The sequence below is a fragment of the Chryseobacterium sp. MIQD13 genome (assembly GCF_050496705.1).
GTDB lineage: Bacteria > Bacteroidota > Bacteroidia > Flavobacteriales > Weeksellaceae > Chryseobacterium.
In genome coordinates this window covers 1,095,046-1,210,388 of record NZ_JBNWAF010000001.1, presented here as the reverse complement: position 1 = coordinate 1,210,388, position 115,343 = coordinate 1,095,046, and the positions used below count along the sequence as shown (strand labels likewise).

Genomic DNA, 115,343 nt, shown 5'->3' with positions numbered 1-115,343 from the left:
CAGATAATCTGAAGGCTACTGAGAACGTTACAAAAATAATCAGCCATGCAAAAAGTCAAATGGGAGATAATCCACAGGTAAAAATGATGATTTCTCAAATGCTGAAAGACGGTTTAAGTAAAAAAATGGAGCTTTTGAGACAGAATCCTCAGAATGCAGCAAGTATCAATAAACAGATTGATGCCATAAATAAAACCATTGCAGATTTTAAATAAACATATTGTTAAAATTGTCAAAAACATAAAACCGCTGTACCCAACAGCGGTTTTTTTATGTTTTTTATATTGGGAAGGCAAATTATGCTTCAAAAAGAAGGGCTTATTCGAACATCATTTTATAAATTCGTATAAAAATTTAAAATAGAATGACTTTTGGAATTGAGGCTGCGGGCTATTATGTGCCGTCTTTGTATTTAGAGATCAAAGATTTGGCGGAGAAAAGAGGGATTGAACCCGCAAAACTGGAAAAAGGATTGGGACTGCTTAAAATGGGATTTCCTGATGTTCATGAAGATGCGGCTACATTTGCTGCAGAAGCTTTATTAAAACTGATCAAAGATCATAATCTTAACCCAAAAGATATAGCCAGGATTTATTTAGGAACAGAAAGTGCTCTGGATGCAGCAAAACCTACCGCTTCCTATGCAATGCAGATGGTAGAAACAGTATTGGAGGAACAGTTTGGCGCAAGATGCTTCAAAAACTGTGATGTGGTAGATATGACTTTCGCCTGCATCGGAGCAGTAGATGCCCTTCATAATTCTCTTGATTTTGTAAGAATAAATCCAGACAAAAAAGCCGTAATTATTGCCAGCGATTATGCCAAATATGAACTAGCTTCTTCCGGAGAATACACGCAGGGAGGAGGTGCGGTTGCTCTATTGGTTTCATCAAAACCAGATCTTCTGGAAATTGAAAATAGCTGGGGTATAGCTACTGAAAGCGTTTTCGACTTTTTTAAACCAAGAAGAAACTATAATAAGGAAGATTTAAATTCAGCACCGGAAACCTTCCCGGATAAAATTGAGATCTTTACGGATGAGCCGGTTTTTGACGGGCAGTATTCCAATCAGTGTTATCAGGACAGGATCAGGGAAGCTTACCAGCATTATAAAGAAATTACAGGAAAAAATAAGCCTTATGAGACCTGGAAGTATCTTATTTTCCATCTTCCGTATGCATTCCACGGTAAAAGAGTATTCACGGAGATCTACAGCCTTGAAAACGGACTCACTTACGGAACGCCGGATGAGCAGAAAGCTGTTGCAAAGTCTGATGATTATCTGAATTTTATCAGTGAAAAAATTGAAACATCACAAAGAGCTTCTTCAGAAATAGGAAATATGTATACGGCTTCTATTTTTATGGCATTTCTTTCTGCTTTACAGGTTGCTTTTAATGAAGGTAAAGAGCTGGCAGGAAGTGAAATAGGCTTTTTAGGATATGGAAGCGGATCCAAATCTAAAGTTTTTGCAGGTAAAGTATCAGTAAACTGGAAAACAGCAGTTTCAAAATGGAACTTATTTGAAAACTTAAAGAATCGAACAGCCATTGATTTTGAAACGTATGAAATGCTGCATAGAAAACAGCTTCAGGATTCTGTAAATACAAATTATAAAGGTTTTGGGCTTACCTCAGTAGAGTCTGAAAATCCTGTTTTGAAAGGAGCAAGATATTATCATTACAAGAATTGAAAATTTATCTTTATATGGTGATAACTATGCTGATATTCTGGGAAAAATAATTAAATTTGTTCGCTTTTATTGAGGTATTTTGGCTTTATAAAAATACTAAACAATTTTAAACACATATTTCATGAAAAAAACATTATCAGCTCTTGGTCTGACTATTTGTGGACTACTGTTCTCCCAAGATATCCCATTTAGTAAATTATATAGTTATGGAGATCCTGCAAATTTTTATTTAGGTAGTTATCCTGTGTTTGGCTCTGCTGGATTAGATATTAATTGGTATGGTGGGATAAGACTCCGTACTTCTACAGGAGTAGGTCTTCAATTATTAGAAAACGGGAACGTTGGAATTGGAACATCAACCCCTACAACTAAATTCGATGTGAATTTTGGAAACGAAGAAAAGGCAATTAGATTCTTTCAGCCGTCTACAACACTAAATCCTATTGATACATTGGTTTCTTCTCTTATGTTTACATGGTATAATAGCCATGCAGATATGGGTATCATTAGAGGGGGATCAGATAATATTATTGGGCTTGGATTCAGGTTTAATGGCAATGAAAAAGTGAGATTTACACCTAATGGGAATGTGGGAATTGGTACTGAGAATCCTCAATATAAATTGGATGTTGTCGGGAATGCTCAATTTCAGGATATTATAAGTGGTGGGGCAAATTCCTGGATTTTCCATACTCCTGATGATGGTAGGAAAACAATACATCTTTCCCCAAAAAATATAGCGAATAATGATTGGGACTGGGAGAAAGGACTTATTATAAATGGAGAAAATGGAAATGCTCTATTACATGGTAAATTAGAAGCAAAAGAAATAAAAGTAACCCAGACACCAACTGCAGACTTTGTATTTGAAAATGAATATAATCTGCCAAAATTGGAAAATGTTGAAAAGTTTATTAAAGAAAATAAACATTTGCCGGAAATTGCTTCTGCAAAAATGATGGACAGAGAAGGAGTGAATATTGGAGAATTTCAAATCAAACTTTTACAAAAAATCGAAGAACTTACCCTATATTCTATAGAGCAGAATAAGCAGATCAAAAACCTTCAGGAAGAAAATAAAACTCTGAAATCTCAATCCGAAAAAATTGATAATTTGGAAAAGAAGTTGCGACAGATTCTTTCAGAAAAGAAATAATTTTTTTAAAAAAATAGAAGAGCAGATTATTCTGCTCTTTTTTATTTATTCGAAAAATATTTTACCATTTTGATAACTTTTCGGTGTAACACCCACCAACTGTTTAAATACCCTCGTAAAATAATTGGTATCTGAGAATCCTGTCTGATAGGCTGTTTCCTTAATGCTGTTTTGCCCGGCAAGCAGTTCTTTTGCCCTGTTGATTCTTTCCTGAAGGATAAAATCATTAGGAGATGTCCCCAACTCATCCTTGAACATCTTAAAAAAATTGGACTTGCTCACATAAGCCAGTTTTGCAATGCTGTCGATAGAAAGCTTCTGATGAAGGTTTTTCTTAATATAATCCACTGCAAAACCTATTCTTGACTTATTTTTAGCAATATTTTTTTCAACCATGCTTCTGGCCTGGGTCTGCATAAGCCGGATCAGCAGTTCTTTCAGTGCAAAATCCGCCATGATATCCTTTTGGGAATTGTCGTCCATTGCAATCCTCATGATATTGTTGGTAGCAGATGTTAAAGACTTATTATTGAAAAGAAAAAACTCATCCAGCTGGATATTCCACTGTGAGGTTTCATCTACTTTGGGCAGGTTGTAATTTAAATAATTAAGCGAATCCTCTATAAACTCAGGATTCAGGCTTAAAGAAATGCATTGAGTAGGGGTTTGGTCTGCTTCAGGAAAATCAATGACCATAGTTTCACCCGGGGCAACCAGAACGCTTTCACCCGGAAAATAATCGAAATAGTTTGTTTTATTATCCAGCTTCATATGTTTTTTGCCTCTCAGCATAGCTGTAAAAGCAATATTTTCAAAATGAAGTTTAACCCCAAAAGCTGCTTTATGAGTTTCGTAAATACTAAATTCACAGTTGTTTAGATTGAATTTTGTCTGGTTTTCAACAAGGTTCAATAACTGGCTTTCCTTCTTTAATTCAGGTGTATTTAATAAAAATTTATTATTGTTATTCATTTCTAAACATTTTATAAAACCCAACCAATCAAATATATAAATTTTAGGCTCTCACTGTTGTTAATAAAATTATAAAATTAAATGTCTGCACTATTTTGAAGTTTTTTTATACGATTGTGCTATCCCATTTTCATCTGTAAATGTAATTTGGTATTACTAAAATAAACGATATTAATATGAGCACTATGACCGAACCGAAATCAGAGACTGCTTTCCAGTGGCCTGAATTCAAAAATAAATATGATAATTACATTGACGGTAAATTTACACCTCCGGTAAACGGACAGTATTTCAATGTAGTTTCCCCGGTGAACGGTAAAAATTTTACTCAGGTAGCCCATTCTTCCAAAGAAGATCTGGAGCTGGCTGTAAATGCGGCAGACAAGGCATTTCAAACCTGGAAAAATACTTCATCCACAGAGAGAAGTATCATACTAAACAAAATTGCAGACAGGATAGAGAAAAATCTTGAATACCTTGCTATTGTAGAAACTATTGATAATGGAAAGGCAGTAAGAGAAACACTGGCTGCGGATTTACCTCTTGCCATAGACCATTTCAGGTATTTTGCGTCTGTGGTACGTGCAGAAGAAGGCTCTCATAATGAGCTGGATAAAGACACCGTATCTTTGATCGTTCACGAGCCATTGGGAGTAATCGCCCAGATTATCCCCTGGAATTTTCCGATATTGATGGCTGTCTGGAAATTAGCTCCGGCTCTTGCGGCGGGAAACTGTGTGGTATTGAAACCAGCGGAAAGTACTCCGGTCTCCATCATGGTTTTAATGGAAATCATTGGTGATCTTTTACCAGCCGGTGTTATTAATATTGTGAATGGTTTCGGAGCGGAACTGGGAAGAGCTTTAGTAACCAATCCAAAAGTATCCAAAGCTGCCTTCACAGGTTCTACAGCTACAGGCCGTCTTGTGATGCAGTATGCGACAGAAAATATTATTCCTGTAACTCTTGAGCTTGGTGGAAAATCACCAAATGTTTTCTTCAGTTCTGTAATGGATGCAGACGATGAATTTTTGGATAAAGCAATTGAAGGAGCGGTCCTTTTTGCCCTCAACCAGGGTGAGATCTGTACATGTCCTTCAAGGCTTTTGGTACAGGAAAATATTGCAGATGCATTTATCGCCAAAGTGATTGAAAGGGTAAAGGCTATCAAAGTAGGAAACCCGCTTGACAAAACCGTAATGATGGGCGCTCAGGCTTCCCAGATCCAGAAAGATAAAATACTGTCTTATATTCAGTTAGGGAAAGAAGAAGGCGCTGAGGTTCTTGTGGGGGGAGATGTAAACAATGTGGGAGAAAATTTAGAAGAAGGATTCTATATTCAGCCAACTATTTTCAAAGGAAATAACAGAATGAGAATCTTCCAGGAAGAGATTTTCGGTCCGGTACTGGCTTTCACAACCTTCAAAGATGAAGAAGAGGCTGTAAAGATTGCCAACGATACTATTTATGGTCTTGGGGCAGGAGTATGGACGAGAGATGCTCATCAGCTGTATAATGTTCCACGCCAGATTCAGGCGGGAAGAGTTTGGGTGAATCAGTATCATTCCTATCCGGCAGGGGCTCCTTTCGGTGGATATAAACAGTCTGGAATCGGGAGGGAAAATCATAAAATGATGTTGGATCATTACCGTCAGACTAAAAATATGCTGATCTCCTATAATAAAAACAAATTAGGTTTCTTTTAATTTTTAAATATTAGGGCGTGCCCGTTTGCCCCGGCGAAGCCGGGGCAAATCGGTCGGGCTGTTTCACCTGTCAGGAATTTTCAGACGGGAGTCAATATTTAAAAGATTCAATGATTTGATAAAACAGAGAAAGGTTGAACGACTCAAATTAGATTATGATAGATTAATGAATGAGCCTGGCGGATTATTTGCCGGGCTTTTAATCTTAATAAAGCAAATTTGGTACTTCCAAACCTAACTAAACAAATAAAAAAATGGAAACAAAAATATCAAGATTATCTGCCACAGAAAAAGCACTTGAGGTTATTTTTGAACTTGAAGATAAGTATGGTGCCCTGATGTTTTACCAGGCAGGAGGATGCTGTGAAGGGACTCAGCCACAATGCTTTGAGAAAGGAGGGTTCTTTCCAAGAATGAATGACGCTATGATAGGAACCATAAATGGTCATGAGTTTTGGATAGACCGTGATCTTTTTGAATACTGGAAATATTCACATTTTACATTAGATGTTACAGATGGATTCGGGCCGGGAGGTTTTTCTCTGGAAACACCTTTGGGAAAAACGTTTAAAGTACATTATAAACTTTTTACCCCTGAAGAATATGAAAACCTGGAACCTGTAAAACGCAGCGAGTAAGAGAAATATAATCAGACCTTCACAAACCGGTTTACAAACATAGCCGCGACAATATCTCCCACAGCATTCAGAACAGTGGCCAAAGGATCTACCAGAGTTCCGATAATCATCACTGCCGGAATGGCTTCCTGAGGTAGTTTATACACTGAGATCATCAGCATTTCCCCGATATATCCGCCGTTTGGAATACCGCCGGCAACAATACTGACAAAAACTGTGATTCCTAGCGCTAGAAGCAAATTGGAAGGATCAAAAAAATCTCTTCCGATAATCAGGAAAGCAACATATATTTTAATGATTGAAGACATGGAAGAACCGTTTTTATGCAAAGTAGTTCCAATTGGGATAACAAGATTGGCTATTGAATTCGGAATACCGATCTTAGAGGCAGCCTGAAGGTTTGCCGGCATGGTGGCAAAGCTGCTGCAGGTACTTAAAGCCGTTAGAGTAGGATATACGGCATTGGTCCAGAAGCTTTTGATACCTTTTTGTCCGTTTGCCATAAATGCATAAAGGGAAAAGAATACAAAAAAGTAAATGATCCCTGCAATATAATAAAGTCCCAGAGGTTTCGCATAAAAGCCAAAAAGTTGAGGTCCCAAAGTAGCTACCTGGTAGGCAAAATAAGCCCCAAGACCTATAGGAGCGAGCTTCATAATCAATAAGAGCAGTTCTTTCATTACTTCATATCCCGAAGAAATAAAAACCCTGAACGGTAATCCTTTTTCCCCAGATTTTCGGGCTGCAAATCCGGTCATGAAAGCGAAAATAAGAAGAGCCAGCATATTTTGCCTTGAAAAAAGCTGAGTGAATTCTCCAACCGTAAAGAAGCTGACAATCCTGTTGCCCCAGTTGTCTTCGTTAGCTGCTTCAGAAACGATTTCCGAGCTGCCGGAAACTCCTGAAACCGGAAACAGATACACTGCACAGATCGTGAAAACAGCAGCTGTCAGAATAAAAAACAGAAAAGTAAAAGCCATTACCAGAATGATTCTGCCAAATTTAGACTGCTGTTCTAAAGAGGCAATAGAATTGGATACTGCAAAAAATACTAATGGAACCACACTCACAAAAAGAAGGTTAAGGAATATATCTCCCAGCGGTTTAATATATTCCACAATACCTGGAGCAGCAATACCGATGATGCTTCCTGCAACAATTCCTAAGAGTAAAAGTATAATTCCTGAGTAGTTTTTCAGTACCTCTTTCATTCAACGCTTTTTATCAAAGATAGGCTTATTTTTAACATTCTGTTATATAATTTTCAGGCTTAAATTTCATAAATTTGAGTAAATATCGTTTCTATGGCTTATATAGATTACTATAAAATTTTAGGCGTAGATAAAAGCGCAACACAGGATGACATCAAAAAAGCCTACCGTAAACTGGCGAGAAAGCTTCATCCTGATCTTAATCCCGACGACAAAGAAGCGGAACGAAAATTCAAAGAACTTAATGAGGCTAATGAAGTTCTCAGCAACCCTGAAAACCGTTCCAAATATGATAAGTATGGAGAGAACTGGAAACATGGTGAGGAATACGAAAAAGCGCAGCAACAGCAAAGACAGTATCAGCAACAGAATTATGACAGTGGCGGATTTTCCGGTGCTGATTTCGGCGAAGGGGAAGATTTTTCAGATTTTTTCCAGAGTATGTTCGGCGGTGCCGGTGGAGGCTTCGGGAAAAGTTCAAGGGGAAGTTCTTCAGGGAAATTCAAAGGACAGGATGTTCATGCTGAGTTGAATTTAAAGTTAAAAGATGCAGCACAGACTCATCCTCAGACTTTTGAGATCAATGGTAAAAAAGTAAGAATTACAATTCCGGCAGGTATATATGATGGCCAGCAGATCAAGCTGAAAGGTCATGGGAATCCTGGTTTTAATGGTGGTCCGAACGGGGATTTGTATATCACATTCACTATTCCTGTTGATCCTGATTTCGAAAGAATGGGGGATGATCTGAAAACTAAAGTTACAATAGATCTGTATACTGCTGTTTTGGGCGGAGATGTAAAAGTGAATACAATGGACGGAAGTGTTAACCTTAAAGTAAAACCGGAAACACAGAACGGCACAACGGTAAGGCTGAAAGGAAAAGGTTTCCCGGTGTACAAGAAAGAAGGACAATCCGGAGATCTTTTTGTGACCTATGAGGTAAAGCTACCCGTCAATCTAACGGATAAGCAGAAAGAACTTTTTGAACAACTTAAAAATTCCTAAGCTATGAGTGAGAGAATATCACGCGAAGAACTCGTAAAAATATACAATATAGAAATCACTTTTTTTGATGAACTGGTGGAAGTAGGGTTATTGAACGTAGAAACAGAAAATGAGATCAGGTATTTACTGTATGAAGATCTGCCTGTTTTTGAGAGATTTACCAACTGGCATTATGATCTGGAAATTAATCTTCCCGGTCTGGAGGTCATTGATGATATGCTTCGGAGAATAAAGGATTTAAAGAAAGAAAACCGGGATTTAATGAATAAACTTTCTGCAATAAATGATCAATATGAAGATATTTGATTTAGTTTTGTAATCTTAAAAAACGAATTAAATATTTTCTAAGAAATGAATGGAGAAAAAAACATCAGATTACATGTAAACAGAAAGGATTTCGAAGAAATTTATTTCAGCGGCAATCAGACAAGCTTATTCTTTTCACCTACTACCAAAGGGAAAACAGTTACTACAGCAGTTATAGGACTCATTTTATTGATTCTGTTTTGTTTTAAAGGCGATTTAAGCAAAGAAAAATTTGGAATCTTATATTTTGTTAGCTTTTTATTTCTATTGTGTACGGTTTATCTTTCGCTAAGTATCAACAAAGTTTCTAAATGGAAAAAAGAAGTTGAAAAGTATTTGAAATCACTTGAAAGCCGTAAATTATATCAGATCAATTTTAATAATGATTTTTTCAATGTGAATATAGATGAAGATGAAGAATCCAGCCATTGGGGAGAATTTAACAGTTTTGAAATCAATGATAAATTTATATCTCTGGAAGGTAAATTTAATTATATGTTCCCCAGTAAATCAATGAGCAAGGCAGATTATGATAGTCTTAAACAAGCCATAAAGAAAAATATCAAGGAATAAAAAAATCAGAGCAAGAGCTCTGATTTTTATTTATAAGAAAAGGTATTTACCTTCGTTTTTGATTAATCTAACCAGCCCATTTCCTTCATCCACTCGTCATTGTAGATCTTTCCTACATATCTTGAACCGTGGTCGTGAAGAAGAACAACAATTACATCATCTTTTGTAAACTGATCTTTCATCTGAATTAAAGAAGCAATAGCACTTCCGGCAGAATAACCACAGAAAATCCCTTCCTCTTTAGCCAGTTTTCTTGCATAAATTGCACCGTCTTTATCCGTTACTTTTTCAAAATGATCAATCACAGACATATCGTAATTTTCCGGTATAATATCTTCCCCGATTCCTTCTGTGATATAAGTATAGGCATGGTCATAATGAAGTTCTCCCGTCTCATGGAATTCTTTCAGAATAGAACCGTAAGTGTCAACACCGATTACTTTGATGTTTGGATTTTTTTCCTTGAAGAACGTTCCGCAACCAGTAATGGTACCTCCTGTTCCGGCACCTACTACAAAATGCGTAAGATTACCTTCCGTCTGTTCCCAGATCTCAGGAGCCGTAGATTCGTAATGAGCAGCCCTGTTGGATAAGTTGTCATATTGGTTTACATACCATCCGTTTTCTGTTTCCTTAGCCAGTCTTTTAGAAACTGAATAATAAGAACGTGGATCGGTCGGCTTCACATCAGTAGGGCAGACAATAACTTCTGCTCCCACAGCACGAAGAATATCACATTTTTCTTTTGACTGCTTGGAATTGGTTACAAAAATACATTTGTAGCCTTTGATGATCGCTGCAAGAGCCAGACCCATTCCTGTGTTTCCTGAAGTTCCTTCAATGATGGTCCCTCCGGGTTTTAATCTGCCGTCTTTTTCGGCGTCTTCTATCATTTTAAGAGCCATTCTGTCCTTTACGGAGTTTCCGGGATTGAATGTCTCCACTTTTGCTAAAACTAATGCTGGAAAATCTTCACCCAATACTTTGTTAAGTTTTACAAGAGGGGTATTTCCTATCGTTTCAAGAATATTTTTTGCGTATTTCATAAATGTTTTATAAGCGGTGCAAAGATAAGGCTTTAAAAATTAGCTGCGTAATTTAAAATTGATTTATAAAAATGAATCGAGAATGATAAACGGTGAATTTATTTTCTTCAAAAAAAAGATTATTTATAACCGACCATTGATCTTAATTATATTTAATAGCCTTCACCGGGGATATTTTACTGATCAGGTAACTTGGAATAATCAAAGCAAGTCCTGAAATGATCAGAATTCCCACTGAAATGGAAATAATGGCAACAGGATTAAGGTCTACCGGAACTGTACTTACATAATAATTCTCAGGATTTAGCTTAATAATACCAAAGAATTTTTGAATGAGGATCAAACCGAGCCCAATTGCATTTCCGTACAAAAGCCCCGGGATCATAATAATCAAAGTATAGTTGATGAAAGTAGCTCTTATCTGTGAATTGCTGGCTCCCAGTGTTTTTAAAAGTCCGATAGAATTGGTTCTTTCGATGATCAGAATTAAGAGAACCATAATGATATTAATGACAACTACAATCAGCATAATGATGATAATCAGGGCTATATTCGTGTCAAAAATACTGATCCAGTCATTGATCTGTGGGAATTTCTCTGTAGCTTTTTCCGCATAGTTTTTATATCCGATCAGTTTTTCAATTTCAGGAAAATCCTTATCAATATCATTTACATTTTTAAAGAATATATCAAGACCGCCGATTTCGTCAGGTTTCATTTCCAGAATTTTTCTTACATGATTGATTCCGCCGATTACGAATTGCTCATCAATCATTTTAATATCGGTTTTGTAAATTCCTATAATCCTGAATTTACGGTATATCGGTTTCTGGTCTGCCTTTGAAAATACAGTAACAATACTGTCATTAACTTTCAGGTGAAGATCATTTGCAACCTTCTGCGAAATAGTTACATCATTGTTAAAGCCATTTTCTGTCACTTTTGGAGTGGTACCGGCAACAAGGAATTTCTTAAACCTCAGACTGTCAAAATCTTTCCCGATTCCTTTAAATATAATGCCTGAAAAATTGTGTTCATTACGCATAATTCCTGTCACGGTTGCATATTTCTGAACACTTTCCACGTCCGGCAGCTTTTTAATCCTTTGGATATCCAGTCCCTGATTGTCAAGAACAGAGGTGTTGTAAGACGAATTGGATCTTGTAGACCGTACGGTAATATGTCCGCTGAAATCTGCCAGTCTCTCTTTAATGGCTTTCTTGGAACCGAAGCCTGTAGATACAGTAATCAAAGAAACAATGATCCCCAAAGCTACAGAAAGCCTGCCGATGAAGATGATAACTCTTGAAAGGTTATTTTTGTTATCTTTGGAAAACGCTATTTTTCTAGAGAAATATAAAGGAAATTTCAAGCTTATGAATTTAGATTTCAAAATTAAAAATTTACTTCTTATTTGCCTAATTTTTTTAGGAGTATTCAACCAATATTATTCTCAGGTTCAAGTTCAACCGGATTTCAAAACCGGGGCAGACCAGCCTGAACTTTATCTGCCTTTGCTGAAGAATAAAACGATAGGAATAGTAACCAATCAAACCGGTTTGATGAGTGATAAAAACTATGTGGTAGATTTTTTAGTGAAAAACAATATTAAGATCAAAACGATTTTTGCTCCTGAGCACGGTTTCAGAGGTGATGCAGATGCCGGCGAGAAAGTAAAAAACGGTGTCGATACCAAAACCGGGATTCCAATTATTTCTTTATACGGAAACAATAAGAAGCCAAAACCGGAACAATTGAAGGGACTTGATATTGTAATTTTTGATATTCAGGATGTTGGCGTAAGATTCTATACCTATATTTCAACTTTAGCCTATTTAATGGAAGCGGGAGCCGAAAATAATGTAGAAATAATGGTGCTTGATCGCCCAAATCCACATGATGGTTATACAGACGGACCTGTTTTAAAGAAAAAATGGTCAAGTTTTGTAGGAATGCATGAAGTTCCTGTCGTATACGGATTAACAATAGGAGAGTATGGTAAAATGGTGAATGGTGAAAAGTGGTTGAAAGAGGGAGTTCAGGCAAAGTATACCCTGATTCCTATGAAAAACTATCACAAAAAACAGCGTTACTCAATCTTAGATAAGCCTTCTCCGAATTTACCTAATGATAAATCTATAAACTTATATCCAAGTTTATGCTTTTTTGAAGGCACGCAGGTTTCGGTGGGAAGAGGTACCGATCTGCCGTTCCAAATCTATGGATCGCCTTGGACACCGGGATTTCCTTATCAGTTTACCCCAAAGCCTAATTTTGGAGCAAAAGATCCTTTCCTGAACGGAAAACTTTGCTACGGTGAAGATCTTTCCTCTTATTCGAAAGATCTTAGAGAGCTGAATCTTGATTGGTTGGTTAAATCTTATAAAAGCTATAAAAATCCAAAGCAGGGCTTCTTCCTTGAGAATTTGTTCTTTGATAAACTGGCCGGAACTGATGAATTAAGAAAACAGATCATAGCCGGAAAATCAGCCCAAGAAATTAAAGCTTCATGGAAAAGCGATCTTGAGAAATTTGAAAAGATCCGTACCAAATATGTCGTTTACAAAGATTGATTTGTTGGAGGCTGATGATTAATAATGAATTGGCTTTGCCAGTCAATTAATTGTACATTCCCGTAAATTAAAACTGACTGGCAAGACTGATTTCACTATTTAGTCAAAATTCTGCGGAGGTTTATTATCATTTTTACCCTTGTTAAGAATAAAAAGCCCAAGTGATAAGCCAATTACTCCGGCAAAAGCTGTCATTAAAGCTCTTTCCAGTTTGTCGGGTAGATCATTCCCTATATAATTCATTAGAAAAAGAATCACAAATGTGATTACTGAAATGATAATATGATTTTTTCCGAACAGTTTCATGCTGTTATTTTAATTTATAAGAAATCATTACACCTCCTCTGTAAGGAAGGATTTCTCCACTTTTATTATATTTTTGTGCTGACTCATATCGCTTGCCGGTAGTACGGTCATATCCTTTGTAGAAATCTGTAGATGATCCAACTGTTGCATATACATCAATATTCCATCGATCAGATACTTTAAATTGGTATCCACCGGTAATACCGACTAAGAATGAAAATCCTTTCTGATATAAATTAGATTTGACAAATACCTCATTTTGAGCATTTGTATAAGGAATACTCTTCCAATAATTCCATTTCTGCAGAACAAATGATGCTACACCTACATTAGCTCCTACATACCAATGACTGAATGCTTCATTAAAATAATATCTTCCTTCAACAGAAGCGGAGTAATACTGAAATTCGTGCCCTGCAAAAGATTTCCATGGAGATATAAGAACATCTCCCTGCATGGTAATCTTCTGATTAATCTGTTTTTCAAGACCAATATTGATGAGCCCGATCGGGGCCAGAAGCGCATTTCCTTTTATGTATAAACTTTTTTCCTGTTCTTGTTCCTGAGCTGTCAGCATTGCTGCAGATAGAAGAGCAATTGATGTGGTAAGTAATTTGTGTTTTAGCATTTATTTTATTTGTTTCAATAATTCTTCTGCGAGTTTGGAGTCTTTGTTGGCTTGAACGGCCATATTTTTTGACATCTCTGCATAATTTTTGGCCATTTCCTTATTCCCGGTCAGGAAGTAAAGTTTTGCAAGAATATAAGTGTTTTCCGGTGTTTCACTGCGCATTACAGATTTCTCGGCCCATTCTGAGGCTTTTTTTAATGACGCAGGGTTTTTGATATGATCACTGAATACCCATGCTGCTCTCAACAGTTCATTAGGTTCAAATGCATCTGAATTTTTATAATATTCCAGAGCTGCTTTTTCAAATTCAGGAAAATTAGCATTCTGCTCGTAATAACTTAGCTTTGTCTGATTCAGTTTGGATTGTGCAAGCTGTTTTCCTACCAGCGGTTCAGCCGTTTTCATGAAATATTCATCATTGATTCTTTTATTCTTATCATCAATAGATTGCTCTACGATTTTAGAAAGTTTCAGCTGGCTGTCAAACTCGTTATAAGTTTCTTCAGGCAGATATTTAATGATGTCAGCTTTTCTTGAAGTAAATGTATTGTAGTTTTTGTCTTCTGTTGACTTTACGAAAAATAAAAGAAGGCCTATGTCTTCTTTAGAAAGTTCTTCTGTTTTCTTTTTGTTTTCAAAATATCGTTCGGACGCTTTTTTGGCAAAATCGTAATCTGAAGAAGAATTCAGCTTCATTACATTGATAAGGAATCCCGGATCTTTTTCTCCATTGGCAAAACGCTCTTTTAAAGACCCTTTTTTATTGCCTGAGGAATTTACATCCTGAGCCATAGTTACGAACATGCTTTCCTCCATATAACCCGAATTCTGGGAAACAAGTTCACCCTCCCCATTCAGAAAAAGATAAGTAGGGTAGGAACGCACTCCATATCTGGCAGCAATTTCCCTTCCTTCTCCTTTCTCCATATCAAATCTGGCATTCACGAAATTAGTATTGAAATAATCTCCGACAGACTTTTGAGTAAATACGTTTTTCTCCATCATCTTACATGGTCCGCACCAGGAAGCATAGGCATCAATGAAAACAAGTTTTTTTTCTTTTTTTGCCTTTGCAATGATATCTTTAAAAGGTAGTTCCTGAAACTGCAGGGCCTCCTGAGCCAATATAATAACAGAGCAGAAAACAAATACTCCGGAGATGATCTTCTTCATTTTCAAATAAGATTTGTAGGCGAAGATAGGTATTTTCCAAAAAATAGACGATGAATTTGGGATTTGAAGCCTTATATTAACGAATTTTAAGACTACACATTTTTATTAAATAAAATAAACAGGCCGAAACCTGTTTACTATTTTTTATTACTTTTAAAACTTCTGATTTACTAAGAAACAGCTTCTACAGCTTCTTTGATCAGATCTGTGATTTCGCTTGGATGAGTAGCCAATGAGGCATGGCTTGCATCCAGATGGATAATCTTCCTCGGATTCATTCTTTCTGCCATTTCCTTTTCTGTTGCAGGAGGAATCATTCTGTCATTATCAGAAACCTGATACCAGCTTGGTTTTATTTTCCATGCAGGTTCTCCGGCTTCAGTGGCGAAAATACTTCCGTGAATCGGTTTTTGAGATAAAGACATTACTACTGAATCTTCAGGGTTCAGATCCTGTGCAAAACTTTCATGGAATTTATCATATTTTATCCATAAAAACCCTTTTGAATCCGGAACAATGTTAGCTCCACCTGCAGGCTGTTCTCTACGGCTAAAGATACTCCCTAAGCTTTCTCCCTTATCCGGTGCAAAAGCAGCAATATAAACCAATCCCACTACTTTATCATGGTTTCCGGCTCCGGAAATGACTGCGCCTCCATAAGAATGCCCTACCAACAGAACTTTTCCTTCCTGTAAGTCAATAAGATCTTTTGTTTTCTGTATATCATCATCCATTGAAGTCAAAGGATTCTGAACGCTTCGTACAGTATAGCCTTCACTGTGAAGGTTTTCAATAACGTGTCTCCAGTGAGATCCGTCTCCCCAGGCTCCGTGAACTAAGATAATTGTAACATTTTTGTTTTCCATATTCTTATTTTTACATTTTGTAATACAAATTTAAGATGATGTTTTCTGAAAAAAGTTCACTTTAGTTAACGTTTTAAAGTTCTGTTCCTGATTCTGCTTAATGATTGTGGTTTCACTCCCAGATAACTTGCAATATGTTTTTGGGCAACCAATTGAAAGATCCTGGGATTTTCTGTCAATAGATTGTTATACCGTCTTTCAGGAGAATAGTACAATAATTCTTCAATTCTCTTTTTTGCATTCAGATAAATAACTTCCGTCATTTTTCTTCCGAATTCCTGCCAATAGGCATCTTTTTTATAAAGTTTCTGAAGATCATCCTTATGAAGCAGCAGAACTTCTGAATCTTTAACTGCTTTAATATTCATTTTTGATCTGGTATGGCAGAGAATGCTTTCATAATCGGTAAAAAAATAATTATCGAAATGAAAATTGAAGTTGACATCCTCACCACCTTCATTAATATAGAATGTTCTCATGAACCCTGTTTTGAGAAAACCTAAGTACTGGCATTCTTCACCTTCTTTCAGGAAAAAATCTGATTTCTTATAAACTGTTTCGTGAAGGTGACTGCAAAACTCTTCATAGTGTTCTTCGTCTACCAGGAAAAGTGGCCCATATTTGGAATATTCATCACGGATGTTTTTCATAGTTGTAGATTATAATGATCTTAGAGGTATTCTTGAGTATTTCAAAAGAAGGATATCAAAGACTAAATTTATCAAAAACTGATGAAAATGAGAAAAAAATAAATGCAGAAAAGGAAAACAAAAAAATTAAGATTGGAATGAAAGTAATTATTTACTGAAAAATAAAAAACCGCCTTTAGTAAGGCGGTTTGTGGTTTCTCCAGGAATCGAACCAGGGACACATGGATTTTCAATCCATTGCTCTACCAACTGAGCTAAGAAACCAATTGTTTCGTTGTTTAACGTGGGTGCAAAAATAGATCTTTTTAGAATACTGTGCAAATTTTTTGTAATAAATATGAATGGTATTCTAAAAAGGCGTATTCATGGATTTCCAAATGAGAGTATATCTGTTTGAAAATCAATATTGTTTTGTTGATGGGTCATTTTTTAATTCTTTATGCTCTTTGCCCCATATTTCCAGTTCATCCAGAACCGGGATCAATTTTATACCTATTTCTGTTAATTCATATTCTGCCCTGAGGGGAACTTCTGCATACATTTTCTTTGAAATCAACTGCTCTTCTTCCATTTTTTTCAGCTGCATGGTGAGCATTCTTTCAGTGATATTGGGAATTCTGTTTTTCAGTTCGGAAAATCTCATTTTTCCTTGTTTCAGGCAATAGCAGATAGAAAGTATCCATCTGCCGCTGATAAGATTTACAGCATATATTTCTGAGCAGCTTTGTTCTAATTTCTTTTTATTCTCGTTATTCGTTGAGGTCTCTTTAATACTCATACTTACATTTTTGTTCGTTCCGCACAATTTATTGAGTGTTTGGAGGCACGATATTCATCATATAAATTTACAAAATAAAAAAGACTGTTGAGGGAGATGATGAAAAACTTATAGTCCGTCAATAAAAAATACACAAATACAATGGATTTTAACAGAATAGACAAAGACCTTAAAAAGAGTATAGATAATTTTCCATTTTCACTGGAAATCAATGAAGATGAATTTCTTAATAACCCCGGGATCATTCAGAAAGAAAAAGAAATGTTGGCAAAGGATAATCCTTTTAAAGGGCCGGATAACATTATGGTGAAAGATATTTTGATTAAAAGCTCTTCTGATGAACATCCGATAAGACTTCATATTTATCAGCCGAAAGAATTTGATAAAAACAGAACAATCATTTATTTTCATGGAGGAGGATATGTTTTTGGTCTTCCGGAGCAGGTAGATAAGCAGATGTTTGAAATAGCAGAAAATCTTAATGCAACAATAATTTCGGTTGATTACAGACTGTCTCCGCAGTATAAGTTTCCCATTCCCGTATTGGATGGATTTGATTCACTGCTGTGGACGATTGAACATGGGGCGGAACAGTTGGGAATTGATACGGATAGTGTTGCCGTGTTCGGAGCAAGCGCAGGCGGGCATTTAGCAGCAGCAGTTACCCAAATGGCGAATGATAAAGGAATCAGAAATATAAAACATCAGTTTTTATTATATCCTGTTATCCATAATAAGCTTGATACTCATTCCATGAATGAATTTACCGATGCTCCTTTATGGAATAAAAAATATGCAGAAATCGCCTGGTGTCATTTTTTGGGAAATGATAATAAGGATAAGAGTATAAAATATGCAGATCTTATTCATTACGATAATTTTTCCGATCTCCCGAGAACAACAATAATAGCTTGCGAGTTGGATCCTTTAAGAGATGAAAATATAGCATTTTCCCAGCTTTTGTATCAGGCAGGTGTCAAAACCGAGTTGTGGGTGATTCCGGGAGCGGTGCATGTATTTGATCTGTTTGATTCTCCTTTGAATGACAGATATAAGGAATTTCTTTACAGCCGTATGTTTTAATTGTATAAAAAATAGTTTAAGAAAATGAAATTAAGAGAGAAAAAACCAGCTTTACTTCTGGTGGATATCCAAAAAGGATTTTTAGATGAAAATTACTGGGGCGGAAACAGGAATAATAAAGACGCAGAAAAAATCAGCGGAACATTATTGAAAAAATGGCGGGAATTGGATCTTCCAGTTTTTCATATTCGACATAGCTCTACCAATCCGAAATCTAAGCTGCATGAATCTGACCCGGGTTTTCTTTTCAATGATTATGTTTTGCCTCAAAATGATGAACCTGTCATTACAAAAAATGTTAACAGCGCTTTTATTGGAACCGATTTAAAAGAAAGACTGGATCAGCAGAATATAAATACTTTAGTGATTATAGGAATAACTACTAACCATTGTGTTTCAACAACAACAAGAATGGCTGGAAACTTTGGCTATGAAACTTACGTGATTTCGGATGCAACAGCTGCATTTGACAGAGTGGGAATAAATGGAGAGAAATATGATGCAGAACTGATCCACCTGACGGCTCTTGCCAATTTAAATGATGAATTTGCACAGGTTTGGGATTCAAAAAAGATATTGGAAGAATTATAAATATGAATAAGAATATATTCAAAGAAGATTAAAGGGTTTGCTACAGAAGAAAATGACAGATTTTCAAAAAACTTAGTGTGAAAAATTTTTATAGCTTTTATAGTTAAAAATATAATTAAAGAAATACAGGATTTATAAAACAAAAAAACCTCTAAATAAATTAGAGGTTTTCAAGTGGTTTCTCCAGGAATCGAACCAGGGACACATGGATTTTCAATCCATTGCTCTACCAACTGAGCTAAGAAACCATTATATTTTTGTTTATCTTACTTCGATGTTTTAAAGTGATGCAAAAGTAGCAAGTTTTCTTATATGAAGCAAGTATTAATCATACTTTTTTTAAATAAAAATAAAACCTACTGATTCTCAGCTGAATTATTTTCCTGTTCTTTTCTGATATGGTCGCTCATCTCCTCCAATACAGGCTTTATCGTACTTTCCGGAAGATCACTGATCCGGATATACATCAGTCCGTCGATGGCATCATTGAAGTTCGGGTCAACGTTAAAAGCAATTACTTTAGCATTCTGTTTGATGTATTTTTTGATCAGAACAGGTAATCTTAATTCAGGTTCAAGATCATCAATAATCTTATCAAGTTTATTCAGATCAGATTCCATTTCCTCGAAGAAAATATTCTTATCTCTGTCACGCAGCTTTACTTTATATTCGTTTCTTGGCGTAATGTATTGTGCTACTGCAGAATCGAAGTAATTCGAACGCATGAACTCAATCATCAGAGATTTGGAAAACTCGGAGAATTTATTGGAAATACTTACACCGCCCATCAAAAACTTATGATCTGAATTCCTTAAGCACACATGAACAATTCCTCTCCACAAAAGGAAAAGGGGAAGCGGTTTCTGCTGATACTCTTCACAGATGTAAGCACGGCCCATTTCAATCACTTTCTTAAAGAATGGATGGATGTCCTGCTCAAATTCAAATAAAGAACTTGTATAGAACCCTTTGATGCCATATTTCTTCATGACTTCCTTACCTAAAGCCATTCTGTAGGCTCCGGCAAGCTTCTCTGCACTGCTGTCCCAAAGGAAAAGGTGGTGGTAATGCTTGTCATATTCATCAAGGTCGAATGGAAGATTACTTCCTTCACCCACTGCACGGAAAGTAAGTTCTCTCTGGCGTCCTATTTCTCTCATGATAGAAGGAATTTCTTCATAAGTTGTGAAATAGATCTCATAATTTCCGTTACTGAACAGCATTTTGTCTGTGCCTTTCAGTCTGTTGATATCCTTAAGAATGTCCTCTTTAGGTGTTTCGTCAATGATATTCTGAACAATATTTTCCTCTTTTAGCAAAGGGAATTTGACCGTTAAATTTTTAAGATTGATGCTTTGAGCTAATGATTTTCTCTTTTCATAGTAAGATTTCATCATGTACACCTTACGCTTCAGAAATTCTCCCAATTCTTCAATGGTTTCCATTTCGTCCATTGCTTTTACAGTGATTGGTTTTCCTATTCTGATCCTGATCGGTTTTTCCCGGTCATTCATCATTTCGGCAGGAAGCATCAGAGTCTGTAAACTTGGATGAAGCTTTGCCACCTGGTAAAACAAACGGCTGTTTTTAGCATGAAAATATAAAGGAACTACCGGAACTTTAGCCATTCTGATCAGCTTAAGGGCTGGTTTTTCCCAGTCTCTGTCGAGGATTTCCCCGTAAGGATTGTTTTTATTGGACACTTCTCCTGCCGGAAAGATACCTACGCATCCTCCATTCTGAAGATGTTTCAGGGTTTCACGCATTCCGGAGGTACTGCTGTAAGCTTCTTTTCTGTTTTCAAAAGGATTTACAGAAATCACGTAAGGTTCCATAGGTTTGATCTTTTCCAGAAGGAAATTTCCCATTACCTTAAAATCAGGACGCACTTCCGAAAGAATTTTACACATTAAAATTCCGTCAATAGCACCCAGCGGATGATTTGAAACTAAAATAAACGGTCCGGTTTTAGGAACTTTTGCGAGATCTTCTTCAAAAGCGATATAACTTAAGTTTCTTTCTCTTACAAATGAGTCGAAAAAATCTTTGCCTTCCTTGTCCTTTAATTTATCGTATAATTTATTAACTTCATTTATTTTGGCAATGCTCATCACGGCAGATGCAACCGGGTTTTTAAGGAACCCGATTTTGCTTAAGCCGGAAGCTGCGATAAGATCGTTTTTCGAAATTAAACTCATATTGTGTTTAGTCGCAATTAGTTTTTATTGTGTTACCATTTGAAGCGTATTCTTTGAAATCTGCTCCAATAATACACTTTTTTCCTGGTAAAATTTATCAATGTTCTCCATCTTTGCATTTCTTACAGTAAATAAAGATACATTTTTTACAACTTCTGTCTTAAATACTTTCTGCAAATCTTCATTCAGTTCATCTACCGTGTTGTATTTATCTTCCAGACACAAAGCAAGGGATATTGCAGAATTCTGCATCAGAGATACTTTGATCTTATATTTTGAAAGATACCCGAAAATAAGGCTCATGTGATCTTCTGCAATGAAAGAGAAGTCTCTGGTTGAGATTTTTAAAAGAACCTGATTCTCTTTTAAGATATAGGATTCCTCATGCTGGTTTTTATCAGAAGCCCCAACTTTAGTTCCTTCTTTGGTAGGATCTACGAAAGATTTTACATAAAAAGGAATGTTTTTCTGCTGTAGTGGCTGTAATGTTTTCGGGTGAATAACGCTTGCCCCGTAATAAGCCATTTCAATAGCTTCCTCATAAGAAATATTGGAAAGAAGAGAAACATCACTGAATTTTCTCGGATCTCCGGTCATTACTCCCGGAACATCCTTCCAGATTGTCATGGCATCAGCATTCAGACAGTATGCAAAAATAGCGGCAGAGTAGTCAGAACCTTCTCTCCCTAAAGTTACTGTAAAATTATTATCATCAGAACCTATAAAGCCCTGTGTTACATAACAGATGTCGGTATTTAAGGTTGAAATGAATTCTTCTGTTTTTGCCCAGTCTACCGTACCTTCTCTGTAAGAGCTGTCGGTTTTGATAAAATCTCTTGCATCTAGCCATTGGTTGGTAAACTGAATTTCATTCAGGTACTCACTCAGGATTTTTGTAGAGATCATTTCCCCGCAGCTTACCACCTGATCATAGACAAAGCTGTAATTAGGAGATTTGTTTCGTCTTAAGAAAGAATCGATATCATCAAAAAATAAATTGATCTCAGCAAAAACTGCATGATTTTCAGGAAACAGACCTTCCGCAATCTCGATGTGTTTTCGTTTTATCTTTTCAATCTCAGTTTGATAGTTATCTTTCTTGAAATAAAGTTCTACAACCTTTTCCAACTCATTTGTCGTTTTGCCCATTGCTGAAATCACCAGCAGACATTTGGCAAACCCCTGGCTTTGTAAAACCATGGACACATTTTTTACACTTTCGGCATCTTTCACAGATGCTCCACCAAACTTGAAAATTTTCATTAATTTGTTTAAAATAAAATTGTTAGATTAAAAATTACATGAGTTTTTTACGGACGTCAAAATTAGACATTTACAATGAGATATGAAAGTGCCTGCCGGATGGATGGAATTAAGATTTTATTAAAATTGAGACTTGATGAAGATTATCAGAATTTCATTGATTTATTGTCATCATATGGGGATTAATTATACGGTGGTAATTTTAGGTGTACCTCATTAGTGACTTTGTATTGTGTTGAAAAACAACAGATAAGGTCTTTTGTGATAAAAGCTTTCTTTCTCCGATAAATTTTCCGAAATTTGGGGAAAACGTAAAAAGAAAAATATGTCAGATCAACCATTACAGACTTTAGGCGAATTTCTTATTGACAAGCAGGAAGATTTTCAGTATTCCACAGGTGAATTTTCCCGTCTTCTGAGTGCAATAAGATTGGCTTCGAAAATTGTAAACAGAGAAGTAAACAAAGCAGGGATTGTAGATATATCAGGAGCTGCAGGAAACCAGAATATTCAGGGAGAGGAACAGCAGAAGCTTGATGTGATTGCCAATGATATTTTTATTACAGCTTTGTCCCAGAGAGAGGTTGTTTGTGGTATTGCTTCCGAGGAAAATGATGATTTTATCGACATTAAATGTGGTGAAAACGGACATTTAAGCAAATATGTAGTGCTGATCGATCCATTGGACGGGTCCTCTAATATTGACGTAAACGTTTCTGTAGGAACCATTTTCTCTATTTACAGAAGGGTAACAGAACCCGGAACTCCGGTTCAGCTGGAAGATTTCCTTCAAAAAGGGATTAACCAGATTGCAGCAGGATATGTAATTTATGGATCTTCTACCATGATTGTTTATACTACAGGAAACGGGGTGAACGGATTTACTCTGGATCCTTCACTGGGTACGTATTATCTATCTCATCCAAATCTGAAATTTCCTACCAGTGGAAAAATTTATTCTATCAACGAAGGAAACTATATCAAATTTCCTCAGGGAGTTAAAAATTATCTTAAATATTGTCAGATGGAAGAAGGAGACCGTCCTTATACATCAAGATATATTGGTTCCTTAGTAGCGGATTTCCACAGAAATATGCTGAAAGGAGGAATTTATATTTATCCATCCTATTCACAGGCTCCAAACGGAAAACTAAGATTACTGTATGAATGTAATCCTATGGCATTCCTTGCAGAACAGGCTGGTGGAAAGGCAACAGACGGATTCAGAAGAATTCTTGAGGTAGAGCCTACAGAACTTCACCAGAGAATTCCGTTTTTCTGCGGAAGTATTCAGATGGTAGAAAAAGCAGAAGAATTTATGCGGATTGACAGTGTAAAATAATGAAAGCAAAATATTCCAGATATTTATTAGAATTCAAACGCCCGAGCGGAACATCTCGCGGCGTTTTGCATGAAAAAGAGACCTTTATTCTTGAGGTTGAAGAAAACGGAAAAAAAGGAACAGGGGAGTGTGCTGTCTTCAGAGGACTCAGTTTTGATGACAGGCCGGATTATGAAAAAAAGCTGCAATGGCTGTGTGAAAATATTAATGAAGACAGTCAGTATTTAAAAGAAGAACTGATAGATTTTCCCTCTATATGGTTCGGATATGAGCAGGCGATTTTAAATTTAAAGTATGGAGATCATCTATATTTTCCAGGTGAATTTACTGAAGGAAAATCTGCCATTAAGATCAATGGACTGATCTGGATGGGGAATGTTCAGTATATGGAAGAGCAGATTGAAGAGAAGTTGGAGAAGGGCTTTCACTGCATCAAACTTAAAATTGGTGTGGACTGGGAGTCTGAATACAAAATCCTTCAGAAATTAAGAGAAAAATTTTCCAAAGATAAACTAGAACTCCGGGTAGATGCTAACGGCGGATTCAGCAGGGAAGAAGCTGAAATTGTTTTACAACAGCTTGCTGAGCTTCATATTCATTCCATTGAACAGCCTATCAAAGCAGGAAACTGGAGTGATATGGCTCTTTTATGTGCCAAAACACCAACTCCTATTGCTCTGGACGAAGAGCTGATTGGAATAACAGGTTCTGTTAGGAAAAGAGAACTTTTGAAAACTGTAAAACCTCAGTATATTATTCTTAAACCGGCATTGGTTGGTGGTTTTGCGGGCTCAGATGAATGGATTTCTCTCGCAGAAGAACAAAACATTGGCTGGTGGATCACTTCTGCTTTGGAAAGCAATATAGGTTTGAATGCCATTGCTCAATATACATTCACTAAAAATAATCCGATGCCTCAAGGGCTTGGTACCGGATCTCTATTTGTAAATAATTTTGAATCAAGCCTGGAACTCAGAAATGAGTTGTTGTGGTTTAAAGATATATAGAAAGAATTTAGATTTTAAATTATGTTTTTAATCCTATAATATCTTGACTTTGTTTGTATTATGAGATGTTAATCTCCTTTTTACTATAGATTTTATTACAAAAGAGCTGGAAATAGTTATAATAAAATATACTTCCGGAGTTTACAGCGGAAGTTATAAAGTCAGTAATATAGAAGCTAGAGTAGTGTTAGGGTCGGATAGTTTTTGTTTATGGGTTAATATTCATCTTAAATCACGTCTTTTACGAAAATTGCTTTCTTAATATAGCTCAGTATATAAGAAAACTTGCTTTTAATTCTTTTCATGATAAAATGTGTATTTCTCGTTGTAATGAAAATTTGCAATCTTTGTGCCAATGTGGGTATCGGGACAAAGTTTAACATATAGTTCACTTTTTAGTGTTTTTTTAATTAACTGTTAGGAAATAATTGTGAAAATATTTTCGTTATTTTTTAATCTATTTGTGATTAAATTTCTATCAATTCCATATAAATTCTGAAAAATGTCTTTTTGAACCATTGAGCTGGAAAGATACCCCCAATGATTTCCCACTTCATATTTAAAACTGTTCAGGATGTCATCCTCTACGAAAGTACAGTCGATAACAGAAACTATATCTTTGAATTTTTCAATATCACCTGGACCGTTCTTACCTAATCTTGGGGTAAGAATATTTTTGGTGAATTGGGAAATTCCCAGGATAGTATCTTTTCGGTTCAGATAAATGGAAATACGGTTAGCCAGCAGAGGAAGCTTATTATATGAATCCTCAGAATCTTCGAAAACCTTGTACGTTACATCAGCATTTAGAAGCAATACCTGGTCAATGACACGCAGGATATTTTCCTTTTTAAGACTGTACAGCATACTTTGGAGAACCCTGTTTCCAAGAGAATGAGCCATCAGGTGTATCCTTTGATTGCAGGGAGCCAGATCCCGGTTTGAAAAAATATCTTTTAAAAACTGAGTATAAAAATAAAACAGTCTCATCAGTGATGATCCTGAGTTAATACTTGATGCCTTATCATCAAAATAGGTCAGGGGAACAATACTGCTTGAGGCAGGCCAGCTGACAAAAAGAATGTGCTCAACAGGTGATGCCGGATTATCAATGAAAAGTCTTTTAAGATCAATAATTGCTTTTAATTCATCATCAAAATCATATGCATAGCCGTGGATAAAAATAAGAACATCACTTCGGTCCTTTGTGGAAGACATATTCTTATATAGTTCATAGAACATTCTCTGGGTTCCGCCAAGGTTATTGGCTGTCAGTGCAGATTTTTTAATACCTTTTTCGCTCTGTAAAACTTCAAGAACTTCCTGGTAACCTTGCTTTTCAGGCTCAGAAAATAATTTATAGTCTAAGATATTGCGGTTGGTATAATCTTTTTTCTTTTTGGCAGCAGCAGTTGGCTCTTTGTAGTTGTCAAAATCACATTTTGCGATCCTGAAATTGGGAATAGAGTATTCATCATTGGAAAATGAATCTACTTTTTCGCCCTTGTGGCGGACGATCTTACGATTGCTTAGGATATAAACAGCCATAATCAATATTTTTAGAATTGGTTTTTAGTTTTATCTAAATTAATCAAAAAATATTGAATTATCATCAGTTTAGCATTTAAATTATCATTTCCTTAAGCCCCAAATTTTCCGTAGCTTTGTACGACTTTTTTTGTATAAAATAAAAGCTAATTTAATGGAAGAAGAAAAAAAATCACTCAATTTTATTGAGCAAATTATTGAAGATGATATGGCAAACGGTCTGAAAAAAGATCAGATCCGTTTCCGTTTTCCCCCTGAACCTAACGGTTATCTGCATATTGGCCACACAAAGGCTATCTGCATCAACTTTGGTCTGGGTGAAAAATACAATGCTCCCGTAAACCTTCGTTTCGACGATACGAACCCTGAAAAAGAAGAACAGGAATTCGTAGATTCTATCAAAAAAGATGTTGAATGGTTAGGTTTCAAATGGGATAAAGAGCTGTATGCATCCGATTACTTCCAGCAGCTTTACGAATGGGCCGTACAGATGATCAAAGATGGAAAAGCTTATGTAGATGAGCAGCCATCCGAAGTGATTACCGAACAGAGAAAGAATCCTGCTGAACCAGGCGTTGAATCTCCGTACAGAAGCCGTCCTGTTGAAGAATCTTTAGATTTATTTGAAAAGATGAAAAACGGTGAGTTTGAAAGCGGTTCAATGTCTCTTCGTGCAAAAATCGATATGGTATCACCCAATATGAACATGCGTGATCCTGTGATGTACAGAATTTTGAATAAACCTCACCACAGAACGGGTACAGCATGGAAAATTTATCCAATGTACGACTGGGCCCATGGTGAATCAGATTATCTTGAGCAGGTATCCCATTCCTTATGTTCATTAGAATTTGAAAATCACAGACCTCTATACAACTGGTATCTGGAGCAGGTGTATGATGAATCCAAAGTAGCACCTAAGCAGAGAGAATTCGCCAGAATGAACGTATCTTATATGATCACTTCCAAAAGAAAACTTCAAAGGCTGGTTGCCGAAAAAGTGGTGACAGGTTGGGATGATCCTAGAATGCCTACGATTTCGGGAATGAGAAGAAAAGGTTTTACTCCCGCATCAATCAAAAATTTCATTGAAAGAGTAGGTGTTGCCAAAAGAGAAAACCTGATTGAAATTCAATTGCTTGATTTCTGTGTACGTGAAGACCTGAACAAGGTGGCAAAACGTGTAATGGCGGTCGTAGATCCGGTAAAACTGGTTATTGAAAACTATCCTGAAGGTAAGGAAGAATGGCTTGAAACTGAAAATAATCCTGAACAGGAAGATGCAGGGACAAGAGAGATTCCTTTCTCAAGAGAATTATATATCGAAAGAGAAGATTTCAAGGAAGAGGCTAATAATAAATTCTTCAGACTGAAATTAGGCGGTGAAGTCCGTTTAAAATCAGCTTACATCATCAAAGCGGAAAGGGTAGAGAAGGATGAGAATGGTGAGATCACAACGATCTATGCCACTTATGATGAAAAGAGCAAGTCCGGAAGCGGAACGGAAGAAAGCTTAAGAAAGGTAAAAGGTACACTTCACTGGGTATCTGCTACTCATGCAATTCCTGTAGACGTAAGGATTTATGATAACCTTTTTACAGTTGAGCAGCCTGATGCAGAAAAAGATGTAGACTTCTTAAACTTCATCAATCCTGAATCGGTGACTATCATCAAAGGTTTTGCTGAACCAGGCCTTAAAGATGTGGCTGTAGGAGAACCGCTTCAGTTCCAGAGAATAGGATATTTTACAAAAGATCAGGATTCTACGGATTCTAATCTGGTATTTAACCGTACCGTAACATTGAAGGACTCTTTTAAACCTGAATAATCTTAAAATGATTTGATATAAAAGGCAGGACTTCACCAAGTCCTGCCTTTTTTGTTTTTAGTAAGTATTTAATATTAATTCCTTGTAATGGGGTATATTTTTCTTTCTATCCATGTTATTGATAAAAAGAAGTGTCTTTGGAAAAGGAGTCCAGGCTATTTTTCCTAATTTTACGCCTTACTTGGTTTTCTTCAAAAAATAATATTGTGAAATTAATTAGCGTATATACGAGTTCTTTCAAAGGACTCTCAGAAGAGAGCTGGATGCTGGCCCTGGTCATGCTTATCAACCGTGCAGGTTCTATGGTACTTCCGTTTTTGGGAGTTTACATGACTGCACACCTTCATTTCAGCATTGAAAATTCAGGAATCATTCTGAGCTTTTTCGGAATAGGTTCCGTACTGGGCTCATGGCTGGGTGGATTAATTACCGATAAAATAGGAGAATACCGTGTACAAAGCCTGAGCCTGCTTTTGAGCGTACCTTTATTCTGTATGATCCCGCTTTTTAAAACAGAAGTTGGATTGGCATCCATTATACTGATTCAGAGTATTGTAAGTGAAACTTTCCGTCCTGCCAACTCGGTAGCCATCACCAAATATGCCAAGCCTGAAAATATTACCAGGGCTTTCTCACTCAACAGGATGGCTGTTAATTTAGGCTTTTCTATCGGGCCTGCTTTGGGAGGAATTTTATCCGCTATTTCCTATGAATTTTTATTTTTCAGTAATGCATTGGCGGCGTTGCTGGCTGGTTTAATGTATATCCGCTTCTTCGGAAAACGGAATAAACAGGCTTCCCTGAAACCGAAAAAAGTAAAAGAAGCCATTGCCGTTAAAAAAGAAAACTCCCCATACCGCGACAGGAAATTTCTGCTCTACAGCTTTTTCTGTATGCTGTTCTCGATCTGTTTTTTCCAGCTATTCAGTACACTGACTATTTTTTATAAAGATACAGCACATTTGAGTCAGCAAAATATAGGATACATTCTGGGCTACAGCGGTTTTCTGATCGTATTGCTGGAAATGGGCTTTGTACAGATCGCTGAAAAATATTTCAACCTTGCTTTCACCTTGTTTTTAGGAACTATATTATGTGGTATCTCTTATGCAATGCTGGCTTTTGATTATTCTATTCTGACACTTATTGTTTCCATGACGCTGCTGTGTATCGGTGAGATCTGGACACTTCCGTTTATGTCTACCATAACCGCTCTGCGTTCAGGAGAAAACAATAAAGGAGCTTATATGGGAATGAACGGAATATCTGTTGCTTTGGCCTTTATTATTACCCCATATGTTGGCACAATGACAGCAGATAAATTGGGTTTTAATGCCTTATGGATAATAACCGGGATATTGGCAATAGGAATTGCTGTCGGTTTTTATTTTGTCATTCCGTGGATGCTGAAGAAAAGATAATATTGGGATTGAGTGTTTTAGAGTGGGGGAGCTTTAGGGATTGATAGAAACCTAAAAAATAAAGGTTTTAAAAGCTATATAAGACTTTCGTTTTATTTAAGATCTGCCAAATCTGCTCAATCTGCGAGAGAAAAAGCTTCACATAATTATATTCTAAATGAGTTAAAGAATATATATTATTTTGTTCTCGCAGATTGAGCAGATTTGGCAGATTTTTATAACTTGCTTTTTAGTTATTAGCCTCCGGTGAAAAAAGAGTTTTGCTATCTTTAATTTTAAGTCTTATGTCAGGCTTTTGCTTTTAATTATTTTTTCTGGAAATAATACTCCCCACAATCATCTCTGCATGAATGCGTGAATTCTCAATAAACCAAAGATGGGTATCTTTCCCTCCACAGACTACACCCGCCAGATACAAATTCGGAACATTGGTCTCCATGGTTTCAGGGTGATAAAGAGGATTAAGGCAGTCGCCCTGCAGCTCTATTCCTGAGTTTCTTAAGAATTCAAAATCGGGAAGGTATCCGGTCAGTGCCAGAACAAAATCATTTTCAATCTCATTGATTTGGCCGTTTTCATCTTTAAAAATGACAGAATTCTGGGTGATCTCTGCTATTTCCGAATTAAAATATGCTTTGATACTTCCTTCTGCAATTCTGTTTTCAATGTCCGGTTTTACCCAGTATTTTACACTTTTTGAAATTTCAGAATGACGGATGATCATTGTTACATCAGCTCCTTTACGATAGGCTTCCAGTGCTGCATCTACTGCGGAATTGCTTGAACCTACTACAGCTACTTTCTGTTTAGCATACGGATAAGGCTCAGTGTAATAATGTTTTACTTTTGGGAGGTCTTCTCCCGGAATATTCATCAGATTCGGAATATCATAGAATCCGGTGGAAATAATGACATTTTTTGCCTTATATGCTGCTTTTGAGGTTTCAATAAGAAAGATATCCCCGGTTTTGGAAACTTTCAGAACCTTTTCATAGAGATTAATATTAATTTCCCTTTGTCTTGCAATTCCCTGATAATATTCCAGTGCTTCCTGCCTACCTGGTTTGGGAGCCGTGGAAATAAATGGAATACCGTCTATTTCCAGTTTTTCAGCAGTGGAGAAGAAGCGCATATATAAAGGATAGTTATATAAAGAATTGACGATAGTTCCTTTTTCTATAATCAGGTAAGTCAGATTGTTTTTTCCGGCTTCAAGAGCACAGTTCAGGCCGATAGGGCCGCCTCCGATAATAAGGATGTCTAAAATTTCCATAGACAAATTTACTTAAAACCACTTTATTAAACAGAAAACTGACAACAGAACTTATCTATCGGAAGTATTGTAATGGCACCAGTTTTGGTGTTTCTTTCTGAATCTTAAAACTGAAAAAATGAAAAAGCTGATCATTCCGATATTAACATTAACCCTTTTAGCGGCTTGTAAAAAAACACCTGAAAAACCTGTTCCTAATGTTATAGATTCCATGGCTCAGGCTAAGGAAAAAAATATTGAGGCGGCAGCTCAGAAGAAAAAAACGGATGAGGTAGCGGTAAAAGCTGCTAATGACGAAATCCTGCAGGCTTTAAAAAATAAAAATTATAAGGCTTTTGCATCATTTATCCATCCGGAAAAAGGAATCACCTTTTCAATGTATGGATTTGTTGATCCGAAAGAAGATATGCATTTTTCCAAGGTAGATTTTGAAAAATATCAGCCCACAAAGACTTTATATACCTGGGGAGCTCAGGACGGTTCAGGTGATCCTTACAAGGCAACCATCAATGATTATCTGGCAAAATGGGTATTCACCGGAGATTTCACAGCATCCCAATATTCATTGAATAAATTTCAGGCCGGAGGTAACTCTCTTAATAATTTAGCGAAAATATATCCCGGTAAAGATTTTACCGAAAACTATATAAAAGGTACTGAAGAGAATAGTAAAATGGATTGGAAAACCATTCGTTTTGTTTTTGAAGAATTTGAAGGTAAGCAATATCTGGTGGCTGTTGTCAATGATCAATGGACGATTTAAAAATGATAATTATTTTTATAAGAAGGGGCTTTGGCTCCGCTCAATATTTGGTTGGATGATATATGAAGACAGAAAAAAATAAATCTAGTCCTGTCAAAAAACAACGGATACAGTTCATAATCTAAAATTTTGAATTCAAAAAAACTTTATCTTTGCCCCTATGATTTTACGAGGAGAAAACTTAATCAAAGAATACGGTCCTAAAAAAGTAGTAAAAGGCGTTTCTGTACAGGTTCAACAGGGAGAAATTGTTGGTTTGCTTGGTCCCAACGGAGCAGGAAAGACCACTTCATTTTACATGATCGTAGGATTGGTTAAGCCTACTTCAGGAAAAATTTTTCTTGATAAACAGGAGATTACTACTGATGCAATGTATCGCCGTGCCCAGAAGGGAATTGGTTATCTTGCGCAGGAAGCTTCAGTTTTCAGAAAGCTGTCTGTAGAAGAAAATATTATGGGTGTTTTGCAGCTTACGAAACTTTCAAAACGGGAGCAGCAGATCAAATGTGATGAGCTGATAGAAGAGTTTTCTCTGCAGCACGTGCGTAAAAACAGAGGGGATCTTCTTTCAGGAGGGGAAAGACGTAGAACAGAAATTGCACGATGTCTGGCAACCAGCCCGAACTTTATCCTGCTTGATGAGCCTTTTGCAGGGGTAGACCCTATTGCTGTAGAAGATATTCAGAAAATTGTAAGAAGTCTGGTAGATAAAAATATCGGAATCCTGATCACCGACCACAACGTACAGCAGACCCTGGCGATTACCAACAAAACATACATCATGTTTGAAGGGAAAATCCTGAAAGAAGGACTTCCGGAAGATCTTGCCAATGATCCGCAGGTAAGAGAGGCCTATCTTGGAGAAAACTTTGTATATCAGAGTATTTTAGATAAACCGAAAAAGAAAAAATATATTTACAATATCTGGGCGGGTAATTTTGATTCAAAAGCGCAGCTGCAGGGATTTGTAGATGAAAACTTCGGGCAGTATGATGATTTAAGACTGATGTATGGTTTTGAAGACATCAGCTTTGCATCGCTTGCCAATTCCGAGATTGAGCATATCTTCAATGATGTAGTAGACAAAAATGCGAACAATTCATTCGTTTTCCAAAGAAAAGAACTGACTTCACAATATCCTCTGGAGCAGGCCGAAGCAGAATCCAAAGCTGCAAGCAAACCGGAACTGCATTATCTTACCACATATTTTTATGAAGGGTAATCTGAATTTTTTTAGTTAACAATTGTTTATATTTTAAACATTGTCTTGAACCTTTTGCTGACCCGAGAAAATATTTTCCCAGTTATTAAAAGCCAGGTCCGGCAAATGATGCTGGTTCATGCTGTCCAGAAAAGCCTGATAAGCTATATTGAAAAAGGATTTTAATTTACAGTTAAAAGGCATAAAAACACATGGCTTTGTATGGCAGTTGATAATTGGGGAATCGTCCTGTTCCAGAAGATGGATAAGGTCGCCCAAACCTATATTGAGAGCTTTGTCTGATATAACAATTCCCCCGTTTTTGCCTCTTTTAGTGATAACAAGTTCTTCTTTTGACAAAAACTGAACCACTTTAATGAGATGATTACGCAATATATTCAGCTCTCCGGACAGTTCATCTAAAGAAGAAGATGCTGATTTATTCTTCTGATTTAAATAGATTAATACACGCAGGCTGTAATCTGTAAAATGGTTCAGTTTCATTGATAATTAATTAAGATGAATTAATTGAGGACCAAATTCTTCATATAAAATATCTTCCTTTGAAACACCAATTTTTATCAACGAGTTATATTGTATTTTTATAAAGACTTCCGGTCCGCAAATATAATACTTTGCATGATCAATAAGTACTTCGTCTTTCAGTTCAACTAAATCAATCCTTCCTTCTTTTACAGAGCTATTTTCTTTTTCAGCAAGTGTTTCATAAAAAATATGAGTAGTAAGCCAATGGTTCTCTTTGTTTAAAGTATCAATCTGCTCCTTGAAAGCGTGTACTGTTTCATTTCTGCAGCTGTGCAGCCATATGGTGGTATTTTCTTTAAGCCTGTTCTTATTGGTTTCAAGCATGCTCAGAAGAGGGGTTATTCCAATACCACCGCTAATTAATACCAGAGGTTGATTGCTTTCAACACCGGCATGGAATATACCTGCCGGAGCGCTTACCCATATTTCTTCACCTGTTTCTTTTCCATGTAATAGATTGGAAACAATTCCATCAGGAGAATTTGTATTTTGTTCTTTCTTTACAGATATCCTGTAATATTCAGGGTTAAAAGCAGAAGATAAACTGTATTGTCTTGCCTGTTCATGCTTTAATTCCGGAACAAATAATTTTACAGAAAGATACTGGCCAGGAAGATAATCTGCAATGGTATTCTCATCTTTTGGCTTCAAATAGAATGATTTCACCTCACTGCTTTCGTCAACAATATCTGCAATTACAAATAGTCTCCAGCCTTTCCATCCTCCGGTTTTTTTTAGATTGGATTCATATAATCCTTCCTCTATGGAAATCATAATTTGGGCTAGTTCATTATAAGCCTGTGTCCATGCTTCGATTAGTTCATCTGTGGCACTGTCTCCCAGAACTTCTTTAATAGAAGAAATCAGATGATGGCCTACGATATCATATTGTTCCGGGCTGATGTTAAGACTTACATGTTTGTTACCAATTGATTTTAAAACATTAATTAACACACCTGGGTTTTCAATATGTTCAGCATAGGCAAGTACGGCACCTGCCAAAGCATGCTGCTGTTTTCCGCTGGCCTGATTGCTCATATTGAAAATATTTTTCAGTTCGGGATGATGCTTAAACATTCTGTTATAAAAATGTCTGGTGAGATCTGTACCGTTGCTTTTTAAGACTGGTACTGTTGATTTGACTAATTCTTTTTGTTTAAAATTCATTTTGATTTGTTTAATGATGATACAAATGTATGAAAAAAATAATTGTTGTATTTTAAATGCAACAATAAAAAATTAAAAGTTCTCCGAAAATTTATTTTAACTATCACAAAAAATGCATAATTTTTGACTAATAAATTGTTATGGCAAAACCCTTTAACAGAACACTCACTCTATTCGGAATCTATAAACAGCTTGTCCCATTCATAAAACCTTACCGGTTAATGATTTATGGAACATTATTTCTTACTTTTTTAGGAGCACTCGCAGCACAGGTCAATCCCATTGTATTAAAATATACGGTAGATGAGGTGACGAAGCTTACTCATCTTCCACATCCGATGTCTGAGGGAATTCATATTCTGATTGTGATCTCTATTATCTTACTGGGAAAAGAGCTGCTTAATATTTTTATCAATTTCGGGCAGAAATTTTACGGTGAAAAAATAAGGATTAATGTAAGTTCTGTTCTTGCCCAGTCTGCCATTGATAAGATCCTGATGTACAGGGTTGCCTATTTCAATGATGAGAATCATGAGTCAGGGAAACTGCAGATCAGGATAGACAGAGGTATTGAAAGTTTAACAAGACTCGTTCAGAACTTTTTTATTGATATACTTCCTCTTTTTTCCAATGCCATTATTGCCCTGATCATTATGTACATGCAGAATGTATATGTGGGAATGGTTTCCACGATCATTGTTCCCATCTATTTTTATATAAGCTCATTGCAGGCAAAAAAACTCGGAGGGGTTCGCCGCCAGCTTAGAAATCAGAGGGAGAGAAAAACTTCAGGTCTGCTTAATCTGATCAATTCCATCATGGTGATCAAAAGTTTTGTTCGTGAAAAATTTGAAGGCAAAAAACAGTACGATTTGCAGATGGAACTGATGGAAAGCCAGATGTTCACCAGAAAAACGAACTTTATTTATGATGGCTTAAAAACATTTATAGAGCAGTTCGGGGTGGTTTTAATTATTCTTTTGACCGTTTATCTTGTACTGGACCAGCAAATGACGATTGGTGCGATTATGCTTCACATTATGCTTTTCAACAATATTTCAGCTCCTATACGACAACTGCACAGAATCTATGATGATATGAATGATGCCATGATCTATGCTGAAGGTTATTTTGAAATCCTGAATGCTGATGATGAAAAAGAGCCTAACGGAACTTTTGTGGAAAAAGAAATCAAAGGAACTTTTGAATTAAAGAATGTTGATTTCAGCTATCCGAACGGAACAAAAGCCCTGCATAATGTTTCCATGAAGATAGAGAACGGAAAAACCACAGCATTGGTAGGATTGAGCGGTGCCGGAAAATCAACGGTGATCAATCTTCTCTGTAAATTTTATCTTCCGGATTCCGGAGAAATTTTTCTGGATGGAGTCAATTTGAATGAGTATGACAATACATTCCTGAGAGACGATCTTGGTCTGGTATTGCAGAAAAACCATATTTTTCAGGGAAGTATTGAAGACAATATCCGCTATGGAAATATGAATGCCAGTTTTGAGGAAATTCAGGAAGCTTCAAAGAAAGCCTATCTCCATGATCAGATCCTAGATCTTCCGGACGGGTATCAGCATGATGCGACCCAGCTTTCCGGCGGACAGCAGCAGAGAATTGCCATTGCAAGGCTGTTCCTGAAAAACCCACCTATCATTTTCCTTGATGAGCCAACCGCAAGTTTGGATGCTATTGCTACCGAACAGATTAAAAATTCACTGGATGCCATTAAAGAAGGCCGGACTGTAGTGATTATTTCACATTCACTTTCACAGATCCTGGATTCCGATACTATTTATGTCATGAAAAAAGGAAGAGTCGTGGAAAGCGGAACCCATGACGAACTGGTTCATCTCAACGGAACATACCGGGAGATTTTTGATGCCTCTGCCAGAAGCTTGAATCTGGATAAACTGGTGAGTACTTTTAAAGATAATTGATAAGAATATATATACAGATTTGGGCTACTAAAAAATCTGCGATATCTGCCCAATCTGCGAGAGAACATATTATTTTTTGCCGCAACTTTTAATGCTTTTTAAAGCAAAAGTTAAACGCCCAGTTTTATTGTAAAACTGGGCGTTTGAAATTTTCAGCAATCTGTTTATTGTGCTTTTTCAGCAACCTGATAAGCACCCACATCCGCTCCAAAAGCAATGTTGATCCTATTATAACTGTTGATTGCAATGATGGCCATAGTAAGATCCAGCATTTCAGTTTCAGAAAAATGTTTGCTGACTTCAAAATAAATTTCATCAGGAATTTCCCTGCTGTTAAGAGAAGTTAAGCTTTCCGCCCAAAGGAATCCTGCTTTTTCTCTGTCTGTGTAAAAAGAGCATTCTCTCCATGCGCTTACCAAAAATATTCGCTGTTCAGTTTCGCCTTTGGCCCTTAATTCCTTGGAGTGCATATCCAGGCAGAAAGCACAACCGTTCATCTGTGAAACACGGAAATACAGGAGTTCCAGAAACGAACTGTCCAGTGATGAATGCTGTACCTGAAACCCCATATTGTGAAGAGCGTTTACAGCCTTGTTTCCCATTGCAAATGCATTGATTCTTTGTGACATAATAATTTGTTTTTGATTAATTATGAGACAAATGTAGATTGGAATTTCCCGGAATTTTTTTACATATGATAAAAAACTATTTCTGCGCCCTGATTCTGCTTAATGAAACCTGAGTGATGCCAATATAGTCTGCCATATCCCCAAGACTGATCCGCTGAACAAGATCCGGCCTCTGTTTCAGGAAATTATTGTATCGTTTTTTACCGTCGTCCTCAAGCATTTCACTTATCCGTCCCATCATATTGACGGGAGCTTTTGAATACAGTTTACTGAAAAGGGTTTCTGCCGTATGATATTTCCTGCATAAGTTTTCGATAACATCTTTATGAATACGCAGAATTTCACATGGCTCCAGTGCAACGATCATATATTTTGAAGCCTTACCGGTCAGAAAACCATTCAGTTCTGTGAAAAAAGAATTTTCTGCAAAAAATGTCATAATGAAATCTTTGTCCCCGTTATCAAAAAATAACTTTACAAGACCTTTTTCAAGGAAATAGAAATATCTGCAGGTTTCATCTCCTTTCAGAAGAAAATCTCCTTTTCTGTAAGTTTTGGATTCTAAATTTGAAGTAAGAGCTTCCATTACAGATTGTTCCGGCTTTATAATACTTTCGATGGTCTGAATGAAACGGGCAGGATTCATATGGAGAAAAATATGGTTTGTAAAGAATTAAATATAATAAAAAGCAGCTGAATTTATACGCTGTACACCAAAAAAGATTGATAGATTTGTCATACCAATATGAACGATCACTATCTTAAAAAACTGGACAGGGTAACAGCTATTCTCACACAGTTACAGTCAAAACCGACGGTAAGGGCACAGGATCTTGCTGCAAAATTTGATGTCAGTATCCGTACAATTTACCGTGATGTAAAAACACTGGAAAATGCAGGAATTCCCATTATAGGAGAAGCCGGAAACGGATATTCTTTAATGGACGGCTACAAGCTTCCGCCCATTATGTTTACGAAAGAAGAAGTCCTGAGCTTTATCACCGCTGAAAAGCTGATGCAGAAGTTCTCTCACCAAAGCCTTGGAAATCATTATCAACTGGCTATGGAAAAAGTGCGTTCAGTGCTTAAGAATTCAGACAAAAACCTGATCCGGAACATTGAAAAGCAGATAGATGTTTATAATTACCATCCACAGACAGGGGATAATATTAAAAATGTAATTCCGACTATCCTGGAAAGTATTGCAGACAAAACCCAACTTACCATTGAATACAAAACAGTGGACTCCCGGGTAACAAACAGAACTATAGAGGCAGTAGGTATTTTCTTTGAATTCAATTACTGGTATATTATGGCTTTCTGTACCATGAGGAAAGATTTCAGGCAATTCCGCGTCGACAGGATCCTGCAGATTTTTAAAACTCAGAATCCCTTTTCCCAGGAATACGGACAGATCAATGATTACAGGAGATATTCAAACGGGGAGAAAACCAGAGTCAGGCTTTTAGTTGATAAGAAAATAATAGGACATATCGTTAATTCCAGAAAATATTACGGGTTTATTGAGGAAACTGAAACAGAAAACGGAATTGAAATGATCTTTGATACCGAATGGATTGAAGAAGGTTTCCCGCGCTGGCTGATCACTTTTGCAGATTATGCAACCGTTTTGGAGCCGGAAAGCCTCACGTCGAAACTAAATGAGCTGGCTAAAAGAATTTCGGACAGGCATCAATAAAAACCCCAACAGTAATTTGTTGAGGTTTCGGCAATATTAATGTAACTGAAGAATGGCTTTTTTAGTCAAAAAATAAGCTGCGAACGGGTAAGAGCATAAAATGGCAGATTTGTCTGAAGCCAAATACTTTTAATATGAGTCGTGTCTAAATTTGATAGAATTATTATTGAAAATATTCTGTAAAAATATCCTGCCGATGTACAAATTGCTTCTTATGTCTTAGCCCCTCCACAGTTTAACTTTTGTTTTTTCTTTTAGAATCTCTCCCAGAAGAAAGGCGGCTCAATTCCCAAAGCTCTCAGGTAAGTATAACCCTGCCCACGGTGATGAATTTCATTATCCACGAAATAAAGGATATTCTGATATACCGGGAATTCATACTGTCCGAATAAATTGAAAGTTTCCTGGAAACGATCTTCGGAGATCTTGCTGAAATATTCATTGATTACCTCAGTTTCTTCGTCCCATTTTTTCAGGATATCTTCCTTGGTTTTTGGGTTAAATCCTTCCTCATTGTAAGCTTCCATGTTTTTGTCAACGATTCCCTTCAAAGCAGGTCCGCCAATGCTGATCAGCTCTACTGCCAGTTTTGCGAAAGGTCTCATACCGCCTACGGAAAATTCAAATAATTCTTTCTCAGGAAAAGCTTCTATTACTCTTCTTGTAAGATTTCTGTGTCCCTGCCAGTGTTCTAATAACTGATCAGATGTCATGAACTGTTTTGTGGCTGTTGCTGTAGTTGTCATAATTGTATTGTTTAGTTTGTTATTGTTGATACAAAGGTATAACAGGGTTATGACAACAGTTTGTCAGTAGGATTTTTGATGTTAAAAAAATATTTTATTTCTTTACTAAAATATCTGTAACCGTTTTCCGTTAGAAGGAAAGTGTATTGATAAAAAAGAAATTGATCCTTATTAGAATTTTAAAATGAAGAAGTATATTTTGCCTGCTATTACAGCTCTTTTATTAATATCATGTAATAAAATCGAAGAAAAAATTGACCAGACCGTTCAGAAAACTACTGAAACCGTACAGCAGAAAGCTCAGCAGGCGGTAGAAGAAACAGTGAAGAAAACAGTCAATGAATCAATTAATTCCTTAACCAATTCCCAGGACGTAAAATTTAACCAGGTATTTCCCGGCGAAGGAAAGTCTGTAGTTTCAGAAGACACCGGAAAGAAATTTAAATTTCCTAACGGCTCTGAAGGATATATCTTAAAATATAAATCAGATATAGCAGTATTGCTTCCATTCCTGGAAAAGCAGCCTACTTCGGACGAAAACAAATCAGATAAAACCGCCCGTAAAATAGACGGACAAAGCATTATTGACAAAATAAGTTTTGTCTCAAAATTTCTTCCTGAAAATACTTTTGATACCAGCTTTTTAGAAGATATCAAAAACGATAAAAATATAGAATATTATAAGCTGAAAAGGTTTCCCAACAACAGCACAATAATCTATAATCCCAAAAACCAGACCGTCATACAGTATGTAGAGGTAAATAAATAATTTGTGAATGGCCGGATTTATCCGGTCATTTTTTATTTTAAAAAGCTAAACAGGAAAATGATGGAATAATAAATCCTTCATGGAAAGTCTGATGAATAAAGCCCGTTTCATAATCCTGAATACATTTTACTTTTTACATTGTACAAAATAAAGTAATTTAGTAGTATGAAAATTTATACAAAAACAGGAGATAAAGGACAGACCGCTTTATACGGCGGTACAAGAGTTTCCAAAGCCAGTGCAAGAGTAGACAGTTATGGAAATATAGACGAGCTCAATTCATTTATTGGTATTTCTAAAAGTCATATTGAGGATGAAGAAGTTTTGAAACAGTTGAAAAAAATCCAGTTTGATCTTTTCACAGTAGGGTCGGAGGCTGCAGCACCGGTTGATAAATTAATGCTCGCCAACGGAAAATCACGTCTCCCATTAATCATTTCAGATACAGAAATTGAGGAACTGGAGCAGTGGATGGATGCATTTGAAGAGAAACTTGAGCCTCTTCAGTACTTCATCCTTCCCGGTGGCGGAAAATCAGCAACATTTTTACATGCTGCAAGAACCATCTGCAGAAGAGCAGAGCGTTCTCTGGTTTTCTTAAATGAATCTGAAGAAGTTCGTCCTGAGCTGATCAAATACCTGAACAGACTTTCAGATTATCTCTTTGTTTTGGCAAGATATATCTCAAAAATAAATAACGAACCGGAAGAATACTGGAACCCGAATGAAAGATAAAACCCTGCTTTTCATCAACGGAGATGCTCCCAAAACTTTCCCGGAAGTTGAAGAATACGGCTTGATAGCATGTACAGACGGAGCTTTTCATTATTTGAAAAATCTTGATTTTCCTTTAGAAAAGCTGGATTTTATTTCCGGTGATTTCGATTCGCATTCGGGGAAAGATGAAGATATTTATCAGGATAAATTCATTTATACGCCGGATCAGGATAAAACCGACTTTCAAAAAGCTCTGGAAATTATTGTAGAAAGAAATTTCAAAAAAGTTGATGTTCTCGGAGGAAGCGGAGGAGAGCAGGACCACTTTCTTGGAAATCTTACAGTTGCTTTCGGGTTTAAAAATCAATTAGAAATAAAATTTTATGATGAGAATTCCGAATATTATTTTGTTCCTGAAAGTTTTGTTCTGAAAGATGTGAAAGGCAAGATGATCTCACTGTATCCGTTTCCTGCTGTTGAAAACATTACTACAAAAGGTTTAAACTGGCCTTTAACCAATGGAGAACTAAGCATTACCTCAAAAATCGGAACAAGAAATTTTGCTGTTGAAGATGAGGTTTCAATCGAATATGAAAAAGGAGATTTGCTGGTTTTTATCGGGAAAAATTATTTATAATAAAAATTGTAGCACAAACATCTGTGTAAATCCGTGAAATCTGTGGTGAATAAATGAAAAATATAATTAAAATATCATTTTTAATCATCTCATTATTCTGTGTTTTTTCATGCAAAACACAAGATTTTTCTGCTCCTGAATATGGGAAAAATTTAACGGAAAAAGATCCTGAAATTAAAAAAGTCCACAATTTCCGAACTGTCGGAAATATTAAAAATGTTGACGGAAGAACTCTAAAAAGCGGAAAATTCTACAGAAGCGGACATCTTCATAAATTGAAGAAGAAATCGTTCAGGGAAATTGAAAATCTGGGAATCAGAGAGGTGATTGACCTCAGAAACTCAAAAGAAATAGCGGATAAACCGGATCAGCTTCCAATCGGAATCATTTATAAAAAATATTCAGCCTTTGAAGATGAGGGAGATCAGCTGACACAGGCTAAGAAACTTGTTCTTAAAGGAAAAGTTAATGGTTCAGATGCTGATAAAAGGATGATCGATTTCTACCAGGAATATGTAACGGAAAATCCGGAAGTCATCAAAAAAATCATTACTGAGATTCTGGAATCGGATCAGCCGGTTCTCTATCACTGTACCGCAGGAAAAGATAGGACAGGGATCACAACAGCTTTGATTTTATCCATTTTAAAGTTTGATAAAGAAACAATTTATAATGATTACCTTCTATCCAACAATTACAGGAAAAAACTTGTTCTTAAAAGGCTTAATCTGGCAGATAATTTACATTTTCTGTATCCTAAAATGGATGTAAAAGTCCTTGAAAAACTAAGCTGGGTGGAAACTGCATATCTGGATGCGGCTTTTGATGAAATCAATAAGAAATATGGTTCGATCGACACTTATATTCAACAGGTTCTTGGAATTTCAGATAATAAGCGGGAAGAATATATCAGGAAGTTTACAAATTGATAATCTGATCCTGTTTTTGCCTGATCCTGTTTTGAAATTTATAATAAATTTAACGCTTAAAAATCAAACTTTTTTAGCAATTTTGCATTTCGTAATTCACTTGTCAAGAAATGAAAATAAAGTACTCGGAACTTATTGATCAGACATTATATTTTCCTACGGAGGAATTTAATGTTTCTGAGAACAATTTGTTGTTTCACGATGTTCCTTTAATGGAAGTCGTTGAAAAATTTGGCACCCCGCTAAAAATTAGCTACCTGCCGAGAATTTCTCAAAATATCCAGAAAGCGAAGAGCTGGTTCAGGGAAGCTTTTGAGAAAACCGAATATAAAAAGAATTATACCTATTGCTACTGTACAAAATCCAGTCATTTCAACTTTGTGCTGGAAGAAGCTCTTAAGAATGATATTTCCATAGAAACTTCTTCAGCCTATGATATGGATATTGTGAAATCTCTGTATGAAAAAGGAAAAGTAGATAAAAATATTGAAGTGATCTGTAACGGATTCAAAACGGATGATTATCTGGTGAAAATCTCAGAAATGATCAACAGCGGTTTTGAAAATATTACTCCGATTCTGGATAATTACCGTGAACTGGATAAGCTTACAGAAAGCATTGACACTACTTTCGATATCGGGATCAGAATTGCTTCAGAGGAAGAACCAAAATTCGAATTTTATACCTCAAGATTAGGAATCGGATATAAAGATATTATTCCTTATTACAGCCAGAAAATTGCTGAACACCCGAATGCAAGACTGAAAATGCTTCACTTCTTCATTAATACAGGGATCAAAGACACTGCCTATTACTGGAACGAATTGTACAAATGTCTTCGTGTATATGCACGTTTGAAGAAAATTGCTCCGGAAGTGGATTCACTGAACATTGGTGGAGGTTTCCCGATCAAAACTTCTTTAAATTTCGAATACGACTATCAGTACATGGTAGAAGAAATTGTTTCCCAGATCAAGAAATTCTGTGAAGAGGAAGGAGTGGAAGAACCAAATATTTATACTGAATTCGGAAGCTTTACAGTAGGAGAGAGCGGTGCCAATCTTTATAAAATCATTTCCCAGAAACGTCAGAACGACAGAGAAAAGTGGAATATGATTGATTCATCTTTCATGACTACACTTCCTGATACCTGGGCGATCTCAAGGCACTTTATCATGCTTCCGCTGAACAGATGGGAAGATACTTACGAAAGAGTGTTCTTAGGTGGATTAACTTGTGATTCAGATGATTACTATAATTCAGAACAGCATACCAATGCGATCTATCTGCCTGTTTTCAGTGATACAAAACCTCTTTATATTGGATTTTTCCATACAGGAGCCTATCAGGAAACGATCGGAGGATATGGTGGTGTTCACCATTGCCTGATGCCTCAGCCAAGGCATGTCCTGATCCAGAAAGACGAAAACGGTGAGCTTCAATATGAAATTTTCCGTGAAAAGCAGGAGCCTGAAGATATTCTAAAACTTTTGGGTTATTAATTAAACCTTTGTATTAATAAAAACCGGTTTAAGTCAAAACAGATAATAATAAAAGCTCTCAAATTTTGAGAGCTTTTTATTTAAAAATATTTTGAAAGCTTATCCAGTTCCAGATCTTCATAATCTGAAACCACGATATCCGCTAAAGTATAATCCTGGTTTTTGGAGTGAGGACTTCTGTAAGCAGCACAGAAAATCTCGGCTCTGTGTGCGGCAAGAATCCCATTCGTAGAATCTTCAATAACCATACAGTTTTGTACAGGTTCTCCAGCCATTTCTGCTGCTAATAAAAATACTTCCGGATGAGGTTTTGATTCCTTTAAATCAGCACCGCTAATCTTTCCGCTGAAATATTTTTCAAGCCCGAACTTTTCAAAAACCATATTGATAGTTATCATAGTCGCTGAAGAGGCAAGAATGAGCTTGATGCCATTTTCATGATAATGCTGGATTAATTCTCTTACTCCAGGGATCAGGTCAAAATCCTCATCATTATCAAAATAATGCTTGAAGTGGGATCTTTTAATCCCTGCGATAGCTTCGTGAGTATGGCTTAAGTCATATTCCCGGATCAGTGTTTCACAAACTCTTTTTGTAGAAGCTCCTGTGAAAGAAGTGTAAAGATCCTCGGAAACAGCAATTTCCAGTTCATCGAAGGTAGTAAAATAAGCTTTTCTGTGCAGTGGTTCGGTATCTACAATAACCCCGTCCATATCGAAAAGAACAGCTTTTAAAGACATATTTTGTTTTTTGCAAAAATAGCCTTTAAAATTTAAACATTAAAGATTTAAAAATTTAAAAACCCATAACTCTGATTTACAGCTCAACTACTATTTTGTATCTTTGTGGAATCTTTAAATTTGTCAATCATTTAAATTTTTAAATAAAACATGAGAACATACGCAGGAATTCCTGAAGAAAATGCAACGTTAGAAAATTCTAAAGTAATGCTGGTAACAGTTCCTTATGACGGGACTTCGACGTGGGGAAAAGGTGCTGACAAAGGCCCTGAATTATTCTTAAATGCTTCTGAAAACATGGAGCTTTATGACATTGAAACAGGAACTGAGCCTTATCTTGACGGCGTATATCTGGCCGGAGAAATTTCTGAAAATTCTACTCCTGAAGCAATGACTGAAGCTGTTTATCAGAAAACAAAAGAGCTTCTGAACAATGAAGGAAAAGTATTCACTCTTTTCGGAGGAGAGCATTCTGTTTCTATCGGATCTATCCGTGCGGTAGGAGAAAAGTTTGAAAACCTTACAGTTCTTCAGCTGGATGCGCATACAGATTTGCGTCCTGAATTCCACGGATCTACCTCCAATCATGCATGTGCGGTTTTTGAAGCCAATCAGAAGCATAATCTGGTTCAGGTGGGAATCCGTTCCATGGACGGAGAAGAAGCACAGTATCTGCCGGAAGGAAGAGTGTTTTTCGCTCACGAGATTGCTAACAATGATAACTGGATCAATGATGTCTTGGAAAAAGTTTCAGGTAATGTTTATATTACAATTGATCTTGATGCTTTCGATCCATCTATTGCTCCTTCTACAGGAACTCCGGAACCGGGCGGACTTCAGTGGTACCCAACACTGGAATTATTGAGAAAAGTATTTGAAAAATGCAACGTAGTGGCATTCGATATTGTAGAATTAATGGATTCTCCAATGGCTAAGCCAACTGCTTTTCTTGCAGCTAAATTATACTACAAAATGCTGGCTTACAACCACATTTATAACAACAACTAAAATTCCGCAAGAATCAGATTTTTTCTGCCCTGTATTCTTTGGAACTTTGTGAGGTAAAAGAAATTATTATGTCCACACAAAATCAGATAGATTATAACAGAATTGCCAAAGCGATAGAGTATATCCAGAGCAATTTCAAACTTCAGCCAAGTTTGGAGGAAGTGGCAGAGAATATTCACCTGAGTCCGGCTCATTTTCAGAAGATATTCACGGAATGGGCAGGAACAAGTCCGAAGAAGTTTTTGCAGTTCATCAGTCTTGAACATGCCAAAAATTTATTGAAGGAAGAAAAAGCGACTTTATTTGATACTGCATACGAGACAGGATTCTCCAGCACAAGCAGGCTTCATGACCTTTTTGTGAAAATAGAAGGAATGTCTCCGGCGGAATATAAAAACGGCGGAAAAAGCCTGAACATCAATTACAGTTTTTCCAAAAGTCCTTTTGGATATGTAATGGCAGCATCTACAGAAAAAGGGATCTGTTATATGGCTTTTGAAGACGATAAAGAAACGGCATTGGGAAATTTATATTCTAAGTTTCCTAATGCTTCTTTCTTCGAGAAACAGGATGCACTGCAGAAAAATGCACTGTCCATATTCAGTCAGGACTGGACGAAACTTAATACTATTAAACTTCACTTAAAAGGCACCGATTTCCAGCTTAAAGTCTGGGAAAGTCTGCTCTCTATTCCGATGGGGAAACTGTCTACCTATGGTAATCTGGCAGAAAAGATAGGAAACCCTAATGCTTCCAGAGCTGTAGGAACGGCAATTGGAAGTAATCCCGTTGCATTTCTTATTCCGTGTCACCGTGTGATACAGTCTACCGGAAATATTGGAGGTTATAGATGGGGAAGCAACAGGAAGCAGCTGATTGTGGGTTGGGAAAGTTCAAGGATTTATTCGGGAAATTCTGTTTCGTAACCACCCCGTCAAAAATTCAAAGAATTTTTGACACCCCTCCATTGGAGGGGAATATATGTCGGTATACTGAAATTTTGAGTGATAAGTAAATATCTTAGAAATATTAGAATTTTACAAAACTTGGTATGTTTTAAAGTCATTAATATATTTTACATTGTACTTTTTACAAATTATAAATTTATGAACAGCCTGTTTGAAGAAATATCGGAACATCCTTTGAATATCCTTCCGCACGGCGGAACAGTCCATTATTACGGAAAGGTTTTTAATAAAGAAAAATCTGACTATTTTTATGATTATCTTCTCAATCAGATTCCGTGGGAAAATGATGAGGCAATGATTTTTGGCAAATTAATTCTGACAAAGAGAAAAGTAGCCTGGTTTGGAGAAAAAGCCTTTGAATATACCTATTCAAAACGGACAAAATATGCAAAATTCTGGACACCGGAACTATTGGAATTAAAAAAGAAATGTGAAGAGGTCTCCGGAGAAACTTACAATTCCTGTCTTCTCAATTTATACCATGACGGAAGCGAAGGAATGGCTTACCACAGCGACGGCGAAACCGATCTGAAAAAACACGGAGCAATCGCTTCCCTGACTTTCGGGGCGGAAAGAAAGTTCCTGTTCAAACATAAGACCACCAAAGAAAAAGTGGAAATATTCCTGGAAAACGGAAGTTTGCTGATCATGAAGGGAACAACACAGGAAAACTGGCTGCACAGGCTTCCACCAACCACTAAAATAAAAACACCGCGGGTAAATCTTACCTTCAGAACTATTGAGGAATAAAATAGTGGACTGAGGTTCGAAGCTGTCTACAACTAAAAACTCCGGCCGCTGAGGGAACCTCAGCGGCCGGAGTTTATTAAATATTATTATGATGACTAAGTTTTGACATCATCACCTGATCATTTCTATTTCAATACTTCCACCTCAATAGAGCTGTCATTATATACTTTAATAAAAGCTTTCGTATAATCTTCCTTCGTAGCAAAGTTTGAATTTTCCATAAATTTCTGAGGATTTATAGCAAATAGCGGCCACCAAGTACTGCTGATCTGGATCTGGATTTTATGGCCTTTTTTGAAAGTATGCATTACGTCCTGCAATCTGAAATTCACAGCGGTTTTCTGGTTAGGTGCCAAAGCTTCTCCTTTCTCTCTTGAATTTCTAAATCTTGCAGGCATGATTTCGCTTCTCACCATTTGATGGTAGTTGGGATAGATCACTCCGTCTTTCTTTTCTACAGGTTTAAAATCTCCAGGATAAACATCGATAAGTTTTACTGCAAAATCAGCATCTGTAGAAGTGGAAGCAATGTTAAGCTTAGCCATGATCTCTCCGGCAAATGTAATATCTTCTGTTAAAACATCCGTTGTGAAAGTCAGTACATCCGGTCTTCCTACTGCAAATCTCTGGTCTTCCGACATATAATTCTTTGGCGTAAAACCATTGAAATCTTTCAGGTTATCAGAGCTTAAAACAGGATTGTTCGGGTCACTGTAGTATTCTGAAAAGCCTTGTCCTGCTGAGTTTTTTAAAGTTCCGTCTGCCAAATAAAAATTAATTTTCTGAGCATTTTTAGGAGGATAAGAAGCAAATTCTTTCCATTCCTTAGCTCCTGTATCATACATCAAAGCTTCCGGAAGTCCGGCATCTTCTTTCGTATTTCCTTTTAAATAATGATTAAAGAACTTGGTTTCAATATTTTTCTGATAATACGTTGCAATGCTGTCACCGAAATAGATCTGGTTGTGGAAATGTTTTCCCTGCTCCTGAGCCCAGGCTCCGTGAGAGAAAGGTCCCATCACGATTGTATTTTTAGCTTTAGGGCTTGTTTTTTCTATGGTTTTGTAAATATTCAGGGGTCCTGAAAGATCTTCAGCATCAAACCATCCGCCAACGGTCATTACCGCGTGGTTTACATTCTTCAGATGGGGAAGTAGGCTTCTTTTCTGCCAGAACTCGTCATAATTTGGATGGTTCATGATCTCGGTCATGAAGAAATTATTCTTATAATATTTTTCATAGCCATCCTTCAAAGTTCCCATATCTCTGTAAAACTTAAGACCATCCTCAGAAGTCTGTTTTACAAAAGTATCCATATACCATGCTTTGTTTTCCGGCTTCGTTTTCTGAATTCCGAAAACAGGGAATGTTCTGAAATATCCCAGCATAAATCTTCCGTTGTGAAGAAAATCATCATTCCAGAAATCTGAAATGGGAGCCTGTGGAGATGAAGCTACCAAAGCCGGGTGTTGTGCAAGTATACCTGCCGCAGTATAGAATCCCGGGTAGGAAGTTCCGTATTGGCCGGCCTTACCGTTATTGTCTTTAACGTTTTTCAGAAGCCATTCTATAGTGTCATAAGTATCCGTGCTTTCATCCACATCTTTTTTTGTCTTACGGTCCACCTGAGGGGTCATGTTGGTGAAAGTGCCTTCACTCATATATCTTCCGCGAACATCCTGAAATACAAAAATGTATTTGTCCTTCATCAGATATTGGTTAGGCCCCAGTTTGGTCCTGTATTCGTTTTCACCGTAGGGAGCAATACTGTAACAGGTTCTCTGCATCAAGAAAGGGTATTTGTTCTTCCCCGAAATATCTTTCGGTATATATATGGCGGTGAAAAGCTTTACCCCGTCACGCATCGGAATGTAAACTTCCTTTTTGGTGAAATTGTCTTTTACAAAAGTATCTTTTTGGTCTGCACTTTGTGCATTTCCAAGGATAAAAAGAAAAATAAATAAAATTGAAATATGGATCTTCATAAATAAAATTTACAGCTAATTTAGAAATAAAATACTTCTGATGTACTGAATAACATTAAACTTCTTGTAAAATTAAGGGATTAATGAGAAAGCCTGAGAGTACAAACTGTAAAAATGCAGATATTATATTAATTGTTGGACATAAAAAAACACTCCCAACTGGGAGTGTCTGTATTGATTTTTTGAAAATTTAAATTTTCAAAAAATTAGGCTCTTAAATATCTTGCATAAGCATATCCTTCCTGACCGTCATCAGTTTTTACTTTCCACCAGTCATCAGAAGTCTGCTCGATCAAAGTTACTGATGAACCTTTTGCAGCTTTTCCTACTACAGCAGCTTCAGTAGAAGGCTCCTGTCTGATGTTCAGATTAGAATCTTCCGTAGCTACTGTTAAAGAAGCACCTGAAGTTAATCCTGCTACCTGCACGTCAATATTGATGTCTGAAGCTGAATAAGTAGAATCAATAGTTCCCAAAGCGTTCCATACTGCATCTTTTGCTGCTGTACTGGAAGCACTTCCTGTAACATAAAGAATACCATCCTGCTCCTGAACCTGAAGGTTAGAAATTCCTGCAGACTGTGCTGCTGAAACTACGCTTGAATATTTATCTTGTAATGCGCTCATCTTAAATTATTTTACCACTAGGTTATTGTTATACTTTCCGATTTTCAAAGCATCAACAGATTCTTTGATTTTTCTTGCCTGAAGGCCTGAAACATTTCCTGTAAGGGTAAGCTGTCCGTTTACAACCTCTACTTTTACAGAAGGGAAGTCTTTAACAGCGTCCTGAACTTTTTTCTGAACCGCAGGATCTACAGCAGATGCCGTTTCCACTGGCGCAGCCGTAACTGGAGCAGCTATAGTAGACATGTCCATTACTTCTTTTACTCCAGTGATTGCTTTTAATTTTGCGATCATGGCATCTTTAGACTGCTGGTCAGCGAAAGTTCCGCTTAAGTGAGCCACTCCTTCTTTTACTTCCACAGAAGCATTGGGATTAGAAGTTACCACCGTTGTAGCCTGAGTTTGAAGATCGGCATCAGAAACTTTCTTTTTGCAAGACACCGCTCCAAAAGATATAGCTACAGCTAATGCAGCCATTGCGATAGTTTTTTTCATAGTTGTATATTTATTAATGTTGTTAATACAATCAAATGTAATAATAAAATTTGTACCAAAGGAATAAAAACTTAATAAATGTTTCTTAAATTTTTTACAATATTTTATAAATCAGGGATTTAATTTTAATGTATTATAAACTTAATCAAAACTTAACCGAATTCCGATAAAATCTTGTACCAATTGAAAAACTATTATATTTGTGGGAATTGAACTATATATATGAAAGGACAAAATAAACTTTTTATTGCTATTATCGTTGCACTTATCCTGGGAGTAGGAATCGGAGGTCTGGTACACCTGAAGTATCCGGAGAGTGCGGAACCCTTTTCCAAAAACATCAAACTGCTGGGAACCGTTTTTATCAGGCTCGTACAGATGATTATCGCGCCGTTGGTTTTTACAACCCTCGTAGTGGGAATTGCCAAGATGAGCGATATCAAAATGATCGGAAGAGTAGGAACGAAAGCAATGCTGTGGTTTATTACGGCCTCTCTGGTTTCTCTTTTTATAGGATTGGTATTGGTGAACTGGCTTGAGCCGGGACACGTGACTAAACTGCCGATCCAGGATGCTGCAGCTGCGGAAGATCTTTTAAAAAGCAGTAAAAGTTTTTCTATGGAAGACTTTGTCAAGCATATGATCCCTAAAAGTTTATTTGAAGCCTTTGCTACCAATGAGGTACTTCAGATTGTGGTTTTCTCCATTATGTTTGGGGTTGCACTTGCCAATTTAGGAGAAGAATATTCAAAGCCGGTAGTTAAACTTTTTGACATTATTGCGCATGCTATCCTTAAAATGGTAGGCTATATTATGTGGTTTGCACCGCTTGGAGTTTTGGGAGCTATTGCTGCAGTAGTGGCTGTTAATGGATTTCAGATATTTAAAGTATATGCGGTTTATCTGAGAGACTTTTTCTTTGCATTGGGTGTGTTATGGCTTGTCCTTCTTTTGGTGGGCTATCTTATTTTAGGAAACCGCCTTTTCGAATTGCTTAAAAGGATCAAGGCTCCGTTACTGATTGCATTCTCTACAACGAGTTCAGAAGCTGTTTTCCCGAAGCTGGTGGAAGAACTTGAAAAATTCGGATGTAACAATAGAGTAGTATCATTTATTTTACCTTTAGGATATTCATTTAACCTTGACGGGAGTATGATGTATATGACGTTTGCCTCCATCTTCATTGCCCAGATCTATGGAATTGAAATGGAACTTGGTCAGCAGATCACTATGCTTTTGGTACTAATGCTTACCTCAAAAGGTATTGCAGGTGTTCCAAGGGCCTCTTTAGTAATTATTGTGGCAACATGTTCCATGTTTGGAATTCCGCCGGAAGGTATTGCTTTGATCCTGCCAATTGACCATTTCTGTGATATGGGAAGAAGTATGACGAATGTACTGGGAAATGCACTGGCAACCTCTGCCGTTTCGAAATGGGAAGGGCAGCTTGAAAATACGCCTCAGGAAGTTTAATATCGCATGACAGAGCAGTATTTACAAAGTCATAAAAAATATGTTCTTGAAAAAGGATTTACTGTAATCAATTCGGTTTTTTCTGATGAAGAGATCGAATTGATCACAGAAACAATACAAAATACTGATACATCAAGAGAAAATTTTAGAAAATCTGATGACCTGTTTGCGGTAAGACAGTTTTTAAAAGAAGTTCCTGAAATTAAAGATCTTGTGTTTACTGATACGGTGAAAACAATTGTCAGAGAACTTTTCGGAGACAAGTACTCTACAGCTATTTATCAGAGAGATCATGTTGAGCAGAGTCAAAGTATCTGGTATTCTATTGGTTTAAAATTTTAAGTTACGATAAAATTTCAGCAAGCTTTTCAGTCAGATTTCGTCTTGAGAACTGTTCAATATTCTGCGTATTGTCAAGAAGATTTCCGTTTTTCCATAACTCAAATTTTTCAAGGATAAAATCTTTGACAGTTTTAAGATCTTCGTAACTGAAATGTTTTCCGGCACCTGTTTCTGTCAGTATTCTCGAAACATCTGCTTCATCCGGGCCGAAAGAAATAATCTGCTTTCCAGTTGCCAGATATTCAAATATTTTTCCGGGAATAATTCCTTTGGAAGATTTATTCGGAAAATTGGTGATTAATAATAGATCCGAGTTAGCCATCTCTTCCACGGCTTTATCATGAGAAATATACCCTAGATTCAGGATGTAATTTTTCAGATGCGAATTCTCAACCGATTGAAGAATTTTATCATCTATTCTTCCTGCAAATTTCAGGGCAAAGCTGTCGCCAAACTCCTTATTTTCAATAATAAGTTCATCTAAAGCTTTCCAAAGGTTTTCAGGGTTTCTTAATTGCTCAAGAACGCCTATATAGCTTAAAGTAAAAGTTTTACCGTTTTGCTTGTCTACTTTTTCTCCTTTAGCTTCTTCATCAAATCCATTTGTGATACAAACAGCATTTGCTCCCGCTTTTCTGAAATTTTCAGCATCCGTATAGCTTGTAGCTAATGTAATATCAGCATTTTTAAAAACTGCACTTTCAAGCTGACGATGTTTTCTGTCCGAGCTTTTGGTAAGTTTTAAATGTTTATAATAAGAGATTTCTGTCCATGGGTCACGGAAATCGGCGATCCATTTCAGATCAGGGAATTTCTTTTTCAGACCGAGACCGATCATGTGAAGAGAGTGAGGTGGCCCGGAAGTGACTACCACATCTATTTTGTTTTCTTTTAAATACTGTTCTAAGAATTTTATCGAAGGTTTCACCCAGAATACCCTTGCATCCGGAATGAAAAAATTTCCTCTCACCCAGATCGAAAGCCTGGATTTCCAGCTTTGATTTTTACCCACATCAAACTGTCCGGCTTTGAACTTTTTGTTGCTTTTATTCAGCTTTTCTGCCAACTGATAAGGTTCCCATATTTTGGTTTTTACAATCTCTATATTCTGAGGAACGTCTTTAAGAAGGCTTTCATCGAGTAGGGGATAACTTGGATTTTCAGGAGTATAGATAACAGGACTCCAGCCAAATTCAGGCAGATATTTTGCGAATTTCAGCCATCTCTGAACACCAGGACCTCCCGCAGGAGGCCAGTAATAGGTGATGATCAGTATCTTTTTTTGTTCCATTAAACTTGAACAATAAACTTTAAATATTAAGCCGTTTTCTCAACAGGCTGTTCTTTTTTCTTATTTTTATTCATCCAGAAAATTCCGAATGCACTCAGCACAATAAATAACCCGAAGCATAAAAGCGACAGCCATTTACCTTTTTCAATCACTTCAGGTTCAAACACCATTCTGATGTTATGGTTTCCTGCAGGAACGTGTACGGCGCGCAGAAGATAATCCGCTTTGATGTAAGGCACTTCTTTTTCGTCTACGAACATTTTCCAGCCATGAGGATAATAGATCTCAGAAAATACAGCCAGCTGGGGTGTTTTAGACTGGGATTTAAATTCAAGCTCGTTTGGCTGATATTTCGTTAGATTGATAAATGACGTAGGATCTGCCTGAACAGGTTTACTGCTGAAATATGATTTGTCTGATGATGCAATAACTGCAGTTTTCTTACTGTCGATCACCCCGATGGATTTGATTTCCTCATCCGGTGTATTTACGAATTTCAGGTCGCTTACAAACCATGCATTTCCGTTCGCTTTTGCATTTGGCATAGCCTGTGGCTGTTCCGGTCCGCCCATAACCCAATACTTTGCATTAAGCAGATTAAGGATATTTGGTACTTTGACCGAATCCATTACCTGGAAATATTCATTGATCACATCATCGTATCTTCTCAGTTTTACGGCATGGTAACCTCCGATTGAAGATTTGAAATAAGAAGTATTCGTTTCGCTGAATGTTCCTAAAATATTATTGAAAATTCTGTAGTGGGTTTTGTCTCTTTCAGCGATGGTTTCAAGCGTTTTATTAACGTTGGCATTAGCTAAAATAGATTCTAAATTTGGATTTCCCTGAACTTTTTCTGCCAGAAGCTCTGAGCTTTCTGTCTGGAACGGATTTTCAGCAAAAACCTTATCTACATAATTTTCATCATTCAGATAACGTTTGTTTACAGTCCAGAGATCAAACAAGCTTACAGCTCCAATGATGATCAAAGCAATATTCTGGCTCAGTTTCTTTTTCATGCTCATGAAAAGAACAGCTGCTGTTATAGCCACATAAATCAATGCCTTAATAGCATCAATTCTGAATAGTTTGAATCTTTCACCGGTAAGATAATCCAGAAGGAAAGGCGGGAAATATGTTTTTTCACCTTCTGTATAAAAACCAAGCAATGATTTTCCGAAAATAAGAAGGATCAGCAGAAGTCCCAAAGTTCCTCCGCTTACATAGGTAAGAATTTTCTTTTTGTATTCTTCAGTTAATTTTTCGTCCGTAAAGAATCTGTAAATTCCGATAACAGCAATCAGAGGGAATAATAATTCTACGACTACCAATATAGAAGATGGTGCTCTGAATTTACTGTAAAAAGGCACATAGTCGATAAAGAAGTCGGATAGTGGCATAAAATTGCTTCCCCAAGCCAGTAAAACAGTCAGAATGGAAGCTCCCAGAATCCAGTAACGGTATTTTTTCCATGCAAAGAAGAATCCTAATAAGGCAAGAAAACATACCACAGCACCCTGATAAGCTGGTCCCGAAGTTCCCGGCTGGTCTCCCCAGTAGGTAACCCCATTAAATCCTTTGGAAATCCTGTCCATTTCAGCCTGTGAGCCTACATTTTCCTGGATAAGCTCCTGAACCCTGTTCATCATTTCTTTGGCTTCCGGTTCCTGGCTTCCGCCACCCATCAGTCTTGGAATGAAAAGATTCAGTGTTTCCAGTTTTCCGTAGCTCCACATCAGGATACTTGTTTTATCCAGTCCTGATTCTCCTGAAGTATGACTGTCATTCGTCAAAATCTGTTTTCCACGTACGGTTTCTTTGATGTATTCGGAATTGGCCATGATTCTTTGTGAATTCATTCCAACACCAATCACGCAAGAAGCCGCAATGATTCCTGACGAAATAAGAAAATGTTTCATAGGAGTCTTTTTCTGGATCGCTCTTATCAACTCAGAGAGGAATAAAAATCCTAAAGCCAGAAACAGGTAATAGGTCATCTGCGGGTGGTTGGCTGCAATCTGAAGTCCCATAAACAGGGTAGTGGTAATGAATCCCCAGATATAGCTTTTTCTGATATAAACCAATAAAATCCCGGCAAGAAGCGGTGCGAAATACTCAATGGTATTTACTTTACCATTATGTCCAGCTGCTATAATAATATAAAAATAAGTGGATAAGCCGAAGAAAGTGGCTCCCAGTAAGGCGTATTTCCAGTTTCTGACGGCAACCATTCCAAGGAAAAAGAATCCTGCAAAAAGAAGGAAAAGATAATTAACGGGTCTTGGCAGAAAATTCAGATTACTGTCTATCTTTTTGATGATGTCGCCTTTAAACTGGCTTCCCATCTGATAAGTCGGCATTCCGCCAAACATGGAATCACTCCAGTAGGTTTCGTTTCCGGTATCTGCTCTGTAGTCCAGAAGCTCTTTTGCGCCTCCTCTGTACTGTACGATATCGTGCTGAAAAAGCTGTTTCCCTGAAAAAACAGGGGTGGAGTATAAAAATGCTAAAACTATAAATACAACTAATGAAATTGCAATATAAATTAAGTTTTTATTTTTAGCCATGTGGGTTATTATCTTTTATTTCTTGGAATTTTTACCTTTTGTCCTTACTTTCTTTTACCTCTTCATATTCAACTGTTTCTGCGTCCCAGTTGAGGTTCTGATTATTCTTATTAGAGTTGTGTATATCCTGCTGTTTATTATTGTCTTTATTGTTATCAAATCTGTAACTATAAAAAGTTTTAAAGAAAATCCTTTTCAGAATATTCCAGACAAAGAAAATAATAATGGCTGAGAGTACTAACTCAAGAATGTACTTCATAATTTTTAATTTAAATTCAAAGTTTCCCGTTCACAGTTATTGGTCTTGGGTTGCCTGTTGCAAATTAATGAGCAGTATTTCACTCAAAAACTCTAAAGCACTCCAACTCTCTAACCCTCCGAGACACTAACTCTGAAACTCTTTTAATTCAATTATTTCGAAGAAGGATTTACCATTACAGAAGATTTCGATGTACTTTTCATAGACTGTGACTGTTTTCCGTCTGAAATAGTCTCAATCTGTGTTGTTTTTACATCAATGTTCTGGTTGGTGATCCATCCCGTACTTTGGTCAAACTTAATGGTCCCGTTCTGGGCAAGTTCGCTGCTAAGACTGTGTGTGATAGGTCCCTGTGTTTTCTTTTCAGTTTTTTTAGGAATTCCACCTGTTACAGAGATTTCTGCAGCTCCGTTTCCTACGCTTTTTAATACATAATTTGATGTTACCTTAATGCTTCCGCTTGGATCGGCATTTTCAGAAGTAGTCCATTTTTCACCGATTTTCACTCCTTTTTTAGGAATAATCGTTAGATTTTTGTTAAGCTGGTCTTTCAGTACCTTTTCGTTGAAAGTTTCCTTAAGACTGGCTACAACGCTTGCTTTCTGGTTAGCATCTTTTATAAGTGTTCCTACAGCTGCAGTAACTTTGGTATAAACAGCATCAAAACCTGTAATAGAAACTACATTTCCTTTAGTATCCATTTTCATGTTAAGCTTGTTGCCGGTAAGTGCTTTGTTGATATTCCAGATCATCTTAAGGTCATCCTCTTTCGGAATAGCCAGCTTGGTGTCTACGATTACTGTTTTGCCCTGTGCACTTTGTGAGTTTCTTTTAGCCACAAGATTAAGGGTCATATCATATACATTCCCTTTGATGTCATTCACCGTGAAACTCATTTCATCTGTAGATTCGCTGGTAGCCGTGATTGTTTTTCCCTGAGGATCTTCCATCGTTTTTACATCTCTCTGGTAAGTAGTAAGAGGGTAAGTTTTTCCTTTTTCCAGCTTAAATGTCTGGGTGAAAACTCCTGCAGAGTCTTTAATTGCAGGGTTTTCCGCCACTTTAGCTACAGAATCGGCAGGAACTTCTACAGTAACTGTTTTTCCTGTTTTAGGATCTACTTTAGTGATGGTTGCCGTTTCTTTTTTACAAGATACAAGGGCTATAGATGAGATAAGCATTAATGCTGCTACGTTTTTCATTTGATTTTTTTTAAGTTTAAATTTTACTGATATTCTGTTCTGTGCATCAATAACGATACCATAAAACACTACGATAAAATACTTATGTTGAGATTAATTAAAGATTTGGAGCTGCTACAAGTTTCTGTCTTACTGCTTCATAAAGGATTGCTCCACAAGCTACAGAAACGTTTAACGACTGGGTTTTTCCCTCAATAGGAAGTTTTATTTTTTCGTCCGAATGATGCATTACTTCCTTAGAAATTCCTGTCTCTTCATTCCCCATTACGATGGCGCAAGGTTCTGTAAAGTTCACATCATAGATCAGTTTCTGAGCCTTTTCTGTGGCGGCAAAAACCGAAATACCGCTTTGCTGAAGGAAATCTACAGCATGAGCAAGATTAGGTTCCTTGCAGATCTTGATATTGTAAAGAGCTCCTGCGGATGTTTTGATAGCATCAGAATTGATCGGTGCAGCCCCTTTTTCAGGAAGAATAATGGCATCTACTCCTACACATTCTGCCGTTCTGCAGATAGCCCCGAAGTTTCTCACATCCGTAAGTCTGTCCAGGATCAGTAAGAAAGGTGTTTTACCCTCTTCAAACAGTTGAGGAACAAGATCTTCCACCCTGTGAAACGGAACATCTGAAATAAAAGCAACCACACCCTGATGGTTTTTTCTTGTAAAACGGTTCAGCTTTTCAATCGGAACGTAGTTGGGACGTATTTTATTTTTGGCTAAAATCGTTTTCAGCTCAGCATAAATAGGACCTTGAAGTGCATTCTGCACAAAGATCTTGTCAATCGTTTTTCCCGCTTCTATTGCTTCAATTACGGGACGCAGCCCGAAAATAAAATCGTCTTTCATTGAAATTTATTATAAATTATGTGGTGAATGGTCAGTGGTAAACTTTATTCTGTAAATCAATCCGGATATATGCAAAATTCACACTTGGTCATTGACTTACGAAGCAAAGTTTTCTATCTTCCAATTTCACCCAGTATTGCTCTTTTCTGTGCCATGATATAGCCGTAGTGAAGACTTTCATGCATGTTATTGAAGATAATGGCATCCTGGATACTTTTCAGATCCATTCCGAAACTTGTGGTATACGGAGTATAGTCTGAAAAGAAGTCGCTGTCATAATCCTTCATCAAAATCTTTGAAGTTTCAGTGAGTAAAAACTCCAGATCTTCCACTTCGGATTTTTGTACATTCAGGTTGGGAAGAGTCCCTTTTTTGTAGGTTTCGATCCAATATTTGTCAATTCTGAAGGGATTTCCGCTCAGGTAATAATGCAGAAGCTGCTGGGTGGCAACCGTATGGGCAATATTCCAGTACATATTATTGTTGAAACCGTCAGGAATCAGCAGAAGCTCTTCATGGGAAGTGTTCTGCAGAATACTTAAAAGGTTCTTTCTTACTTGTCTGTGTGCTTGAAAATGATAATTCATTTTACAAAAATTTTTAATCACCAAAAATAGTCTAATAAACTGGAAGTGACAATTTTTTGGGTAAGGGATTGAATTAAATGTTCTTAAATCCTGAAAAAAGATGTTAATTGTTATGCTTTTTTGATAAAATATAAAAAAAGCTCCTCTGAAAAGTATTCAAAGGAGCTCTTTATTGTTTTTTTCAGATTCAACTGATCTGAATAGGTTGCTTTTTATTTTTTGATGATCTTATGTTTGAATGTTATTCCGTCTTTCAGGGCAATATTCAGAAAATAAACTCCCGGGCTGTAAGATGAAATATCAATTCTGTTTTCCCCATGATTTTCAGATAATTTTTTTCCGTCTATGCTGAAAAGGCTTATTGAAGCTACATCAGACTTTGATCTTATATTAACAAAATCGGAAGTAGGGTTGGGATATATGCTTACATCTACAGTTTTAATATCCTTTACATCCAAAGCTGCATTGCTTTTCCCCTGCATATAAACGGATAAATACACATCTCCCTGTTGTTGGTTAAAAACTGCGGTTGGGATGGTGTGTTTCAGAGTATGATTTCCGGCAGCAATACCAGGCATGCTAAATCCTCTGATCGGAACTGAATTACCGGGACACCAGTTGTTCCATGAAGTCCATTCTGTCAATGATTTCGGAGTAGCTCCGTAGATTCCGTTACCTTGAGTATTGTATACCCTGAATGGTTCACAGGAAATCCCTCCGGGAGTGTAGGTGAGCATCTGTACATCATCTATATAGGTGTAATTTTGTCTTCTTATGTACTCTTCACCACCACTGTTGGCACCATGAGGGGTAGATATAACAAAAAAACGCGCATTGGTAACAGCATTAGGAAGATTAAAACTGACAATTCTTACGGTTTCACCTGTAACATCAGTACTGTTGTAATTATTTAATCTGTTGTAGCTTAATATAGGGACAAGTGTATTATAATCGCTTGGAGTTGCTCCTGCATCTGTTGAAAAGAAAGTCAGGTTTCCGGAAAATACATCAATCCTACCCGAGCAACCTGCAACTTGTGTCTGTGCTGCATAAGGAACTCCAAAAACATCCAGTTCCATATACATATCGTAGGTGGTACGTAAAGCTGTGTCATGAAATACACTGTATAAATTACTTAAGTCATAGCTGTAAGGAACTTCTGTAGGTGTTCGGTTTTTACTCATAAACGGAGTAATGTATCTTCCAACCTCAATTCTTTTCACATTGGCATCGTTCATTGTATAGGCCGGTTGATTTTTAGGGACCATAGCCAGATAAACACTTCCAAGACGGTCATAGTTGTCGCACAGAGCACCTATGGTCACTCTCATGGCAATCTTTGCCTTAAAGGAATTCAGCTCGGCATCCGTAAGTTTTCTTGTGTATCTGGTATTGGAGAGTCTGGTAAGTCCTGCAGGTACAGGATCGGAAACTGTGGCGGCGTAACCGTCATAATAAACTGCATCTGAAATTAAATTCATTCTGTTTGTGGTCTGCGCCTGGAAAAAACCTGTAAAAAGAATGCTTAGAAAAAATAGCTTTTGATACATATGGTCGGTGTTTACTGTGAATGTATTAAATATTCATTCAAAAATAATAAAATTTCTTATAAAAATTCACGTTTGTTTGAAAAATTAAAATTTTATAATTAAATTAGCGCAATGTTCAATATTAATTAATCAACAATGAAAAAAATTCTACTTTTATCTTTGTTATCGATAGCTTTTATGCTTAATGCCCAGATCAGTTTAAACACTGGAAGCACAAATGTAGGAACGGCACCCATAAGTAGTTTTTTTTCATATTCATATGTTCAGCAGATTTATCCCAAACAGGAACTGAATGCAACAGCTGCAGGAAATATTACAGGTCTTACATTTTACGTAGATCCTTCTGCTACGATCAATGATTCTTCAGACTGGACTGTTTATATCGGGCATACCACAAAGACAACATTCACTTCCGGTACCGACTGGATTCCTGCTTCACAGCTGACCCAGGTATTTGCTGGTACTGTTACTAAAACCAATAATAAAGTTGAAGTTACATTTGCAACACCATTTGCTTATAATAACACTGATAATTTAGTGATTGCAGCAAAAGAAAATTCCCAAAGCATTGACATTAATAATTTTGATGAAGCTTTCCGGGTTTATCCGCATATTCCATATTCAACACTTTATTACAAAGGAGATCGTGCTGTTGTAGATCCTGCAACCCCGCCTGGTGGAATAAGAGCAGATTACAAATCGGCAGTTACAATTTCAGGATTAACACCTAAATCTACCCCTGCATGTCCTTTTATTAATTATCCTGCTAATAATGCACAATTTGTTTCTTTAAGTCCAACTTTCAAATGGCTTCCTGTTTCAGGAGCAGATTCCTATAAGGTTTCATTGGGAACCACCGCCGGAGGAACTGATGTTATCAATCAGCAGACAGTAACTGCTACAGACTTTACTCCGTCATCTCCCCTTAGTCCGAATACCAATTATTATCTGAGAATTACTTCCGTTACAGGAAATCTTGAATCTTCCAGCTGTGCAGATATAGCCTTCAGTACCATTCCTCCTGTACCAGTCAATGATGCATGTTCAGGGGCTTTGGCGGCGACGGCTTTTCCTTATACTTATACCCAGAGTGATGCTATATCTGCGACCAACAATGGCGGGTTTATCACCACATGTCCTGATGCAATGAATGATGGAACCTGGTTTAAATTCACTGGAGATGGAGGCCAGTTTACCGTTAAAATAACAATGCCTGCGGGCAGTACCTATGATCCTCAGATGGATATATATAGTGGTGCATGCAGCAGCTTGACATGTGTAAGTGCAGTAGATAACGGTGGCGGAGGGGCTGCGGAAACCTATACATTCACAACCGCAGCAGGAACTGAATACTTTATAAACGTCGGTGCCTACGAAGAAACGACAGATATGCCGGAAAATGTTTTCAGCATCACCATTACTAAACTTTAGTCTGTAAATACTCTGTAATATCATAGATGATAATTAAAATTATTATCGGGTGAGATATGTCAGCTAGATAAATGGTTTTACAAATTGTTTTTAAAGAAATATTTACCAGAACTTCCTGTCTGATAATTGATTTTGTATAAGAAACTCTGAATCCATTATGTGGATACATTGCCAATAAAGGAATATTTAACAAACTTTAACTCTAAAATGGCATTCATTATGTTGATTAATGCCAGTATTTATCAGAAATTTACCACCTATTTTAATTAAAGTTATGTCAGATACCTATCAAGCTGAAGATATCCGCCAGTTGACGGAAAAAGTAAAAGAAAAGAATTACTTATTTTCCCTTCTGAGACAGGAAATTAATAAAGCGATTATTGGCCAGGAATATATGATAGACCGCCTTTTGGTAGGTCTTTTGGGGAACGGACACGTCCTTCTGGAAGGTGTGCCGGGACTGGCAAAAACCTTAGCGATCAAAACTCTGGCAGAAGCTGTTCACGGAGAGTTTTCCAGAATACAGTTTACCCCCGATCTGCTTCCTGCAGATGTAGTGGGAACAATGATCTTCAATATCAAAGACAACGATTTTTCAATAAAAAAAGGCCCTGTTTTTGCAAATTTTGTATTGGCAGATGAGATCAACCGTGCACCGGCAAAAGTACAATCGGCATTGCTTGAAGTAATGCAGGAAAAGCAGGTGACAATTGGTGATGAAACGATGAAGCTTCCAAAACCATTTCTGGTACTGGCTACCCAAAACCCGATCGATCAGGAAGGAACCTATCTATTGCCTGAGGCCCAGAGCGACCGTTTTATGCTGAAATGCAAAATAGATTATCCTAATTTTGAAGATGAAAGGACGGTAATGAGAATGGTTTCCACATCTCACCAGCCTGTCATAAAACCTGTGATATCGTTACAGGATATTGTGGATGCTAAAGAACTCATCAACCAGATCTACCTCGATGAAAAGATCGAAAAATATATTCTGGATATGGTTTTTGCAACCCGTTATCCTGAAAACTACGGACTTTCTGAACTTAAGAATTATATCGGGTTCGGAGCTTCTCCAAGAGCATCCATCAACCTTGCCATTGCCTCCAGAACCTATGCGTTCCTGAAAGGGAGAGCCTTTGTAATTCCTGAAGATGTAAAAGCACTGGCTCAGGATGTATTGAGACACAGAATTGGTCTTACTTTTGAGGCGGAAGCAGAAGAAATTTCAGCAGAGGAGATCGTTAACAGGATTTTGGCAAAAATTCAGGCACCGTAATGAGTGAAGTTATAATCAGAAAAGCTGTTCAGGAAGATTGTGCTCCAATGCTGGAGCTGATCAGAGAACTGGCAGAATATGAAAAGGCACTTCATGAAGTGACGATCACTTTGGATGAATTTACAGAAGACGGCTTCGGAAAATCTCCGGTTTGGGGAGCTTTTGTTGCCGAACTTAACAGTGAAATTGTAGGAATTTCTTTATATTATGACAGATTTTCGACCTGGAAGGGACGAAGACTGTATCTTGAAGATCTTGTAGTGACCGAAAGAATGAGAGGAAAACAGATCGGAAAACTTTTGTTTGATGCCACTTTGGAATACGGAAAATCAAACCGGTACAGCGGAATGGTTTTTCAGGTATTGAACTGGAATGAACCTGCCATTAATTTTTATAAGAAATACAGCCCGAAATTTGATAATGAATGGCTGAATGTTTCAATTGAACTGAAAAATTAGAAGTTAGAAGATGGAAGTATGATGCAATTCGAATCTGACCAATACGCACATTTATGGAAATAAAAGATATTGTAAAAAAAGTAAAGCAGATAGAGATCCGTACCCGAAAAAAGACGGAAGCTTCGCTTATGGGACAATATCACAGCGCTTTTAAAGGACAGGGAATGACATTCTCTGAAGTCCGTCCGTATCAGTTTGGAGATGAGATCCGAAGAATCGACTGGAACAAAACAGCCCGTTTCCGTGAACCGTTCGTAAAAGTAATGGAAGAGGAAAGAGAACTGACGATGATGATCCTTGTAGATATTTCCGCTTCTATGGATTATGGAACCAAAGGTCAGCTTAAAAGGGAATATGTAGCAGAAATTGCTGCCAGTCTTGGATTTTCAGCTGCCGGAAATAATGATAAAGTAGGTTTGATTCTTTTTGCAGATAAAGTATATAAAGTAATTCCGCCCCAGAAAGGCAGAAAACATATTCTTTCCATTATAAGCAATATTCTCACGGCAGATTATGTTCCGGCTGTATCAAAAATTGATAAGGCAATGGAATATATGATGGGGATTTTCAAAAGGAAATCACTTGTTTTCCTGTTTTCAGATTTTGAAGATGATTATGACTCCAAAATGCTTAGAGTAGCTTCAAAAAAACATCAGCTGCTGGGCATGAGGATTTATGATGAAAAAGATAATGAAATTCCCGATGTAGGCTATGCGCTCTTGTATGATGCTGAAACAGGAAAAGAAGTCTGGGCGAATACCTCCAATGCAAGATGGAGATATACATTTGCTGAAGCGCAGAAACAGAAAGTCCGTGCTCTGGAAGAAGATTTTGCCACCAGCTCGGCCAGTTTTATGAATATCAATACCGGCGCGGATTATTCTAAAATGCTGTATAATTATTTTCAGAAAAAGTAAATCTAAAATAAATGAAGGCTCCGGCCGCAATTACAATATTTGAAATTGAAAAAAATACTACTCATACTTTCTTTTTTAATCTGTGGAAATGCCTTTTCACAGATCCTTTCTTCCAATCTGGAAAAGAAAACCCTTGCTTTGGGCGAAGTCAACCGTTTGGTAATTAAAATAGACAATGTTCAGGATCTGAAGGTAAGTGCTGCCCCTAAAAATGAATTACTGCCTTTTCATTTCGAAGAAATTAAAGACAGTATCGGGCAAAACCAGAATTCCTATGAAAGAAAAATTGAATTTTCAGTCTATGAAGAAGGAAAATTCACTATTCCCGAGTTGGAATTTAATGTAGGCGGAAAGATTTTAAAAACCATTCCTTACGAAATTGATGTGGTCAATACAGCCCAAAAAGGGGACCAGATCAATGACATCATGAACAATAAGGAGGTAAAGCTTGAAACAAAAGACTACTGGGAACTCTATAAATTCTATATTCTGGCTGCTTTAGCGGTTATAGCCTTGATTATTGCAGTCATTATGTTTATCAAATGGGGCCGGAAATCAAAAAATTCACCTGCTGTTGCCACTAATCAGACTTTGAAGGAGCTGGATTCCTTAAAAAAGAAAAAATACATTGAAGAAGGAGATTTCCGTTCATTCTATGTTGAGTTAATAGACATATCCAGAAAATTCATTGCCAAACAGTACCATCTTCCGGCAGATGTTCTTCTTACCGATGACCTTATTGATGTCATGAAAAAGAACAATACCATTTCCGTTGAAAACGAAAAAACAGTGGAAGATGTATTTTTAAGAGGCGATCTGGTGAAATTTGCCAAAACTTTCCCTGATCAGATTACTATGGAAAAAGATTTTGCAGATATCCGGGATTTTGTGAAGAGATCATCAAAAGATTTAGAATTTGAAAATTTAAGAAAGGATGTTTAATTTTGAATTTTACAGTCCGTGGTTCCTGCTGCTTTTTCTGCTGTTTATTCCTCTTTTTATTAAAGATGCGGGAGGAAAGCGGAAGAAAGGTATCAAAGTTCCTACTGTCCGGAATATGGATGACAGTGGAGGAATCCGTGCTGTGCTTTTTCTCCTGAAACTCTCAAAATATATTATTCTTTCTGCGCTGATCATTGCGATGGCCAGACCGAGAACTTTTACCGTTTCCCAGGACAGAGACGATACCAAAGGTGTAGATATTATGCTTTCCATAGACGTTTCCCTGAGTATGCTTGCCAAAGACCTTACTCCGGACCGTATTACTGCACTGAAAGATATTGCTGTAAAATTTGTCCAGAAGCGCCCTAATGACAGGATAGGAGTTGTAGCCTATGCAGCAGAAGCATTTACTAAAGTACCGGTAACTTCGGATCATCAGGTTGTCATTGATGAAATAAAAAACCTTAATTCTGCTGGCCTTGAGCCGGGAACAGCTATTGGTGAAGGACTTTCTGTTGCTGTAAATCATTTGATTAAAAGCAAGGCTAAAAGTAAGGTAGTGATCCTGATGACGGATGGAGTAAGCAATATTCAGAATGCTATTCCTCCCCAGCTTGCGGCAGAACTGGCCAAGAATAATAATATAAAAGTATATTCCATCGGGATAGGTACGAATGGTTTCGCATTAATGCCTACTTCACAGGACATTTTTGGAGAGCTGATCTTTACGGAAACTGCGGTGACCATTGATGAAAATACTTTGAGAGAAGTGGCACAGGTTACAGGCGGGAAATATTTCAGAGCGACTTCCAACAGCAGTCTGGAAGAAATTTATGATGAGATCAACCAGCTGGAGAAAACGGATATCAAGGTTTCCAAGCTGTATAATTATGATGAATATTTTAAAATTTTCCTTTGGATCGCATTGGGAATGCTGGTTTTTGATGCACTGCTGCGATGGGTATTATATAAATTTTTAAGCTGATGAATTGGTCGTTAGGAAATTACTGGTATTTATTTTTGCTGCTGCTTCTGCCGCTGCTGTCTTTCTTTCTGATCCGTTTTTTGAGATGGAAAAATAAAAGGAGAGAGATCTTTGCAGACAGCAGGTTTCATGACAGCTTATTTGAAAAAAAATCCGGATTTACGAAATTCTTTCCGGCCTTATATCTTTTGGGAACGCTTTTCCTTATATTTTCGATTATCGATTTACTGAATGGTTCCGAGGAAGTGAAAACCAACCAGAGGCTTAATAATGTGATCTTTATGCTTGATGTTTCCAATTCCATGAATGCTGAAGATATTGATCCCAGCCGTCTTGCGGAAGCAAAAAACCTGATGACAGGTGTGATGCAGAAGATGAAAAATGATAAGATCGGTATCGTAATTTTTGCCGGGGAGGCAATTTCTATTATGCCGCTTACAACAGATTACGGTTCTGCTGAAACGTATGTAGGTGCTGTGGAAACGAGCTCTATGAAGATTCAGGGGACGGATTTCCTGAAAGGAATGCAGGCTGCAGCAGAGAAATTTAAAAATGTCAGCAAAGGTTCAAGAAAAGTCATTTTGTTGAGTGATGGGGAAGATAATGAAGGAAATGACAATGCTGCTATACGATTAGCCAATAAAGAAGGGATCTCCATAACCTCTGTAGGAATAGGAACTGATGAAGGAGCTCCTGTTCCGGAATATGTTTTCGGACAGCTTATGGGCTATAAAACCGATATAGACGGCGGAACGGTAATTTCCAAGAGACAGACGGAAGCACTTAAAAAAATGGCAGGATCTACAGGAGGGGATTATATAGATGGAAATAACGTCAATGAAGCTGCGGATAAGATTATTGACGCCGTGAACAGAAAGTCTTCTTCCGCGCAGACTTTGGTGAAATCTCAGAATGCCAATCATTACTACCAATATTTTTTAATAGTTTCTATTTTCTTTTTCTTTTTAATTTATATCTTGAACCCGAAAAAAGATTTCAATATTTAGTTTTTATACTTTGTTTATCAAGATTTTAAATAAGTACTTTAACCGAACTTTAACAAATAGAAGTCTGTTTATTAACATATAAAGGAATAATTTTGCAGGTGATGAATACTAAAATCATTTTTTTATCGTTTCTTATTGCTTTTTCTTTCTCAGGCATAATGTTTGGGCAGGAAAACTATAGAACTCTGGTTTATGAAGGTAATCAGAAATTTAATGGTAAAGACTATGATGGAGCATCCTCGAAGTATATGGAAGCCGTAAAAACAAATGAAAAAGATTTTACAGCTCATTATAATCTGGGGAATGCATTGTATAAAAGTAAAAAATATGAAGAAGCCAAGGCAGAATTTGACAAAGCACAAAAGCTTTCCCAGACACTGCCCGATAAAACGGCAGCTCTTCATAATCTGGGCAATTCATATATGCAGATGAACCAGCCGGAAAAAGCAGCCGATTATTATAAGCAAGCCCTGAAGCAGGACCCTTATAATGAAGCAACGAGAAAGAATTATGAAATTGCCAAGCTGAAAGAAAAAGAAAAACAGCAGCAGCAGAAAAACGAACAGAACAATTCAGGAAAAGGCGGCGGAGGAAATGATCAGAATAAAAATGATGATCAGAAAGGAGATCAAAAAGATCAAAAGCAGGATCAGGGTAATGGCCAGCAGAATGAAGGGAAAAGCGAACAGGGTGATACTCCTAAGCAAAATCCTGACAATGAAGGAAAAATGCCAAAGAACCTTGAGAATGCCATATTAGATAAAGTAAGCGAAAAAGAAAAAGAAACCGCCAGAAGAATCTTAAATAAGAACTCTTATTCGACGCCGCAGAGCAACGAAAAAGATTGGTGATGCAGCAGAAACTGATTTACATATTATTCCTATTTGCATCCGTAATTTCTTACGGACAGGTAAATCTGTTTATGGAATCTGATAAATCCGAATACAACGGAAAAGATATTGTAAACCTTACCATTGTTCTGGAGCTTAATGGTATTGATCTTGAACCTCAGACCCGTTTTCAGCTTCCCGACCTTTCAAAATTCAACATTATAGGAAGCGGATCAATGACCAATACTTTAATTGATCCTGCAACCAATACACTTGTTACCCAGAAAATATCCAGAATAGCCCTTGAGCCGAAAAAAAGAGGTAAAATCAAGATCGGTTCTGTACTGGTAACGGTAAATAATAAAATCTATAAGACAGAACCTTTTGATGTTAACATCAAAGATGTTATTGAAAGAAGGTCTCTTGCCAGCAACAATTCCGGTGAAGTCTATCTGAATATGGAGATAGAAGACCGTGAGGTTTATCAGGATCAGCCTACTGTGGCTGTATTGAGGGTATATTCCAAAAATATGGACAATTTCAGAAAGGTGAAAGATGTCCGTCTTCCACATCAGGATAATATTAATGTACATCCTATAAGTCTTACAAAGTCGGAGATTGATCCTTCGGGCGCCGGAAATATGGCTTCACAGATTGTGGCAGTATTTATGGTGTTTCCTAATGAGGCAGGATATGTTGAGGTTCCTTCCGTATCGGCATCAGTAAGTTCTTATGCCAATAAAAACAAAATTCTTTCGAATAAGATAAAACTTAATGTAAAAAAACTTCCTGAAGGATCGCCTGAGCATTTTAAAAATGCAGTAGGCAATTTCAATGTGAACGTTTATAACGCATCAAAAGATAAGATAGAGGTTGAAAAACCAATCAACGTTATTGTAAAAGTTTCAGGAGAGGGAAATCTTCCGGATATGCACCTTCCGAAGATCATTTCATCCCCCGACTATGAGGTTTTTGCCCCTAAAGTTACCTCCAAAGTGGCTCCCGGAACTACTGGAATGAAAGGAGAGATTTCTGCTAATTATGTTATCATACCTAAAAAAGCAGGGGCTATTTCAATTCAGACCGAGCAGTTTGCATTCTTTGATCCTGCAAGTCGCGAATATGTAGATCTTGGCCAGAAAACCCTTGCCCTTAATGCATTTTCCCATGACCAGATCCTTGAGTCCCGTACAACGGTTGAAAAGGTAAATGAATATACCAATACACTTCTGGAAACGGTTGATACGCCTGTTCTGAAGACAACAACGTTTAAAGTAAAGGAAAAAAGTAAATTCCACTGGAATATTCTTTTAACCAATATTTCTATTCTTGTCGGGTTGTTTATTATGTATCTGTTATTCAAGACATGGCAAAAAAGACGAGCGTTAGTTAAAGAAACCGCATCTCCGAAGCCGCTTGGCTCTGTAGCTGAAACAGAAAAGCAGATCAGAGAGACACTGAAAACGGATATCAACGATTATTTCAGCTATTTGGAAAATCTTAAAGATAATGGAGATTATCAAAAGTTTTTTGAAACCCTGGAAGAGATGGATGCTGATGTTAGAAAGCAGTATTTCCAAAGCTCTTCACAGGATTTCAAAGCATTTTTGGAAAGTTATAAAGGATCTTCCGTTGCCGAAGAATATAGAAATCTGTCACAGAGAATTCAAATGGAGAAGTACTCACCTCTGAAATCGGCAGAAGGGATGGACGAGCTTTTAAAAGCAGTTGTTAATTTGTATTCACGGATTATCAAATAATCAATTTTTTTTCATATTTTTGCGAAATTTTTAATTACAAAGAGATGGAAATACTCAATGATTTTTCTATTAAAGAAATCGTTACCTGCTTTATGGTTCTTTTTGCTGTAATCGATATTATCGGTTCTGTCCCTATTGTGGTAGGTCTTCAGCAGAAGTTCGGACAGATAGAAGCTGGGAAAGCCTCTATTACTGCCGGAGCGATCATGATTGTTTTTCTTTTCGTAGGAAATAAGATTCTTAAACTTATCGGAGTAGATGTCAATTCCTTTGCTATTGCAGGAGCTTTTGTGATTTTTATCATAGCCATTGAAATGATTCTGGGTATTGAGATCAATAAAACAACCGAAGCAAAGGCTGCATCCATTGTTCCTATTGCATTTCCGCTGGTTGCGGGAGCGGGAACTTTGACGACAACTTTATCCCTTAGAGCTGAATTTCATGATATTAATATTATTTTAGGAATTGTTCTCAATACAATTTTCGTATATTTGGTGCTGAAATCGGCGAAGTGGCTGGAAAACAAAATGGGGGAGGCTACCCTGTCTATTCTTCAGAAGGTTTTCGGGATTATCCTTTTGGCGATTTCAATAAAATTATTCACCGCTAACTTTGCCCAATTGGTGCAAAACTATATTAATTTTTAAGAATCATGCAGAAGTTTTATAAAGTATTTCTAGTTGTGTTTATCGTTTTCATTGCCATCAATCTTTATGCATTGGACTGGCAGACGGATCTTTTATCAGAAGATAACCTGAAGTTTGTATTTTCTATTGCTTCAGCAGTTCTTGGTCTGATTTTACTTTTTGTACTGGATACATGGAGCAGAATCGGAGCGAAGAAATAATTTAAAATTACATTATTGTCTATAGTAAAACCTCTTTCCCAGGAAAGAGGTTTTTTGTATATGTAGCTAAGGTTTCAGAAACCTACAATAACTTCATATGTAGTTGTTTGATGTAGTTTCGAGAGCTTTCTCAATCAAACCGTAATTATGTGTAAAATTACTTTACCAATTAGTATGGTTTAGAAATAGAAAATAAAGGGGAAAAAGTTGTGAGTGACTGAGGCACTCGAAGCCGCCATGACCCTAAAAAACCAGATTTTTTAAAATAGCTTCCGATTTCAGCTCTGTTTCCCTCCATTCCTTTTCCGGACTGCTCTGGGCTGTAATGCCGCCGCCTACGAATACATGTACTGAATCTTTGTAAAGCTTTGCACATCGCAGATTGACAAAATACATTACACTTTCGTCCGTTTCTACTTTAATAAAGCCGGAATACAGTTCACGTGGGAATTTTTCAAGCTCCTGAATAGTCTTTTGACAGAAATCCTTCGGAATACCACATACTGCAGGAGTAGGATGGAGGTCATTAATTAAGTTGTCCAGTTCTTCAGGCTGAATATGAGCCTTGAAATCTGTTCTCAAATGTTTGATGTTCCCTGAAATATGATCATATGTCTCCGATACTTCTATATTCTCTGAATAGTTTTTAAGAGTATCCTGAATATAGAAAGTCACCGGTTTCTGTTCTTCAATTTCTTTTTCCGTCCATTCTTCAGATACGGGAAGTGTTCCTGCAAGGCTCATGGTTTCAAACTCATGAGTGGTTTTATTGAATTTTCCCAGGGTTTCTGAAAAAGCTCCCATCCAGGCATTTTGTCCATTGTTAAAAATATACCTGAATGCATTGGGATAGGCTGCACATAGTTTTTTAAAACTTTCTTTAAAATCTATTTGCCCAAACTCCCGGAAAATATTCCTTCTTGAATATACCAGTTTTGGAAGATGGTTATCTTTAATGATATCAATAACCCGATACAGCTTATCAATATATTCTTCCTTGGTTTCTGCATTGAAAAAGCTTTCATCTTTCAGCAAGGCTTCGCTGGTGATGATGGACTGCTCAAACTGCTCAGAAGCGTTGACGATACTGCCTTCAAAACTGATCTGCCTCAATAAATCAAAAGAGTGAAAACTGACGGATTCCCCGTTTTGTTTCTGATCAGTTGAATATAAAGTTTCGTCGAAAGGAAGTTTGAAATAAATCATGAGCTGTGGATCGGTTTTGGAAATTATCACCCGGAAATACAATAGAAATTAGCAAAGTGATTTTCCTTTCAGCAAAGGTATTATTAGTCTTAAAAATGTCAAAATTTAAAGACCTGTTTTTTAATGAAAAGTTTCCCGGAAAATAGAAAAAGACTCAAAGAAATTTGAGTCTTTATTTTTATTGATATTTTGAATTATTTCAGAATAATATTGTTCGTCATCGTTGTATGGTTGATGAGCACTCCTTTTTCATCCCTGATCTCAATTTCGGAAACATGCATTGTCTTTCCTTTTCTGATGAAACGGGCAGTAGCCGTTACAATCCCGTCTTTTTTACTTTTAAGATGATTGGAATTGATATTCGTTCCTACACCATAATATTTATTACCATCGATGAAAATATTGGACAGGCTTGACCCTAAAGTTTCTGCCAGCACACAGCTTGCTCCTCCGTGAAGAATCCCGAAAGGCTGGTGTACTTTTGGCTGTACCGGCATTGTAGCTGTCAGTGTTTCATTTTCAACGTCAATATCGATGAATTGTATTTCCAGTGTTTTTGCTAATGTTACCCCATTTCCCCAGGAGTTTAAGAATACAAGGAGCTCTTCTTTGGTATGATCTTTCATTTTATAAGTGATAAATGATAATTGATGAATGATAATCGATTGAGCAAAGTAGTTTTGTTAACTTTTAACTTCTTCTTCGCTGCCGGTTCCCATGATATTTGGATTCCAGTTTGCAGGAATTTTTGGAACAATGTCATATTTTACATAGTAATCCTGGATTTCTTCCATGATCTCGGAAAAGGGAACTGAAGCAATTCTTTCATAAGGTATGGTATAACCTAAATACACAATATTTCTTTTGAAATCACCTGCTGCCAGAACAATTGGGACTTTTGCCGCTAATGCCATATGATAAAATCCTTTTCTCCATTTCGGAACCCAGCTTCTGGTTCCTTCGGGTGTGATAACAAGGCTGAAGTCTTCTTTTTCAAACTGTCTGGCCACGAAATTAACCAGGTCATTTTTCTGGCTTCTGTCAATTCCAATGCCGCCGAGTCCTTTTACAACACTTCCATACCATGCCTTTGTATGGGCATCTTTGATGATGATTTTCAGTGGTTTTTCTAAAGACCAGTAGGCAAGATTTCCCAACAGATATTCCATGTTATGGGTATGCGGTGCTACCACAAGGATACATCGGTTCAGACTTTTTGCATCGCCCTGCAGAATAACTTTCCAGCCGAGCATCTTTAACATCAGTTTACCTATCAGTTTTTTCATAAATCTTTAGATTAAAAACAAAAAAGTATAACCAAATGGGTTATACTTTACAAATATATTGAAATATTATCGCTCTTAAAACAAACCGCTGATTAAATCTACGATCTTCATTACAATTTCTAATGCAACTTGTACCATGGTTAAGGTGTTTTTTAATGATTTGGTTAATTATTTTTTAACTACACGAATGTATAACATTTTTTTTACATAATGAACTAAATAATGATTTTTTTCTGTTGTCTGAGAGAAGAAGAGTGTGAATTTCAAACGGTTGCCATCCATTCACACCTTCTGCACTCTCTGAAGTTAATTATTTAGTTTTTATGGAAATTTCGTCTTTTCCGTCTTTGATTTTGATATCTACGTTTTTGTTCATCTTTTTGATGGTGGATTTCATAGAATCAATTACCTGATCGGCCTGGGAATTCGGAACTTTTTTCCCGTTGATGATAATGCTGTCTTTGTCATCAGAGTTGTATTCTATTGTAGAACCGTTTACAGAAATTTTATTCTTTTCTATTCTGATTTTACCGTTTTCATCCTGTTCCTGATCATCATCATCGATGCCGTCTCCGTTTAAATCTCCGTCAAAATCCATTCTGTCTTTTTTCAGCGGGATCACTACTGTATTCTGAGGAATTACAAGCTCATAATCTACTCTGTAATGTCTGAATCTGTGCTCATACGGATACTTGATGTAGTTAGGAAGCATTACTTTATTACCTACTATTTCCACAGGAACGTTGATCTGAACCGGAACGTTATAGCCGTTTCCTTCTTTTTTAATGATCAGGTAAGGTGTTTTTACTTCAGGCTTTCTTGATACTTCCACATAGATGTAATCTTCTTTGTAGACTGATTTTTTGTCAGAATAGATATCATCATCATAAGCTGTAAAATTCTGAGGAATATTCACCTGCTTCATATCTACATAAAGCGTGTCTGATGTAGTGTTGATAGCAACATTTTCCGTATCCTCCTTACTTCCTTTGTAGATCAGGTTTTTCTTAGCCATACTTACTCCAAAATAAGTTCCAAGTCCTAACAGCAGAAGGAACAGTCCTCCGATTACCCATCCGATATTTCTAAGTTTAGTTTTTGGTGAAAATATTCTGATGCTCAGTAAGCTGAAGATAATTGCCGGAATTAAACTTCCGATCACCATCATTGCTACCAATACTTTATCCAGGCCGTTTTCATCCATATAGAATCTCATCTCATTAGCCCCTGGAAAATCTGCATCCAGCCCGAATAATCCAAGGATCACAAATACCCCGATGATGCTTCCGATAGCCATTAGTACAAAGATTCCTCCTATAAAGTATTTCAGAATATTCCATACCCCGCTGCCTGCATTGTTGATGTAAGGCTTTGATTCGTTGTACATTTCTCCGACCCTCTGAGTAGATTCGTTGGCAAATTGAACCAATTTATTAGACTCATTCTTAAGATTGTCGAAGTTCATAGGCTTTCCCTTCATTTTCAGGAAATCTGTAGCAGTTTGTGCTTTCGGTAAAACGATCCATAAGATCAGGTATAGAAATATAATCACTACAGCACTTCCGGCAGCCGGAATCATGATCAGGAAAGTAATTACCCAGATAGCTCTCATGGCAGTAATATCCATTCCTACATAGTGGGCAAGTCCTGCACATACTCCTGCAATCTTTTGTCTTTCAGGATCACGGAACAGTTGCTTTTTATCTGTATATTCTGCTCCTGACTGAGCTGTTTTTTTACTGTTTTTCTCAGAAAAATAGGCTTCTTCCTGCTCTTCGATCTTTTCAGGAGTTCCGATCTGTGCGATTACTTTTTCTACGTCTGTATCGTTAATCACTTCACGTTTTCCTAAAGAATCTCTGAAGATTTCTACCATTCTTATTTCTATATCATGCATTACCTCTTCCTCTTCTGAAGCATCCAGTGAGCTTCTCAGGGCATTCAGGTAATCGCTGAGCTTTATATATGCGTGTTCTTCTATGGTAAAAGAAAAACCTGCGAGTCCTATTGAGAGTGTCTTGTTCATAGCTTTGTTTTTTAAATTTTTTGAGTGATTTGGTTTACTGACGCTGTCAGCTCTGCCCAGGTATTTTGAAGTTCATCCAAGAAAAGCTTTCCTTTTTCTGTAATCTGGTAATATTTTCTTGGGGGTCCTCCTGTAGATTCTTCCCATCTGTAGGAAAGGAACTCGCCGTTTTTCAGTCTTGTAAGGAGAGGATAGAGGGTTCCTTCCACTACATCCAGTTTTCCTTTTTTAAGTTCATCGATAAGGTCGGAAACATACATTTCACGATGATTGATGAGACTTAAAATACAGAATTCCAGAATTCCTTTACGCATTTGCGCTTTGGTATTTTCAGTATTCATCTTTAATAAGTTTTGTTAATTAGTTATATTTTCAGAATTATGTTCCTAGCTAGATGAACCTATTCTGATTTTACATTACAAAGATATGTAAATAAAATGGTATTATGCAATACAAAGTAGTGAAATTATTTAAATATTTAATTTAAATAACTGATAATCAGAATAATAATTTTCAATCAAAATTTAGCCTTGAATGAGTTTATACTAAAATCAGGTTCAAAATTTTAAATTTTTGTACTTTTGAATCAGATTTTATAGAAAGAATTCAGTGAAATTATTTTAAAATCAAAACACCTTTTAAGATGAATCAAAAAATATTACTCCCAATTATCCTTTTCGGAAACTTTTATTTCGCTCAAAATCAGTTTGAATTAAAAGATGCTTCAACGAATTACGATGTGAAAATCAATGTAGAGACCTGCGAAAATAATGAATGCAGTGGAAAATCAACTGTTGAATTGCTTGATAAAAAGACTTCCAAAAAGATCCAGACCTTAACTTCAGATAATCTGAACTTTTATCTGAACGAAGACCAAAAGCCTACTGCAAACATTATTCAATTATATAATGAACAAAGCCCATTGATTTTTGATGATTTTAATTTTGACGGAACAGAAGATATTGCCATCAGAAACGGAAATGAAAGTGGATATGGAGGACCTTCTTACGATGTTTATGTATTTAATATCACCAAAAAACAATTTGTCGTGAGTGATGAATTAACAGCTCTGGCTCACGACAATCTGGGAATGTTCAATACAGATTCCGAGAGGAAAAGATTGATTACCTATTCAAAATCAGGTTGCTGCTGGCATCTTACAACAGAATATACGGTGGTTCCGCAACGGGGATTGTTTAAAGTATATGAGCTGGAAGAAGATGCAACAGGCGGTGAAACAGTAAAAGTGACCAAAAAAGAATTTATCGATGATAAATGGATAAAAAACATTAAAACCTATCCAATTAACGAATATTATAAAGATTAACAATGAAGATACAGAAGGAAATAGATTTTATCCTGGCAGTTGATGCCCTGAAAAATGTACAGAGAAGAAACTACAATGCTGATGATTCCAGAAGGGAAAATACTGCTGAACACTCATGGCAGATCATTATTCTTGCACAGATCCTTTATCCATACGCTAAAAACCGTGCAGATATTGATCTTTTAAGAGTAATAAGAATGCTTTCCATTCATGACTTGGTGGAAATAGAAGCGGGGGATACCTTTCTTTTTGATGAAAAAGCAATGGTAGGGAAATTTGAAAGAGAAAAAGTGTCAGCACAGAAAATTTTTGGAATTCTGGACGAACCTTTAAAGACAGAATTTTTTAATCTGTGGCTTGAATTCGAGGAAGAAAAAACTCCGGATGCTATTTTTGCCTGCTCTATTGACCGTATTATGCCATTTATCCTAAACTCTCATACCTCAGGAAAAAGCTGGACGGAAGCCGGAGTTACTGAAAAGCAAATCAGAAATATGCTGGAAAATGCTATTACGAGAGCGTCGGATGAGATGGGAGAAGCCTTTGAAATGTTGCTGAAGAGAAGCCTGGATACTGAAAAAGTAACGAGATAAATATATTCTATTGTGAAAAGCAATGGTAAAATAGGTTTCGGGCGGCCGCAGGCCGCCCGAAACCTATTTTTATTTACATAATCCTGATTGGCTTTTTAAATTCATCAATTGCCACAAATGTAAAATCACCTACAATAGCTCTTTCTCTTTCATAAGAGTACATTTGCTCCGTATAGATTTCCACATTCACCTTCATACTGGTGTTTCCCACATAGGAAACCTTTCCGATCAGTTCTACAATTGTTCCGGCAGGAATAGGTTTCTTGAAATCGATCTTATCGCTGCTTACGGTTACCACTCTTTTTCTTGCAAAACGGGTTGCTGTTATAAAAGCAACTTCATCCATCAGCTGCATGGCAGTGCCTCCGAAAAGAGTATCATAATGATTGGTGGTGTTCGGGAAAACCGCTTTAAAAATTCTGGTTTCGGATGCTGCAATTCTTTCTTCTGTAGTCATATTTCATTATTAATTAATGCGAAATGAAATACTATTAAAATAACAGAACAATAACAGGAACCATAGGAATTCCTGAAGCAGTCCATCAGATCAATAAACTTCAAATCGCGAAAGTTTCTTGTTTAAAGAAATAGGCAGGTCTCCTGACTTGTAACATCTTTTATCCCCTTCCCGTGCGCTGCACAGTGGATCTTTGATAAAGACTTCAGTTACTTACAGTTGCGCGACAGTCCGTGATTTTCACACGGTTCCCTTTTAATCTGCGTTATGCAGAACCAGTTTCTGTGATGAATTAGCGTTAAACTTTTTCAGTGCAAAAATAAGAATATTACAGCATAAAAAGGCAATTATTCCGGACTATTGTAAATAATCTGGCTCATTACCTTACCTTCCTTGATGGTCCATAGAGTGGTGTACCTGTTTTCACCCGAACCGTTGATCATATAAAGATAGATATGGTCATTATCAAGAGCAGTTACTCCGATGTTATTGAAATCCATCGTAGGCTGGAACATATTTTTAATAGCTTCCCTTACAAAAACAGAGCCTCTTCCGGGCTGTTGAACTCTGATAGACTTAATTTCCGTCATACCTTCAGGAAGTGCATCCTTGATTCCCCACGGTTTTATTTTATCTATGCTAAGAATATTTCCGTTTGCATCTTTCTCCTGCTTTCTGTAGCCCGCGTTGGAAGGATAAACATCAATAACCACTTTGGTTCTTTGGGCAGTGGGTATTTTAGGATTGCTGTTATCTGTAAAAATAAGTGACTTTCCGTTCTTGGATTTTGAAGGAGTGAACTGAGGGAGCTGGTCTATGAAAGCAATACGTCCTTTATTCACCATTCCTTCTTTTTCAAGATTCTCGTATCTTACGAAAGGTTTTTCATCATCCTGTTTTTCAGGATATTTGATCCATACCCATTCCGTTTCTCCCGGAGCAGGCTTTACATAAACAAATACATCACCCTTGCGCATCCGGATCTTATCCACGATTTTTCTGTAGTCATCCTTGTGAACACGTACATTGGCGTAGCCTTCTTCAGCCTTTACAACACCGAAAGGAACTTTATTCTGTCCCTTAACAAATGCAAGAGAAAAAAAACTGAAAGCGGAGAGGTACAATGCTTTGTTTATGGAAATCATTTTATGAAATTTTTGATCCTTCAAATATATAAATTAAATGCTTTTTCTGATCAGTAAAATAGGACTGTATTTAATTAAAATTATCAATATTTCCCTAAAAGTTTATCTTGTACTCAAATACAGCTGGATTTTATCAGTATGCTTAATGATAATCAAAATAAAATAGCACTGAAAAAATCAGCGCTATTTTTTATATTTAATTTAAAAGTTGTATAATTTCCAGCCAACAATTATCGGATTGTCATATCTTCACATCAAATCCTTTCAAGATCATCTGCATTAATCGTTGTCTTAAAAGTACCGTAATTCACGATCACTTTATTTTTGGAAATTTTTTCAATTGTTCCTACACTCGTACTTCCCGGAATACGGACACGCTGTCCCTCTTTCATCCAGACAGCACGGTCGGTTTTACGCTTTTCTTCCAGTTTCTCATTGGTTTCTGCAATCTTTTCGATTACTTCTTCCTTTTTAAGCTGCTGCGTAATTTTTCTCTTAACAACCTGAAGGCGTTTCGATTCATCTTTATCAGCTCCTATTTTTCTGAATTTTTCCTGTTCAAGAATCTTTACAAAATCTTTTACAACATCTTTTCTCGATTTGCCTTTTACATAACTGTCGATAAACGTTTCAATCTTATTTCCGAACTGAAGCTTACGGTGTTCTTCTTCATACAGTTTCTGGAAATTGAAAAGCTTTTGCTGTAACTGGTCATTCAGCTTCTGCAGGTTATCACGTTTGTCTTCCACAGATTCTTTTCTTTCTGCAAGATCGGTTTTCAGTTTTTCAACCTCAAATTTTTCCTGCTGAAGTTTTACAATCGTTTTATCCAGATTGACGATATCGTGTTCTACCTTCTTTTTTGCCGCATGAATAATGAATCTTGGGATTTTGTTCTTCTCTGCAACCTCGAAAGTGAATGAACTTCCTGCCTGTCCCACCTCCAGTTTATACATCGGTTCAAGGGTTTCCTCATCAAAAAGCATCGCAGCATTTTCAGCATTCGGAAGCTGTTCTATCACCAGCTTGATGTTGGTATAGTGGGTGGTAATGATGGCAAAACTCTTTTTATCATAGAAATATTCCATGAAACTTTCAGCCAGCGCGCCTCCAAGCTCAGGATCAGATCCTGTCCCGAATTCATCAATAAGCAATAGAGTATTAGAATCCGCTTCACGGATAATTCCAGCCATTTTCTTCAGTCTTGAAGAATAAGTTGAGAGATGGTTTTCTATTGACTGATTATCCCCGATATCCGTCATGATCTTTTCAAAGAAAAACATTTCAGACCTTGGATGTACCGGAACCAGAATTCCGCTCTGAATCATCAGCTGAAGCAATCCAACCGTTTTTAAGGTGATGGATTTTCCTCCCGCATTCGGCCCCGAAATACAGATAATTCTATTGTGATCTGTTAAACTAAGGGTTTGCGGGAAAATAGTTTTGTTCTCAGCTTTATTTCTCAGCCATAACAGCGGATGGAATGCATCTTTAAGCTTTAAGGTTCTGTGACGGTTGATCTTTGGGAGAATTCCGTTCACAAGTTCAGCAAATTTTGCTTTGGCTCTTGTAAGGTCAAGATCAAAAATGTAAATCTGGTATCTCCACAGCTGAGGCTGGAATTCTGCCAGTTCCGCTGTAAGTTTTCTGAGGATTTTGTCAATTTCCTTCTTTTCTTCCTCTTCACTTTCACGCAGCTTGAAATAATGTTTTACCACACTGTCCGGCTGGATATAAGTGATAGAACCTGTTTTTGAAATTCCCAAAACTCTTCCTGCCACCCTTTTCTTGAATCCCGATTTTACTGCTAAAACCCTTTGGTCTTCAATGATCGTTTCCCGGATGTCATCCAGAAAATCACTTTGTCCATAATTAAACAGGGCACGGTTGAAATTCTCCTGAATTGCCTTTTTGGAAAGTTGAATTTCAGCTCTGAGTTCTTTTAAAATAGGCGAAGCATCACTTTTCACTTCCCCAAAACGGTTAAAGACCTTATCAATCTTATCAATGATCTCTTTTTTGAATTCCAGCACGGAAACATCACCTATCAGGGTAGGGAAGGTGTCAGGCATGGTTGGGAAAAACTTCTGAAGCTTTCCTATCTGTTCAGTTAAGGTTTTTATTTTGATGAAAGCACTGTTTTCCAGACGGTAATTCTCAATCAGCATCAATTTCAGCTCACTTTCGATATCTTCGTATTCATCAAACGGAATTGCATTTGAACTTTCAAAACTCGAAAGATATTCCGACGTTTTTTTCAGTGAAAGTTCCGCCTCGTCAATTTCCATGGGACGAAGTTGAAGAATTTTTTCTCTCGTTTTCGGAGAATACGCAAATGGAGAGATTTCCGCGAGCAATTGCGGAAACTCTAATTCGTTTAAATCTTCTTTATTTATATACACACTGCAAATTTAGTGAGAAAATGTGATTATTACGTATATTTGAGATATTTACAAAATTAATGATTGAAACACAACGATTACTATTGAAAGAAATCAACGAAAGCCACGTTGAAGATATTTTACGGATCCGCAGCAATGAAGTGATCAATCAATTTGTGAAAAGGAATTCACCGAAAAACAATTATGATGCACTTCAGTTTATTTTAACCATTAAGAAAAACACCCAAAATAATCAGACTGTTTATTTGGGAATTTCTTTGAAAGACCAGCCGAATCTTATCGGAACTATCTGCCTCTGGAACTTTTCTGAAGACAGGAAAACCGCTGAAGTTGGCTATGAGTTATTACCTGAATATCACAGAAAGGGAATTATGTCTGAAGCCTTAAAAGCTGTTTTAGATTATGGGTTTAATGAATTACATTTGCAGGAAATCTTAGCTTTTACTCACAGGCTCAATGAAAATTCTAAAGGACTTCTTTTAAAGCATCATTTTGTTTTAGAAGAAGGAAGAGTTGATGAAGGTTTTCCGGATAATACTGTCTTCAGATTAACAGAATATCATTTTAAAACAGAATAATGCTGAAAAACATCTTATTAATTTTAGCTTCTGTTTTGGCTTTGTTTTTTTCAATAAAAGAGTTTGGGTATTTTTTTATATCTATTCCGGCCCTTGTTGTATTGTCTTATAATTTATCAGACATGATTTTGAAATTCAGCCAACCAAAATCCGGGAAAAAGATCGCTAAAAATATTGAATATCTGTTTCTATTTCCTCTTATCCTTTTTTTAATCTTCGGCAGATATTATGAAAATACAATCGGAGGATATGAATTATTTTGGAAACTGGCTTTTGTAAGTCTTATTTTTAGTTGTCTGACAATTTATATTCTAACTTTTTTTTACAATTTCAATGATTTAAAAAAAAGAGATAATATTCTGAATTTAAGCTTCTTTTTTCTATTTTTGATTCCGTCATTAGGAATTTTCATAAACTACAGATTTACAGTCTCCAAGGTGAAAAAAGAGAGAATTGAAATAAATGAGAAGAAGATAAGTAATGGTTCGAGAGGAAGTAAGACATATGTAATATTTATCAGAACCGAATATGACAAAAACGAAAGGCTAAGTATAAGTCAGGAGTTTTATGAAAGCATTTCAAATAATCAACTTATCGAATTGACCTTAGCAAAAGGGATTTTAGGATATGATTATGTAGACAAAATAAAAAAAGTTAATATTTATAGATAAATTAAAAAATGACCTGGACAGAAGTTTTAGCCACGATAAAAAATACAGAATATTTTACCAGTCTTTGGGAAAAAGTAAAGCAGGAATATGCAACAACCAAAGTTTTTCCGCCAAAAAACCAAATATTCAGAGCATTGGAAATTACACCTTTCGATGATGTGGAAGTGGTAATCATCGGGCAGGATCCTTATCATAATGACTATCAGGCTAACGGGTTGTGTTTTTCCGTTTCAGAGCAGGTGGCAGCACCGCCTTCGCTTAAAAATATTTTCACAGAGCTGAAAGATGATTTGGGGGTCGAAAGGACTTCAAAAGAGCTGGATGACTGGGGAAAGCAGGGAGTTCTATTATTGAATGCAACTTTAACGGTACGTGCTCATTCGCCTAATTCCCATAAAGATTTAGGCTGGGAAAAATTCACAGATTTTATTATTAAGGAAATTTCAGATAAAAAAGAAAATGTGGTTTTTGTTCTTTGGGGAGCTTTTGCACAAAAAAAAGCCGAACTTATCAATCCGGCTAAACATTTTATTTTAAAATCGGCGCACCCGTCACCGTTTTCTGTATACAGAGGGTTTTATGGAAGCAAACCTTTTTCAAAGATTAATGAATATCTGATCTCAAAAGGAAAGAAGCCTATTTCGTGGTAGAAGATCCTCCGGCTTTTGTGATTTTAATCCCGATTTTGTATTTTCCTTCCAGAGCTTTTGCACCGCCGTCAGCTTTTGGAAACGGAGTTACTTCTTCCAATGAAACAGTATATCCGTTAAATTCCTGGGACTGATGATAATTTCGTCCGGCATTGTCTAAGGTGGCAAGATTTAAAATCACAGGTCTGGAAGTTGTGCTCATTACCTCTACCTGTGCTACGGCAACACCAGCCCAGATACAATTGACCCCTTCAGGGCAGCGGCTGTCTTCAGAAATACCTTTGAAGGTCACATTCATTTCATATTCTTTAAGAAATTTATTTTCTCCCGGATTAAAATAAATGATACCTCCATTCTGAGCTGAAGACTTAGTCCCTTTCGTATTGGATACTTTTTCTCCGGTTGATTTCGGAGCTTTTGCTTTCTTTTGGGCATTGCATCCTGCTAAAGTGAGCAATCCCAGACTGAGTATGATGGCTTTATGAAACATATTTTTCTTTTTTAATAATATTAAATAATATCAAGCATATCTAAAACTACTACCAAAAACATTGCCACACCTACCACAAGACTGAAACCTGTTCCGTAAATGAAACCGATAAAGGCTCCTTTAGTGGACTGTAAGGCCTTATTCATATCCTTGCTGTCGTGGAGAAGTTCTCCGATAAATACCCCGGCAAACATCCCTATCAGAAATCCTAAAGGAATAGGAATAAAAATTCCGACGATAGTTCCAATGATTGAGCCGATACTTCCCCAGCGGGTTCCTCCATATTTTCTATTGGTTTTTGCAGGAATTACATAGCTGAGCACTGCAGAAATTGCTGTCAGGATACCAAATGCCCAGACATAGATCATGGGCAGATCCGCATTTGTCCCGAATTTATAGATCAGAAGACCGCAAATACTTAGTAAAAGTCCCGGAAGTACAGGTAAGAAAGTCCCAAGTATTCCGAGAACCAATAAAATAAGACAGAGAACATTAATTAAGGCTGTATCCATTCTTTAAAATTATCAATGCAAGATAGGAAAAAAGAAAATTCGCAGAAATCTTTTTAGTATTTGGGATGAAAATTGATAATCAATACTTACATCATCATTCTTAATTTTATAAATTTGCTGTAATGAAAGACGAAATACAAGACACCAAAAGTTTTTTACAGGAAATAAGTGATCAGCTCTATATGTACATCAGTCAGGTGACGCCTGGGGGAATGGATTGGGTTGTTCATATTATTGTAAAGCTGGCATTGCTTTGCGCAGTGTTTTTGGTGGTGGATTTTGTTTTTAAATTTGTTATCAATTTTGTATTCAGATTCTTCCGTAGTGACGAAAAGTTTCCAATTATACGATCAGTTTATCAATCAAAAATCAGTAATTCTGTAGCTCACTTTGCAGCGCTTTTAGTTGTTGGGGCTATTCATCCTTCTATATTTCCGGCAACAGCACTGCCTAAAACCAATATTTTCATCAACAGAGCTATCAATTTAGGATTGGTACTGATCCTTGCGGGAATGTTGTACAGATCATTAACAGGATTCAGGTATTTTTTCACCATAAAACAGGATTTTTACAAAATTATGGCACTGAATGCTATTTCAGAAACTGTAAGGATCTTAGGAATTTTTATCTTTTCTGTAGTGGGACTCTGCGTAATATTCGGGATCAAAGGAACTACTATTGTGGGGAGCTTGGGAGCCATTACCGCTGTACTGGTCCTTGTTTTCAGAGATACAATATTAGGGTTTGTAACAGGAATACATGTGGCTACCTCTAAAAATATGAAAGTAGGAGACTGGGTGAGTATTCCAAAATACAGCATTGAGGGAAATATCACTGATATAAGTCTTCTGACAACAAAGATTACTAATTTCGATAAAACTGTTTCCACAATTCCTACTTACGATTTGCTTACAACGGAGATTAAAAATCTTCAGGTGATGTCTGAATCCAATACAAGAAGAATTAAAAAATCCATTTATTTTAATATCAATTCTTTTAAATTCCTGAATGCAGAAGATATTGAGCGTTTAAAAGATATCAACCTGATTTCTGATTATCTGGAAGAAAAAACACTGGAAATTGAAAAAGAAAAGCAGGATCTGGAACATAATGATAAAACAATCAACGGAAGACAGCTTACCAATATCGGGGTTTTCAGATATTATGCCCAGAAATATATAGAAAACGATCCTGATATAGATCAGAAAGGATCAAAAATGGTCCGCCAGCTGGATATTACCCCTCAGGGACTTCCTCTTGAAGTATACTGCTTTGCCAATGATTCCAAATGGGAGCATTTCGAGCAGATCCAGGCAGATATTTTCGATCATTTGCTGGTGGCATCAAAAGAATTTGATCTTCAGGTAATGCAGGTAAGTGTAAAAGTGTAAGGATAGAGGTTTGATAGATTTGTCATTTAATTCAGTATCAGTTTTTTGATATTTAATAAATGATAAACATCTAAATAAAATAAACTCGAGAAATTTAACTTCTCAAAAAATAATAATGTGATATTAAGAGATAGGAATCAAGACTAATCTCTAATATCTAACATCTCAATAAAAAAATGACAAAATTAAGCGTAAACATTAATAAAATTGCGACATTAAGAAATGCAAGGGGTGGCGAAACGCCAAGTGTAACAGAGGCAGCAGTTAAAATTCAGGAGTTCGGTGGACAGGGAATTACGATTCATCCGAGACCTGATGAAAGACATATCACAAGAAAAGATGTATATGATCTGAAACCTTTGGTTACAACTGAGTTCAACATTGAAGGAAATCCGCACCGCTCTTTTATTGATATGGTACTGGAAGTAAAGCCGGAGCAGGTAACGCTGGTTCCTGATGCAGACGATGCTATTACCTCTAATGCAGGCTGGGATACTAAAAAGCATTTAGATTTCCTGACAGAAATTATTGCCGATTTTAAAAACGCAGGAATCCGTACCTCTGTTTTTCTTGATCCGCTTCCGGAGCTCGTAGAATATGCCGCAAAAACCGGAGCAGACAGAATTGAACTGTATACCGAAGCTTACGCAAAAAACTATCTTACAAACAAAGAACAGGCTATAAAACCTTATTATGATACGGCCGTTGCTGCAACGGAATTCGGTTTGGGGATCAATGCAGGACATGATCTGAGCCTTGAGAATTTAAAATACTTCGCGGACAATATTCCTAACCTTCTTGAAGTTTCAATCGGACATGCTCTGGTTTCTGAAGCACTTTATATGGGACTTGAAAATACAGTTCAGGCTTATTTGAAAAGACTTGCAAAATGGTAAAAAAGTTAGAGATTAGATGTCAGAAGTTAGCAATGAAGTTACACTTTAATATTTGCTTCTGACATTTAATTTTTAGGATGCAGTAGACGATCAGTATTTGGAGAATCTGAAGCGCATTCATGATCTAATTTCTAACCTCTAACTTCTAATATCTATTTAAAAAATGGAAATTTTAAACTCAAAAATATTTGGCGAAAATCTTACAGTTACGCCGCTTCTTGTTTTTCACGGACTATTTGGTATGCTTGATAACTGGGGAAGTTTTGGAAAAGACTTAGGAGAATATCTTCCCGTACATCTTATTGATCTTAGAAATCACGGAAGAAGCTTTCATTCAGAAAGTATGACCCATGACGATCTGGCGGATGATATTGCCCGTTATATGGATCATTACGGAATTCAAAAAGCTCATGTTCTGGGACATTCTTTAGGCGGAAAAGCAGTGATGCAGTTTGCTCTGAAATATCCTGAAAGAGTAGAAAAACTTATTGTAGTAGATATTTCACCGAAGGCTTATCCTCCACATCATCAGGGAATTATTAAAGCCCTTGAAACTGTTGATTTCGATACTGTAACTTCAAGAGGTGATGTAGAAGCAGTATTAAGTCAGTACATTCCTGAAAAATCAACCATCCAGTTTTTAGCAAAGAATCTGTACTGGGATGATAATAAAAAACTGAACTGGAGATTTAATCTTAAAACTCTGTCTGAAAAATACAATGAATTTGTTTCCAATGCTGTGAAATTTGGGGTTTTTGAAGGTGATTCCCTGTTTATTGCAGGTGAAAAATCAAACTACATCCTTCCGCAGGATGAATATGGGATTAAACAACAGTTTCCAAAAGCCAAGATTGTTACGGTAAAAAATGCCGGTCATTGGGTGCAGGCTGAGAATCCAGTTGATTTCGCGAAAGTTGTTAAAGAGTTTTTGGGTTTAAATTAATTTAATTCCGATTTTTTATTGTTTTAGTTAAAATTTTCTTAAAAACAAAGTATTATTTCCCCGGGTGTTGAAATTTTTTGTACTTTAGTTTTGCATAAAAACTAAATATAATACCTTATGGAAAAGAAAAACTCAAAAAAACCGTTCTTTGCTTCGTTTTTAGAAAAACAGATCAATGATCCTGAGAAAATTCAGGGAGGTGGAATTACTACACCTACCACAGATATTCTTACCGTGCCGGAAAGAGATACGGTTACCACATCACCATTTCTTGACAACGCAACAACGCCTTTAAAAGATCAGGTCGTAACAATGAAGTATCCGTCTGATAGTGATGAGTCTGGAGAATTGGATATTTTGTAATCAGAGTTACAACAGAAAACATTAACCAAAACTAAATTATTATGAAAAACAAAGATTCAAAAAAGAAGCCTTTTTTTGCCTCATTTTTAGAAAAGCAGCTTAAAGATCCTGAAACTGTAAAAGGAGGAGATACAGGTATCATCACAAGCAGCTTGCAGGACCAGATTACCAAACCATCTATTGATGTGGTAACCTCTCCTAAGGATGATATGATGCACACGCTGAAATATCCATCTGACGGTGATGACGATGCTCCAACTATTCCATTAGACTAAGCGTGAAAATATTAATCGTATTAATACAATCCTCAAAGGAAACTTACCACTAAGTTTCCTTTTTTAATAAAAACAGGCAAATGATTCTCTGCATCACCCACTCAAAGGATTTCTACAATATTGATATTTTTTTTGAATATCTTGCTTCTAAAAATATTCCTTATTTCAGGCTGAATTCAGACCATATGAACCATTTCCAGAAAATCAGCGTGAATGAGCATTCATTTGAACTGACTGATGAATCCGGTAATACCATTCATTCAAAAGATATCAAAGGTATCTGGCACAGAAAAGCATGGGGAATAAGCGTTCCTGAAGAACTGGATGAAGATTACAAAAAAGTATTCCTGGGCGGATACGGAAATCTCCGTTATAACCTGATTACCATTTTGGAAGATATTCCGTGGATCAATCCTTATGAAAATGAAAGAAAGATTGACGGCAATAAAATGCTTCAGCTGAAACTGGCCGGTAAAAATCATTTAACCGTTCCTGAAACTCTTTTTTCCAATGATGAAGAAAAAATAATGGCCTTCTTTCATGAATTCTGTAATGGAAAAGCAGTGGCAAAGCTTCACAGCCTGACTGCAAAAACCATGAACGGGGAGAATCTTATCTCAACCATGATCATTGAAGAAGATACACTGGAACATCTTTCAGACATTGCCTACTGTCCGATGATTTTCCAGCCGTATATTGATAAAGAATATGAACTAAGAATTGTTTATATAGCCGGAGAATTTTTTGCCGGAAAGATCAATAACAGTGAAAATGCAGACTGGAGGCTGGCCCGGGGAAATTATGCCTGGTCGGCCTATGAGCTTCCCGAAAATGTTAAAACCGGTCTTGCTTCCATGATGAAAGAAATGGGGCTTTACATTGGAGCTATTGACATGATTAAAGGAAAAGACGGGGAATATTATTTCCTGGAAGTAAATCCTCAGGGAGAATGGGGAATGCTTCAGAAAGAACTGGGATTTCCCATCGCAGAAAGAATTGCCGATAACCTTATAAAAAGAATTAATATCCATGAATAAAATACTAATTATTACCCACACTCAAGATAATTTTTCAATCGAAAAAGTAACAGAATACATAGAAAAAAATAGCTGTGAAGTCATCCGTTTTGATGTAGATTTATATCCAATATACAATAAATTGTCCACTATTTTCCAGGACGGAGAATGGGTAAGTATTCTAGAGACTAAAGAAGCACAGTACCGCCTTGATGATATTGCTGCCGTTTGGTACAGAAGAGCTTACAACATCGGAAACGGCGTGAAAGAAGAAATGGATAAAAAATTCTATGGTGCGGCAATGGGCGAGATCCGAAACACGCTTTTTGGGTTTATAGAATCTGTAGATGCTTATGCATTGGGAAAACCTGGGATTTACAGAAGACTGGACAGCAAAGAAGAGCAGTTGAAAATTGCTGTTAAATTAGGTCTTAAAATTCCGGAAACCTGCCTGACGAATAATCCTGAAGAAGCAAGACAGTTTATCCTCAGGCACAAGAATGTGGTGGCAAAAATGCAGACCGGCTTCGCCATCTATGAAGACGGGGTAGAAAGTGTGGTTTTTACCAATGTTGTGAGTGAAGACAAGCTTGAAGAACTGGATTCACTGGTATATTGCCCGATGCAGTTCCAGAAAAAGATCGAAAAGAAAAAAGAATTACGGGTTACCATTGTAGGACGGGATGTATATGCTTTTGAAATAGATTCCCAACAGTCTGAAGATGCCAAAGTAGACTGGAGAAAAGACGGAGTCAATCTTTTAACCAAATGGGTCAGAACAGAACTTCCTGCCGACGTAGAAGCAAAACTTCTGGAACTTCTGGATGTTTATAATGTAGACTACGGAGCTATAGACATTATTGTTTCTCCTGAAGACGAATATTATTTTATAGAAATAAATGCTGCAGGAGAGTTTTTCTGGCTGGATAATTTAACGGAAGATAACCTGATTTCCAAAAGTATTGCAGACATACTTTGCGACAAAGCCCCAAGAAGAAACAATATGGTTATGGCTTGAAATTAACAGGAATTTTTAACTATAAAAGGCACAAAAGATTAAAAATGACTTAGTTTTTGTGCTTTTTTGGTTTAGATGGGTCTATACTTTGAACCACCCCGTCAAAAATTCTATGAATTTTCGCCACCCCTCCAAGGGATGGGAATTCTGATCCGACTAATATCTGTCATTTCTAAAGCTTTTATTTTCTCAGGAATCTAAAAAATCTTCTTTTTTAGTACTTTTTGACTGAAAATAACTCAAGTTTCAAAAACTTTTATGAGTAAAATCTTTTAAAGTCTTTCAAAATAATAATATTGGTTAAATTAAGTGGAATTCTGCTTTAAAAATTGCAAATTTGCATAAGCAGTTTTTCAGAAAATCCATACAGGAAAATGAAGAATTGCCGGATAGGAAATATTGTTATATTTTAGTCAGCAATCAAGTAAATAATTAATGATTTTTGTAACGGGTGCAACCGGAATCCTGGGAAGGGTGATCGTTTTGGAACTTCTTAAAAAAGGGAAAAACGTGCGTGCCTCCAAAAGACCGGGCAGCAATTTAAACGATGTAAGGCATTCTTACAGCTTCTACACAGAGAATCCTGATGATTTTTTTAATAAAATCGATTGGGTAGACGTAGATTTTGACGATCTTGATTCTCTTCAGAATGCATTAAAAGATGTAGACGAGGTTTATCACTGTGCTGCAAAAGTAAGCTTCCATCCTCATGATGAAAAAGAAATGTACCATACCAACGTAAAAGGTACAGAAAATCTGCTGTTTGCATGTGAAGGTTCAGAAGTGAAAAAATTTCTGCACGTAAGTACCATTGCTGTGCTTGATATTTTCAATGAAAATGGAGAACTGGACGAAAATTCAGAATTTAATTCCAAAGAAGAGCATTCTGCCTATGCCATTTCCAAGCACCTTGCTGAAATGGAAGTTTGGAGAGCATCTGCTGAAGGACTGAACACTATAATTGTAAACCCCGGAATGATTATCGGAAGTGGAAACTGGGGCCAGAGCAGTGGAGATATTTTCCCTACTTTTGAAAAAAATGGCTTTACATTTTCCGGTGGAACAAGTTATGTGGATGTTAGGGATGCTGCTGAAATCTCTATTGAACTTATGGAAAAAAATGCTTTCGGAGAACGTTTTATTCTTATTGCCGAAAATAAAAGATATGCAGACCTTGGAAAACAAATCCGGTCACAGCTTAAGCTGAAAGAAGCAAAAATCCTTACAAAATCTCAACTGAAGATGGGAAGACTTGCCAATATCCTTTTTGGATGGCTGATTCCAAAACTGAGGATTATTACAAAATCCAATATTGAATCCATATCAACTCTCAACACTATTTCCAATCAAAAAATTAAAGAAAAGCTTGACTGTCAATTTATTCCCGTAAAGGAAAGCGTTGATTTTCATCTTAAAAATTATATTAACGACAAAAAGCTGAATTCATGAATCTTGCAGCAGCAATTATCCTTAAAAATGTAGAAAAACATCCGGTAAAATCAGCAATAGGCTTTAAAAAGAAAGATGAGGCCTGGAAAGAGCTGAGCTGGAAAAAATTCGGTGAAATTGTTTTTAAAACTGCAAATGCACTGAAAAATGCAGGAATTCAGGAAAATGATAAAGTCGCCATTTATTCAGATAATTCCTCTGAATGGATGATCTTTGATCTTGCTTCAATGGCAATCGGGGCAATCACGGTTCCTATTTATTCTACGAACAATGCAGAGCAGGCGGAATATATCATGAATGATTCTTCTGCAAAGGCAGTACTTGTGGGAAGTCAGGAGCAGTATGACGCCTGTCTGGATATTTTGCAGAAAGAAGAAAACCAGCTGGAAACTATTATTGTTTCTAAAAAAGCGGTTTGGATCAAGAAAGAATTCAATAGCTTTTACCTTGAAGATTTTATTGCAAAATCCTCTCCTAAGTTAGAGATCTGCAATAAGGAATATGATGATACGGCTACACTGATCTATACCTCCGGAACTACAGGAACTCCCAAAGGGGTAATGCTTACGCATGGAAATTTCATCAAAGCCTTTGATTCCCACTTTGAGTTTTTTAAATTTAAAAACTTTGAAGAAGAGTTGTCGCTGGCATTTCTTCCACTTACCCATGTTTTTGAAAGAAGCTGGAGCCTGCTTTGCCTGTATGGTGGAGCAAGAGTGTATTTCCTGGAAGATCCTAAGAATATTGCCAGAGCTTTGGAAGAAGTGAAGCCTACGATGATGTGTGCAGTGCCAAGGTTTTTTCAGAAAGTATATGCCGGAGTTTTAGAAAAAGCGGAAGAAGGATCATCCACGAAGAAAAAAATCTTCGACTGGGCGTTGGCAACAGGATGGCAGGCTGCAGAACTGAGAAGAAACGAAAGGCCAATTCCTTTCAGGTTGAAACTCAAAGAATCTGTTGCTGATATGTTGGTTTTTAGTAAGATCAAAGAAAGAATGGGCGGAAGACTGTGGTTTTTACCCTGTGGAGGAGCATCGCTGTCACCTGAAGTTACAAAATTCTTTGATTCAGTAGGCATCCATATCACAGTAGGCTATGGACTTACAGAGACTACAGCTACGCTTACACTTTTTCCGTTAACTCATTTTGAACACGGAACCAGTGGAAAACCTTTACCGGGAGTAGAAGTTCGTATTGGTGAAGGCGATGAGATCCAGGCCAAAGGAAATGGAATTATGAAAGGCTACTATAATAAGCCGGAAGAAACACAGAAGGTTTTTACAGAAGACGGATGGTTCAAAACCGGAGATGCCGGAAAATTTGATGATAAAGGAAACCTGATCATTACAGACAGGATTAAAGATCTGATGAAAACGTCCAATGGAAAATATGTGGCACCACAGCAGATTGAAAATCTTCTTACCAATAATAATTTTATCCAGCAGATTATGCTTGTAGCAGAGGGGAGGCAGTTTGTTTCAGCCCTTATTGTTCCGAATTTTGAGTTTCTGCAGGATTTTATGAAGAAAAATAATATTCCTTTTACCAATTGGGAAACAGTAGTGGAGGATGAGAAGATTATTACTTTGTACAAAGAAAAAGTCAAAGAACTGCAGGTTCATCTGGCAGATTATGAAAAAGTAAAAAAGTTCACATTAATGCCGGCTGAATTCGATATCAATACCGGAGAAATTACACCAACTTTAAAGGTCAAAAGAAATGTGGTTCTTAAAAAATATGCAGATATTATAGAAAAAATGTATTAAAATAGAGCTTTGATCATTGAGCTTTATCATTTGAATTAAATTATGACGACACAAGAATTTCTAGGAAAACAAAATTTCAATATTCATACCCGGACAGTTTCGGAAAGCTGCCCGTCCAATATTGCCCTGATTAAATACTGGGGTAAATATGATAACCAGATTCCCGCAAACCCAAGCATCAGCTATACCTTGAATCATTGCAAAACAAATACTTCAATGGAGTTTTTGGCAGATGAATCCTTTTCTGTACAGACTTTTTTGGCAGGAAATGAGGAAGTGAAGTTCGCTGAAAAAATAGAAAAATATTTCAAAAACATAGAACAATATCTTCCGTGGATATTGAAAGGAAAATATATCATCAGAACCGAAAATACTTTCCCTCACAGCTCCGGAATTGCAAGTTCTGCTTCGGGATTTGGAGCTATAGCTAAATGCCTGATGAAACTGGATGAAAAATTTTCAGGAAACTCATCTGAAGACGAATCATTAAGAAAAGCATCATTTTTAGCGAGATTGGGAAGCGGAAGCGCATGCAGAAGTTTGTATAACGGGCTGGTTGTCTGGGGAACTTCAGATGAGGTGGAAGGAAGCTCAGATTTATTTGCCGTAAAATATCCGGATGCTGATATTCACGAGATATTCAAAAATTTTAATGATTGGGTTTTATTGATCCATGAAGGCCAGAAGAGTGTTTCTTCAACTGTGGGACATGGTCTGATGAACACCAATCCATATGCGGAAAGAAGATTCCAGGAAGCAAGAGAAAATTTTGTTCCGATGAAAGAAATTCTTAAAAGCGGTGATATGGAAAGTTTTATTAAGTTGGTGGAACATGAGGCACTTACACTTCATGCGATGATGATGATGAGCGACCCAGCTTTTATCCTTATGAAAACAGGAACGCTGGAGGTGATCAATAAGATCTGGGATTTCAGAAGAGAAACAGGTCTTCCGCTGTTCTTCACGTTAGATGCCGGAGCTAATGTCCATCTCCTGTTTCCCCACAACGGATCTGAAGATAAAATTAAAACATTCATTGAAACGGAATTACTGCAGCATACTCAAAAAAATGGAGTAGTAAAGGATATGATGAAGTTTTAAGGATAAAAAAGATACTACATTTTTCGCTCCAATAAAACATAAACATCCGCGTAATCTGCTAAATCTGCGAGAGTCTTTTTACGCTCGCAGATTTAGCAGATTACGCAGATTCTTTTTTGAGGTAGAATCTTATTCGTCTTTTATTGAAAAGGTGCGTTCAGGAAATCATTTAAGGGTTTCATCAGCTTAAAAATCTTAGTCATGTTTTTTATGGCACTTTTGTCCAGAACTTCCTCGTCTTTCAGATTATAGACCACAATAAAATTCTTTAATTTCAAATATTCACCCATAGGATCTTCCTTTTCAAAGCCCTGAGGGATTTTTTTAAGCTTGTCGTCCTGGTCAAGCTCCGGAAAATGCTTTTTAAACTCCTTTTGGTTGATGATCTTAAGGAAATCATCGCCATACAGAGAAATCTCTTTCCTTACTTCTTTCAGAACAGAAGATTCGGGCATATAAATTCCACCGGCTAGGAAAGATTTTCCCGGTTCCATATGAAGATAATAGCCACCTTTCTGGCTTCCTTTGCCCATGCCGAGAGATGCTCCAAAATTGGTTTTGTACGGAGATTTATCTTTTGAGAACCTTGTATCTCTGTAAATTCTGAACAGTGATTTTTTACCATCAATTTTCCCTAATTCTTCATCAAAAGCGGACATTTCTTTGATCAGCCCTTCAAGGAAGGCAATAACATTTTCCTGTGATTCTGTATAAGCAGCTTTATTTTCAGTAAACCACTCACGGTTATTATTAGCGGTAAGATTTTTTAAAAAGGTCAGCGTTTCTGGCTTTATATTATTCATGTTTTTAAAAGTTTACTTTGATGTGTGATTCAATTTATTTAACCAAGTTAAAGAATAAACTTATGCTGACCAAAATTACGTAAACCTTAATCGGTAAATAATATTTTCCGAAGTTTAAAAAATAATTTTAATTTTAAAATAGCCTGAAAATTTTGCATAAATGAAATTTAGTTGTCTGATTAATAAATCTCTAACAAGTATTATGGCTAAAGGAAATAATACGATTAGACAGATGAAGGTTTTTCGGATGAAAATTTACGGTGAATAGTGTTATTCTGGAAAATTCATAAATAATACAGAAAAAATCAATCCAATTTAATAAAAAAAAATAATGTTTAACATGTTTTTAACGCAAGCCATGTTTTTTTGGATTTAATTTTTTAAAAATTAAAAAAATATTAAAGGATTCTGAATTAAAGTTTACATATTTAAAACTTTATTCAAAAACAAATCAAATATTTATTGTATCTTTGCAAAAATTTTAAAATATTTAATGAATTTATTTACGGAGTCCAATTTAAGTCCTGACATTCTTAAGGCAATTGGCGAACTGGGTTACGAAAGCCCGACAGAAATCCAAAAACAGACTATCCCTTTCATTCTTTCAGATATTCGCGATTTGATCGCACTTGCGCAGACAGGGACAGGCAAAACAGCAGCGTTTTCGCTTCCGATTTTGGATATGATTGACGAAACGAGTCGCAAAATCCAATTATTGGTGCTTTGTCCGACACGGGAATTATGTCTTCAGATTTCTAAAGACATAAAAAATTATTCCAAATATATGAAAGACATCAAAACCACGGCGGTTTACGGTGGAAGCAGTATTATGGATCAGATTCGTTCTTTAAAGGAAAAACCGCAGATTATTGTAGGTACTCCGGGAAGAGTGATCGACCTTATCAACAGAAAAGCACTTGATTTTTCTGCAATTCATTGGTTAGTTTTAGACGAAGCTGATGAAATGCTTTCTATGGGTTTCAAAGATGAGTTGGAAACAATTCTTAGCGAAACACCGGATACAAAGCAGACTTTCCTATTCTCGGCAACGATGAATAAAGAAGTGGAGAGAATTTCTAAAAATTATCTTACCAACCCGCACCGTATTTCTGTAGGTTCTATTAACGAGGTTAAAAAGAACATTAAGCATGAATACTATGTAGTAGGGTACCGTCAGAAAAAAGAAGCTCTTAAAAGACTTATTGATGCGAATCCTAACCAGTATTCCATCATTTTCTGCAGAACAAGAATGGAAACTCAGGAAGTTGCCGATTTCTTAATGCAGAACGGTTATGCAGCTGATGCGCTTCACGGAGATCTTTCTCAGGCGCAGAGAGATACGGTAATGAAGAAATTCAGACTTAAAAACATTGATATCCTTGTAGCGACAGACGTTGCAGCAAGAGGACTGGATGTAAACTCCTTAACTCACGTGATCCATTTCTCTTTACCTGATGATCCGGAAGTATTCGTTCACAGAAGCGGAAGAACCGGTAGAGCAGGAAAAGACGGTATCTCAATGGCATTAATCAAGCCTGAAGAGAGCAGAAAACTTAAACAGATCAAATCTGCAACGAAAATTGAAATCAACGAAAGGTTTATTCCTACAGGTGATGATATTATCAAGGCTCAGGTTGGAGGTGTTTTTGAAAAACTATTTACAGAGCACGAAGAAGATATATTTGAATTTGACGACAGTCTGATTCCGGATCTGAGCAACTTTACAAAAGAAGAGCTTGTACACAAGCTATTACAGTTCCAGTTGAAAGATCTTGCCCTATACTACAAAGATAAGCATGATCTTGCTGAGCAGAAACTGAGCAGCAGAGATGATGATTATTCAAGAAGAGACAGAGGACGCGACAGAGACAGAGATAGAGGAAGAGACCGTGACCGTGACAGAGGAAGAGACCGTGGAGGAAAGCCTAGAAGAAAGGACGAAAACATGGTAAGATTCTTCTTCAACCTGGGGAAAAAAGATCAGTTGAAAAAGCTTGATGTATTGGATATCATCAATAAAGCTACAGCCGGGAAAAGCAAAAAAAGAGCAGAAATCGGTGATATTGAAATTTTAGAAAAATTCTCTTTCTTTGAAGTTGAAAAATCATTCCAGGAAAATGTAATGAGTAATATTCCTTCAATGAAATTCAGAGGAAAAGAAATGAGAGCTGAAGTAGCAAACTAAGGCACCTCAAGATATATTAAAACCGGCTTTTGGCCGGTTTTTTTATTTGATAATCAAGTGTTAACCGAATGTTAACAAAACTTAATGTTATATTGTTTCAGGGCAAATCCTTTTTTAAGAAATTTGCACAAAATTATAAATACATACAAATGGGAATTGGTAATATTTTCCACGCTTTTCAACCAAAAGATAAAATTTTCTTTGTACTTTTTGAAAAAGTAACTGAAAATCTAGTTGCAATGTCTGAAGACTTTAACAACGGTATCAGAGATTTCGATCTTAACGACGATACGATGTTAAAAAGAATGAGTGACTATGAGCACAAAAATGACGAACTTACACATGAGATCTTTGTTGAATTAGGAAAAAACTTCATTACACCGTTCGACCGTGAGGATATCCACACACTGGCTACAGGCCTTGATGATATCGCGGATTATATCTATGCTTCTACAAAATACATTTTCTTATACAAATCGCCTGAAATGAAGGCTTATTCAGATTTTTCATTACTGATCCACAAAGCTTGTCTTGAGATCCAGAATGCAATGAAAAACCTTAAAGGATTCAAAAACATGGATCAGGTAAAAGAAGCATGTATCAAAGTAAACTCTATTGAAAATATTGCAGATGACCTTCTTTCCAATTCAATGGTAGATTTGTTTGAAACCAACGATGCAATTAACATTATCAAAGTTTCATCCGTACTTAATTATCTTGAAATAGTAACTGACAAAGCAGAAGATGTTGCCAATACGATTGAGAACATCATGATCAAATACGCTTAAAACAATTATAACTCACAGAAATGGAATTTCCGATTTTACTTACGGTTATTATTGCTTTAGCTTTAATTTTCGATTATATTAATGGTTTTCATGACGCAGCCAACTCAATTGCAACCATTGTCTCCACTAAGGTTCTTACCCCTTTTCAGGCAGTACTTTGGGCAGCACTCTGGAACTTTGCAGCTTTCTTCATTGCAGCTTATATCATTGGAGAATTCAAGATTGGTAATACCATTGCCAAAACCGTTAATGAGAATTTTATCAACCTTGAAGTTATATTTTCAGGTCTCGTAGCAGCTATTGCTTGGAACCTTCTGACATGGTGGTTTGGAATTCCTTCCTCATCATCCCATACCTTGATTGGAGGGTTTTTAGGGGCGGCCCTTATGCACGCTTTTATGATGGACTATCATGATGTGGCAGCAGCACAACCAGGCTTAGGCTTTTTTGAAACATGCAAACATGCTTTCCATCAGGTAACAACACAAAGTGTTGTGAAGTTTGATAAAGTAATTCCTATTTTCCTGTTCATTTTTATGGCTCCGATAATAGGGATGGTGATCTCAATTATTATTACATTGATAATTGTTCACCTTTATAAAAAATCAAATCCGCACAAGGCAGATCAGTCTTTCAAAAGATTACAGTTAGCTTCATCAGCCTTATTCAGCTTGGGACACGGTCTGAATGATGCCCAGAAAGTAATGGGGATCATCGGGGCTGCATTGATCTATTATCATGTTGAAATGCTGCATGATCCGATATATCTAGCCATTCCTTCAGCGGGCCGTTTTGATTATTTTGCAGAACATTATCTTTGGGTTCCTTTAGTTTCGTTCTTGGCAATTGGTTTAGGAACGATGAGTGGAGGATGGAAAATCATTAAAACGATGGGGACCAAAATTACCAAAGTAACTTCTCTTGAGGGAGTAAGTGCAGAAACTGCAGGAGCAATTACATTGTTCATTACAGATCACTTTGGTATTCCGGTATCTACAACTCATACAATCACAGGTTCTATTATCGGGGTTGGTTTAACGAAAAGAGTATCAGCCGTAAGATGGGGAATCACTGTAAGCCTTCTTTGGGCTTGGGTATTAACGATTCCTATTTCAGCAATTGTTGCAGGAATTACTTATCTTTTGGTAATGTTCCTGTCCTAATTTAAAAATTGAAATACATAATATAAACTTTGTCCTTCAGGGCAAAGTTTTTTGTTTTATAAAGCCTCGAAAAATTGTATTTTTGTTCAAATTAAAAGATTTTATGGAATTTTTAGACAGATACCAGCAGATTGTTGCTGAAGCCATTACGAAGTACACTTTTAAAGACAAACCTGTGGAGCTCTATGATCCGATGAACTACATCATTTCCCACGGAGGAAAGCGTCTTCGTCCGATTATGGTACTGATGGCATGTGATCTGTTCGGTGGTGACCTTCAGCAGGCTATAAAACCAGCACTGGCTATTGAATTTTTCCATAATTTCACGCTTATTCATGACGATATTATGGATGAAGCTCCGCTAAGAAGAAATAAACCTACAATCCATACCCTTCATGGAATCAATGTCGGAATTCTTTCCGGTGATGCCTTAATGCTGAAGGCTTATAAATTTTTTGAAGATCTTGAACCTGAAATTTTTAAAGCCTGCATCAGAATCTTTACCCATACAGGCCTTCTTTTATGTGAAGGACAGCAGTATGACATCAACTTTGAGACGCAGGAGAATGTAACCTATGATGATTACATTCGAATGATTACTTATAAAACAGGGGTTCTTAGCGCATCTTCGTTTGAAATAGGAGCGCTTATTGCAAAAGCTAATTTTAAAGATGCAAAAGCTATTTTCAATTTCGGAAAACATATTGGTATCGCTTTCCAGATCATGGATGATTATCTTGATGTATTTGGAGATCAGGCTCAGTTTGGAAAGAAACATGCCGGAGATATTTACGAAAACAAAAAAACAGTTCTTTATCTTTTAGCCAGAGAACACGGAACAGAAGAAGAAAGAAAAGAGCTGGATCACTGGTATGGTAAGAAAACCGACAATATTGACAAAGTATACGGTGTTGAAAAGATCTTCAGAAGAACCAAAGTAGACGAAAAAGCATTACGATTAATTGAAAAACATAACGAAATCGGACAGGCCTATCTGGAAAAAATCAATATTCCTGAAGAAAAGAAAAAACCTTTCATAGAACTGGCTAATTATCTGTTGAGAAGAGAGAGCTAATAAGATGATAGGTAGAAGGCTGCAGGTCTTCTGATTCAACGGTTAGTTGCTACCTGCTACCTATTATCTGCCACCTAAAAAATGAAATTCAGAACTGAAGTAAACATTCCGCAATCAGAAAAAAAGATTGATATTGAAGATAAAATATTTTCAATAGGATCCTGTTTTGCTTCGGAAATGACAGATTTGCTGAGGCAGGGACAGCTTCAGACGGTCAATAATCCTTTTGGGACTATTTTTAATCCGTTCTCGATCAGTAATGCAGTTAAAAGGCTTCATGATTCCGAGTTTTATACAGAAGATGAACTGATTACTTTTAATGACGAATTTATGTCTCTGGATCATCACAGCAGTTTTGACAGGAGGTATATTCACCAGACTTTAGAAATAATAAATGCCGGAATAGAGGTGGGGAACAGGTTTCTTCAGGATGCCGGCTGGGTAATTATCACTTACGGAACTTCATTTATTTATGAATTTATCCCGAAGAAAAAACTGGCTGCCAACTGTCACAAAATCCCACAGAAGTTTTTCGAAAAAAGACTGCTTTCCCATCAGGAGCTTACAGATTCAATCTATAATACAGTTTTAAATCTGAAAGATATATGCCGGGACGATGTGCAGATCCTTTTTACCGTTTCACCGGTGCGGCATACTAAAGATGGTATGATTGAGAATCAATTGAGCAAATCCAAACTAATCACGGCTGTTCATGAGGTTGTTTCCCAGTTGGAAAACTGCCATTATCTTCCTGTTTATGAAATATTGATGGATGATCTGCGTGATTACCGTTTTTACAAGGAGGATATGATCCACCCGACATCGCAGGCTGTCAATTATATCTTTGATAAATTCGGGGAAGCTTATTTTTCAGATGATACAAAAAGCTTTATCAAAGAAAATTTTAAGATCAATAAGGCTCTGGAACACAGAACTGAGGACGAAAAGGATCCGAAATATATCGAATTCAGAGAAAAACTGAAGCAAAGAATCGAAGTCCAGAGGGAAAAAGTAAGACATAAAATATTTTTAAATGATTGATTTCACGAACATTGATTATCTGAAATCAGGAAATGAAAGACAGAAAAGAGCTTATGAAGTTCTTAAAAAATATAAGGTCTTTGAGAAGCTAAAACCCTATTCTCCGGTTCTGGCCGGAACAATTCCCATTGAAATTGATATTGAAAGCAGTGATCTGGATATTATTTGTGAAGTAGATCTTAAATTTGAAGAAGATTTTCTCGATGATATCATGTTCAGTCGGCTGATTCCTGCAGATGCTGATGTAAAGGTTGAAAATATTACCGTTAATGGAGAAAAAAGCATTGTGCTGAACTTTGTGCTGGAAGAATTTCCAATAGAGATTTTCGGACAGAACAAACCGGTGCTTGCACAGAATGCTTACCGTCATATGATGGCTGAATACAGAATATTAAAAAATAAAGGCGAAGATTTTAAACAAAAAATAATAGAACTGAAAAAACAGGGAATCAAGACTGAGCCGGCTTTTGGTCTGCTGATGAATCTGGAAAACCCTTATGAAGATCTGTTGAAATTTTAAGAAAATGATTGATACACATACCCATTTATATGCAGAGGAATTTGATGAAGACAGAAAAGAGGCAATTCAAAGAGCCATAGATAAAGGAATTACAAAATTCTATCTTCCTGCCATTGATTCGGAATCCCATGAAAAGATGCTGCAGCTGGAAACAGAATATCCCGGACAGATCATTTCTATGATGGGGCTTCACCCATGTTATGTAAAGCCTGAATCCTGGGAAAAAGAACTTGATATTGTTAAAAATTATCTGGATCAGAGAGATTTTCCTGCAATAGGAGAGATCGGAATTGATCTTTACTGGGATAAAACAACACTGGATATTCAGGTGAAGGCTTTTGAGCAGCAAATTGACTGGGCTATTGAAAAAGACCTTCCTATTGTGATCCATACAAGAGAAAGCTTTGATGAAACATTCGAGGTGCTTGAAAGAAAAAAACATCCGAAACTTCGTGGAATTTTTCATTGCTTTTCAGGAGATCTTCAGCAGGCGAAACATGCAATTGATCTCAATTTTATATTAGGAATAGGAGGGGTTGTTACCTTCAAAAACGGAAAGATAGATCAGTTCCTTAACGAAATTCCTCTGGATAAGATCGTGCTGGAAACAGACTCCCCTTATCTGGCTCCGGTTCCGCACAGAGGCAAAAGAAATGAAAGTTACTATCTTGATCTGGTAGCCGGAAAACTGGTGAATATTTATGGAAAGGATTTTTCGGAGATTGACAGGATAACTACAGAAAATGCAAACAAACTATTTGGTGTAAAAGGATAGAATTAAATATACTTTCGCTATAATTCCCGGCATATGAAAGTTTAAAGGACACACACCTGATGAAAATACCAAAAGAAATGAAATTTTATGGCTTTATAGGATTTCTTGGAGTCATTTTAGTATATATAACTGCCCAGTTTTATGTAAAATCACACCTTCCGGAGCTTGGCTGGACAGTGTCTGATTGGCTGATCAACTATGAAGACGGAGGATTTAAAAGGAGAGGGCTTTCAGGAAGTGTTTTGTTTTTTATTCAGGACCATTTAAAGATTCCGCTTAATACACAGATTTTTGCTATTCAGTCATTTTTCTTTATTCTTATTTTCTATTTTCTGACCCGCTTGCTGATGTCCAGAAAGTTGAATTGGGACATTTTGATATTGCTGTGTTCACCACTTTGCCTTTTGTTTATACCCGTTAATATTTTCAATTCAGGAAGAAAAGAAATTATTTTAATAACACTGATCCTGTTTTTTGTTTGCGGAAAACAGAGTGAATTAAAAAAGTATGTACTTTTCATAGGCTTTATTGTTGGACTGTTCCTTCATGAGCTGTTTTATTTCTACCTGCCATTTGTAGTGGCAGCTTATATTTTAAAAACCAATAAGGTTGATTTTAAATTTTTAGGAAGCTTATTTTTGTCTTCAACACTAGTCATTTTAATACTATTCTTTTGGGGTGGAGAAATTAATCAGGGCCAGTCTCTGGAACTTTTAAAACATCGGGGAATACAGTTTACCAGATTAAATATTTTCACTTACGATGTAGCTAAGGAGAGAAGAGGAATGGTCAATGCTTACCAGTCATACATACTGTTTGCCCTGGAATTGCTGTTTATGATATGGTTATCATTTGTTTTTGTTAGAAAGTATCTTCCTCAGCAGGTCAAAAACTTTAAAGTTTTCATTCTGATATCTCTGATCTGGGTCAGTCCCATTTACGTATTGGGAGCAGACTGGTTCCGCTGGAATCATATTTACGCTTTATTGCTTATCATCCTCATCATTACCGCTTTACAGACTAATGATAAAAAAAGACCTTACATAGAGGGGAGGCTAAATACTTCATTACTTGTAACAAATGCCCTTTTCTTCATTGTTTTTTATCTTCACATACAATATGACAGTTCAGGTAATTCATCAGCGTATCTGCTGCAGTATATTGAAAATAAACTGCCTTTCCTGAATTTCGATATATGATCTAAAAAAAGCTTCCCAATATTGAGAAGCTTTTTTTTATTTTTTTCTGGTAAAATTTTTATTCTTAGGTTTCTTGAACCCTGTAGTAGGAGTACTTCCTGCAGGTTTGTTATTCTTATTCTGAGGCTTTGGAGACCTTGAAGGCTTTCTCTCACCGCTGCCTGCTGCCATAGGCTTGTTATTGGAATCCCTTTTCTGAGCCACAAGATTATCAGTATGGAACGGGTGATCTTTTATAACAGGAATTTTCTTCCCGATCAGTTTTTCCGTATTTCTTAAGTTTAAGAGATCAAGACCGTCCACAAAGGAGATTGAAGATCCTTCAGCTCCAGCCCTTCCTGTTCTTCCGATTCTGTGAACGTATGTTTCAGAAACGTCGGAAAGTTCGAAATTGATTACATATTTCAGTTCATCAATGTCGATCCCTCTTGCAGCAATGTCTGTAGCGACCAGAATCCTTGTTTTTCCCGTCTTAAAATTATTCAGGGCATTCTGTCTCGCATTTTGTGATTTATTCCCGTGAATGGCTTCTGCTGAGATATTATCTTTCTGAAGTTTTCTTGCAATTTTATCAGCACCATGCTTCGTTCTGGAAAACACAAGCACAGAATCAGCAATATCATTTTTCAGGATATGAGAAAGAAGGTTCAGCTTGTTATCTTTTTCAACAAAATAAACCGATTGCTTGATCGTTTCTGCAGTGGAAGATACCGGTGTAACTTCTACCTTTACCGGGTTATTCAAAATAGAATCTGCCAGTTTTTGGATTTCAGAAGGCATTGTTGCCGAAAAGAACAGAGTCTGTCTTCTCTGTGGAAGAAGCTTGATAATTCTTTTTACATCATGTACGAAACCCATATCGAGCATCCTGTCTGCCTCGTCAAGAACAAAAATTTCAAGATTCTTTAAGCTGATGATTCCCTGAGCAATAAAATCAAGAAGTCTTCCGGGAGTTGCTACCAGAATATCTACACCTCTTTTTAACGCGGCCTCCTGGTTTCCCTGTTTTACACCTCCGAAAATAACAAGTTCCTTTAATGGAAGGTATTTTCCGTATGCATTGATATTTTCCTCGATCTGTATAGCCAGCTCTCTTGTCGGCGTTAAGATCAGGGCCTTTATATGATTATTTTTGGTATTATTTTTTGATAAATTCTGCAGGATAGGAATGGCAAACGCTGCCGTTTTTCCTGTTCCTGTCTGTGCGCATCCTAAAAAATCTCTGCCTTTTAAGATTTCAGGAATAGATCTTTCCTGAATGGGTGTTGGGTTGGTATATCCCTGTTCCTGAATTGCTTTTGCAATAGGTTCTATTAAGTTTAGGTCTGTAAAATTCAAATGAATGTTTTTAAAATTTAAAATAAAATTCCCTCAATGTGAAGGAATTATATGATGCAAAGGTAGTTTAAATATTTTTAGCAGATTATTTTACTTTTGCCCACTGCTGGTTATGTCTCAGTTCTTCAATGAATGTATAGACTTCTTTCAGCTTTGTGCTGCCACTTTTACCATAGTCTTCTACATTCTTGGAGCTTCCGTCTGTAAAATTAATTCTCAGATATGAAGTTGGAAGATCGGTAACATTTCTTGTTCCGTAATTGTCTTTCAGGCTTTTAACGTCAAGGGTGTTCAGTAGAGAAACCAGTTTGTTATAATCTGCTTCTTTTATTGTTCCCTTGAAAGTTCCTTCCCGTGGTTTTGAAAACTCTCCTTTTGAAAACTCTTTCGAAAAATTGAAATGTTCAGCCTCAAGTATAGCCGTTCTGTCCGGACTGATCGTCAATTTAAAGATAGGACATGAGCCAAAGCATGCACCTGCTTCATATTCAATTTTAGAATATTTTGAATCTGTTTTCTGTGTTGTACAGGAAAATAAGAATATAAATGTGCAAAGACTTAATATATATTTCATAATGGATGGTTTCCCTGATCTCTTTCAATAATTATTCCAAATACCTACATTTTCACTAAACTATTCTAAAGAAGAAACGCAGCAACCCTTAGTAAATGATAATCTTAAATGGACAGAGCTGTTATCCATTGATTCATAATACTTTGTTCTCTTTCTGTCTGTATTGTAATAAGAATAGCTTTTTATTTCCCCTTTATCAAAAAGTATTTTATTTTTGAAGAATAAAGGTTCCATATCATAAAGAATATTATTATTAAAACCCTTATCACTGTTGGTAATATCCAGCTCAATAATCCCTAAATTTGTTTTCCCTTTATCATTACGGATAAGGTGGTACTTATAATGGGTCAGATCATTTTCTGATTTTTTTTCAACCAGTTCCAGTATCTGATCGGTTTTTGCCTTTTTTCTTTTCTTTATATCGGCAATTTCAGATTCCAAAGGAATATCTCCTTTAAAATAATCGAAATTCCCCGGTCTGATATCCTTATTCTCATCCTTGATCAAGACAGGGAGAACCGGATTTGTGTTTTTATTTAAATTATAGATAACACCATTTCTGCTGTTGTTAAAAGACAGAACGGTAAGGTCAGCTCCATTGGTGTAATATTCAACAACTTCGTTTACCTCATTATTTGTATTGCGATCTGAAGTTTGATCATGGATAAATTTATACTTTAATCTGGTATCAAATTCATATCTGAAAAATGCTTTATTATGCAAAGGAGCAGGCTCATCCAGTCTGGAAATTTCCATGAACGAATCGCTGTCCTGAGCATAAGCCTGGGCAGGCAGAAGAAATGAAACAAAAATAACAGCAGGTGCTGTTATTTTTTTTATTGAGTGTGTCATTTTTTATCCGTGGAGTTTTTTCCAGATTGCATCTTTCAGTTCTACAAGGCCTTCTCCGGTGACGCCGGAGAAAAATAGCGGCTGTCTGTTTTCTGGGAATTCTTTGAAAATTTCATTTTTCAGTTCATCGTCCAGAAGATCGGATTTTGAAATAGAAACTAAGAAATCTTTATCCAGAAGTTCAGGGTTGTATTCTTTCAACTCGTTTTCCAGAATTTTAAATTCCTGGAAGTGGCCTTCGGAATCAGCCGGGATTAAGAACAGCAAAATGGAATTTCTTTCAATATGTCTTAAGAATCTGTGCCCTAAACCTTTTCCTTCAGCAGCACCTTCAATGATCCCCGGAATATCAGCCATTACAAAAGATTTGTAATTTCTGTAATCCACGATACCAAGATTAGGAGTCAGGGTTGTAAATGCATAATTGGCGATCTTAGGCTTCGCGGCAGAAACGGAGGCAAGAAGTGTAGATTTTCCTGCATTCGGGAAACCAACTAAACCTACATCGGCTAAGATTTTGAGCTCGAAAACAACGTAACCTTCCTCACCATCCATTCCGGGCTGAGCATACCTTGGAGTCTGGTTGGTGGAGGACTTGAAATGTTCGTTTCCTTTTCCTCCTTTTCCTCCCTGCATCAGAATGATTTCCTGCTTGTCTTCAAGAATTTCGCCGATAATTTCTCCGTCTTCATTTTTAGCAATGGTCCCAATTGGAACGTCAATATAAATATCATCGCCATCGGCTCCCGTCAGCTGGTTTTTGGCTCCGTTTTCCCCTCGGTCTGCTTTTATGTGGCGGGTGTATCGAAGCGGAAGTAAAGTCCATTCCTGAGCATTCCCTCTCATGATGACGTGCCCTCCGCGGCCACCGTCACCTCCGTCAGGACCTCCTTTAGGAATATATTTTTCACGGCGAAGGTGGGCAGAACCAGCACCTCCGTGTCCGCTTTTACAATGGATCTTTACGTAATCTACAAAGTTAGACATATAGTTTGTATTGCGGGTTGCAGGATATGGGTTCAAACTGGAATCCCATATCCCGGATCCCGATTATTTTATTTTTTCTACTTCAGCGAAAAGCTTTTGGGAAATTTCTTCAATTTCTCCTACACCATTTACTTCAACATATTTTCCCTGCTGCTTGTAAAGTTCGGCTACTTCTGCTGTTTTAGTATAATATTCTTTAATTCTGTTTTCAATGATCTCCACATTGCTGTCATCAGATCTTCCGCTGGTTTCTCCTCTTTTCAAAAGTCTTTCCACCAGAATTTTATCTTCCACCACTAATGAAAGGCAGATATCGATCTGGTCGTTCAGTTCTTCTTTTACAATTCTTTCCAGAGCTTCTGTCTGAGCAGTGGTTCTTGGATATCCGTCGAAGATAAATCCGTTGGTTTCCGTTGGTTTTCTGAGCTCATCGATCAGCATATCCGTTGTTACCTGATCCGGAACCAGTTCTCCCTTATCGATGTAAGATTTAGCCAGTTTTCCAAGCTCGGTATCATTTTTCATATTGTATCTGAAAAGATCACCTGTTGAAATCTGTTTCAAATTGAATTTTTCGATCAGGTTTTGAGCTTGTGTTCCTTTTCCACTTCCTGGAGGGCCGAACAGAACAATGTTTATCATAATGTTAAAGGGCTTTTGGCGATTGGCAGTTAGCTTCTGGCTTTTACCATTGGTCTAACCTGCTTTTAGCCTTTAGCGTTTTTAAGTTATTATTAAATTATTTCTTTATTTTACTTTTTAAGCTAAAAGCTATCAGCTAATAGCCAACAGCATTTAATGGTTGATCTGTCCTTCTTCCAGTTGATACAGATTTGAAAGGTTTCTTCCCAATTCATCATAATCAAGACCATATCCAAGAACAAACTTGTTTGGAATCTCTTTTCCGATATAATCCAGCTTGAAATCTTTTTTGTAAACATCAGGCTTTAGTAAGAACGAAGCCAGTTTTACAGATTTCGGACGCTGTGTTTCCGTAAAATATTTGAAAAGGCTTTCAACCGTATTTCCTGTATCTACAATATCTTCCACAAGAATGATGTGGCGGTCTTTCACGTCTTTGGTAAGTTCCATTTTCTGGTAAACGATTCCTGTAGATTCTGTTCCTACATAAGAACTCATTTGGATGAACGCAATTTCGCATTCGCCCGGATAATATTTCAGAAGATCTGAAAAGAACATGATCACTCCGTTCAGAACACCAATGAAAACAGGAACTTCATCCTTATAATCTTCATAAATCCTTAAAGCTGTTTCTTTTACAATTTCCTGAATTTCGGCGTCCTTCAGATAAGGAACGAAAGTTTTGTCGTGAACTTTAATACTTTCCATAAAAAATTTTAGTAGGCGGCAAAGTTAAGGATTTTTGATCAAAATCTTTTCTACTTTTATTATGGATTTAATAAATAGATCGTTTAAAAATGTTAAAGGGAAAAAACTTGAACTCAAAATCTGTGATTGTATCGCGCTGCTTCGTCAGATCTTTGGATTTACCGCTTTTTATATATAAGGAATGCAAGCCCTGTTTATTATGATTATGGAAGAAATAGGGATTTTTTTTCCTGTTTGTCTTATTTTTTTATATGAAGATTTAATGTTTTTTATTTGGAAAAATTGAATAATTAATAATTTACTATCTTTGTACTTCCAAACCCAATAATAAAAGCATGTAGAATTCAGTTTCTTTCCGATTTACCAAAGCAGCAGCCAAAGTACTGCTGGAGTTTAATTTAACCATACTAAGAAAGAATCATGATTTTACTGCAAAATATATCCTACGGGTTTCCGGGAGGGAATCTCCTTTTTAATTCTATCAATTTAACCATACTGCCCCATACAAAATCAGCATTGGCAGGAAGCAATGGTGTTGGGAAATCTACATTTCTGAAAATTATTGCTCAGGAAATTCAACCTTTAGAAGGGAATATCACTGTTAAAGGCGATTTGTACTACGTTCCACAGATGTTTGGAAACCTTGACCATCTTACTGTAGCGGAATGTCTCAAAGTTGACAAAAAACTGGATGCTCTTCAAAAGATCACGAATGGTGAAGTGGATGAAGAATATTTTGAAACTTTAAATGACGACTGGGACATTGAGGAGCACTGTAAAAGTGCTCTGAAATACTGGAAACTTGAAAATTTAGATTTAAACCAGAAGCTGGAAAGCTTAAGTGGAGGTCAGAAAACAAAAGTTTTTCTGGCTGGAACTCAAATCAATGAGCCTGAAATTATTTTACTTGATGAACCAACAAACCATCTGGATCTGGAAAGCCGGAATCAGTTGTACAAACTCATTGAACAAATAAAATCAACTGTTGTTATTGTAAGCCACGACAGGAATTTATTGAATCTCGTTGAAGTTATATATGAATTAAGCAACCAGGGGATTTCAACTTATGGTGGAAATTATGATTTTTATGCCGGGCAGAAAGAAACTGAGCAGGAAGCTTTGAGTAATGACATTCATGCTAAAGAACGTGCTTTGAAAAAGGCAAAGGAAAAAGAGCGGGAAACTATAGAAAGAAAGCAAAAACTGGATGCCAGAGGGAAGCAGAAACAGGAAAAGTCCGGTGTAGCAAGAATTATGATGAATACCATGAGGAATAATGCTGAAAAGAATGCATCGAAACTGAAAGATGTTCACGCCGAAAAAATCAATGGTATTTCGGGAGAACTCCGGGATCTCCGTTCTTCACTGAAAAATGCTGACCAGATGAAGGTGAATTTTAATGACTCTAATCTGCATTCGGGTAAAATTTTAATTTCAGCGGAGGAAATTAATTTTAGATATAATGATGAAAATCTTTGGAAGGAGAATATCAGTCTTGAAATCAGAAGTGGTGACAGGATTTCTGTTAAAGGTTCCAATGGTTCGGGGAAAACAACATTGATAAAACTTTTACTGGGAGATTTGAAACCTTCCGTTGGAGAAATTTCGAGGTCGGATTTTCAGACGATTTATATGGATCAGGAATATTCTTTAATTGATAAAAATGCTACGGTTTATGAGTTTTCCCAACAATTCAATGATAATGCATTGTCAGAATCTGAAGTGAAAACATTGTTGTCCAGATTTTTGTTCGGGAAGGAAACCTGGGATAAAAAATGTGATGTTCTGAGTGGCGGAGAGCGTCTACGACTTCTTCTATGCGGGCTTTCCATAAGCAATAAAGCTCCTGATATGATTATTCTGGATGAACCGACGAATAATCTGGATCTTCAGAATGTAGAAATTCTCACGAATTCCATCAAAGATTATCATGGGACTTTGGTTGTGATTTCACATGATGAGGTTTTTCTGGAGGAGATTGGAATGGAAAGTGAGATTACCTTGAATTAATAAAAAGTATTTGCGTTGTCTGATGATTGATGTTCCCGCAGATTTTACAGATGACGCAGATGTTTATATCATATATACTTTGAAATCCAATAATATATATCATTGAAGACGTTTTCCCTGATTTCTTCATTGAGGATTTCATGACGCATTTCAGGATAGATTTTTGTACTTATATCTTTAAAACCATCTTCCTTTAAATAGTTAACTGTCTTTAATACGCCTTTGCTGAAATCCCCTATAGGATCATTTTGCCCGCTGACAAAAAGAAGAGGAAAAGATTTTGGAATATGAGCAGCCCAGTTTCTGGTCGTTGCTCTTTTATGAATACTAAACAATGCGTAAAAAGCATTATTGCTAAAAGGAACTCCACAGAGCTCATCTTCGGTAAAGGCTTTTCTGTTGGCAGAATTTACACTTAGCCAACTTGTATCACCAAAGTCTTTGTCTTTCTTAAAATGACTATTGTTGACTTTATTGAAAAGTGTATTGAGATAAGTAGGATGATGAGGTGCTATTTTATTGGCTAATGAGAGATAGCCTTTTACTAAACCTATACCGGCTAAAGGCCCGCCTGTTCCAACAATAACTGCTCCTGTAAATTTACTGCTGGTTCTCTGAAGAAGACATCTCGTGACAAATGATCCCATAGAATGGCCGAGTATAAAATGCGGAACATCAGGATATTGTTTGTGGAGGTGTTCACTCATTGCTTCTGCATCTGAAATAAGTTTTTCGTCGGGTTGATCAAGCTGGAAAAAACCAATATCTTTTTTATCATTCACAGACTTTCCATGTCCCAAATGATCGTAGGTGAGTACAACGAATCCGTGATTGGCAAAATATTCTGCAATTTCAGTATACCTTCCGCTGTGCTCCTGCATGCCATGAATAATGATAAGAGTAGCTTTTACAGAATCTATATCGGGTGTGAATAAAGTATAGAAAAGCTTTGTTTTGCTGTCGGAAGTTGGGGAGAGGTAGGATGATTTTTGCAATGTCATATAGGTTGTCTTTATTATTTCAGAAGACAATCAAATATACGTAATAATCTCCTTGTCTGAAATGTATTGATTGTATAATTAAATAATATATCTAACAAATTGATAAAAAATTATCAACTAAACTTTTAGGATAATTCTATGATTTCCACCCATCAAAAAAATAAAATCCCCTCATAATTTGCCCAGCCTATTTTTAAAAAGTAATTTTGCATGAATCTAAAATAAAAGTAAAATATGTCAACTTACGTAGTTGTAGGTCTTCAGTACGGAGATGAAGGTAAAGGAAAAATCACGGATGTTTTATCGGCTAAATCGGATTATGTAGTTCGTTTCCAGGGTGGAGACAACGCAGGTCACACGGTTTATGTAGGTGAAGAGAAATTTGTTTTACACCTTCTTCCTTCAGGAGTTCTGCAGTGCAAAGGAAAGTGTATCATTGCGAACGGAGTAGTGGTAAACCCGAAATCTTTCATTAAGGAGGTTGGCCAGATTGAGAGCAAAGGCTTGAAAACTGACCACATTTTTATCAGCAGAAGAGCGCATGTAATCATGCCTTACCACATTCTTCTGGATACTTACCGTGAAGAAGAACACGGAGGAACTCAGATCGGGACAACCAAAAAAGGGATCGGACCTTGCTATGAAGATAAAATTGCAAGAGTCGGAATCAGAATGATCGACCTTTTAAATCCTGAGATTTTAAGAGAGAAAATTGAAAAAAATCTTAAGATTAAAAACTCTCTTTTTGAAAAATACTACGGAAAACCGACTTTAGATGTAGAAGAAATTTATAATGAATTTTTAGAGATAGGAAAACAGCTTCAGGACAGAATTGTAGATACAGAAGTTGAATTGAATGAAGCCATCAGAGACGGTAAAAATGTTCTTTTTGAAGGAGCTCAGGCATTGATGCTGGATATCGACTTCGGAACATATCCGTACGTAACTTCATCTTCTCCGTCTACAGGAGGAGTTTGCTCAGGAGCGGGAGTTCCACCGACTTCACTTCAAAACCTTATCGGTGTTGCCAAAGCGTATTGTACAAGAGTAGGAAACGGACCTTTCCCTTCTGAACTTGACAATGAATTGGGAGAAAGCATCAGACAGATCGGAGGAGAATTCGGAGCTACAACCGGAAGACCAAGAAGAACCGGCTGGTTAGACCTTGTTTCTTTGAAGCATGCTTGTATGATCAATGGTATCAATAATTTGGTGATTACTAAATTAGACGTTCTTACAGGAATTGAAAACTTAAAGATCGTTACGCATTATAAAACTGAAGACGGAAAAATCATTGATTATTTCACTTCTTCAACAGAAAAATTATACAACTACGAACCAATTTACAAGGATTTACCGGGTTGGAGCGAGGATCTTACGAAAGTGAGAAGCTATGATGAACTTCCTGACAATGCTCAGAAATATATTGAATTTATCGAGCAGTATTTAGGAATCAATGTATACTTAGTTTCAGTAGGTCCTGAAAGAAGTCAGAATATCATCAGAAAAGAATTATTCTAAGAAATAAATACTATAAAAATAAAAAACGGCTGCTTACAATTTGTGAAGCGGCCGTTTTTATGTTCTGCAGGAAGGAAACTACAGTTTATCAGTCTGAAAAAGATGTATGAAGATAAAAAACAGAAGTATTGAAAGAACAGTCTGGAGAATTATTCTTTAAACGATGTTAATTTTAATGATTCACAATATTTTTCCTATTTTTATTGTATCAGATTAATTAAAACCAATATGAACAAATTTATTGCAGCCGCATTATTTTTCTGTACTTTCTGTTTCGGACAGCAGAATCAGGAAATAGAAAAACCGATCCGTAATTTATTCTCAGGGATGAAAAACGCAGATCCTGAACTGATGAAATCTGCTTTTGCAGAGGGAGCAATTCTTCAGACAATTGCTAAAGACGGAACTGTGAAAAACGAAAATGTACAGGAATTTATCACTTCCATTACCAAATTTTCAAAAGATGATCTGGATGAAAGAATTACTGTTGATGCAGTTCATACAGATGGCGGACTTGCAAGTGTTTTCACACCGTATTCTTTCTATTTTAAAGGTAAATTCTCCCATTGTGGGGCAAATAGCTTTCAGTTGGTAAAACAGGAAACTGGTTGGAAAATCCAATACATTATAGATACCAGAAGAAAAGAAAACTGTAAGGAAATAAAATAATGAGGAACCGGAATCTGATTTTAAACTATATTTTTATAGGCTGCCTGGTTATATTATTTTTGAATGACCACTTTTTTAAGTTTTATTATACAGGCTGGTTCACCGGAAAATTGTCGGATGTGGTAGGGATTATTTTGCTGCCAATGCTTCTTACCTATATTTTTCCGAAGCTGAAACAATATTCCGTTTTTGTGGCAGGTCTTTTATTTATCTTCTGGAAATCATCTTATTCAGAGGGTTTTATCAAGATTTATAATGTCGTATCACCTATTTCGCTGCATAGAGTGGTAGATTATACAGATTTGCTGGTTCTACTACTGCTTCCGTTTTCTTATATATTGATTAAAAATACCCGGTTTATTGATCATTTTGCTTTTAGAAAAGTAAATCCATCCTTTATATTGCTTCCTTCAATGTTTATTCTGATGGCAACTTCGCCCGGAAAACGATATTATGAATATGTGCCCTATACAGGAAATCTTTATTTTAATTATTCAGATTTTAAAATTAATAAGTCAAAAGACGAACTGTTTTCAGAGTTGAGAAAGAATAATATTGATATACAGAAGGATACAGTGCGAATTATAGCATTGAATAAAAGAAGGTTTTTGTATTCGGGGAAATTTGAACAGAAAAATCTCTATAATGATGAAAAAATCTACCATATTTCCGATGATTCTTTAAAAGCAGA

At 36.7% G+C, this 115,343-nt stretch carries 114 protein-coding genes, 2 tRNA genes, 1 pseudogene and 1 riboswitch (2 of these 118 only partly in view); of the genes and pseudogenes, 67 read left to right on the top strand and 50 right to left on the bottom strand.

Features of this window, described 5'->3' with window-relative positions; translation table 11 throughout:
• The 3 genes from ACQWU4_RS05760 to ACQWU4_RS05750 form a co-directional block, all read left to right on the top strand.
• Positions 1–215, top strand: partial view of a M1 family metallopeptidase gene (locus tag ACQWU4_RS05760; RefSeq protein ID WP_429934819.1) — the 3' portion only. 2,296 nt of this gene lie to the left of the window's left edge; 215 of the gene's 2,511 nt are visible here — the last part of the coding sequence; its start codon lies off the left edge, out of view; the stop codon is at positions 213–215.
• Positions 216–364: 149 nt separating this feature from the next.
• Positions 365–1,693, top strand: a complete 1,329-nt coding sequence (locus ACQWU4_RS05755; protein ID WP_429934818.1) for a hydroxymethylglutaryl-CoA synthase family protein — start codon at positions 365–367, stop codon at positions 1,691–1,693.
• A 121-nt stretch (positions 1,694–1,814) separates the two neighbouring features.
• Complete coding sequence (locus tag ACQWU4_RS05750) at positions 1,815–2,849, top strand: hypothetical protein (protein ID WP_429934817.1); 1,035 nt, start codon at positions 1,815–1,817, stop codon at positions 2,847–2,849.
• Between the two features lie 45 nt (positions 2,850–2,894).
• Here the strand turns inward: ACQWU4_RS05750 and ACQWU4_RS05745 are convergent, their stop codons facing one another.
• Positions 2,895–3,821: a helix-turn-helix domain-containing protein gene (locus tag ACQWU4_RS05745; protein WP_429934816.1), complete on the bottom strand. Its 927-nt coding sequence runs from the start codon at positions 3,819–3,821 to the stop codon at positions 2,895–2,897.
• A gap of 176 nt (positions 3,822–3,997) precedes the next feature.
• Here ACQWU4_RS05745 and ACQWU4_RS05740 point away from each other — a divergent pair, with 176 nt between their 5' ends.
• Positions 3,998–5,527: an aldehyde dehydrogenase family protein gene (locus tag ACQWU4_RS05740; protein ID WP_429934815.1), complete on the top strand. Its 1,530-nt coding sequence runs from the start codon at positions 3,998–4,000 to the stop codon at positions 5,525–5,527.
• Between the two features lie 254 nt (positions 5,528–5,781).
• On the top strand, positions 5,782–6,165 hold the full coding sequence (locus ACQWU4_RS05735) for a DUF779 domain-containing protein (RefSeq protein WP_429934814.1): 384 nt from the start codon (positions 5,782–5,784) through the stop codon (positions 6,163–6,165).
• A gap of 11 nt (positions 6,166–6,176) precedes the next feature.
• On the opposite strand, the gene ACQWU4_RS05730 is transcribed toward ACQWU4_RS05735, so the two are convergent.
• A complete protein-coding gene (locus ACQWU4_RS05730) occupies positions 6,177–7,376 on the bottom strand; it encodes a dicarboxylate/amino acid:cation symporter (protein ID WP_429934813.1) in 1,200 nt (399 codons plus the stop codon).
• A gap of 93 nt (positions 7,377–7,469) precedes the next feature.
• On the opposite strand from ACQWU4_RS05730, the gene ACQWU4_RS05725 reads away from it, so the two are divergent.
• The 3 genes from ACQWU4_RS05725 to ACQWU4_RS05715 are packed head-to-tail and all read left to right on the top strand — an operon-like array spanning position 7,470 to position 9,263.
• Complete coding sequence (locus tag ACQWU4_RS05725) at positions 7,470–8,384, top strand: DnaJ C-terminal domain-containing protein (RefSeq protein WP_429934812.1); 915 nt, start codon at positions 7,470–7,472, stop codon at positions 8,382–8,384.
• 3 nt (positions 8,385–8,387) lie between these two features.
• Positions 8,388–8,690, top strand: a complete 303-nt coding sequence (locus ACQWU4_RS05720; RefSeq protein WP_429934811.1) for a chaperone modulator CbpM — start codon at positions 8,388–8,390, stop codon at positions 8,688–8,690.
• 45 nt (positions 8,691–8,735) lie between these two features.
• Positions 8,736–9,263 carry a hypothetical protein gene (locus tag ACQWU4_RS05715; protein WP_429934810.1) on the top strand — a complete coding sequence of 176 codons (528 nt, stop codon included), beginning with the start codon at positions 8,736–8,738 and terminating at the stop codon, positions 9,261–9,263.
• Between the two features lie 62 nt (positions 9,264–9,325).
• Here the strand turns inward: ACQWU4_RS05715 and ACQWU4_RS05710 are convergent, their stop codons facing one another.
• Together ACQWU4_RS05710 and ACQWU4_RS05705 are read right to left on the bottom strand one after the other, a co-directional pair.
• Positions 9,326–10,309, bottom strand: a complete 984-nt coding sequence (locus ACQWU4_RS05710) for a PLP-dependent cysteine synthase family protein (RefSeq protein ID WP_429934809.1) — start codon at positions 10,307–10,309, stop codon at positions 9,326–9,328.
• A gap of 142 nt (positions 10,310–10,451) precedes the next feature.
• Positions 10,452–11,681, bottom strand: a complete 1,230-nt coding sequence (locus tag ACQWU4_RS05705) for an ABC transporter permease (protein ID WP_429934808.1) — start codon at positions 11,679–11,681, stop codon at positions 10,452–10,454.
• 4 nt (positions 11,682–11,685) lie between these two features.
• On the opposite strand from ACQWU4_RS05705, the gene ACQWU4_RS05700 reads away from it, so the two are divergent.
• Complete coding sequence (locus ACQWU4_RS05700; protein WP_429934807.1) at positions 11,686–12,882, top strand: exo-beta-N-acetylmuramidase NamZ family protein; 1,197 nt, start codon at positions 11,686–11,688, stop codon at positions 12,880–12,882.
• Positions 12,883–12,981: 99 nt separating this feature from the next.
• Here ACQWU4_RS05700 and ACQWU4_RS05695 read toward each other — a convergent pair whose 3' ends face one another.
• From ACQWU4_RS05695 to ACQWU4_RS05665, 7 genes are all read right to left on the bottom strand, one after another.
• Positions 12,982–13,188: a hypothetical protein gene (locus tag ACQWU4_RS05695; protein ID WP_040998643.1), complete on the bottom strand. Its 207-nt coding sequence runs from the start codon at positions 13,186–13,188 to the stop codon at positions 12,982–12,984.
• Positions 13,189–13,192: 4 nt separating this feature from the next.
• A complete protein-coding gene (locus ACQWU4_RS05690) occupies positions 13,193–13,816 on the bottom strand; it encodes a DUF3575 domain-containing protein (protein ID WP_429934806.1) in 624 nt (207 codons plus the stop codon).
• Positions 13,817–14,992: a thioredoxin family protein gene (locus tag ACQWU4_RS05685; RefSeq protein ID WP_429934805.1), complete on the bottom strand. Its 1,176-nt coding sequence runs from the start codon at positions 14,990–14,992 to the stop codon at positions 13,817–13,819.
• Between the two features lie 170 nt (positions 14,993–15,162).
• Positions 15,163–15,858 (bottom strand): alpha/beta hydrolase, encoded by a 696-nt coding sequence (locus ACQWU4_RS05680; protein ID WP_429934804.1) that lies wholly within the window; start codon positions 15,856–15,858, stop codon positions 15,163–15,165.
• Between the two features lie 65 nt (positions 15,859–15,923).
• Positions 15,924–16,508 (bottom strand): Crp/Fnr family transcriptional regulator, encoded by a 585-nt coding sequence (locus tag ACQWU4_RS05675; protein WP_429934803.1) that lies wholly within the window; start codon positions 16,506–16,508, stop codon positions 15,924–15,926.
• A gap of 191 nt (positions 16,509–16,699) precedes the next feature.
• Positions 16,700–16,772, bottom strand: a tRNA-Phe gene (locus tag ACQWU4_RS05670).
• Positions 16,773–16,908: 136 nt separating this feature from the next.
• Complete coding sequence (locus ACQWU4_RS05665) at positions 16,909–17,286, bottom strand: winged helix-turn-helix transcriptional regulator (protein WP_429934802.1); 378 nt, start codon at positions 17,284–17,286, stop codon at positions 16,909–16,911.
• A gap of 141 nt (positions 17,287–17,427) precedes the next feature.
• Here ACQWU4_RS05665 and ACQWU4_RS05660 point away from each other — a divergent pair, with 141 nt between their 5' ends.
• Both ACQWU4_RS05660 and ACQWU4_RS05655 read left to right on the top strand, forming a co-directional pair.
• Positions 17,428–18,369, top strand: a complete 942-nt coding sequence (locus tag ACQWU4_RS05660; protein ID WP_429934801.1) for an alpha/beta hydrolase — start codon at positions 17,428–17,430, stop codon at positions 18,367–18,369.
• Between the two features lie 24 nt (positions 18,370–18,393).
• Positions 18,394–18,960, top strand: a complete 567-nt coding sequence (locus tag ACQWU4_RS05655; RefSeq protein WP_429934800.1) for a cysteine hydrolase family protein — start codon at positions 18,394–18,396, stop codon at positions 18,958–18,960.
• 175 nt (positions 18,961–19,135) lie between these two features.
• Here the strand turns inward: ACQWU4_RS05655 and ACQWU4_RS05650 are convergent.
• From ACQWU4_RS05650 to ACQWU4_RS05640, 3 genes are all read right to left on the bottom strand, one after another.
• Positions 19,136–19,208 (bottom strand) — tRNA-Phe (locus ACQWU4_RS05650).
• 108 nt (positions 19,209–19,316) lie between these two features.
• Positions 19,317–21,158: a lysophospholipid acyltransferase family protein gene (locus ACQWU4_RS05645; protein ID WP_429934799.1), complete on the bottom strand. Its 1,842-nt coding sequence runs from the start codon at positions 21,156–21,158 to the stop codon at positions 19,317–19,319.
• Positions 21,159–21,182: 24 nt separating this feature from the next.
• Positions 21,183–22,421, bottom strand: a complete 1,239-nt coding sequence (locus tag ACQWU4_RS05640; RefSeq protein ID WP_429934798.1) for an aspartate kinase — start codon at positions 22,419–22,421, stop codon at positions 21,183–21,185.
• Between the two features lie 325 nt (positions 22,422–22,746).
• On the opposite strand from ACQWU4_RS05640, the gene fbp reads away from it, so the two are divergent.
• Both fbp and ACQWU4_RS05630 read left to right on the top strand, forming a co-directional pair.
• Positions 22,747–23,763: a class 1 fructose-bisphosphatase gene (fbp, locus tag ACQWU4_RS05635; protein WP_429934797.1), complete on the top strand. Its 1,017-nt coding sequence runs from the start codon at positions 22,747–22,749 to the stop codon at positions 23,761–23,763.
• Positions 23,763–24,770: an o-succinylbenzoate synthase gene (locus ACQWU4_RS05630; protein ID WP_429934796.1), complete on the top strand. Its 1,008-nt coding sequence runs from the start codon at positions 23,763–23,765 to the stop codon at positions 24,768–24,770. The genes fbp and ACQWU4_RS05630 overlap by 1 nt, the downstream gene beginning before the upstream one ends.
• A 417-nt stretch (positions 24,771–25,187) precedes the next feature.
• Here the strand turns inward: ACQWU4_RS05630 and ACQWU4_RS05625 are convergent, their stop codons facing one another.
• Positions 25,188–26,318, bottom strand: a complete 1,131-nt coding sequence (locus ACQWU4_RS05625; protein WP_429934795.1) for an alpha/beta hydrolase — start codon at positions 26,316–26,318, stop codon at positions 25,188–25,190.
• Positions 26,319–26,472: 154 nt separating this feature from the next.
• On the opposite strand from ACQWU4_RS05625, the gene ACQWU4_RS05620 reads away from it, so the two are divergent.
• Together ACQWU4_RS05620 and ACQWU4_RS05615 are read left to right on the top strand one after the other, a co-directional pair.
• Positions 26,473–28,146 carry a glutamine--tRNA ligase/YqeY domain fusion protein gene (locus tag ACQWU4_RS05620; RefSeq protein WP_429934794.1) on the top strand — a complete coding sequence of 558 codons (1,674 nt, stop codon included), beginning with the start codon at positions 26,473–26,475 and terminating at the stop codon, positions 28,144–28,146.
• 263 nt (positions 28,147–28,409) lie between these two features.
• On the top strand, positions 28,410–29,567 hold the full coding sequence (locus tag ACQWU4_RS05615) for an MFS transporter (protein ID WP_429935078.1): 1,158 nt from the start codon (positions 28,410–28,412) through the stop codon (positions 29,565–29,567).
• Positions 29,568–29,868: 301 nt separating this feature from the next.
• Here ACQWU4_RS05615 and ACQWU4_RS05610 read toward each other — a convergent pair whose 3' ends face one another.
• Entirely contained in the window at positions 29,869–30,840 is a 972-nt protein-coding gene (locus ACQWU4_RS05610) for a YpdA family putative bacillithiol disulfide reductase (RefSeq protein WP_429934793.1), read from the bottom strand.
• 118 nt (positions 30,841–30,958) lie between these two features.
• Between ACQWU4_RS05610 and ACQWU4_RS05605 the strand changes: the two genes are divergently transcribed.
• Entirely contained in the window at positions 30,959–31,603 is a 645-nt protein-coding gene (locus ACQWU4_RS05605) for a hypothetical protein (protein WP_429934792.1), read from the top strand.
• 160 nt (positions 31,604–31,763) lie between these two features.
• Positions 31,764–32,489 (top strand): annotated as a pseudogene (lptB, locus tag ACQWU4_RS05600) (LPS export ABC transporter ATP-binding protein); the annotation flags it as partial.
• Between the two features lie 369 nt (positions 32,490–32,858).
• On the opposite strand, the gene ACQWU4_RS05595 reads toward lptB, so the two are convergent.
• Together ACQWU4_RS05595 and hmpA are read right to left on the bottom strand one after the other, a co-directional pair.
• Complete coding sequence (locus ACQWU4_RS05595) at positions 32,859–33,308, bottom strand: Rrf2 family transcriptional regulator (RefSeq protein WP_429934791.1); 450 nt, start codon at positions 33,306–33,308, stop codon at positions 32,859–32,861.
• A gap of 6 nt (positions 33,309–33,314) precedes the next feature.
• Positions 33,315–34,517, bottom strand: coding sequence for an NO-inducible flavohemoprotein (gene hmpA, locus ACQWU4_RS05590; RefSeq protein ID WP_429934790.1), 1,203 nt, complete (start codon positions 34,515–34,517; stop codon positions 33,315–33,317).
• 221 nt (positions 34,518–34,738) lie between these two features.
• Between hmpA and ACQWU4_RS05585 the strand changes: the two genes are divergently transcribed.
• Positions 34,739–36,466 carry an ABC transporter ATP-binding protein gene (locus ACQWU4_RS05585; protein ID WP_429935077.1) on the top strand — a complete coding sequence of 576 codons (1,728 nt, stop codon included), beginning with the start codon at positions 34,739–34,741 and terminating at the stop codon, positions 36,464–36,466.
• Positions 36,467–36,630: 164 nt separating this feature from the next.
• Here the strand turns inward: ACQWU4_RS05585 and ACQWU4_RS05580 are convergent, their stop codons facing one another.
• Together ACQWU4_RS05580 and ACQWU4_RS05575 are read right to left on the bottom strand one after the other, a co-directional pair.
• Positions 36,631–37,095 (bottom strand): carboxymuconolactone decarboxylase family protein, encoded by a 465-nt coding sequence (locus tag ACQWU4_RS05580; protein ID WP_429934789.1) that lies wholly within the window; start codon positions 37,093–37,095, stop codon positions 36,631–36,633.
• 76 nt (positions 37,096–37,171) lie between these two features.
• Positions 37,172–37,741 (bottom strand): Crp/Fnr family transcriptional regulator, encoded by a 570-nt coding sequence (locus ACQWU4_RS05575; protein ID WP_429934788.1) that lies wholly within the window; start codon positions 37,739–37,741, stop codon positions 37,172–37,174.
• Between the two features lie 99 nt (positions 37,742–37,840).
• Between ACQWU4_RS05575 and ACQWU4_RS05570 the strand changes: the two genes are divergently transcribed.
• Positions 37,841–38,794, top strand: coding sequence for a helix-turn-helix transcriptional regulator (locus ACQWU4_RS05570; RefSeq protein WP_429934787.1), 954 nt, complete (start codon positions 37,841–37,843; stop codon positions 38,792–38,794).
• A gap of 254 nt (positions 38,795–39,048) precedes the next feature.
• Here the strand turns inward: ACQWU4_RS05570 and ACQWU4_RS05565 are convergent, their stop codons facing one another.
• On the bottom strand, positions 39,049–39,540 hold the full coding sequence (locus ACQWU4_RS05565; protein ID WP_429934786.1) for a DinB family protein: 492 nt from the start codon (positions 39,538–39,540) through the stop codon (positions 39,049–39,051).
• Between the two features lie 184 nt (positions 39,541–39,724).
• Here ACQWU4_RS05565 and ACQWU4_RS05560 point away from each other — a divergent pair, with 184 nt between their 5' ends.
• From ACQWU4_RS05560 to ACQWU4_RS05540, 5 genes are all read left to right on the top strand, one after another.
• Entirely contained in the window at positions 39,725–40,309 is a 585-nt protein-coding gene (locus ACQWU4_RS05560; protein WP_429934785.1) for a hypothetical protein, read from the top strand.
• A gap of 165 nt (positions 40,310–40,474) precedes the next feature.
• Entirely contained in the window at positions 40,475–41,044 is a 570-nt protein-coding gene (locus ACQWU4_RS05555; protein WP_429934784.1) for a cob(I)yrinic acid a,c-diamide adenosyltransferase, read from the top strand.
• Positions 41,034–41,663: a thiamine diphosphokinase gene (locus tag ACQWU4_RS05550; protein WP_429934783.1), complete on the top strand. Its 630-nt coding sequence runs from the start codon at positions 41,034–41,036 to the stop codon at positions 41,661–41,663. The genes ACQWU4_RS05555 and ACQWU4_RS05550 overlap by 11 nt, the downstream gene beginning before the upstream one ends.
• A 53-nt stretch (positions 41,664–41,716) precedes the next feature.
• On the top strand, positions 41,717–42,592 hold the full coding sequence (locus ACQWU4_RS05545; protein WP_429934782.1) for a tyrosine-protein phosphatase: 876 nt from the start codon (positions 41,717–41,719) through the stop codon (positions 42,590–42,592).
• Positions 42,593–42,702: 110 nt separating this feature from the next.
• Positions 42,703–44,094: an arginine decarboxylase gene (locus ACQWU4_RS05540; protein ID WP_429934781.1), complete on the top strand. Its 1,392-nt coding sequence runs from the start codon at positions 42,703–42,705 to the stop codon at positions 44,092–44,094.
• An 80-nt stretch (positions 44,095–44,174) separates the two neighbouring features.
• On the opposite strand, the gene ACQWU4_RS05535 is transcribed toward ACQWU4_RS05540, so the two are convergent.
• Positions 44,175–44,834: an HAD family hydrolase gene (locus tag ACQWU4_RS05535; RefSeq protein ID WP_429934780.1), complete on the bottom strand. Its 660-nt coding sequence runs from the start codon at positions 44,832–44,834 to the stop codon at positions 44,175–44,177.
• 150 nt (positions 44,835–44,984) lie between these two features.
• Between ACQWU4_RS05535 and speB the strand changes: the two genes are divergently transcribed.
• From speB to ACQWU4_RS05520, 3 genes are all read left to right on the top strand, one after another.
• Entirely contained in the window at positions 44,985–45,842 is an 858-nt protein-coding gene (gene speB, locus ACQWU4_RS05530; RefSeq protein WP_429934779.1) for an agmatinase, read from the top strand.
• 68 nt (positions 45,843–45,910) lie between these two features.
• A complete protein-coding gene (locus ACQWU4_RS05525) occupies positions 45,911–46,768 on the top strand; it encodes a bifunctional helix-turn-helix domain-containing protein/methylated-DNA--[protein]-cysteine S-methyltransferase (RefSeq protein WP_429934778.1) in 858 nt (285 codons plus the stop codon).
• A gap of 180 nt (positions 46,769–46,948) precedes the next feature.
• Positions 46,949–47,560: an alpha-ketoglutarate-dependent dioxygenase AlkB family protein gene (locus tag ACQWU4_RS05520; RefSeq protein WP_429934777.1), complete on the top strand. Its 612-nt coding sequence runs from the start codon at positions 46,949–46,951 to the stop codon at positions 47,558–47,560.
• Positions 47,561–47,685: 125 nt separating this feature from the next.
• On the opposite strand, the gene ACQWU4_RS05515 is transcribed toward ACQWU4_RS05520, so the two are convergent.
• The 3 genes from ACQWU4_RS05515 to ACQWU4_RS05505 form a co-directional block, all read right to left on the bottom strand.
• A complete protein-coding gene (locus ACQWU4_RS05515; RefSeq protein WP_429934776.1) occupies positions 47,686–49,545 on the bottom strand; it encodes a CocE/NonD family hydrolase in 1,860 nt (619 codons plus the stop codon).
• Positions 49,546–49,751: 206 nt separating this feature from the next.
• Positions 49,752–50,171 (bottom strand): SH3 domain-containing protein, encoded by a 420-nt coding sequence (locus ACQWU4_RS05510; protein ID WP_429934775.1) that lies wholly within the window; start codon positions 50,169–50,171, stop codon positions 49,752–49,754.
• Positions 50,172–50,177: 6 nt separating this feature from the next.
• A complete protein-coding gene (locus tag ACQWU4_RS05505; protein WP_429934774.1) occupies positions 50,178–50,666 on the bottom strand; it encodes a BON domain-containing protein in 489 nt (162 codons plus the stop codon).
• Positions 50,667–50,888: 222 nt separating this feature from the next.
• On the opposite strand from ACQWU4_RS05505, the gene ACQWU4_RS05500 reads away from it, so the two are divergent.
• Positions 50,889–52,139 carry a dicarboxylate/amino acid:cation symporter gene (locus ACQWU4_RS05500; protein ID WP_429934773.1) on the top strand — a complete coding sequence of 417 codons (1,251 nt, stop codon included), beginning with the start codon at positions 50,889–50,891 and terminating at the stop codon, positions 52,137–52,139.
• Positions 52,140–52,145: 6 nt separating this feature from the next.
• The gene (locus ACQWU4_RS05495; protein WP_429934772.1) at positions 52,146–52,481 is read left to right on the top strand and encodes a hypothetical protein; all 336 of its coding nucleotides are present in this window, start codon (positions 52,146–52,148) and stop codon (positions 52,479–52,481) included.
• A 1-nt stretch (position 52,482) separates the two neighbouring features.
• Here the strand turns inward: ACQWU4_RS05495 and ACQWU4_RS05490 are convergent, their stop codons facing one another.
• From ACQWU4_RS05490 to ACQWU4_RS05460, 7 genes are all read right to left on the bottom strand, one after another.
• Positions 52,483–53,772, bottom strand: coding sequence for a glycosyltransferase family 4 protein (locus ACQWU4_RS05490; RefSeq protein ID WP_429934771.1), 1,290 nt, complete (start codon positions 53,770–53,772; stop codon positions 52,483–52,485).
• Between the two features lie 26 nt (positions 53,773–53,798).
• The gene (locus ACQWU4_RS05485; RefSeq protein WP_429934770.1) at positions 53,799–56,339 is read right to left on the bottom strand and encodes a YfhO family protein; all 2,541 of its coding nucleotides are present in this window, start codon (positions 56,337–56,339) and stop codon (positions 53,799–53,801) included.
• A 31-nt stretch (positions 56,340–56,370) separates the two neighbouring features.
• Positions 56,371–56,598: a hypothetical protein gene (locus ACQWU4_RS05480; RefSeq protein WP_429934768.1), complete on the bottom strand. Its 228-nt coding sequence runs from the start codon at positions 56,596–56,598 to the stop codon at positions 56,371–56,373.
• A 152-nt stretch (positions 56,599–56,750) separates the two neighbouring features.
• Complete coding sequence (locus ACQWU4_RS05475; RefSeq protein ID WP_429934766.1) at positions 56,751–57,800, bottom strand: DUF6263 family protein; 1,050 nt, start codon at positions 57,798–57,800, stop codon at positions 56,751–56,753.
• 97 nt (positions 57,801–57,897) lie between these two features.
• Entirely contained in the window at positions 57,898–58,647 is a 750-nt protein-coding gene (rlmB, locus tag ACQWU4_RS05470; RefSeq protein ID WP_429934764.1) for a 23S rRNA (guanosine(2251)-2'-O)-methyltransferase RlmB, read from the bottom strand.
• A 113-nt stretch (positions 58,648–58,760) separates the two neighbouring features.
• Positions 58,761–59,234 carry a DinB family protein gene (locus tag ACQWU4_RS05465; protein ID WP_429934762.1) on the bottom strand — a complete coding sequence of 158 codons (474 nt, stop codon included), beginning with the start codon at positions 59,232–59,234 and terminating at the stop codon, positions 58,761–58,763.
• Between the two features lie 212 nt (positions 59,235–59,446).
• The gene (locus ACQWU4_RS05460) at positions 59,447–60,784 is read right to left on the bottom strand and encodes a peptide-N-glycosidase F-related protein (protein ID WP_429934760.1); all 1,338 of its coding nucleotides are present in this window, start codon (positions 60,782–60,784) and stop codon (positions 59,447–59,449) included.
• A 135-nt stretch (positions 60,785–60,919) separates the two neighbouring features.
• On the opposite strand from ACQWU4_RS05460, the gene ACQWU4_RS05455 reads away from it, so the two are divergent.
• From ACQWU4_RS05455 to ACQWU4_RS05405, 11 genes are all read left to right on the top strand, one after another.
• Positions 60,920–62,215 (top strand): hypothetical protein, encoded by a 1,296-nt coding sequence (locus ACQWU4_RS05455; protein WP_429934759.1) that lies wholly within the window; start codon positions 60,920–60,922, stop codon positions 62,213–62,215.
• Positions 62,216–62,489: 274 nt separating this feature from the next.
• Positions 62,490–63,494 carry an AAA family ATPase gene (locus tag ACQWU4_RS05450; RefSeq protein ID WP_429934757.1) on the top strand — a complete coding sequence of 335 codons (1,005 nt, stop codon included), beginning with the start codon at positions 62,490–62,492 and terminating at the stop codon, positions 63,492–63,494.
• On the top strand, positions 63,494–63,952 hold the full coding sequence (locus ACQWU4_RS05445) for an N-acetyltransferase family protein (protein WP_429934755.1): 459 nt from the start codon (positions 63,494–63,496) through the stop codon (positions 63,950–63,952). Before ACQWU4_RS05450 ends, ACQWU4_RS05445 begins: the two co-directional genes overlap by 1 nt.
• Before the next feature lie 53 nt (positions 63,953–64,005).
• On the top strand, positions 64,006–64,869 hold the full coding sequence (locus tag ACQWU4_RS05440; RefSeq protein WP_429934753.1) for a DUF58 domain-containing protein: 864 nt from the start codon (positions 64,006–64,008) through the stop codon (positions 64,867–64,869).
• 45 nt (positions 64,870–64,914) lie between these two features.
• The gene (locus ACQWU4_RS05435; protein ID WP_429934751.1) at positions 64,915–65,811 is read left to right on the top strand and encodes a BatD family protein; all 897 of its coding nucleotides are present in this window, start codon (positions 64,915–64,917) and stop codon (positions 65,809–65,811) included.
• Positions 65,804–66,796: a VWA domain-containing protein gene (locus ACQWU4_RS05430; protein WP_429934749.1), complete on the top strand. Its 993-nt coding sequence runs from the start codon at positions 65,804–65,806 to the stop codon at positions 66,794–66,796. The genes ACQWU4_RS05435 and ACQWU4_RS05430 overlap by 8 nt, the downstream gene beginning before the upstream one ends.
• On the top strand, positions 66,796–67,803 hold the full coding sequence (locus tag ACQWU4_RS05425; RefSeq protein WP_429934748.1) for a VWA domain-containing protein: 1,008 nt from the start codon (positions 66,796–66,798) through the stop codon (positions 67,801–67,803). The genes ACQWU4_RS05430 and ACQWU4_RS05425 overlap by 1 nt, the downstream gene beginning before the upstream one ends.
• A 101-nt stretch (positions 67,804–67,904) precedes the next feature.
• Complete coding sequence (locus tag ACQWU4_RS05420; protein WP_429934747.1) at positions 67,905–68,654, top strand: tetratricopeptide repeat protein; 750 nt, start codon at positions 67,905–67,907, stop codon at positions 68,652–68,654.
• The gene (locus ACQWU4_RS05415; RefSeq protein WP_429934746.1) at positions 68,654–70,393 is read left to right on the top strand and encodes a BatD family protein; all 1,740 of its coding nucleotides are present in this window, start codon (positions 68,654–68,656) and stop codon (positions 70,391–70,393) included. The genes ACQWU4_RS05420 and ACQWU4_RS05415 overlap by 1 nt, the downstream gene beginning before the upstream one ends.
• Positions 70,394–70,437: 44 nt before the next feature.
• Positions 70,438–71,040 (top strand): MarC family protein, encoded by a 603-nt coding sequence (locus tag ACQWU4_RS05410; protein WP_429934744.1) that lies wholly within the window; start codon positions 70,438–70,440, stop codon positions 71,038–71,040.
• Positions 71,041–71,045: 5 nt separating this feature from the next.
• Entirely contained in the window at positions 71,046–71,240 is a 195-nt protein-coding gene (locus ACQWU4_RS05405) for a hypothetical protein (protein WP_111960738.1), read from the top strand.
• 243 nt (positions 71,241–71,483) lie between these two features.
• Here the strand turns inward: ACQWU4_RS05405 and ACQWU4_RS05400 are convergent, their stop codons facing one another.
• The 5 genes from ACQWU4_RS05400 to ACQWU4_RS05380 all read right to left on the bottom strand — a co-directional run bounded on the left by ACQWU4_RS05400 (position 71,484) and on the right by ACQWU4_RS05380 (position 76,099).
• Positions 71,484–72,446: a chorismate-binding protein gene (locus ACQWU4_RS05400; protein ID WP_429934742.1), complete on the bottom strand. Its 963-nt coding sequence runs from the start codon at positions 72,444–72,446 to the stop codon at positions 71,484–71,486.
• 194 nt (positions 72,447–72,640) lie between these two features.
• The gene (locus tag ACQWU4_RS05395) at positions 72,641–73,072 is read right to left on the bottom strand and encodes a PaaI family thioesterase (protein WP_429934740.1); all 432 of its coding nucleotides are present in this window, start codon (positions 73,070–73,072) and stop codon (positions 72,641–72,643) included.
• Between the two features lie 57 nt (positions 73,073–73,129).
• A complete protein-coding gene (locus tag ACQWU4_RS05390) occupies positions 73,130–73,732 on the bottom strand; it encodes a 1-acyl-sn-glycerol-3-phosphate acyltransferase (RefSeq protein ID WP_429934739.1) in 603 nt (200 codons plus the stop codon).
• A 310-nt stretch (positions 73,733–74,042) separates the two neighbouring features.
• Complete coding sequence (locus ACQWU4_RS05385) at positions 74,043–75,758, bottom strand: PspC domain-containing protein (protein ID WP_429934738.1); 1,716 nt, start codon at positions 75,756–75,758, stop codon at positions 74,043–74,045.
• 11 nt (positions 75,759–75,769) lie between these two features.
• Positions 75,770–76,099 (bottom strand): PadR family transcriptional regulator, encoded by a 330-nt coding sequence (locus ACQWU4_RS05380; RefSeq protein ID WP_034728860.1) that lies wholly within the window; start codon positions 76,097–76,099, stop codon positions 75,770–75,772.
• Positions 76,100–76,401: 302 nt separating this feature from the next.
• On the opposite strand from ACQWU4_RS05380, the gene ACQWU4_RS05375 reads away from it, so the two are divergent.
• Together ACQWU4_RS05375 and ACQWU4_RS05370 are read left to right on the top strand one after the other, a co-directional pair.
• A complete protein-coding gene (locus ACQWU4_RS05375; protein WP_429934736.1) occupies positions 76,402–77,085 on the top strand; it encodes an XAC2610-related protein in 684 nt (227 codons plus the stop codon).
• A 2-nt stretch (positions 77,086–77,087) separates the two neighbouring features.
• Complete coding sequence (locus ACQWU4_RS05370) at positions 77,088–77,678, top strand: HD domain-containing protein (protein ID WP_429934735.1); 591 nt, start codon at positions 77,088–77,090, stop codon at positions 77,676–77,678.
• Positions 77,679–77,751: 73 nt separating this feature from the next.
• On the opposite strand, the gene ACQWU4_RS05365 is transcribed toward ACQWU4_RS05370, so the two are convergent.
• From ACQWU4_RS05365 to ACQWU4_RS05355, 3 genes are all read right to left on the bottom strand, one after another.
• Positions 77,752–78,135, bottom strand: coding sequence for an acyl-CoA thioesterase (locus ACQWU4_RS05365; protein ID WP_429934734.1), 384 nt, complete (start codon positions 78,133–78,135; stop codon positions 77,752–77,754).
• A 116-nt stretch (positions 78,136–78,251) separates the two neighbouring features.
• Positions 78,252–78,430, bottom strand: a riboswitch (cobalamin riboswitch).
• A 52-nt stretch (positions 78,431–78,482) separates the two neighbouring features.
• Positions 78,483–79,280 (bottom strand): hypothetical protein, encoded by a 798-nt coding sequence (locus tag ACQWU4_RS05360; protein WP_429934733.1) that lies wholly within the window; start codon positions 79,278–79,280, stop codon positions 78,483–78,485.
• 254 nt (positions 79,281–79,534) lie between these two features.
• Positions 79,535–81,682: an endonuclease MutS2 gene (locus ACQWU4_RS05355; RefSeq protein ID WP_429934732.1), complete on the bottom strand. Its 2,148-nt coding sequence runs from the start codon at positions 81,680–81,682 to the stop codon at positions 79,535–79,537.
• A gap of 59 nt (positions 81,683–81,741) precedes the next feature.
• Here ACQWU4_RS05355 and ACQWU4_RS05350 point away from each other — a divergent pair, with 59 nt between their 5' ends.
• The 3 genes from ACQWU4_RS05350 to ACQWU4_RS05340 all read left to right on the top strand — a co-directional run bounded on the left by ACQWU4_RS05350 (position 81,742) and on the right by ACQWU4_RS05340 (position 83,581).
• Entirely contained in the window at positions 81,742–82,260 is a 519-nt protein-coding gene (locus tag ACQWU4_RS05350) for a GNAT family N-acetyltransferase (RefSeq protein WP_429934731.1), read from the top strand.
• A 437-nt stretch (positions 82,261–82,697) separates the two neighbouring features.
• The gene (locus tag ACQWU4_RS05345) at positions 82,698–82,931 is read left to right on the top strand and encodes a hypothetical protein (protein WP_429934730.1); all 234 of its coding nucleotides are present in this window, start codon (positions 82,698–82,700) and stop codon (positions 82,929–82,931) included.
• Positions 82,932–82,939: 8 nt separating this feature from the next.
• Positions 82,940–83,581 (top strand): uracil-DNA glycosylase, encoded by a 642-nt coding sequence (locus tag ACQWU4_RS05340; protein ID WP_429934729.1) that lies wholly within the window; start codon positions 82,940–82,942, stop codon positions 83,579–83,581.
• On the opposite strand, the gene ACQWU4_RS05335 is transcribed toward ACQWU4_RS05340, so the two are convergent.
• Complete coding sequence (locus ACQWU4_RS05335; protein ID WP_429934728.1) at positions 83,568–84,071, bottom strand: hypothetical protein; 504 nt, start codon at positions 84,069–84,071, stop codon at positions 83,568–83,570. The two genes, ACQWU4_RS05340 and ACQWU4_RS05335, sit on opposite strands and share 14 nt — an antisense overlap.
• 20 nt (positions 84,072–84,091) lie before the next feature.
• A complete protein-coding gene (locus ACQWU4_RS05330; protein WP_429934727.1) occupies positions 84,092–84,583 on the bottom strand; it encodes a DUF456 domain-containing protein in 492 nt (163 codons plus the stop codon).
• A gap of 122 nt (positions 84,584–84,705) precedes the next feature.
• Between ACQWU4_RS05330 and ACQWU4_RS05325 the strand changes: the two genes are divergently transcribed.
• The 10 genes from ACQWU4_RS05325 to ACQWU4_RS05280 all read left to right on the top strand — a co-directional run bounded on the left by ACQWU4_RS05325 (position 84,706) and on the right by ACQWU4_RS05280 (position 94,801).
• The gene (locus ACQWU4_RS05325; protein WP_429934726.1) at positions 84,706–85,974 is read left to right on the top strand and encodes a mechanosensitive ion channel family protein; all 1,269 of its coding nucleotides are present in this window, start codon (positions 84,706–84,708) and stop codon (positions 85,972–85,974) included.
• Between the two features lie 176 nt (positions 85,975–86,150).
• Positions 86,151–86,870: a pyridoxine 5'-phosphate synthase gene (locus ACQWU4_RS05320; protein WP_429934725.1), complete on the top strand. Its 720-nt coding sequence runs from the start codon at positions 86,151–86,153 to the stop codon at positions 86,868–86,870.
• 163 nt (positions 86,871–87,033) lie between these two features.
• Complete coding sequence (locus ACQWU4_RS05315; protein WP_429934724.1) at positions 87,034–87,813, top strand: alpha/beta fold hydrolase; 780 nt, start codon at positions 87,034–87,036, stop codon at positions 87,811–87,813.
• Between the two features lie 117 nt (positions 87,814–87,930).
• On the top strand, positions 87,931–88,176 hold the full coding sequence (locus tag ACQWU4_RS05310) for a microviridin/marinostatin family tricyclic proteinase inhibitor (protein WP_429934723.1): 246 nt from the start codon (positions 87,931–87,933) through the stop codon (positions 88,174–88,176).
• Positions 88,177–88,217: 41 nt separating this feature from the next.
• Positions 88,218–88,451 (top strand): microviridin/marinostatin family tricyclic proteinase inhibitor, encoded by a 234-nt coding sequence (locus ACQWU4_RS05305; RefSeq protein WP_429934722.1) that lies wholly within the window; start codon positions 88,218–88,220, stop codon positions 88,449–88,451.
• A gap of 80 nt (positions 88,452–88,531) precedes the next feature.
• Positions 88,532–89,488, top strand: a complete 957-nt coding sequence (locus ACQWU4_RS05300; protein ID WP_429934721.1) for an MvdC/MvdD family ATP grasp protein — start codon at positions 88,532–88,534, stop codon at positions 89,486–89,488.
• Complete coding sequence (locus ACQWU4_RS05295) at positions 89,481–90,485, top strand: MvdD family ATP-grasp ribosomal peptide maturase (protein WP_429934720.1); 1,005 nt, start codon at positions 89,481–89,483, stop codon at positions 90,483–90,485. Before ACQWU4_RS05300 ends, ACQWU4_RS05295 begins: the two co-directional genes overlap by 8 nt.
• Before the next feature lie 435 nt (positions 90,486–90,920).
• Positions 90,921–91,934, top strand: a complete 1,014-nt coding sequence (locus ACQWU4_RS05290) for an NAD-dependent epimerase/dehydratase family protein (RefSeq protein WP_429934719.1) — start codon at positions 90,921–90,923, stop codon at positions 91,932–91,934.
• Positions 91,931–93,700, top strand: coding sequence for an AMP-dependent synthetase/ligase (locus ACQWU4_RS05285; RefSeq protein ID WP_429934718.1), 1,770 nt, complete (start codon positions 91,931–91,933; stop codon positions 93,698–93,700). The genes ACQWU4_RS05290 and ACQWU4_RS05285 overlap by 4 nt, the downstream gene beginning before the upstream one ends.
• A 42-nt stretch (positions 93,701–93,742) precedes the next feature.
• Positions 93,743–94,801, top strand: coding sequence for a diphosphomevalonate/mevalonate 3,5-bisphosphate decarboxylase family protein (locus ACQWU4_RS05280; protein WP_429934717.1), 1,059 nt, complete (start codon positions 93,743–93,745; stop codon positions 94,799–94,801).
• Positions 94,802–94,941: 140 nt separating this feature from the next.
• Here ACQWU4_RS05280 and ACQWU4_RS05275 read toward each other — a convergent pair whose 3' ends face one another.
• On the bottom strand, positions 94,942–95,604 hold the full coding sequence (locus ACQWU4_RS05275; protein ID WP_429934716.1) for a DUF2461 domain-containing protein: 663 nt from the start codon (positions 95,602–95,604) through the stop codon (positions 94,942–94,944).
• Positions 95,605–96,097: 493 nt separating this feature from the next.
• On the opposite strand from ACQWU4_RS05275, the gene ACQWU4_RS05270 reads away from it, so the two are divergent.
• The 8 genes from ACQWU4_RS05270 (at position 96,098) to ACQWU4_RS05235 (ending at position 104,350) form a co-directional block, all read left to right on the top strand.
• Complete coding sequence (locus tag ACQWU4_RS05270; RefSeq protein WP_429934715.1) at positions 96,098–97,789, top strand: DEAD/DEAH box helicase; 1,692 nt, start codon at positions 96,098–96,100, stop codon at positions 97,787–97,789.
• 149 nt (positions 97,790–97,938) lie between these two features.
• Positions 97,939–98,577, top strand: a complete 639-nt coding sequence (locus tag ACQWU4_RS05265) for a DUF47 domain-containing protein (protein WP_034728903.1) — start codon at positions 97,939–97,941, stop codon at positions 98,575–98,577.
• Between the two features lie 20 nt (positions 98,578–98,597).
• On the top strand, positions 98,598–99,740 hold the full coding sequence (locus ACQWU4_RS05260; RefSeq protein WP_429934714.1) for an inorganic phosphate transporter: 1,143 nt from the start codon (positions 98,598–98,600) through the stop codon (positions 99,738–99,740).
• Between the two features lie 103 nt (positions 99,741–99,843).
• Entirely contained in the window at positions 99,844–100,815 is a 972-nt protein-coding gene (locus tag ACQWU4_RS05255) for a polyprenyl synthetase family protein (RefSeq protein ID WP_429934713.1), read from the top strand.
• Positions 100,816–100,896: 81 nt separating this feature from the next.
• Positions 100,897–101,856: a GSCFA domain-containing protein gene (locus ACQWU4_RS05250; RefSeq protein ID WP_429934712.1), complete on the top strand. Its 960-nt coding sequence runs from the start codon at positions 100,897–100,899 to the stop codon at positions 101,854–101,856.
• Positions 101,849–102,376 (top strand): DUF4269 domain-containing protein, encoded by a 528-nt coding sequence (locus ACQWU4_RS05245; RefSeq protein ID WP_429934711.1) that lies wholly within the window; start codon positions 101,849–101,851, stop codon positions 102,374–102,376. Before ACQWU4_RS05250 ends, ACQWU4_RS05245 begins: the two co-directional genes overlap by 8 nt.
• Before the next feature lie 4 nt (positions 102,377–102,380).
• Positions 102,381–103,151, top strand: a complete 771-nt coding sequence (locus tag ACQWU4_RS05240; RefSeq protein WP_429934710.1) for a TatD family hydrolase — start codon at positions 102,381–102,383, stop codon at positions 103,149–103,151.
• A 59-nt stretch (positions 103,152–103,210) separates the two neighbouring features.
• Positions 103,211–104,350, top strand: a complete 1,140-nt coding sequence (locus ACQWU4_RS05235; protein ID WP_429934709.1) for a hypothetical protein — start codon at positions 103,211–103,213, stop codon at positions 104,348–104,350.
• 36 nt (positions 104,351–104,386) lie between these two features.
• Here the strand turns inward: ACQWU4_RS05235 and ACQWU4_RS05230 are convergent, their stop codons facing one another.
• The 6 genes from ACQWU4_RS05230 to ACQWU4_RS05205 form a co-directional block, all read right to left on the bottom strand.
• Positions 104,387–105,688: a DEAD/DEAH box helicase gene (locus ACQWU4_RS05230; protein ID WP_429934708.1), complete on the bottom strand. Its 1,302-nt coding sequence runs from the start codon at positions 105,686–105,688 to the stop codon at positions 104,387–104,389.
• Between the two features lie 85 nt (positions 105,689–105,773).
• Positions 105,774–106,262 (bottom strand): DUF6438 domain-containing protein, encoded by a 489-nt coding sequence (locus ACQWU4_RS05225; RefSeq protein ID WP_429934707.1) that lies wholly within the window; start codon positions 106,260–106,262, stop codon positions 105,774–105,776.
• 60 nt (positions 106,263–106,322) lie between these two features.
• Positions 106,323–107,114: a hypothetical protein gene (locus tag ACQWU4_RS05220; RefSeq protein WP_429934706.1), complete on the bottom strand. Its 792-nt coding sequence runs from the start codon at positions 107,112–107,114 to the stop codon at positions 106,323–106,325.
• Positions 107,115–107,117: 3 nt separating this feature from the next.
• Positions 107,118–108,101, bottom strand: a complete 984-nt coding sequence (gene obgE / locus ACQWU4_RS05215) for a GTPase ObgE (protein WP_429934705.1) — start codon at positions 108,099–108,101, stop codon at positions 107,118–107,120.
• A 63-nt stretch (positions 108,102–108,164) separates the two neighbouring features.
• Complete coding sequence (locus ACQWU4_RS05210) at positions 108,165–108,743, bottom strand: adenylate kinase (protein WP_429934704.1); 579 nt, start codon at positions 108,741–108,743, stop codon at positions 108,165–108,167.
• A gap of 153 nt (positions 108,744–108,896) precedes the next feature.
• A complete protein-coding gene (locus tag ACQWU4_RS05205; RefSeq protein WP_040998776.1) occupies positions 108,897–109,451 on the bottom strand; it encodes a phosphoribosyltransferase in 555 nt (184 codons plus the stop codon).
• A gap of 420 nt (positions 109,452–109,871) precedes the next feature.
• Between ACQWU4_RS05205 and ACQWU4_RS05200 the strand changes: the two genes are divergently transcribed.
• Positions 109,872–111,461 (top strand): ABC-F family ATP-binding cassette domain-containing protein, encoded by a 1,590-nt coding sequence (locus ACQWU4_RS05200; protein WP_429934703.1) that lies wholly within the window; start codon positions 109,872–109,874, stop codon positions 111,459–111,461.
• Positions 111,462–111,529: 68 nt separating this feature from the next.
• Here ACQWU4_RS05200 and ACQWU4_RS05195 read toward each other — a convergent pair whose 3' ends face one another.
• Positions 111,530–112,462 carry an alpha/beta fold hydrolase gene (locus ACQWU4_RS05195; RefSeq protein ID WP_429934702.1) on the bottom strand — a complete coding sequence of 311 codons (933 nt, stop codon included), beginning with the start codon at positions 112,460–112,462 and terminating at the stop codon, positions 111,530–111,532.
• Positions 112,463–112,696: 234 nt separating this feature from the next.
• On the opposite strand from ACQWU4_RS05195, the gene ACQWU4_RS05190 reads away from it, so the two are divergent.
• The 3 genes from ACQWU4_RS05190 to ACQWU4_RS05180 form a co-directional block, all read left to right on the top strand.
• Positions 112,697–113,983 carry an adenylosuccinate synthase gene (locus ACQWU4_RS05190; protein ID WP_429934701.1) on the top strand — a complete coding sequence of 429 codons (1,287 nt, stop codon included), beginning with the start codon at positions 112,697–112,699 and terminating at the stop codon, positions 113,981–113,983.
• 228 nt (positions 113,984–114,211) lie between these two features.
• Positions 114,212–114,652, top strand: a complete 441-nt coding sequence (locus ACQWU4_RS05185; RefSeq protein WP_429934700.1) for a nuclear transport factor 2 family protein — start codon at positions 114,212–114,214, stop codon at positions 114,650–114,652.
• A gap of 119 nt (positions 114,653–114,771) precedes the next feature.
• Positions 114,772–115,343 carry the 5' portion of a hypothetical protein gene (locus ACQWU4_RS05180; protein ID WP_429934699.1) on the top strand. The gene runs 229 nt beyond the window's last position, so the window shows 572 of its 801 coding nt (coding positions 1–572); the start codon lies at positions 114,772–114,774; the stop codon falls past the right edge of the window.

Excerpts from the sequence above, each read along its gene's own strand:
- ACQWU4_RS05380 (WP_034728860.1), bottom strand. The coding sequence starts at position 76,099 with ATGAATACTGAAAATACCAAAGCGCAAATGCGTAAAGGAATTCTGGAA.
- ACQWU4_RS05595 (WP_429934791.1), bottom strand. The coding sequence starts at position 33,308 with ATGAAACTGAACCATTTTACAGATTACAGCCTGCGTGTATTAATCTAT.
- ACQWU4_RS05515 (WP_429934776.1), bottom strand. The coding sequence starts at position 49,545 with ATGAAGATCCATATTTCAATTTTATTTATTTTTCTTTTTATCCTTGGA.
- ACQWU4_RS05525 (WP_429934778.1), top strand. The coding sequence starts at position 45,911 with ATGTCCACACAAAATCAGATAGATTATAACAGAATTGCCAAAGCGATA.
- ACQWU4_RS05485 (WP_429934770.1), bottom strand. The coding sequence starts at position 56,339 with ATGGCTAAAAATAAAAACTTAATTTATATTGCAATTTCATTAGTTGTA.
- ACQWU4_RS05240 (WP_429934710.1), top strand. The coding sequence starts at position 102,381 with ATGATTGATACACATACCCATTTATATGCAGAGGAATTTGATGAAGAC.
- ACQWU4_RS05200 (WP_429934703.1), top strand. The coding sequence starts at position 109,872 with ATGATTTTACTGCAAAATATATCCTACGGGTTTCCGGGAGGGAATCTC.
- ACQWU4_RS05615 (WP_429935078.1), top strand. The coding sequence starts at position 28,410 with ATGCTGGCCCTGGTCATGCTTATCAACCGTGCAGGTTCTATGGTACTT.
- ACQWU4_RS05495 (WP_429934772.1), top strand. The coding sequence starts at position 52,146 with ATGACAGAGCAGTATTTACAAAGTCATAAAAAATATGTTCTTGAAAAA.
- hmpA (WP_429934790.1), bottom strand. The coding sequence starts at position 34,517 with ATGAATTTTAAACAAAAAGAATTAGTCAAATCAACAGTACCAGTCTTA.
- ACQWU4_RS05315 (WP_429934724.1), top strand. The coding sequence starts at position 87,034 with ATGGAAATTTTAAACTCAAAAATATTTGGCGAAAATCTTACAGTTACG.
- ACQWU4_RS05340 (WP_429934729.1), top strand. The coding sequence starts at position 82,940 with ATGACCTGGACAGAAGTTTTAGCCACGATAAAAAATACAGAATATTTT.
- ACQWU4_RS05550 (WP_429934783.1), top strand. The coding sequence starts at position 41,034 with ATGAAAGATAAAACCCTGCTTTTCATCAACGGAGATGCTCCCAAAACT.
- ACQWU4_RS05220 (WP_429934706.1), bottom strand. The coding sequence starts at position 107,114 with ATGACACACTCAATAAAAAAAATAACAGCACCTGCTGTTATTTTTGTT.
- ACQWU4_RS05710 (WP_429934809.1), bottom strand. The coding sequence starts at position 10,309 with ATGAAATACGCAAAAAATATTCTTGAAACGATAGGAAATACCCCTCTT.
- ACQWU4_RS05225 (WP_429934707.1), bottom strand. The coding sequence starts at position 106,262 with ATGAAATATATATTAAGTCTTTGCACATTTATATTCTTATTTTCCTGT.
- ACQWU4_RS05625 (WP_429934795.1), bottom strand. The coding sequence starts at position 26,318 with ATGGCTGTTTATATCCTAAGCAATCGTAAGATCGTCCGCCACAAGGGC.
- ACQWU4_RS05325 (WP_429934726.1), top strand. The coding sequence starts at position 84,706 with ATGAAAGACGAAATACAAGACACCAAAAGTTTTTTACAGGAAATAAGT.
- ACQWU4_RS05735 (WP_429934814.1), top strand. The coding sequence starts at position 5,782 with ATGGAAACAAAAATATCAAGATTATCTGCCACAGAAAAAGCACTTGAG.
- ACQWU4_RS05630 (WP_429934796.1), top strand. The coding sequence starts at position 23,763 with ATGAAAGCAAAATATTCCAGATATTTATTAGAATTCAAACGCCCGAGC.
- ACQWU4_RS05545 (WP_429934782.1), top strand. The coding sequence starts at position 41,717 with ATGAAAAATATAATTAAAATATCATTTTTAATCATCTCATTATTCTGT.
- ACQWU4_RS05655 (WP_429934800.1), top strand. The coding sequence starts at position 18,394 with ATGAAATTAAGAGAGAAAAAACCAGCTTTACTTCTGGTGGATATCCAA.
- ACQWU4_RS05250 (WP_429934712.1), top strand. The coding sequence starts at position 100,897 with ATGAAATTCAGAACTGAAGTAAACATTCCGCAATCAGAAAAAAAGATT.
- ACQWU4_RS05535 (WP_429934780.1), bottom strand. The coding sequence starts at position 44,834 with ATGTCTTTAAAAGCTGTTCTTTTCGATATGGACGGGGTTATTGTAGAT.
- ACQWU4_RS05330 (WP_429934727.1), bottom strand. The coding sequence starts at position 84,583 with ATGGATACAGCCTTAATTAATGTTCTCTGTCTTATTTTATTGGTTCTC.
- ACQWU4_RS05375 (WP_429934736.1), top strand. The coding sequence starts at position 76,402 with ATGAATCAAAAAATATTACTCCCAATTATCCTTTTCGGAAACTTTTAT.
- ACQWU4_RS05430 (WP_429934749.1), top strand. The coding sequence starts at position 65,804 with ATGTTTAATTTTGAATTTTACAGTCCGTGGTTCCTGCTGCTTTTTCTG.
- ACQWU4_RS05280 (WP_429934717.1), top strand. The coding sequence starts at position 93,743 with ATGACGACACAAGAATTTCTAGGAAAACAAAATTTCAATATTCATACC.
- ACQWU4_RS05185 (WP_429934700.1), top strand. The coding sequence starts at position 114,212 with ATGAACAAATTTATTGCAGCCGCATTATTTTTCTGTACTTTCTGTTTC.
- ACQWU4_RS05680 (WP_429934804.1), bottom strand. The coding sequence starts at position 15,858 with ATGGAAAACAAAAATGTTACAATTATCTTAGTTCACGGAGCCTGGGGA.
- ACQWU4_RS05190 (WP_429934701.1), top strand. The coding sequence starts at position 112,697 with ATGTCAACTTACGTAGTTGTAGGTCTTCAGTACGGAGATGAAGGTAAA.
- ACQWU4_RS05690 (WP_429934806.1), bottom strand. The coding sequence starts at position 13,816 with ATGCTAAAACACAAATTACTTACCACATCAATTGCTCTTCTATCTGCA.
- ACQWU4_RS05400 (WP_429934742.1), bottom strand. The coding sequence starts at position 72,446 with ATGATTTATTTCAAACTTCCTTTCGACGAAACTTTATATTCAACTGAT.
- ACQWU4_RS05570 (WP_429934787.1), top strand. The coding sequence starts at position 37,841 with ATGAACGATCACTATCTTAAAAAACTGGACAGGGTAACAGCTATTCTC.
- speB (WP_429934779.1), top strand. The coding sequence starts at position 44,985 with ATGAGAACATACGCAGGAATTCCTGAAGAAAATGCAACGTTAGAAAAT.
- ACQWU4_RS05365 (WP_429934734.1), bottom strand. The coding sequence starts at position 78,135 with ATGACTACAGAAGAAAGAATTGCAGCATCCGAAACCAGAATTTTTAAA.
- ACQWU4_RS05490 (WP_429934771.1), bottom strand. The coding sequence starts at position 53,772 with ATGGAACAAAAAAAGATACTGATCATCACCTATTACTGGCCTCCTGCG.
- ACQWU4_RS05700 (WP_429934807.1), top strand. The coding sequence starts at position 11,686 with ATGAATTTAGATTTCAAAATTAAAAATTTACTTCTTATTTGCCTAATT.
- ACQWU4_RS05540 (WP_429934781.1), top strand. The coding sequence starts at position 42,703 with ATGAAAATAAAGTACTCGGAACTTATTGATCAGACATTATATTTTCCT.
- ACQWU4_RS05290 (WP_429934719.1), top strand. The coding sequence starts at position 90,921 with ATGATTTTTGTAACGGGTGCAACCGGAATCCTGGGAAGGGTGATCGTT.
- ACQWU4_RS05210 (WP_429934704.1), bottom strand. The coding sequence starts at position 108,743 with ATGATAAACATTGTTCTGTTCGGCCCTCCAGGAAGTGGAAAAGGAACA.
- ACQWU4_RS05715 (WP_429934810.1), top strand. The coding sequence starts at position 8,736 with ATGAATGGAGAAAAAAACATCAGATTACATGTAAACAGAAAGGATTTC.
- ACQWU4_RS05305 (WP_429934722.1), top strand. The coding sequence starts at position 88,218 with ATGAAAAACAAAGATTCAAAAAAGAAGCCTTTTTTTGCCTCATTTTTA.
- rlmB (WP_429934764.1), bottom strand. The coding sequence starts at position 58,647 with ATGAAAGACGATTTTATTTTCGGGCTGCGTCCCGTAATTGAAGCAATA.
- ACQWU4_RS05465 (WP_429934762.1), bottom strand. The coding sequence starts at position 59,234 with ATGAATTATCATTTTCAAGCACACAGACAAGTAAGAAAGAACCTTTTA.
- ACQWU4_RS05420 (WP_429934747.1), top strand. The coding sequence starts at position 67,905 with ATGAATACTAAAATCATTTTTTTATCGTTTCTTATTGCTTTTTCTTTC.
- ACQWU4_RS05645 (WP_429934799.1), bottom strand. The coding sequence starts at position 21,158 with ATGAGTTTAATTTCGAAAAACGATCTTATCGCAGCTTCCGGCTTAAGC.
- ACQWU4_RS05265 (WP_034728903.1), top strand. The coding sequence starts at position 97,939 with ATGGGAATTGGTAATATTTTCCACGCTTTTCAACCAAAAGATAAAATT.
- ACQWU4_RS05755 (WP_429934818.1), top strand. The coding sequence starts at position 365 with ATGACTTTTGGAATTGAGGCTGCGGGCTATTATGTGCCGTCTTTGTAT.
- ACQWU4_RS05260 (WP_429934714.1), top strand. The coding sequence starts at position 98,598 with ATGGAATTTCCGATTTTACTTACGGTTATTATTGCTTTAGCTTTAATT.
- ACQWU4_RS05475 (WP_429934766.1), bottom strand. The coding sequence starts at position 57,800 with ATGAAAAACGTAGCAGCATTAATGCTTATCTCATCTATAGCCCTTGTA.
- obgE (WP_429934705.1), bottom strand. The coding sequence starts at position 108,101 with ATGTCTAACTTTGTAGATTACGTAAAGATCCATTGTAAAAGCGGACAC.
- ACQWU4_RS05480 (WP_429934768.1), bottom strand. The coding sequence starts at position 56,598 with ATGAAGTACATTCTTGAGTTAGTACTCTCAGCCATTATTATTTTCTTT.
- ACQWU4_RS05300 (WP_429934721.1), top strand. The coding sequence starts at position 88,532 with ATGATTCTCTGCATCACCCACTCAAAGGATTTCTACAATATTGATATT.
- ACQWU4_RS05450 (WP_429934757.1), top strand. The coding sequence starts at position 62,490 with ATGTCAGATACCTATCAAGCTGAAGATATCCGCCAGTTGACGGAAAAA.
- ACQWU4_RS05695 (WP_040998643.1), bottom strand. The coding sequence starts at position 13,188 with ATGAAACTGTTCGGAAAAAATCATATTATCATTTCAGTAATCACATTT.
- ACQWU4_RS05510 (WP_429934775.1), bottom strand. The coding sequence starts at position 50,171 with ATGAGCGCATTACAAGATAAATATTCAAGCGTAGTTTCAGCAGCACAG.
- ACQWU4_RS05410 (WP_429934744.1), top strand. The coding sequence starts at position 70,438 with ATGGAAATACTCAATGATTTTTCTATTAAAGAAATCGTTACCTGCTTT.
- ACQWU4_RS05505 (WP_429934774.1), bottom strand. The coding sequence starts at position 50,666 with ATGAAAAAAACTATCGCAATGGCTGCATTAGCTGTAGCTATATCTTTT.
- ACQWU4_RS05370 (WP_429934735.1), top strand. The coding sequence starts at position 77,088 with ATGAAGATACAGAAGGAAATAGATTTTATCCTGGCAGTTGATGCCCTG.
- ACQWU4_RS05585 (WP_429935077.1), top strand. The coding sequence starts at position 34,739 with ATGATTTATGGAACATTATTTCTTACTTTTTTAGGAGCACTCGCAGCA.
- ACQWU4_RS05360 (WP_429934733.1), bottom strand. The coding sequence starts at position 79,280 with ATGATTTCCATAAACAAAGCATTGTACCTCTCCGCTTTCAGTTTTTTT.
- ACQWU4_RS05685 (WP_429934805.1), bottom strand. The coding sequence starts at position 14,992 with ATGAAGAAGATCATCTCCGGAGTATTTGTTTTCTGCTCTGTTATTATA.
- ACQWU4_RS05255 (WP_429934713.1), top strand. The coding sequence starts at position 99,844 with ATGGAATTTTTAGACAGATACCAGCAGATTGTTGCTGAAGCCATTACG.
- ACQWU4_RS05425 (WP_429934748.1), top strand. The coding sequence starts at position 66,796 with ATGAATTGGTCGTTAGGAAATTACTGGTATTTATTTTTGCTGCTGCTT.
- ACQWU4_RS05285 (WP_429934718.1), top strand. The coding sequence starts at position 91,931 with ATGAATCTTGCAGCAGCAATTATCCTTAAAAATGTAGAAAAACATCCG.
- ACQWU4_RS05245 (WP_429934711.1), top strand. The coding sequence starts at position 101,849 with ATGATTGATTTCACGAACATTGATTATCTGAAATCAGGAAATGAAAGA.
- ACQWU4_RS05520 (WP_429934777.1), top strand. The coding sequence starts at position 46,949 with ATGAACAGCCTGTTTGAAGAAATATCGGAACATCCTTTGAATATCCTT.
- ACQWU4_RS05565 (WP_429934786.1), bottom strand. The coding sequence starts at position 39,540 with ATGACAACTACAGCAACAGCCACAAAACAGTTCATGACATCTGATCAG.
- fbp (WP_429934797.1), top strand. The coding sequence starts at position 22,747 with ATGTCAGATCAACCATTACAGACTTTAGGCGAATTTCTTATTGACAAG.
- ACQWU4_RS05235 (WP_429934709.1), top strand. The coding sequence starts at position 103,211 with ATGAAAATACCAAAAGAAATGAAATTTTATGGCTTTATAGGATTTCTT.
- ACQWU4_RS05575 (WP_429934788.1), bottom strand. The coding sequence starts at position 37,741 with ATGAATCCTGCCCGTTTCATTCAGACCATCGAAAGTATTATAAAGCCG.
- ACQWU4_RS05395 (WP_429934740.1), bottom strand. The coding sequence starts at position 73,072 with ATGAAAGATCATACCAAAGAAGAGCTCCTTGTATTCTTAAACTCCTGG.
- ACQWU4_RS05675 (WP_429934803.1), bottom strand. The coding sequence starts at position 16,508 with ATGAAAAACATCCGTGATGAATATTCCAAATATGGGCCACTTTTCCTG.
- ACQWU4_RS05405 (WP_111960738.1), top strand. The coding sequence starts at position 71,046 with ATGCAGAAGTTTTATAAAGTATTTCTAGTTGTGTTTATCGTTTTCATT.
- ACQWU4_RS05445 (WP_429934755.1), top strand. The coding sequence starts at position 63,494 with ATGAGTGAAGTTATAATCAGAAAAGCTGTTCAGGAAGATTGTGCTCCA.
- ACQWU4_RS05295 (WP_429934720.1), top strand. The coding sequence starts at position 89,481 with ATGAATAAAATACTAATTATTACCCACACTCAAGATAATTTTTCAATC.
- ACQWU4_RS05385 (WP_429934738.1), bottom strand. The coding sequence starts at position 75,758 with ATGAACAAGACACTCTCAATAGGACTCGCAGGTTTTTCTTTTACCATA.
- ACQWU4_RS05725 (WP_429934812.1), top strand. The coding sequence starts at position 7,470 with ATGGCTTATATAGATTACTATAAAATTTTAGGCGTAGATAAAAGCGCA.
- ACQWU4_RS05750 (WP_429934817.1), top strand. The coding sequence starts at position 1,815 with ATGAAAAAAACATTATCAGCTCTTGGTCTGACTATTTGTGGACTACTG.
- ACQWU4_RS05460 (WP_429934760.1), bottom strand. The coding sequence starts at position 60,784 with ATGTATCAAAAGCTATTTTTTCTAAGCATTCTTTTTACAGGTTTTTTC.
- ACQWU4_RS05560 (WP_429934785.1), top strand. The coding sequence starts at position 39,725 with ATGAAGAAGTATATTTTGCCTGCTATTACAGCTCTTTTATTAATATCA.
- ACQWU4_RS05580 (WP_429934789.1), bottom strand. The coding sequence starts at position 37,095 with ATGTCACAAAGAATCAATGCATTTGCAATGGGAAACAAGGCTGTAAAC.
- ACQWU4_RS05275 (WP_429934716.1), bottom strand. The coding sequence starts at position 95,604 with ATGAATAATATAAAGCCAGAAACGCTGACCTTTTTAAAAAATCTTACC.
- ACQWU4_RS05195 (WP_429934702.1), bottom strand. The coding sequence starts at position 112,462 with ATGACATTGCAAAAATCATCCTACCTCTCCCCAACTTCCGACAGCAAA.
- ACQWU4_RS05415 (WP_429934746.1), top strand. The coding sequence starts at position 68,654 with ATGCAGCAGAAACTGATTTACATATTATTCCTATTTGCATCCGTAATT.
- ACQWU4_RS05555 (WP_429934784.1), top strand. The coding sequence starts at position 40,475 with ATGAAAATTTATACAAAAACAGGAGATAAAGGACAGACCGCTTTATAC.
- ACQWU4_RS05660 (WP_429934801.1), top strand. The coding sequence starts at position 17,428 with ATGGATTTTAACAGAATAGACAAAGACCTTAAAAAGAGTATAGATAAT.
- ACQWU4_RS05605 (WP_429934792.1), top strand. The coding sequence starts at position 30,959 with ATGAAAAAGCTGATCATTCCGATATTAACATTAACCCTTTTAGCGGCT.
- ACQWU4_RS05730 (WP_429934813.1), bottom strand. The coding sequence starts at position 7,376 with ATGAAAGAGGTACTGAAAAACTACTCAGGAATTATACTTTTACTCTTA.
- ACQWU4_RS05270 (WP_429934715.1), top strand. The coding sequence starts at position 96,098 with ATGAATTTATTTACGGAGTCCAATTTAAGTCCTGACATTCTTAAGGCA.
- ACQWU4_RS05390 (WP_429934739.1), bottom strand. The coding sequence starts at position 73,732 with ATGAAAAAACTGATAGGTAAACTGATGTTAAAGATGCTCGGCTGGAAA.
- ACQWU4_RS05440 (WP_429934753.1), top strand. The coding sequence starts at position 64,006 with ATGGAAATAAAAGATATTGTAAAAAAAGTAAAGCAGATAGAGATCCGT.
- ACQWU4_RS05665 (WP_429934802.1), bottom strand. The coding sequence starts at position 17,286 with ATGAGTATTAAAGAGACCTCAACGAATAACGAGAATAAAAAGAAATTA.
- ACQWU4_RS05205 (WP_040998776.1), bottom strand. The coding sequence starts at position 109,451 with ATGGAAAGTATTAAAGTTCACGACAAAACTTTCGTTCCTTATCTGAAG.
- ACQWU4_RS05740 (WP_429934815.1), top strand. The coding sequence starts at position 3,998 with ATGAGCACTATGACCGAACCGAAATCAGAGACTGCTTTCCAGTGGCCT.
- ACQWU4_RS05455 (WP_429934759.1), top strand. The coding sequence starts at position 60,920 with ATGAAAAAAATTCTACTTTTATCTTTGTTATCGATAGCTTTTATGCTT.
- ACQWU4_RS05350 (WP_429934731.1), top strand. The coding sequence starts at position 81,742 with ATGATTGAAACACAACGATTACTATTGAAAGAAATCAACGAAAGCCAC.
- ACQWU4_RS05320 (WP_429934725.1), top strand. The coding sequence starts at position 86,151 with ATGACAAAATTAAGCGTAAACATTAATAAAATTGCGACATTAAGAAAT.
- ACQWU4_RS05720 (WP_429934811.1), top strand. The coding sequence starts at position 8,388 with ATGAGTGAGAGAATATCACGCGAAGAACTCGTAAAAATATACAATATA.
- ACQWU4_RS05620 (WP_429934794.1), top strand. The coding sequence starts at position 26,473 with ATGGAAGAAGAAAAAAAATCACTCAATTTTATTGAGCAAATTATTGAA.
- ACQWU4_RS05640 (WP_429934798.1), bottom strand. The coding sequence starts at position 22,421 with ATGAAAATTTTCAAGTTTGGTGGAGCATCTGTGAAAGATGCCGAAAGT.
- ACQWU4_RS05745 (WP_429934816.1), bottom strand. The coding sequence starts at position 3,821 with ATGAATAACAATAATAAATTTTTATTAAATACACCTGAATTAAAGAAG.
- ACQWU4_RS05610 (WP_429934793.1), bottom strand. The coding sequence starts at position 30,840 with ATGGAAATTTTAGACATCCTTATTATCGGAGGCGGCCCTATCGGCCTG.
- ACQWU4_RS05310 (WP_429934723.1), top strand. The coding sequence starts at position 87,931 with ATGGAAAAGAAAAACTCAAAAAAACCGTTCTTTGCTTCGTTTTTAGAA.
- ACQWU4_RS05335 (WP_429934728.1), bottom strand. The coding sequence starts at position 84,071 with ATGTTTCATAAAGCCATCATACTCAGTCTGGGATTGCTCACTTTAGCA.
- ACQWU4_RS05500 (WP_429934773.1), top strand. The coding sequence starts at position 50,889 with ATGAAAGGACAAAATAAACTTTTTATTGCTATTATCGTTGCACTTATC.